The 113,999-nt window shown below is 68.3% G+C and carries 106 protein-coding genes (2 of these 106 running past the window's edge); 45 read left to right on the top strand and 61 right to left on the bottom strand.

What is annotated here, in order from left to right; all coding sequences use genetic code 11:
• The 4 genes from ABD116_RS40560 to ABD116_RS40545 all read right to left on the bottom strand — a co-directional run.
• Positions 1–1,933, bottom strand: the 5' portion of a protein-coding gene (locus ABD116_RS40560) for a DUF1906 domain-containing protein (protein WP_343983800.1). 110 nt of this gene lie to the left of the window's left edge; only the first 1,933 of its 2,043 coding nucleotides appear in the window; the start codon lies at positions 1,931–1,933; the stop codon falls past the left edge of the window.
• A 210-nt stretch (positions 1,934–2,143) separates the two neighbouring features.
• Positions 2,144–2,722, bottom strand: coding sequence for a DUF6036 family nucleotidyltransferase (locus tag ABD116_RS40555; RefSeq protein ID WP_343983797.1), 579 nt, complete (start codon positions 2,720–2,722; stop codon positions 2,144–2,146).
• Complete coding sequence (locus ABD116_RS40550; protein WP_343983794.1) at positions 2,719–3,240, bottom strand: helix-turn-helix domain-containing protein; 522 nt, start codon at positions 3,238–3,240, stop codon at positions 2,719–2,721. The genes ABD116_RS40555 and ABD116_RS40550 overlap by 4 nt, the downstream gene beginning before the upstream one ends.
• 140 nt (positions 3,241–3,380) lie before the next feature.
• Positions 3,381–3,770 (bottom strand): VOC family protein, encoded by a 390-nt coding sequence (locus tag ABD116_RS40545; RefSeq protein WP_343983791.1) that lies wholly within the window; start codon positions 3,768–3,770, stop codon positions 3,381–3,383.
• Between the two features lie 290 nt (positions 3,771–4,060).
• Between ABD116_RS40545 and ABD116_RS40540 the strand changes: the two genes are divergently transcribed.
• Positions 4,061–4,558, top strand: a complete 498-nt coding sequence (locus tag ABD116_RS40540) for a DUF2505 domain-containing protein (protein WP_343983788.1) — start codon at positions 4,061–4,063, stop codon at positions 4,556–4,558.
• Positions 4,559–4,675: 117 nt separating this feature from the next.
• The gene (locus ABD116_RS40535) at positions 4,676–4,867 is read left to right on the top strand and encodes a hypothetical protein (protein WP_343983784.1); all 192 of its coding nucleotides are present in this window, start codon (positions 4,676–4,678) and stop codon (positions 4,865–4,867) included.
• A 113-nt stretch (positions 4,868–4,980) separates the two neighbouring features.
• Here the strand turns inward: ABD116_RS40535 and ABD116_RS40530 are convergent, their stop codons facing one another.
• Entirely contained in the window at positions 4,981–5,844 is an 864-nt protein-coding gene (locus tag ABD116_RS40530; RefSeq protein WP_343983781.1) for an alpha/beta fold hydrolase, read from the bottom strand.
• Positions 5,845–5,982: 138 nt separating this feature from the next.
• On the opposite strand from ABD116_RS40530, the gene ABD116_RS40525 reads away from it, so the two are divergent.
• Positions 5,983–6,639 (top strand): TetR/AcrR family transcriptional regulator, encoded by a 657-nt coding sequence (locus ABD116_RS40525; RefSeq protein WP_343983778.1) that lies wholly within the window; start codon positions 5,983–5,985, stop codon positions 6,637–6,639.
• A gap of 102 nt (positions 6,640–6,741) precedes the next feature.
• Here ABD116_RS40525 and pruA read toward each other — a convergent pair whose 3' ends face one another.
• From pruA to ABD116_RS40490, 7 genes are all read right to left on the bottom strand, one after another.
• Complete coding sequence (pruA, locus tag ABD116_RS40520) at positions 6,742–8,370, bottom strand: L-glutamate gamma-semialdehyde dehydrogenase (RefSeq protein ID WP_343983775.1); 1,629 nt, start codon at positions 8,368–8,370, stop codon at positions 6,742–6,744.
• A gap of 107 nt (positions 8,371–8,477) precedes the next feature.
• Positions 8,478–10,199 (bottom strand): RiPP maturation radical SAM C-methyltransferase, encoded by a 1,722-nt coding sequence (locus ABD116_RS40515; protein ID WP_343983869.1) that lies wholly within the window; start codon positions 10,197–10,199, stop codon positions 8,478–8,480.
• A 35-nt stretch (positions 10,200–10,234) separates the two neighbouring features.
• Positions 10,235–10,531 (bottom strand): hypothetical protein, encoded by a 297-nt coding sequence (locus ABD116_RS40510; RefSeq protein ID WP_343983772.1) that lies wholly within the window; start codon positions 10,529–10,531, stop codon positions 10,235–10,237.
• Between the two features lie 50 nt (positions 10,532–10,581).
• Positions 10,582–13,302: an AfsR/SARP family transcriptional regulator gene (locus ABD116_RS40505; RefSeq protein ID WP_343983769.1), complete on the bottom strand. Its 2,721-nt coding sequence runs from the start codon at positions 13,300–13,302 to the stop codon at positions 10,582–10,584.
• Positions 13,303–13,306: 4 nt separating this feature from the next.
• Positions 13,307–14,251, bottom strand: coding sequence for a non-homologous end joining protein Ku (gene ku, locus ABD116_RS40500; RefSeq protein ID WP_343983765.1), 945 nt, complete (start codon positions 14,249–14,251; stop codon positions 13,307–13,309).
• A 52-nt stretch (positions 14,252–14,303) separates the two neighbouring features.
• Complete coding sequence (locus ABD116_RS40495) at positions 14,304–14,852, bottom strand: DUF6912 family protein (RefSeq protein WP_343983761.1); 549 nt, start codon at positions 14,850–14,852, stop codon at positions 14,304–14,306.
• Positions 14,849–16,312, bottom strand: a complete 1,464-nt coding sequence (locus tag ABD116_RS40490) for a WS/DGAT/MGAT family O-acyltransferase (RefSeq protein ID WP_343983758.1) — start codon at positions 16,310–16,312, stop codon at positions 14,849–14,851. The genes ABD116_RS40495 and ABD116_RS40490 overlap by 4 nt, the downstream gene beginning before the upstream one ends.
• Before the next feature lie 223 nt (positions 16,313–16,535).
• Here ABD116_RS40490 and ABD116_RS40485 point away from each other — a divergent pair, with 223 nt between their 5' ends.
• Both ABD116_RS40485 and ABD116_RS40480 read left to right on the top strand, forming a co-directional pair.
• Positions 16,536–17,030, top strand: coding sequence for a cupredoxin domain-containing protein (locus ABD116_RS40485; RefSeq protein WP_343983755.1), 495 nt, complete (start codon positions 16,536–16,538; stop codon positions 17,028–17,030).
• 21 nt (positions 17,031–17,051) lie between these two features.
• Positions 17,052–18,377: a hypothetical protein gene (locus ABD116_RS40480; protein WP_343983753.1), complete on the top strand. Its 1,326-nt coding sequence runs from the start codon at positions 17,052–17,054 to the stop codon at positions 18,375–18,377.
• Here ABD116_RS40480 and ABD116_RS40475 read toward each other — a convergent pair.
• The 5 genes from ABD116_RS40475 to ABD116_RS40455 are packed head-to-tail and all read right to left on the bottom strand — an operon-like array spanning position 18,374 to position 23,082.
• Entirely contained in the window at positions 18,374–19,615 is a 1,242-nt protein-coding gene (locus ABD116_RS40475; RefSeq protein WP_343983866.1) for a glycosyltransferase 87 family protein, read from the bottom strand. The genes ABD116_RS40480 and ABD116_RS40475 overlap by 4 nt on opposite strands.
• Before the next feature lie 2 nt (positions 19,616–19,617).
• Positions 19,618–20,274 carry an HAD family hydrolase gene (locus ABD116_RS40470; RefSeq protein WP_343983751.1) on the bottom strand — a complete coding sequence of 219 codons (657 nt, stop codon included), beginning with the start codon at positions 20,272–20,274 and terminating at the stop codon, positions 19,618–19,620.
• A gap of 46 nt (positions 20,275–20,320) precedes the next feature.
• Complete coding sequence (locus ABD116_RS40465; protein ID WP_343983748.1) at positions 20,321–21,109, bottom strand: DUF4097 family beta strand repeat-containing protein; 789 nt, start codon at positions 21,107–21,109, stop codon at positions 20,321–20,323.
• 54 nt (positions 21,110–21,163) lie between these two features.
• Positions 21,164–22,426 carry a CpaE/TadZ family protein gene (locus tag ABD116_RS40460; RefSeq protein ID WP_343983745.1) on the bottom strand — a complete coding sequence of 421 codons (1,263 nt, stop codon included), beginning with the start codon at positions 22,424–22,426 and terminating at the stop codon, positions 21,164–21,166.
• Complete coding sequence (locus ABD116_RS40455; protein ID WP_343983742.1) at positions 22,426–23,082, bottom strand: SAF domain-containing protein; 657 nt, start codon at positions 23,080–23,082, stop codon at positions 22,426–22,428. Before ABD116_RS40455 ends, ABD116_RS40460 begins: the two co-directional genes overlap by 1 nt.
• A gap of 213 nt (positions 23,083–23,295) precedes the next feature.
• On the opposite strand from ABD116_RS40455, the gene ABD116_RS40450 reads away from it, so the two are divergent.
• A complete protein-coding gene (locus tag ABD116_RS40450) occupies positions 23,296–23,544 on the top strand; it encodes a helix-turn-helix domain-containing protein (protein WP_343983739.1) in 249 nt (82 codons plus the stop codon).
• A gap of 170 nt (positions 23,545–23,714) precedes the next feature.
• Here ABD116_RS40450 and ABD116_RS40445 read toward each other — a convergent pair whose 3' ends face one another.
• Positions 23,715–24,260, bottom strand: coding sequence for a hypothetical protein (locus ABD116_RS40445; protein WP_343983736.1), 546 nt, complete (start codon positions 24,258–24,260; stop codon positions 23,715–23,717).
• A 167-nt stretch (positions 24,261–24,427) separates the two neighbouring features.
• Here ABD116_RS40445 and ABD116_RS40440 point away from each other — a divergent pair, with 167 nt between their 5' ends.
• The 5 genes from ABD116_RS40440 (at position 24,428) to ABD116_RS40420 (ending at position 29,791) form a co-directional block, all read left to right on the top strand.
• Entirely contained in the window at positions 24,428–26,185 is a 1,758-nt protein-coding gene (locus ABD116_RS40440; RefSeq protein WP_343983733.1) for a LysM peptidoglycan-binding domain-containing protein, read from the top strand.
• Between the two features lies 1 nt (position 26,186).
• A complete protein-coding gene (locus tag ABD116_RS40435) occupies positions 26,187–26,939 on the top strand; it encodes an Rv3235 family protein (RefSeq protein WP_343983730.1) in 753 nt (250 codons plus the stop codon).
• A 304-nt stretch (positions 26,940–27,243) separates the two neighbouring features.
• Positions 27,244–28,002 (top strand): VanW family protein, encoded by a 759-nt coding sequence (locus tag ABD116_RS40430; RefSeq protein ID WP_343983727.1) that lies wholly within the window; start codon positions 27,244–27,246, stop codon positions 28,000–28,002.
• 57 nt (positions 28,003–28,059) lie between these two features.
• Positions 28,060–28,746 carry a helix-turn-helix transcriptional regulator gene (locus ABD116_RS40425; protein ID WP_343983724.1) on the top strand — a complete coding sequence of 229 codons (687 nt, stop codon included), beginning with the start codon at positions 28,060–28,062 and terminating at the stop codon, positions 28,744–28,746.
• A gap of 10 nt (positions 28,747–28,756) precedes the next feature.
• A complete protein-coding gene (locus ABD116_RS40420; RefSeq protein ID WP_343983721.1) occupies positions 28,757–29,791 on the top strand; it encodes an aminoglycoside phosphotransferase family protein in 1,035 nt (344 codons plus the stop codon).
• Here the strand turns inward: ABD116_RS40420 and ABD116_RS40415 are convergent.
• From ABD116_RS40415 to ABD116_RS40390, 6 genes are read right to left on the bottom strand one after another with little or no spacing between them, the layout of a single operon-like run.
• The gene (locus ABD116_RS40415; protein WP_343983718.1) at positions 29,781–31,841 is read right to left on the bottom strand and encodes a hypothetical protein; all 2,061 of its coding nucleotides are present in this window, start codon (positions 31,839–31,841) and stop codon (positions 29,781–29,783) included. The two genes, ABD116_RS40420 and ABD116_RS40415, sit on opposite strands and share 11 nt — an antisense overlap.
• Complete coding sequence (locus ABD116_RS40410; RefSeq protein ID WP_343983715.1) at positions 31,838–32,896, bottom strand: glycoside hydrolase family 130 protein; 1,059 nt, start codon at positions 32,894–32,896, stop codon at positions 31,838–31,840. The genes ABD116_RS40415 and ABD116_RS40410 overlap by 4 nt, the downstream gene beginning before the upstream one ends.
• Positions 32,897–32,918: 22 nt before the next feature.
• Positions 32,919–33,746 carry a carbohydrate ABC transporter permease gene (locus tag ABD116_RS40405; protein ID WP_343983712.1) on the bottom strand — a complete coding sequence of 276 codons (828 nt, stop codon included), beginning with the start codon at positions 33,744–33,746 and terminating at the stop codon, positions 32,919–32,921.
• A complete protein-coding gene (locus ABD116_RS40400) occupies positions 33,743–34,639 on the bottom strand; it encodes a carbohydrate ABC transporter permease (protein ID WP_343983709.1) in 897 nt (298 codons plus the stop codon). The genes ABD116_RS40405 and ABD116_RS40400 overlap by 4 nt, the downstream gene beginning before the upstream one ends.
• Positions 34,636–35,925 (bottom strand): extracellular solute-binding protein, encoded by a 1,290-nt coding sequence (locus ABD116_RS40395; RefSeq protein ID WP_343983706.1) that lies wholly within the window; start codon positions 35,923–35,925, stop codon positions 34,636–34,638. Before ABD116_RS40395 ends, ABD116_RS40400 begins: the two co-directional genes overlap by 4 nt.
• Entirely contained in the window at positions 35,922–36,953 is a 1,032-nt protein-coding gene (locus tag ABD116_RS40390; protein WP_343983703.1) for a LacI family DNA-binding transcriptional regulator, read from the bottom strand. Before ABD116_RS40390 ends, ABD116_RS40395 begins: the two co-directional genes overlap by 4 nt.
• A gap of 303 nt (positions 36,954–37,256) precedes the next feature.
• On the opposite strand from ABD116_RS40390, the gene ABD116_RS40385 reads away from it, so the two are divergent.
• Genes ABD116_RS40385 through melA form a run of 6 tightly spaced genes read left to right on the top strand, consistent with a single transcriptional unit; the run spans position 37,257 to position 43,020 of the window.
• Positions 37,257–38,057: an endo alpha-1,4 polygalactosaminidase gene (locus ABD116_RS40385; RefSeq protein ID WP_343983700.1), complete on the top strand. Its 801-nt coding sequence runs from the start codon at positions 37,257–37,259 to the stop codon at positions 38,055–38,057.
• Between the two features lie 41 nt (positions 38,058–38,098).
• Positions 38,099–39,376, top strand: a complete 1,278-nt coding sequence (locus ABD116_RS40380; RefSeq protein ID WP_343983696.1) for an ABC transporter substrate-binding protein — start codon at positions 38,099–38,101, stop codon at positions 39,374–39,376.
• A complete protein-coding gene (locus ABD116_RS40375) occupies positions 39,346–40,302 on the top strand; it encodes a carbohydrate ABC transporter permease (RefSeq protein ID WP_343983692.1) in 957 nt (318 codons plus the stop codon). Before ABD116_RS40380 ends, ABD116_RS40375 begins: the two co-directional genes overlap by 31 nt.
• Positions 40,299–41,117: a carbohydrate ABC transporter permease gene (locus tag ABD116_RS40370; RefSeq protein ID WP_343983688.1), complete on the top strand. Its 819-nt coding sequence runs from the start codon at positions 40,299–40,301 to the stop codon at positions 41,115–41,117. Before ABD116_RS40375 ends, ABD116_RS40370 begins: the two co-directional genes overlap by 4 nt.
• Positions 41,118–41,122: 5 nt before the next feature.
• Positions 41,123–41,722 carry a PfkB family carbohydrate kinase gene (locus ABD116_RS40365; protein WP_343983684.1) on the top strand — a complete coding sequence of 200 codons (600 nt, stop codon included), beginning with the start codon at positions 41,123–41,125 and terminating at the stop codon, positions 41,720–41,722.
• A complete protein-coding gene (gene melA, locus ABD116_RS40360; protein ID WP_343983681.1) occupies positions 41,719–43,020 on the top strand; it encodes an alpha-glucosidase/alpha-galactosidase in 1,302 nt (433 codons plus the stop codon). Before ABD116_RS40365 ends, melA begins: the two co-directional genes overlap by 4 nt.
• Here melA and ABD116_RS40355 read toward each other — a convergent pair.
• The 4 genes from ABD116_RS40355 to ABD116_RS40340 form a co-directional block, all read right to left on the bottom strand.
• A complete protein-coding gene (locus tag ABD116_RS40355; RefSeq protein WP_343983678.1) occupies positions 43,010–43,963 on the bottom strand; it encodes an NAD(P)H-dependent flavin oxidoreductase in 954 nt (317 codons plus the stop codon). The two genes, melA and ABD116_RS40355, sit on opposite strands and share 11 nt — an antisense overlap.
• Before the next feature lie 87 nt (positions 43,964–44,050).
• A complete protein-coding gene (gene secA, locus ABD116_RS40350; protein ID WP_343983675.1) occupies positions 44,051–46,975 on the bottom strand; it encodes a preprotein translocase subunit SecA in 2,925 nt (974 codons plus the stop codon).
• Positions 46,976–47,250: 275 nt separating this feature from the next.
• On the bottom strand, positions 47,251–48,462 hold the full coding sequence (locus tag ABD116_RS40345; RefSeq protein ID WP_343983672.1) for a winged helix-turn-helix domain-containing protein: 1,212 nt from the start codon (positions 48,460–48,462) through the stop codon (positions 47,251–47,253).
• 33 nt (positions 48,463–48,495) lie between these two features.
• Positions 48,496–49,242, bottom strand: coding sequence for a ComEA family DNA-binding protein (locus ABD116_RS40340; protein ID WP_343983669.1), 747 nt, complete (start codon positions 49,240–49,242; stop codon positions 48,496–48,498).
• A gap of 154 nt (positions 49,243–49,396) precedes the next feature.
• On the opposite strand from ABD116_RS40340, the gene ABD116_RS40335 reads away from it, so the two are divergent.
• A complete protein-coding gene (locus ABD116_RS40335; RefSeq protein WP_343983665.1) occupies positions 49,397–50,191 on the top strand; it encodes a S1 family peptidase in 795 nt (264 codons plus the stop codon).
• 70 nt (positions 50,192–50,261) lie between these two features.
• On the opposite strand, the gene hpf is transcribed toward ABD116_RS40335, so the two are convergent.
• The 5 genes from hpf to mtrA all read right to left on the bottom strand — a co-directional run bounded on the left by hpf (position 50,262) and on the right by mtrA (position 56,136).
• Positions 50,262–50,891, bottom strand: coding sequence for a ribosome hibernation-promoting factor, HPF/YfiA family (hpf, locus tag ABD116_RS40330; protein ID WP_343983662.1), 630 nt, complete (start codon positions 50,889–50,891; stop codon positions 50,262–50,264).
• A gap of 215 nt (positions 50,892–51,106) precedes the next feature.
• Positions 51,107–51,859 carry a ComF family protein gene (locus tag ABD116_RS40325; protein WP_343983659.1) on the bottom strand — a complete coding sequence of 251 codons (753 nt, stop codon included), beginning with the start codon at positions 51,857–51,859 and terminating at the stop codon, positions 51,107–51,109.
• Positions 51,860–51,962: 103 nt separating this feature from the next.
• Positions 51,963–53,729, bottom strand: coding sequence for an LpqB family beta-propeller domain-containing protein (locus tag ABD116_RS40320; RefSeq protein WP_343983656.1), 1,767 nt, complete (start codon positions 53,727–53,729; stop codon positions 51,963–51,965).
• Complete coding sequence (gene mtrB / locus ABD116_RS40315) at positions 53,726–55,339, bottom strand: MtrAB system histidine kinase MtrB (protein WP_343983863.1); 1,614 nt, start codon at positions 55,337–55,339, stop codon at positions 53,726–53,728. Before mtrB ends, ABD116_RS40320 begins: the two co-directional genes overlap by 4 nt.
• A gap of 119 nt (positions 55,340–55,458) precedes the next feature.
• A complete protein-coding gene (gene mtrA, locus ABD116_RS40310) occupies positions 55,459–56,136 on the bottom strand; it encodes an MtrAB system response regulator MtrA (RefSeq protein WP_026163715.1) in 678 nt (225 codons plus the stop codon).
• Between the two features lie 226 nt (positions 56,137–56,362).
• Between mtrA and ABD116_RS40305 the strand changes: the two genes are divergently transcribed.
• Genes ABD116_RS40305 through ABD116_RS40285 form a run of 5 tightly spaced genes read left to right on the top strand, consistent with a single transcriptional unit; the run spans position 56,363 to position 61,443 of the window.
• A complete protein-coding gene (locus ABD116_RS40305; protein ID WP_343983653.1) occupies positions 56,363–57,388 on the top strand; it encodes a hypothetical protein in 1,026 nt (341 codons plus the stop codon).
• Positions 57,385–58,032 (top strand): DUF4129 domain-containing protein, encoded by a 648-nt coding sequence (locus tag ABD116_RS40300; protein WP_343983651.1) that lies wholly within the window; start codon positions 57,385–57,387, stop codon positions 58,030–58,032. The genes ABD116_RS40305 and ABD116_RS40300 overlap by 4 nt, the downstream gene beginning before the upstream one ends.
• Positions 58,029–59,180, top strand: coding sequence for a DUF4350 domain-containing protein (locus ABD116_RS40295; RefSeq protein ID WP_343983648.1), 1,152 nt, complete (start codon positions 58,029–58,031; stop codon positions 59,178–59,180). The genes ABD116_RS40300 and ABD116_RS40295 overlap by 4 nt, the downstream gene beginning before the upstream one ends.
• On the top strand, positions 59,177–60,151 hold the full coding sequence (locus tag ABD116_RS40290) for an AAA family ATPase (RefSeq protein ID WP_343983645.1): 975 nt from the start codon (positions 59,177–59,179) through the stop codon (positions 60,149–60,151). The genes ABD116_RS40295 and ABD116_RS40290 overlap by 4 nt, the downstream gene beginning before the upstream one ends.
• Complete coding sequence (locus tag ABD116_RS40285) at positions 60,151–61,443, top strand: DUF58 domain-containing protein (RefSeq protein WP_343983642.1); 1,293 nt, start codon at positions 60,151–60,153, stop codon at positions 61,441–61,443. The genes ABD116_RS40290 and ABD116_RS40285 overlap by 1 nt, the downstream gene beginning before the upstream one ends.
• A gap of 33 nt (positions 61,444–61,476) precedes the next feature.
• Here ABD116_RS40285 and ABD116_RS40280 read toward each other — a convergent pair whose 3' ends face one another.
• From ABD116_RS40280 to ABD116_RS40260, 5 genes are read right to left on the bottom strand one after another with little or no spacing between them, the layout of a single operon-like run.
• Complete coding sequence (locus tag ABD116_RS40280) at positions 61,477–62,409, bottom strand: ABC transporter ATP-binding protein (protein ID WP_343983639.1); 933 nt, start codon at positions 62,407–62,409, stop codon at positions 61,477–61,479.
• Complete coding sequence (locus ABD116_RS40275) at positions 62,403–63,362, bottom strand: ABC transporter ATP-binding protein (RefSeq protein WP_343983636.1); 960 nt, start codon at positions 63,360–63,362, stop codon at positions 62,403–62,405. The genes ABD116_RS40280 and ABD116_RS40275 overlap by 7 nt, the downstream gene beginning before the upstream one ends.
• Complete coding sequence (locus ABD116_RS40270; protein ID WP_343983633.1) at positions 63,362–64,240, bottom strand: ABC transporter permease; 879 nt, start codon at positions 64,238–64,240, stop codon at positions 63,362–63,364. The genes ABD116_RS40275 and ABD116_RS40270 overlap by 1 nt, the downstream gene beginning before the upstream one ends.
• Positions 64,237–65,268 (bottom strand): ABC transporter permease, encoded by a 1,032-nt coding sequence (locus ABD116_RS40265; protein WP_343983630.1) that lies wholly within the window; start codon positions 65,266–65,268, stop codon positions 64,237–64,239. Before ABD116_RS40265 ends, ABD116_RS40270 begins: the two co-directional genes overlap by 4 nt.
• Positions 65,265–67,085, bottom strand: a complete 1,821-nt coding sequence (locus tag ABD116_RS40260) for an ABC transporter substrate-binding protein (RefSeq protein ID WP_343983627.1) — start codon at positions 67,083–67,085, stop codon at positions 65,265–65,267. The genes ABD116_RS40265 and ABD116_RS40260 overlap by 4 nt, the downstream gene beginning before the upstream one ends.
• A gap of 228 nt (positions 67,086–67,313) precedes the next feature.
• Between ABD116_RS40260 and ABD116_RS40255 the strand changes: the two genes are divergently transcribed.
• The 3 genes from ABD116_RS40255 to ABD116_RS40245 are packed head-to-tail and all read left to right on the top strand — an operon-like array spanning position 67,314 to position 70,594.
• A complete protein-coding gene (locus ABD116_RS40255) occupies positions 67,314–67,916 on the top strand; it encodes a hypothetical protein (protein WP_343983624.1) in 603 nt (200 codons plus the stop codon).
• Positions 67,917–67,922: 6 nt separating this feature from the next.
• A complete protein-coding gene (locus tag ABD116_RS40250; RefSeq protein WP_343983621.1) occupies positions 67,923–68,609 on the top strand; it encodes a fibronectin type III domain-containing protein in 687 nt (228 codons plus the stop codon).
• A 53-nt stretch (positions 68,610–68,662) separates the two neighbouring features.
• Positions 68,663–70,594, top strand: coding sequence for a sensor histidine kinase (locus ABD116_RS40245; RefSeq protein WP_343983618.1), 1,932 nt, complete (start codon positions 68,663–68,665; stop codon positions 70,592–70,594).
• On the opposite strand, the gene ABD116_RS40240 is transcribed toward ABD116_RS40245, so the two are convergent.
• Positions 70,517–71,284 carry a DUF1206 domain-containing protein gene (locus ABD116_RS40240; RefSeq protein WP_343983615.1) on the bottom strand — a complete coding sequence of 256 codons (768 nt, stop codon included), beginning with the start codon at positions 71,282–71,284 and terminating at the stop codon, positions 70,517–70,519. The two genes, ABD116_RS40245 and ABD116_RS40240, sit on opposite strands and share 78 nt — an antisense overlap.
• Positions 71,285–71,315: 31 nt before the next feature.
• Positions 71,316–72,314 (bottom strand): stage II sporulation protein M, encoded by a 999-nt coding sequence (locus tag ABD116_RS40235; protein ID WP_343983612.1) that lies wholly within the window; start codon positions 72,312–72,314, stop codon positions 71,316–71,318.
• Between the two features lie 243 nt (positions 72,315–72,557).
• Here ABD116_RS40235 and ABD116_RS40230 point away from each other — a divergent pair, with 243 nt between their 5' ends.
• The gene (locus ABD116_RS40230) at positions 72,558–73,574 is read left to right on the top strand and encodes an RDD family protein (protein ID WP_343983609.1); all 1,017 of its coding nucleotides are present in this window, start codon (positions 72,558–72,560) and stop codon (positions 73,572–73,574) included.
• Between the two features lie 33 nt (positions 73,575–73,607).
• A complete protein-coding gene (locus tag ABD116_RS40225; RefSeq protein WP_343983607.1) occupies positions 73,608–74,345 on the top strand; it encodes a helix-turn-helix domain-containing protein in 738 nt (245 codons plus the stop codon).
• Here ABD116_RS40225 and ABD116_RS40220 read toward each other — a convergent pair.
• Positions 74,327–74,749, bottom strand: coding sequence for a hypothetical protein (locus ABD116_RS40220; protein WP_343983604.1), 423 nt, complete (start codon positions 74,747–74,749; stop codon positions 74,327–74,329). The two genes, ABD116_RS40225 and ABD116_RS40220, sit on opposite strands and share 19 nt — an antisense overlap.
• A gap of 101 nt (positions 74,750–74,850) precedes the next feature.
• On the opposite strand from ABD116_RS40220, the gene ABD116_RS40215 reads away from it, so the two are divergent.
• Complete coding sequence (locus tag ABD116_RS40215) at positions 74,851–75,606, top strand: class I SAM-dependent methyltransferase (RefSeq protein ID WP_343983601.1); 756 nt, start codon at positions 74,851–74,853, stop codon at positions 75,604–75,606.
• 55 nt (positions 75,607–75,661) lie between these two features.
• On the opposite strand, the gene ahcY is transcribed toward ABD116_RS40215, so the two are convergent.
• Positions 75,662–77,098 (bottom strand): adenosylhomocysteinase, encoded by a 1,437-nt coding sequence (gene ahcY, locus ABD116_RS40210; protein WP_343983598.1) that lies wholly within the window; start codon positions 77,096–77,098, stop codon positions 75,662–75,664.
• Between the two features lie 121 nt (positions 77,099–77,219).
• Here ahcY and ABD116_RS40205 point away from each other — a divergent pair, with 121 nt between their 5' ends.
• The 4 genes from ABD116_RS40205 (at position 77,220) to ABD116_RS40190 (ending at position 81,021) form a co-directional block, all read left to right on the top strand.
• On the top strand, positions 77,220–77,588 hold the full coding sequence (locus ABD116_RS40205) for a MerR family transcriptional regulator (RefSeq protein WP_343983595.1): 369 nt from the start codon (positions 77,220–77,222) through the stop codon (positions 77,586–77,588).
• Positions 77,589–77,908: 320 nt separating this feature from the next.
• Positions 77,909–78,238 (top strand): lactococcin 972 family bacteriocin, encoded by a 330-nt coding sequence (locus ABD116_RS40200; protein ID WP_343983591.1) that lies wholly within the window; start codon positions 77,909–77,911, stop codon positions 78,236–78,238.
• Positions 78,239–78,386: 148 nt separating this feature from the next.
• Positions 78,387–80,345 (top strand): hypothetical protein, encoded by a 1,959-nt coding sequence (locus ABD116_RS40195; protein WP_343983588.1) that lies wholly within the window; start codon positions 78,387–78,389, stop codon positions 80,343–80,345.
• Between the two features lie 16 nt (positions 80,346–80,361).
• The gene (locus tag ABD116_RS40190; protein ID WP_343983585.1) at positions 80,362–81,021 is read left to right on the top strand and encodes an ABC transporter ATP-binding protein; all 660 of its coding nucleotides are present in this window, start codon (positions 80,362–80,364) and stop codon (positions 81,019–81,021) included.
• Between the two features lie 62 nt (positions 81,022–81,083).
• On the opposite strand, the gene ABD116_RS40185 is transcribed toward ABD116_RS40190, so the two are convergent.
• The 9 genes from ABD116_RS40185 to ABD116_RS40145 all read right to left on the bottom strand — a co-directional run bounded on the left by ABD116_RS40185 (position 81,084) and on the right by ABD116_RS40145 (position 88,950).
• The gene (locus ABD116_RS40185) at positions 81,084–82,043 is read right to left on the bottom strand and encodes a cation diffusion facilitator family transporter (RefSeq protein WP_343983583.1); all 960 of its coding nucleotides are present in this window, start codon (positions 82,041–82,043) and stop codon (positions 81,084–81,086) included.
• A gap of 35 nt (positions 82,044–82,078) precedes the next feature.
• Positions 82,079–83,245: a mannose-6-phosphate isomerase, class I gene (gene manA, locus ABD116_RS40180; protein ID WP_343983579.1), complete on the bottom strand. Its 1,167-nt coding sequence runs from the start codon at positions 83,243–83,245 to the stop codon at positions 82,079–82,081.
• Positions 83,239–84,321 (bottom strand): SIS domain-containing protein, encoded by a 1,083-nt coding sequence (locus ABD116_RS40175; protein ID WP_343983576.1) that lies wholly within the window; start codon positions 84,319–84,321, stop codon positions 83,239–83,241. Before ABD116_RS40175 ends, manA begins: the two co-directional genes overlap by 7 nt.
• On the bottom strand, positions 84,321–84,524 hold the full coding sequence (locus ABD116_RS40170) for a Trm112 family protein (RefSeq protein WP_328334834.1): 204 nt from the start codon (positions 84,522–84,524) through the stop codon (positions 84,321–84,323). Before ABD116_RS40170 ends, ABD116_RS40175 begins: the two co-directional genes overlap by 1 nt.
• On the bottom strand, positions 84,525–85,913 hold the full coding sequence (locus ABD116_RS40165) for a phosphomannomutase/phosphoglucomutase (RefSeq protein ID WP_343983571.1): 1,389 nt from the start codon (positions 85,911–85,913) through the stop codon (positions 84,525–84,527).
• A 37-nt stretch (positions 85,914–85,950) separates the two neighbouring features.
• Entirely contained in the window at positions 85,951–86,685 is a 735-nt protein-coding gene (locus ABD116_RS40160) for a ThuA domain-containing protein (RefSeq protein ID WP_343983568.1), read from the bottom strand.
• Positions 86,678–87,766: a Gfo/Idh/MocA family protein gene (locus tag ABD116_RS40155; RefSeq protein ID WP_343983565.1), complete on the bottom strand. Its 1,089-nt coding sequence runs from the start codon at positions 87,764–87,766 to the stop codon at positions 86,678–86,680. The genes ABD116_RS40160 and ABD116_RS40155 overlap by 8 nt, the downstream gene beginning before the upstream one ends.
• A 76-nt stretch (positions 87,767–87,842) precedes the next feature.
• A complete protein-coding gene (locus ABD116_RS40150; RefSeq protein ID WP_343983563.1) occupies positions 87,843–88,457 on the bottom strand; it encodes a hypothetical protein in 615 nt (204 codons plus the stop codon).
• A 100-nt stretch (positions 88,458–88,557) separates the two neighbouring features.
• Complete coding sequence (locus tag ABD116_RS40145) at positions 88,558–88,950, bottom strand: DUF3499 domain-containing protein (protein WP_343983560.1); 393 nt, start codon at positions 88,948–88,950, stop codon at positions 88,558–88,560.
• Between the two features lie 31 nt (positions 88,951–88,981).
• Here ABD116_RS40145 and ABD116_RS40140 point away from each other — a divergent pair, with 31 nt between their 5' ends.
• A complete protein-coding gene (locus ABD116_RS40140) occupies positions 88,982–89,428 on the top strand; it encodes a metallopeptidase family protein (protein ID WP_343983558.1) in 447 nt (148 codons plus the stop codon).
• Between the two features lie 4 nt (positions 89,429–89,432).
• On the opposite strand, the gene ABD116_RS40135 is transcribed toward ABD116_RS40140, so the two are convergent.
• From ABD116_RS40135 to ABD116_RS40120, 4 genes are all read right to left on the bottom strand, one after another.
• Positions 89,433–90,911 carry a DUF5719 family protein gene (locus tag ABD116_RS40135; RefSeq protein ID WP_343983555.1) on the bottom strand — a complete coding sequence of 493 codons (1,479 nt, stop codon included), beginning with the start codon at positions 90,909–90,911 and terminating at the stop codon, positions 89,433–89,435.
• Positions 90,908–93,820 carry a glycosyltransferase gene (locus ABD116_RS40130; protein ID WP_343983552.1) on the bottom strand — a complete coding sequence of 971 codons (2,913 nt, stop codon included), beginning with the start codon at positions 93,818–93,820 and terminating at the stop codon, positions 90,908–90,910. Before ABD116_RS40130 ends, ABD116_RS40135 begins: the two co-directional genes overlap by 4 nt.
• Positions 93,821–93,990: 170 nt before the next feature.
• Positions 93,991–94,242, bottom strand: coding sequence for a WhiB family transcriptional regulator (locus ABD116_RS40125; protein ID WP_203589828.1), 252 nt, complete (start codon positions 94,240–94,242; stop codon positions 93,991–93,993).
• 287 nt (positions 94,243–94,529) lie between these two features.
• Positions 94,530–95,753 carry a cation:proton antiporter gene (locus tag ABD116_RS40120; protein ID WP_343983549.1) on the bottom strand — a complete coding sequence of 408 codons (1,224 nt, stop codon included), beginning with the start codon at positions 95,751–95,753 and terminating at the stop codon, positions 94,530–94,532.
• Between the two features lie 114 nt (positions 95,754–95,867).
• Here ABD116_RS40120 and cofD point away from each other — a divergent pair, with 114 nt between their 5' ends.
• The 3 genes from cofD to ABD116_RS40105 all read left to right on the top strand — a co-directional run bounded on the left by cofD (position 95,868) and on the right by ABD116_RS40105 (position 98,617).
• On the top strand, positions 95,868–96,845 hold the full coding sequence (gene cofD, locus ABD116_RS40115; RefSeq protein WP_343983546.1) for a 2-phospho-L-lactate transferase: 978 nt from the start codon (positions 95,868–95,870) through the stop codon (positions 96,843–96,845).
• Positions 96,842–97,810, top strand: coding sequence for a coenzyme F420-0:L-glutamate ligase (locus tag ABD116_RS40110; protein WP_343983543.1), 969 nt, complete (start codon positions 96,842–96,844; stop codon positions 97,808–97,810). Before cofD ends, ABD116_RS40110 begins: the two co-directional genes overlap by 4 nt.
• 87 nt (positions 97,811–97,897) lie before the next feature.
• Positions 97,898–98,617, top strand: a complete 720-nt coding sequence (locus ABD116_RS40105; RefSeq protein WP_343983540.1) for a DUF3105 domain-containing protein — start codon at positions 97,898–97,900, stop codon at positions 98,615–98,617.
• Positions 98,618–98,680: 63 nt separating this feature from the next.
• Here the strand turns inward: ABD116_RS40105 and ABD116_RS40100 are convergent, their stop codons facing one another.
• Together ABD116_RS40100 and ABD116_RS40095 are read right to left on the bottom strand one after the other, a co-directional pair.
• On the bottom strand, positions 98,681–99,778 hold the full coding sequence (locus tag ABD116_RS40100) for a mannose-1-phosphate guanylyltransferase (protein WP_343983537.1): 1,098 nt from the start codon (positions 99,776–99,778) through the stop codon (positions 98,681–98,683).
• Positions 99,779–99,803: 25 nt separating this feature from the next.
• Positions 99,804–100,916: an NAD(+)/NADH kinase gene (locus tag ABD116_RS40095; protein ID WP_343983535.1), complete on the bottom strand. Its 1,113-nt coding sequence runs from the start codon at positions 100,914–100,916 to the stop codon at positions 99,804–99,806.
• A gap of 138 nt (positions 100,917–101,054) precedes the next feature.
• Between ABD116_RS40095 and ABD116_RS40090 the strand changes: the two genes are divergently transcribed.
• The 6 genes from ABD116_RS40090 to ABD116_RS40065 all read left to right on the top strand — a co-directional run bounded on the left by ABD116_RS40090 (position 101,055) and on the right by ABD116_RS40065 (position 107,783).
• On the top strand, positions 101,055–101,663 hold the full coding sequence (locus tag ABD116_RS40090) for a hypothetical protein (RefSeq protein ID WP_343983532.1): 609 nt from the start codon (positions 101,055–101,057) through the stop codon (positions 101,661–101,663).
• On the top strand, positions 101,660–102,829 hold the full coding sequence (locus ABD116_RS40085) for a peptidoglycan-binding protein (protein WP_343983529.1): 1,170 nt from the start codon (positions 101,660–101,662) through the stop codon (positions 102,827–102,829). The genes ABD116_RS40090 and ABD116_RS40085 overlap by 4 nt, the downstream gene beginning before the upstream one ends.
• Entirely contained in the window at positions 102,826–103,494 is a 669-nt protein-coding gene (locus ABD116_RS40080; protein ID WP_343983526.1) for an ABC transporter ATP-binding protein, read from the top strand. Before ABD116_RS40085 ends, ABD116_RS40080 begins: the two co-directional genes overlap by 4 nt.
• A 332-nt stretch (positions 103,495–103,826) precedes the next feature.
• Positions 103,827–105,020, top strand: a complete 1,194-nt coding sequence (locus ABD116_RS40075) for an ABC transporter permease (RefSeq protein WP_343983860.1) — start codon at positions 103,827–103,829, stop codon at positions 105,018–105,020.
• A gap of 116 nt (positions 105,021–105,136) precedes the next feature.
• A complete protein-coding gene (locus ABD116_RS40070) occupies positions 105,137–105,829 on the top strand; it encodes a response regulator transcription factor (protein WP_343983523.1) in 693 nt (230 codons plus the stop codon).
• Between the two features lies 1 nt (position 105,830).
• Positions 105,831–107,783 carry a sensor histidine kinase gene (locus ABD116_RS40065; protein WP_343983521.1) on the top strand — a complete coding sequence of 651 codons (1,953 nt, stop codon included), beginning with the start codon at positions 105,831–105,833 and terminating at the stop codon, positions 107,781–107,783.
• A gap of 113 nt (positions 107,784–107,896) precedes the next feature.
• Here ABD116_RS40065 and ABD116_RS40060 read toward each other — a convergent pair whose 3' ends face one another.
• Positions 107,897–108,985, bottom strand: coding sequence for a hemolysin family protein (locus ABD116_RS40060; protein ID WP_343983518.1), 1,089 nt, complete (start codon positions 108,983–108,985; stop codon positions 107,897–107,899).
• On the bottom strand, positions 108,982–110,319 hold the full coding sequence (locus ABD116_RS40055; RefSeq protein WP_343983515.1) for a hemolysin family protein: 1,338 nt from the start codon (positions 110,317–110,319) through the stop codon (positions 108,982–108,984). Before ABD116_RS40055 ends, ABD116_RS40060 begins: the two co-directional genes overlap by 4 nt.
• Positions 110,320–110,373: 54 nt before the next feature.
• Here ABD116_RS40055 and ABD116_RS40050 point away from each other — a divergent pair, with 54 nt between their 5' ends.
• A complete protein-coding gene (locus ABD116_RS40050; RefSeq protein ID WP_343983512.1) occupies positions 110,374–111,186 on the top strand; it encodes a class I SAM-dependent methyltransferase in 813 nt (270 codons plus the stop codon).
• Here ABD116_RS40050 and ABD116_RS40045 read toward each other — a convergent pair.
• The gene (locus ABD116_RS40045; protein ID WP_343983509.1) at positions 111,183–112,655 is read right to left on the bottom strand and encodes a M1 family metallopeptidase; all 1,473 of its coding nucleotides are present in this window, start codon (positions 112,653–112,655) and stop codon (positions 111,183–111,185) included. The two genes, ABD116_RS40050 and ABD116_RS40045, sit on opposite strands and share 4 nt — an antisense overlap.
• A 58-nt stretch (positions 112,656–112,713) precedes the next feature.
• The gene (locus ABD116_RS40040; protein ID WP_343983506.1) at positions 112,714–113,574 is read right to left on the bottom strand and encodes an SDR family NAD(P)-dependent oxidoreductase; all 861 of its coding nucleotides are present in this window, start codon (positions 113,572–113,574) and stop codon (positions 112,714–112,716) included.
• Positions 113,575–113,644: 70 nt separating this feature from the next.
• Here ABD116_RS40040 and ABD116_RS40035 point away from each other — a divergent pair, with 70 nt between their 5' ends.
• Positions 113,645–113,999, top strand: the 5' end (the start) of a protein-coding gene (locus ABD116_RS40035) for a LysR family transcriptional regulator (RefSeq protein ID WP_343983503.1). It continues 548 nt past the right edge of the window; the window shows 355 of its 903 coding nt (coding positions 1–355); it begins with the start codon at positions 113,645–113,647; the stop codon falls past the right edge of the window.

Raw genomic sequence — 113,999 nt, 5'->3', positions numbered from 1 at the left:
AGGTGTACTTGCCGTTGGCCGAGAGCTTGGCGTTGGTCACCGCGACCCACTTGGTGCCTGACTTGCGCTGCAGGTAGGTCTTCGTGCCGGCGTGGGCCGGGTTCAGGTAGCCGTAGAAGACACTGCTCGCACCCAGCTTGATCGCTGCCGGGGACAGGTAGCTCGACATCGCCGGGTGCACGGCAACCGTCACGATCGGGCTGGCCGAGCCCAGCACGTCGGTCCTGCCGTTGTAGGTCCACATGTACCGCGTGGTGACGGACGGCTTGTGTACCGCTGCGACGGCACCGGTAGTGGACGACGTCACCGTCGCGACGGCGGTCCACTTCGACGCGTTGATGGCCTTGGCGTACAGGGTGACCGGTACGCCGGACAGCACCGCGCCGGTGTCCAGGCGCTTGACCTGGCTCTTCAGGGTGACCGACCCGGTGTACATGATGGACGCAGCGCTTGCGGCGGCGCTGCTCGAAGTACCGGCGAGGTACTTGTCAGCACCCGGGCTGAACTTGCCGTACTTGTCCTTGACCCAGATACGGAAGGTGTAGCCGGTACCGCTCACCAGGCCGCCCGCATTGACAGCACTGATGCTCGGTCCCGCGTAGACCGCCGTGCCGGAGGTCGGTAGCGCTGGGGCGACCTTGCCCGCGTTGCGGCGTACGACGACCTGGCTGATGGTCGTGGAGGGCAGGGTCCAGCGCAGTACCGCAGACCCGTTCCGGCCGGTGCCAGTGACACCAGTGACGGCTGCAGGCGGCATGGTCAGGTCCAGCATGTTCTCGTCGACACTGAGCGTCACACCGTTGTAGGTCCGGCTGACGTCGCCTTCGTTCTGGTGCACCCGCTGGTGCGCCGCCCAGTAGCCGGCCGGGATGAACCGGCTCGTGAGGACCGGCGTGTTCTTCCAGTGGGCGAACCACAGGTTGTCCGGCCGCGTGTACGCCGTACTGGTGTAAGCGCTGGCCAGGTCCGCCCCACCGGACGACGCGCCGACGTACGCGCCACCGACGTACCCGCGGGAGTTCAGCTCCTGCGTCCAGCCACTCAGGTACGAAAGCACCGAAGCCTTGCAAGCCGCTGTCGTCGTGTAGTGCTCGATGTCGCTGTAGATCGCACTCCGCGGCGCGAAGCCCAGCGCCTGCGCTGCAGCGACCGCGTTGGCCGCGGCCGTCCGGCCTTCGGCGACTGCCGTGGCCGGGGTGGTGGAGATCTTGTTCGAGAAGCCGGTGCAGGGCGCCTGCTTACCGACGTCGATCAGGAGGAACTGCCAGCCGGCGCTGTCCTGCGCGGCGACCCATTGCGGCGTCAGGTTGGGCTGCGCAAGGCAACCACGGGAAGTGCCACTGATGTAGATGCCGATCGCGCGGTAGGGCGAGTTCGGCGCCTTCCAGGCATCCATGGTGCTCTGGGCCGGCGCGTCGCAGATGTCGAACGCCGGCTGGTAGATGTTCTTGGTCGCGATGATCGAAGGCGTCACCTGAACCGCCCGCGGCGCCTGAACCGCATTCCTCTTCGCCGTGGCCGTCACCCGACCACTAGCAAGCACCTTGCGGGCCGTCTGATCCGCCCCAGGCACGTAGTACGCGGTCGCCAACACCCCAGCGCCCTCAACCGCAACCTGCAGCTCACCCTCGCTCGACCTCGCCGGCGCGGTGAGCGGCGCAAGCACCAGCCCTTCACCCCGCCCCACAAGATGCGCTGGGCAATCGGATTGCGCAGTACTCCGCCCCAGGTAGACCGCCGCCCGATCGAACCGCACACAAGCAGTCGGATCCTTCGCCAGATCCACCACAGGCCAGCTGGCAGGCACACTCACCTCGTACCCCAGATACGAAACAATCTTCGTATCCTCAGCCCCCGCCGCCCCAGCCCCGGCAACCACCCCACCAACCAACGCAACCACCGTAGAAACCACAGCAGCCCTGAAAACCCTCACCAAAACTCCTCACGTAGCCACCCCCGTAGCCCTGAAACCCTACCGACGCAAAGGTCCTCCCTCCCCACCCGACCACTGCAACTTCCTGCAATCCGCCAACTCCTGCGTCCCCCACGCCCCGCCGCTCCTCGCTCCTGCGTCGCGGTGTGCGCCCCGGACCGGCGACGTCTCTACCCGTCTTTCGCGCACCGCCGGCCCGATTTGCTCCGCTCAGACTGATTGACTGGCCAGCAGCCGTGCGGCCCTGACCGCCAGGAGGTGCGTCTCGCGACCGATATCGTTGCCGTCGAGGATGAACTCGAGCGAATCCTCATCGGTGTAGTAGCGATGGATCAGCCGTTCGAGGTCGTCGGCCGACGCATGCTCCATGGAGAGACGCTTGGCCAGGGCAACGATGTCGGCAGCATCCTTGCGGCGCTGGGCGACCAACTTGGTCGCCAACAGGAACTCGTCGCTGGCATACGTAATGTGCAGGCCGGGCGCCTCACCCCGCCGCAGTGCCCCCTCCGGCAAGGGCGGCATCCACGCACTGGCACTGGTATTCAGCCAGTCTTCGGGAAGCTTGCGCTCACGCGCCATCACACGAGCTTCCTCGATCACGGCCTCATCGCGGGTGATGGCGTCGACGTCCTCGGTCCGGCGGGGACTGTCGTCGGAGGTAACGGCGATCGCGGCGCCTCCGACGACGAAGACCGCCGCGGAAATGCCACGTGCCGTCAGGCGCTGGTCGAGGTCCGACAGAAGATCGACGATCTCACCGGCCGTGAACTCGTTGCGTGGGTCGCTCACGCTGTCATCAGGTCGCGAGCAGGAACGAAGATGTTCGCCCGTGCCAGGTAGGCGGGAGTCTGCTCGACGATCTCATCGCGATCCAGAAATGGATGCTCGGGGATCCATGGCTCAGCGAGCGCCTCGGTCCGGCTCCACTCGGGTGGCTCCTCGCCTGCTGCCTCGAACTCGTGCGCGGTCAGAACAGCAAGCAGAGTGTCGAAGCTCGCCCGGCCGGTCGTGGCCGGCGCCGCCTCCCAAGCGGCTTCGGAACCATCATGACGGCGCAGCAACAAGCGCAGATGGTCGCGCCCCTGAAGCAGCATCCGCCAAGCCCAATCGTCATCGCTCGCCTCGCGAATGGCCGCCGCGGTAGCCGGAGCAGTCATGATCCGGTACTCCCGCGCCGCGTGAAGGGCATGAGCAATCCGTCCGGCCCGCAAGAAGAACTGCGCCGTCGGCCTGGTCCGGCCAGAACGGTAGGTCGAGAAGCGGGAGGCAGAAGTGCCGAGCGCAGCAGCGAACGCAGCCTGAGACATCCCACTCTCAACGAGAGCACGATCGAGCTGCTCACAAACCGCCCGACTGTCCTGGTCCACCTCAGCACCTCCTCACACCCTTATCTAATCAGATAATAGTCATAAGATCCGGTCAAGCCAACCACCCCGGTAGCCGCGGCCTACGCGACGCAGAACTCGTTGCCTTCGGGGTCGAGCATGACGACGTGGTGCAGGTGGTCGCCGTCGGACTCCTCTCGGATCACCGTGGCGCCGGCGGCCACCAGTTCAGGGGCCTTGGCGCGGATCAGGCGGTCGCGGCCGGTCAGGTCCCAGGGGCTTCGCCGGCTACGCGGATGTCGATGTGCATACGGTTCTTGGAGGTCTTTGGTTCGGCGACATCGAGGAGCCGATGGCTGGGCCTTTGCCGGCGGGGTCGACGATCGAGGCGCCTTCGGGGTCGTCGTAGCCGGGCTCGGGGACGTAGTTCGATGCGAGCGCCCAGAAGGTTGCGAGTCGGCGCGGGTCGCGGGCGTCGCAGCCGAGGGTCCAGTGGGTTGCCATTCCGGCACGCTAGCGGTCGACCCGGACGATGAGCTTCCGGATGCGAAGGGGGCGCTCCGGCATCGGCCGGGGTACTCGGCGGGTGATTCAAGGGCGAAGTGGTCGCGCCGGTCGTTGAGGTCGAGGCCGTGGGCAACCACGTGCGGGGGTCGGGGTGCCACCTGGGTGGTTGCACGACGGAAGAGCGGTAATTGTCACCGGGTGGGTGGGAGCGCCCAGAGCGGGGACCGGCGGAGGAGCGAGCGGCGGCGGGCGCGTGGGCGGGTCGTAGTACGGGGGCAGTGTCATGATGTGCGGCATGGAGCTGAAGATGTCGGCGTCTTATGACGCCACCCCTGAGGAAGTCTTCGCGATCGTCACCGACGCTACTTTTCGCGAGCAGGCCTGCGAGAAGACCAAGGCGTTGTCGTACGACGTCAAGGTGAGTCAGTCCGGTGCGGACACCGTGGTGCGGGTGCAGCGGGAGATGCCGTCGGACGATGTGCCGGACATCGCGCGGAAGTTCGTCGGTGGCACGCTCACCGTCGTACAGACCGAGACCTGGCACCCGGCGAACGCGGACGGATCGCGGAACGCCGATGTGAAGGGCGAGATCGCGAACACGCCGGTCACCCTCAAGGGCAGCGCGAGTATCACCTCGACCGGTGGCGAGACCGTGCAGGCGATCGACCTGGACGTGAAGGTCGCGGTGCCGCTGATCGGCAAGAAGATCGAGCCGTTCGTCGTGGACGCGATCCGCAAGGGGCTGCAGAAGGAGCACGACCTCGGCCGCGACTGGCACAACGGCGACAACTGATCGCGCCCGCCGGCGACTGACCGTCCGGCGACAACTGGCGCCGCGAGCCGTGTCGCTGACCTGGTGAACCCACCTCCGATGGCAACCTGAGAAGGACTTATCGGAGGTGGGTTTCTGATGCGTACCCGACGCCGCGGCCCGATCGACGACACCTGGTACTGCGTACTCTGCGACGACACGGTCCCGTTCGAGCGGGTCAATCCCGGCGATCACCCCGCCGACGACCTGTCCGACGAATGGATCTGCGTGGCCTGCGGCTCGGCGGTCCTGATCGCCCCCGCCGCACAAGCCCTCCACCGCACCGCCTGACGGCAGCCGGCCCCGGCAACCACCGCGCCGCACCGCAACCGGTCGGCAGCGGGTAAAGCAACGGCGCGGATGCCGGCTCCCCTGCAGTGCCGGCATCCGCGCCGCCCCCAGGTCTAGAGCGGCGGGCCGAAGCCGCACAGCACGTGTGACGCGTGCGCCGGGTCGAGCGCATTGGCGACCAGCTGCGCCACAGTCGGATCGAACGCAAGCCCCACATGCCCGACCGGATCAAGCGGGCAGGTGTCCTGGACGAATTCGTTCCGCACGCCAGGCTCCCGGATGAACGACGTCTCATGCGGCGTCACCAACAGGTCCGCCCGCGAGGCGATCACCGTGTACTTGACCCCCGCCTGCGCGATCGGCCCAGCCGTCAGCTTCGCCACCTCGGCTCCACCCACGATGATCTCGTCGCAAGCCGGGCAGCCGAACTCCCGTAGTACCTGGTCGACCAGCGGTCGCAGCCCGAGGTAGTCGCCGACGCTCACCAGACCGCCGAACGTCGTCCCGTGGGTCGGCGGCGCGAGCGCGACCACCTTGCCGACCTTGCTTGCGTACCCGCGAACCTTGGGCCCGTACAGACTCTGGAACCCACCCTCCGAGTGCCCGACGATGTCCACCTTCGCCGCCCCCGTGCTCGCCCGCACGCGATCGACGAACGCCTCGATCTCCGCCGACGACTGGACGATCGAGACCGTCCCGCCGACCGGGATGGCCGGCGTCGCCTGGCCATAGGTGAGCGTGAAGGCGCAGTACCCCTTCGCCGCGAGGTACGGGCCGAGGAACGAGTAGTTGCCCGGCCCGTTGCCGCCCAGACCGTGCAGCAAGACCAGCGGGTTGGGGTGCGCGGCCGACGGCTTGCAGGACCAGTTGTCGAAGCCGGAGCTGGGTGCGGCGGCCTGTGCCGAGGCAGTGAAGGTACTAGCGAGCAGTGCAGCGGCCACCAGGCTGGCTGCGGCTCGCCGGAGAACAGTTCTCATAGCGGCTCCCGAGGGGCAGTGTCGTTCGGTGACGACGGGATGACCGACAGTGGAGCACGTCTCGCGGTTATGAACAAGCCTTCGTGTTCATAACTCGCCGAGTGGTTATCAACCAGCCACCGGGGGTAACGTCGCTCCATGGGGCGAGTGATCAGAGGTCTGACGGCCGAGCAGCGCAAAGCCGAGCGCCGCGAGCAGCTGCTCGACGCCGCGCTCGACCTGATCGCCGCGCACGGCTACCTGGGCACGTCGATCGAGCAGATCTGCAGTACGGCGTACGTCGGGACGAAAAGCTTCTACGAGGTCTTCGACAACCGCGAGGACTGCTACGTCGCGCTGCTGCAGCGGACGTCGGAGCGCCTGATGGCGGACATGATGGCGGTCGCGGCCCGGGCCGAGGGCAACGAACGCCAGGCTGTCCCCGGCATCGTCGCCGCCTTCGCGCACGCGCTGCTCGACGACCCACGAGTCGCCAAGGTCACCTTCGGCCAGGCCGGCGGCATCTCCAAGACGGTCGAGCGCCAACGCCGCACCAACCGCCGCTGGGCCGCCGGCTTCCTGGAACAGATCTGGGACCGGTACGACGAAGTCCCCGACTCCGCCGACCCCCTGGCCCGCGACGAGACCGACCTGCGCGCCCGCCACGCCATCGCCATCGGCCTGGTAGGCGGCCTCTTCGACCTGATAGCCGACTGGCTCCTGGACGCCGACCCCTTCATCCCCGACCAGGTAGAAGCCCTGATCGAAGACCTGACCTCCTTCTACATCACAGTCCGCCGAGGCCTGACGGCCTGACCCGCCCCTGAACACCCAGCTGCACTTCGAGGCCTCAACACTCCAACCCGCAATGCGAGCACGGGCGGGGCCAAGTACCTGGCCCCCGCCCGTAGAAGCGGCCTAGCCCTGGTGGGGGTAGCGGTAGTCGGTGGGTGGGGTGAAGGTTTCTTTCATCGAGCGGGGGCTGGCCCAGCGGATCAGGTTCCACATCGAGCCGGCCTTGTCGTTCGTACCGGAGGCGCGCGCTCCACCGAACGGCTGCTGGCCGACGACCGCGCCGGTCGGCTTGTCGTTGACGTAGAAGTTGCCGGCGGCGAAGCGCAGGTACTCCGCGGCCTCGGCGACCGCGTGCCGGTCCTGCGCGATGACCGCGCCGGTCAGCCCGTACGGCGCCGAGTTCTCCATCTGCTTCATGACCTGCTCGAAGTCACCGTCCTCGTACACGTGCACACCGAGGATCGGCCCGAAGTACTCGGTCGAGAAGATCTCGTCCGTCGGGTCGTCCGAGACGAGCAGCGTCGGCCGGACGAAGTAGCCCTCGGAGTCGTCATAGGTGCCACCGGCAAGGACCTCGATGCCGGCCGTCTGCTGGGCCCGGTCGAGCGCCGCCTTGTGCTTGGCGAAGGCGCGGTCGTCGATCACGGCGCCGATGAAGTTCGACAGGTCCGTCACGTCGCCCATCGTCAGCGAGTCGGTCTCGGCGGCGATGTCGTCGCGGATCTGGTTCCAGACGCTGCGCGGGACGTACGACCGGCTGGCGGCCGAGCACTTCTGACCCTGGTACTCGAAAGCACCCCGGACCATCGCCGTCTTCAGCACCGCCGGGTCCGCCGACGGGTGCGCCAGGATGAAGTCCTTGCCACCGGTCTCGCCGACCAGTCGCGGGTACGTCTTGTACGCCGAAATGTTCGTGCCGACCGTGCCCCACAACGACTGGAAGGTCTTCGTCGAGCCGGTGAAGTGGATGCCGGCCAGATCCGGGTGGGTCAGCGCCGCCTTGCTCACGTCGATGCCGTCGCCGGTGACCAGGTTGATCACACCGGCGGGCAGCCCGGCCGCCTCGAACAGCCGCATCGTCCAGTGCGCCGCGAACTGCTGCGTCGGCGACGGCTTCCAGACCACCGTGTTGCCCATCAGCGCGGGCGCGGTCGGCAGGTTGCCGGCGATCGCGGTGAAGTTGAACGGGGTGATCGCGTAGACGAAGCCCTCGAGCGGGCGGTAGTCGACCCGGTTCCAGATCCCCGGCGAGGAGATCGGCTGGTCGTTGATGATGTTGCGCGCGAACGCGACGTTGAAGCGGAGGAAGTCGATCAGCTCGCAGGCGGCGTCGATCTCGGCCTGCTGGACCGTCTTGGACTGGCCGAGCATGGTCGCCGCGTTCAGCGTGTCGCGCCACGGGCCGGCCAGCAGGTCGGCGGCCTTGAGGAAGACCGCCGCGCGGTCGTCGAAGGACAGCGCGCGCCAGGCCGGAGCGGCCGCGAGGGCCGCGTCGACGGCGGCCTTGCCGTCAGCTTCGGTCGCGTTGCCGAGGGTGCCGAGCACGTGGGCGTGCTTGTGCGGCTGGACCACCTGGAACGGCGTACCGCCGCCGAGCTTCTGCTCGCCGCCGATCGTGCAGGTCAGGTCGATCGCACCGGCCGCGTTGAACTCCTTGAGCTTCGCCTCCAGGCTGGCCCGTTCGGGCGAACCGGGTGCGTACCCACGCACGGTCTCGTTGATCGGAGTGGGTACTGCGGTGACGGCATCCATGGTGTGCGGTGCTCCTCGTTCGGCTCGACTGGGTCTCAGCGGGCGGCCTCCAGAACTGACGCTTGCCATGGTGCCATGTCCAAAGGAGAACCACGAACCTGACAGGTCTACTCCGCGGGGACGGCCAGCGCGACGGCGAGGTCCTCGTCCAGGAACACCAGGCCGCGCTCCGCGAAACCGGCGAAAGCCTCTCTGACAGCCTCCACCGGAAGCTCCAACGACCGTCCGACGGCGCTCGCGGTGGTCGGCCGGTCACTGCAGGCGAGGTAGATGTCAGCAAGCGCTTTCTGGAACGTGTACGTGCCCTCGCGACCCGGCCGGCGGCTGTCGTAGATCTCCACCCGGCCAGGTGACGACCAGTACCGCAGGGTCGGGAGCCGGTCGCCGGTCCAGGCGGTCTTCCACTCGTCGACGGATTTCCGCAGCTCGTCGTACGCGCTGTCGGGCAGGGCGCCCGGAAGGTCGTACTCGAAGAAGTACGCGACCTTCCCGAGATCGACGCCGGCCGGATAGACGTGCCGGTAGCTGCTCTCCGGGGAGCGACGGCCGGGGCTGGAGAAGAGCGGGCTGAAGCGTTCCATCCAGATCCGGGCCGCGCTCGACGGCGGCCGGAGGTGCACCAGCTCCGGTACTACGGAAGCCTGGTCCGCGTAATCCTGGGCCGTCTCGCCAGGGAATCCCCACAGGATGTTCCACTCGACCTGGATCCCGTAGTACTGCGCCCAGCGCAGCAAGTTGACGTTCTGAGCGGCCCGAACGCCCTTGTCCATCAGGCGCAGGACGTTGCTGCTCAGCGATTCCAGTCCTGGCTGGAGCACCCGTACCCCGCCCTTGGCCAGCAGCTCGAGTTGCGCCCGGCTGAGGTTGGCCTTGACCTCGTAGAACAGCTCGTAATCGGTACCGGCGTCGATGAGAGCCGGGAAGAGGTCCTTCAGATAGGCCATGTCGATGATGTTGTCGACAGCCTCGAAGCGGGAGGTCTGGTACCGCGCCGCCTGGCCCGCGAGTTCGGCGACGACCCGCTCGGCCGGCTTCGACCGGAACTGCATCGTCGTGCCGTTGAGGCCGCAGAACGTGCAGTGGTGTTTCGCGCCCCACCAGCAACCACGGGCGGACTCGAAGGGGATCCACAGGTCGTCCGGGAAGACGCCGAGACGCCGCGATCGCTCGAAGTACTCGTCGTAGTCCGGAGCGGGCAGATCCGCCATCCTCGTCATCAGAGGCTGACTGCCGACCTTCCCCAATTCATTGCCCTCGGCAAGCTTGCGCAGGAGTGCGGGGAAGGCCGTATCGCCTTCACCGACGACCGCGTGGTCGATGCAGTCGATCGACCTGGCCAGTTCCCGGCCCATCTCACCGTCGAAGTTCGCGCCGCCGAAGACCGTGACGATCTCCGGGTACCGCTCCTTCAGCCGCCGCGCGAAGGCGAACGACGCCACGCTCTGCTGGAAGGTACAGCTGAACCCGACGACCTGAACATCCTTCCAGGGAAGGGTTTCCAGCAGATTGTCGAGGAACAACGGCACCTCGACGTCGCGAATCCGGCGCAGCAGCTGATCGGCGTCATCGCCGAGGTAGCCGAAATCGTGGTCGGCCAGCAGCGCCCCCTCGACATCGGGCGCCTCGTCGCCGAAGGCCTCGAGAGAGAACAGCCAGTCCCCGACCAGCCGGCCGCGGTGCTCGGACAGCTTGCGATACAGCTCGACCCCGAGTTGTGCCGCGAAGTCGAGATTGGCATGCAGCGTCCGGACGTCGAAGCCCTGCTGCCCGGCGATCGCCTTCAGCAGACCGAGCTGGATCGAGGGCCGATCGACGTCCATGAACGGCATGGACACCAGGACCGTCCGCATCAGGCGGCCCGGGGCTACTCGCCGGCGAAGCGGGTGATCTTCGACGACTGCGTGAAGCTGACCGCGCCCGTGCCGCCCGCGTCGAGGCTGCGCACCACGCCCGGCGTGAACGCGGTCGCGAACTGGTCGGCGAACGACGGTACCGGCTCGGTCACCTCGACGGCCGCGGTCCGCTCACCTCTGTTGATGACCTCGGCGGCCAACCCCAGCAGCCCTGACAGCAGGACTCGCTGCGGCTCCGGCAGATTCAGCTCGTCCAGCGTCGTCACCAGTTGGGCGACGTCTTCGGCGCTGACAATGATCTCGGCCATTGCTCTCCCCCAGGTTCGGCCTCGCGGTCGTGCACCACGGCAAGGCGTTTTCAGGGTGCGAGTCTAGCCCGAAGAGTGTCCGCGTCGGGGTGGCCCAGCCGCTCCAGTACGTCGGCCGCCCGCGCCCAGGCGATCCGGGCAGATTCGTCGTCGCCGGCGGCGTGGTGGACGTCCCCGAGCGAGGCAAGTGTGTCGGCCTGGTTGTAGTGATCACCGACCGCCTGGAACAAGGCGACGCCCCGCTCATACGAATCCATCGCCTCCGCGAACCGGCCGAGCCGCAGCTGGACGTACCCAAGACTGTCGAGCGTTTCGGCCTGTCCGAAGCGGTCGGCCAGACTCGTCTGCAACTCGAGGGCGAGCTCACAGTTGCGCAAGGCATCGACGTAGTCGCCGACCATCGCGTGAAACCAGCCGACGGCATTGAGCGAACGCGCCTGCCCGGCCCGATGACCGGCCGCCTCGAAGAGCGCCAGCGCCAGCTCGGCATGTTCCAGCGCTTCCGCATGCGCAGCCTGCCGATCGAGCATCCAGGCGAAGTGCCGATGCGTATGTGCGGCGCCGACCGTGTCGCCGGACGCCGAGTACCGGTCGAGGGCCGCCTGCAACTGGACCCTCGCATCGTCGTACTGGCCGAGCCGGATGTGCGCACAGCCGAGGTAGCGATACGCGAACGCCTGCCGGGCCTGGTCACCCGACCGGTCGGCGGCCGCGACCGCAACGCCGAGCGCATCCAGGGATTCCTGCCAGAGCCCCCGATAGGCGAGGAATCTGGTCATCGTCCAGACGAGCTGCCACGGATCCGTGGCCGTCCGGACCACCGACAACAGCACGGGCAGCTCGGTGGTGAACCAGTCGAGCCCTTCGTCGTACGACGATGGACACTCGGGAGCAACCCCCGGCGTTACCTCCGCCAGTACGGTCGGATCATCGTCGCGGCGGGTGTTGAGCAATCCGTCCGCCAGATAGCCGGTATGCACGTAGTGATCGAGCATCCGCTGCGACACCTCACGCCGCTCGGGCTCTGGGTGCTCGGCCAACGCCAGCTCAGCCGCGTACGCCCGCAGAAGATCGTGAAACGTGTACCTGCCCGGCGCGTGCTCGGTCAGCAGATGCGCCGCGCACAACTCGCCGAGCAACCGCCGCACCTGCCGAGGCGCCTCGGCAGCGAGACTGACCACCGCCGGCAGGCCGATATCCGGGCCGGGGTGAAGCCCGAGCAACCGGAACAGCCGAGCCGCTTCCGGCGAAAGCCGCAGGTACGACCAGGAGAAGACAACCCGTACGTCGGTCGCGCTGTCCGCCCCGGCGAACTCGTCCAAGCCCGCCCGCAGCTCGCTCGCCAACACCTCCAGGCTGAACTCGGGATAGGTGACGGCCCGCGCCGCAACGATCGAGAGGGCCAACGGGAGCCGCGCGCAGTGCGTGATGATCTCGTCGACAGCCGCCGGCTCGGCAGACACCCGGTCGGCGCCGAGACGCTGAGCCAGCAGCGAGCGGGCCTCGCTGATCGAGAGCAGGTCGAGGGTGACCGGCTGGGCTCCGTCGGCTGTCAGCAGGCCGCGCAGCTGGTTCCTACTGGTCACGACCACTCGGCACTCCCGAGCGCCCGGCAGCAGCGGCCTGGCCTGGTCCGCGTCGGCCACGTTGTCCAGCACGATCAGAACCCGGCGATCGGCGACCAGGCTGCGGTAGAGCCCGATCTGCGCCTCCAGACCGGCGGGGATTCGCTCCGGTTCCACGGCGAAGGCGTCGAGTAGGGTCCGGACTGCTTCGGCCGGGCTCACCGGCGTACCGCCTGGATCGAAGCCGCGGAGGTTCAGGTAGATCTGGCCGTCGGGGAACCGGTCGCGCGCCTGATGCGCCCAGCGCAGGGCCAGGGCGGTCTTGCCGACACCGGCCGTCCCCGAGACCACGGCGATACCGCCCTTTGCGCCGTTCGCGAGGATGCCGTCCAGGCGGCGCAAGTGGCTGACCCGGCCGGCGAAGCCAAACGTGTCCGGCGGCAGCTGGGCCGGCACCGCGAGCCTCGCGGCCGGCTGGACCGGGAGTTCGCCGCGCAAGATCGATCGATGGACTTCGCTCAGCTCGATCCCCGGATCCGCGCCGAGCTCCTCCACCAGACGCCGCTGAACCAAGGCGTAGCGGTCAAGCGCCTCCGCAGGCCGCCCGGCTACGTGCAGGGCTCGCATGAGCAGGGCTTCGAGCGGCTCGACCAAGGGGTACACGGCGATCAGATCCGGCAGCTCCGCGATCACCGTGGCAGTGTTGCCCAGACGGAGCTCGGACTCGGCCCACTGCACGATGGCATCCACCCGACGCCGGTCCCAGCGATCACGAACCTGCGCGGCCCAGGCACCTGGCAGGTTGGCCAGCGGGATCCCTTGCCACAGCTCCAGCGCCTTCGCGAGTTGGCTCGCGCGGTCCTGGGCGCCGTACTCCGGGTTGCTCGCCTGGTCCGCGAGCTGCCAGAAGCGATGCAGGTCGACCTGGTCCGGGTCGATCCCCAGCAGGTAGCCGGTCTGGCGTCGCTCGACCTTGATGTCCGGGCCGAGGATGCGGCGGATCCGGCTCAGGTGCGCGTACAGCACGTTGCGCGCAGCGGGCGGCGGATCCTCGTCCCAGACCCGGTCGACCAGGGTCTCGATGGTGACCGCGCGGCCCGGGTCGACGAGCAGCGCGGCCAGCACCAGCCGTTGGCGAGGCGAACCGGCATCCAGCAACCGGCCGGCCGACAGGACGTCGACCCCTCCGAACAGGCGGAACTCCACCGGTTCAGGCCGACTTCTTGGTGGCCTTCTTGGCAGCGGTCTTCTTCGCGGGCGCGGCTGCCTTCTTGGCGGCAGCGGTCTTCTTGGCCGGAGCCTTCTTCGCAGCAGGCGCCTTCTTGGCGGGAGCAGCGTCGCCTTGACCACCACCACCGGAGCCCCCGGCTGCCCGGCGAGCCTTGGCAGCCTCGACGGAAGCACGGAGAGCTGCGACCAGGTCGACGACCTCGGCGCCCTCGGTCTCCTCTTCCTCCGCCTCGGCAGGCAGCGGTACGCCGGCAGCCTTCGCCTCGACCACTTGCTCCAGCGCGTGCCGGTACTCGTCGTGGTACTGATCCGGGTCGAACTCGCCGCGCAGGGTGTCGATGTACGACTCCGCCATCGCCTTCTCCTGCTTGCGGATCTCCACGTCCTCGTCCGGTGCCGCGAAGGACGAGTCGCGGACCTCGTCCGGCCAGAGCATCACCTGGAGGACGAGCACGTTGTCGTGCGTGCGGAGCAGGCCGAGCGATTCACGCGACCGCAGCGCGACCTTCACCAGTGCGTACAGCTCGGAGCCCTCCAGGGCATCGCGGAGCAGCACGTACGGCTTGGCGCCCGGGCCGCCGTCGGCAGCGAGGTAGTACGACTTGCCCAGGTAGAGCGGGTCGACCTGGTCGGCCGGCACGAACTCCAGCACGTCGATGACCTTCTTGCTCGACAGCGGCAGGTCGGCGAAGTCCTCCGGCTCGAGCACCACCATCCGGCCGTCGGCCATCTCGTAGCCCTTGCCGATGTCGGAGTACGGGACCTCCTCGCCGTCGATCGAGCAGACCCGCTTGTACTTGATCCGGCCGCCGTCGGCGACATGCACCTGACGGAAGGAGATGTCCTTCTCCTCCGTCGCCGAGAACACCTTGATCGGGATCGTGACCATCCCGAACGAGATGGCGCCCTTCCAGATCGCCTGCATCGCCATCAGCTCCCTGTCAGCTCGTCGCCCAGCTCGAGTCCAGTTCGTCCGCTCAGCCCGTCCGGTCCTGCAGACCGCCGCGCGGCCCGACGGCCGCGAGGAAATCCGGGATCTCCTGTGTCGCGTACCACAGCAGGTCTTCACCTTCGCACGAGTCGAGGGCGAAGACAGCGTCTTCGTGGCCCGGATCCGCGGTATCGCCGTGCGCCACGTCCCACAGCTCGGCAGCCTTGCTGACCACCTCCACGGCCGGGTCGCCGTCGAGATGCGCCGCCGCGACCGCCGTCCACGGCACGACCACGTGCAGCTCCAGCCGCGCATCGCCCAGCTGGACTGTGCCATCGGCCGGTGGGATCGCCGCGACGTCGCAGGCCACCACGACCCGCTTCCGCGGGGCGGTCGGGTCGGCCGCGATCAGTCCGACCGAGGCCCGGGCCGCTTGCTCCATCGCGGCGTACTCGAGCTCCTCGTCGTCGGCCGTCGCGAACCACTCGCGCAGCGCCGGGGTCACGGCGTACACGGTCTGGGGCGCCGGTCCGAACTCCCCCGCGTGGCAGGCGGCGTCGAGCAGGGGAATGGTGGATGGGATGTAGATCCTCATGAGCCCGCCTTCTTGGTACTGCGGGGTTTTTTGCGTCCCCGCGCTGCGCGGCTACGACTCCCCTTGGTCGTATCCAACAACTCGTCCAGCGCGTCCGTCACGCATTGCGCGAAGACGGCCAGGTCAGGCATCGCCGTCCGGTCCGCGTTGAGCCCGAACGACACCTTCCCGTCGTACGACGTGACGCCCACGGACAGTCCTTGCCCCGGCATCAACGGCACCACCGGGTACGACGCCAGCATCGGCGCGCCCTGGGCGTAGAGCGGGAACTGCGGGCCGGGCACGTTGGTGATCACCACGTCGTCGATCGGCCGCACCGTCGCCGTCGCCACCCGCGCCGCGAGGGCGTGCAGCGTGGTCGGCGCGAAGCCGGCGATCCCGACCAGCGAGCGGGCGCTGACGGCTCGCCCGGTGTCCTTGTGCACCTTGGTCTGGTACGAGATCTGGTGCAGCCGCATGACCGGCGAGTTCTCCCCGACCGGCAGGTTGACCGTCGAGGCGATCACCCGCGAGCCGAGCGACGTCGGCTCCTCGTCATCGTCGTCCCGGATGCTCACCGGTACTACGGCGCGCACCCCGCGCGTCGGGCTCACCGACTCACCACGCGTCATCATCCAGGCGCGCAGCGCGCCGGCCACCACGGCCAGGATCACGTCGTTCACCGTGCCGCCGTGCATGGCCCGGACGGCCCGGTAGTCCTCGAGGTCGGTCTGCACGGTGGTGAACCGGCGCTGCCCCGACGTCTTGACGTGCAGCGAGCTCTCCTGGACGTGCCGCTGCGCGACCACCGAGCCGACCACGTCACCGAGCACCTCACGCAGGGAGGTCGAACCGGTCAGGCTGGTCATCTCGGCCCGCGCCAGCTCCAGCACTGCCGTCGGGGACCGCGTCGCGTCGGCGAACACACCGGCGAGCAGCTCCAGGGCCGAGGGCGGGTGGGCGGGCTGCCAGGTGTCGGTGGGGGTGTCCCGCGGGTGGGCCGTGGCGTCCAGGACGACCTGGCCGATGTCGACCGTGCTGTTGCCGTCGACAAGCGCTTGGTGGGATTTCGCGATGATCGCGAACCGGTCCCCTTGCAGCCCCTCGACCAGGTACATCTCCCACAGCGGCCGGGCCCGGTCGAGCCGCCGGGACATGATCCGGGCGACCAGCTCCAGCAGCTGCGCATGCGTGCCGGGGCGCGGCAGCGCGGACCGGCGTACATGGAAAGTGATGTCGAAATCCTCGTCGTCCACCCAGATCGGCCCGGCGAACCGGCCCGGGATCTGCTGGATCCGCTGCCGGTACCGCGGCACGAAGGCGATCCGGTCCCGGATCAGCGCGACCAGGCTCTCGTAGTCGAACCCGTCGTCGCCGTGCACCGGCGGCTCGAAGATGTCCACGGTGCCGACGTGCATCGGCGTGGCCGGGCTCTCGGCCTTCAGGAAGGTCAGGTCCAGCGACGACAACCGGTCCGGCATTCGCGGGCCCTCCTTCGGCGTTGAGGTTTCGTGTTCAGTCACCCTAACCGGGACCGCCGACAGTGGGCTGCGACACTGGCTGCTGGTGGCGAACCTGGCTGTCAGCGATCGTGACACGACTGATGGTGCATAGCGGGAACACTGGGCCCTGCGCGTTCGTCAGGCAAGAGGGCGTGTCCGACGCCCGGCAACTGAATCGACCCGTTGAAAGGCCCCTCGTCTCATGCGTTCGACGTTCTCCCGTGGTACCGCGCTCGCGCTCCTGCCCGCTCTCGGCATGCTCGTCCTGGCCGGCTGCGGGGACGACTCCAAGAGCAGCTCGAGCCCGAGCGGCAACCCGACCAGCGCGCCCACCACCGCGCCGGCGTCGACGCCGACCGGCACCGCCGGCACCCCGGGCAGCACGCCGAACACCAAGTCGCCGTCGAACACCACCGACCCGTCCGGCGAGACCGCGGACGTGACCATCAACGTCATCGTTGCCAACGGCAAGGTGAACCCGAGCGGCGCCAGCGTCAAGGTGAAGGCCGGCCAGACCGTGCTGATCACCGCGGTCAGCGACGCCGAGGAGGAGCTGCACATCCACGGCTACGACAAGGAGCTGGAGCTCGCGCCGGGCAAGCCCAGCTCGGTGAAGTTCGAGGCGAACATGAAGGGCACCTTCGAGATCGAGACGCACAAGAGCGGCAAGCTGGTCGCCAAGCTCGTCGTCTCCTGACCCGCCGACGGCCTCACAGTGATGTCTCTTCTGCTGCCTCTGCACGGGATCGGCGGCCGGCAAGACCTGCCCGTACCGTTCGGGCTCGCCGTCGGCGGCGCCGGCGTGGCGATCGCGCTCTCGTTCGTCGTCCTCGGACTGGCCTGGCGCAACCCGAAGTACCGGGGTGACAAGTCCGGCAAGGCGCTGCCGGACGCGGTCACCCGGACGGTCGACTCGGCCGGCTTCCGCTGGTTCGTCCGGGCGGTCGGGCTGGCGATCTTCCTGTACGCGATGGTGGCGCTGGTCTTCGGTGTGGACCGGCTGACCAACCCGATCTTCGGGTTCGTCTACATCCTGGTCTGGGTCGGGCTGGTTCCGATCTCACTGCTCCTCGGCCCGGTCTGGCGCACCCTCAACCCGCTGCGCACGATCCACCTGCTGCTCAGCAAGCTGCTCCGGCAGCCGCCGTCCCAAGGCCTTCTCACGCTGCCGAAGTGGCTCGGTCTGTGGCCGGCCGCGCTCGGCGTCTTCGCCTTCACCTGGCTCGAACTGGTCGCCCCGGATCGCGCCACCCAGCCGGTCCTGCAGGCGTGGCTCGCGCTGTACGTCGTGATCACGCTGTTCGGCGCTCTCTTGTTCGGTGATCGGTGGTTCTCGACGGCCGACCCGTTCGAGGTCTACGCGTCGCTGATGGCGAGGCTGTCCCCGTGGGGCCGGCGCGACGACGGCAAGCTCGTCATCCGGCGACCGCTGGAGAACCTCGACGGGCTGAAGGCACAACCAGGCCTGGTCGGTATGGTCGCCGCGCTGCTCGGCTCGACGGCGTACGACGGTTTCTCCAACTCGACCGCGTGGATCGGCTGGGCGCAGAACACCGACTACTCGATGACGACGCTCGGCACGCTCGCGCTGATCGTCTTCATCCTGTTCGTGCTGGTGACGTATTCGAGCGCGACTCTCCTGGCCGGAAGGCTGTCGGACAGCTCACGGTCGGCGCTTCCTGGGTTGTTCGCGCATTCCGTCGTACCGATCGCCTTCGGGTACGTCGTTGCGCATTACCTGACCCTGCTGATCCTGGAAGGCCAGCGGACGCTCATCTACCTGAGCGACCCGCTGTCCAACGGCGCCAACATCTTCGGCACCGGCCTCCTGGGCCTCAACACCGGAATCACCAACCACAGCACGACAATCGCGGTCATCCAGGTCCTCGCCGTAGTCTGCGGCCACCTGATGGGCGTCGTCTCCGCCCACGACCGAGCAGTAGCCCTCTTCCCCCGCAACAAGGCCCTAGCCGGCCAACTCCCCCTCCTGGTGGTCATGGTCGGCTACACCGTCGGCGGCCTGCTCCTGCTCTTCTCGGCTTAGCCCTGCTTGGCCGGTGCCTCTGCTGCGGCGGAGGCACCGGGCAGGGAGCGGCTGGTGTAGGTCAGGGTCAGGAAGGCGAGCATGCCGAGGATCAGGTGGGAGTTGCCGGGGATGGACTGCCAGACGGTCCAGCTGAGTTCGCGGTCGTCGCGGAACGGGACCCACCAGATGGAGCGAAGTACGAAGAGTCCGTACCAGAGGATGCCGGTGATGAGGGCGGGCTTGGTGCCCCACTCGCGGTGGACGGCGCGGATCAGGCTGATGCCTAGCGGGATGATCCAGACCCAGTGGTGGCTCCAGCTGACCGGCGACGCGTAGAGGACGGCCAGGGCCATCACGGAGATGGCGGTGACACGCTCGTCGGCCTGCCAGTACTTGCGAGCCAGCCAGAGGACGGCCAGGCCGAAGATCGCCGACAGCAGGAACCAGACCGGCTTCACCCAGGACGCCTCGTCGCCGAGCCGGCTGAGGAAGCCCATGAACGACTGGTTCGCCGTGTACGCCAGGCCGCCGACCCGGTTCGCGTTGCGGATGACGACGGTCCAGTACTCCCAGGACTGGTGCGGTACGACCGCGAAGCCGATCGCCATCGTCGCGAGCAGCCCGAGCACCGCGTTGCGGAACGCCCGCCACTGCTTGGTGATCAGCAGGAAGGCGAGGAACGGCAGCGGCGTCAGCTTCACCCCGATCGTCACGCCGACCCAGAACCCACGCCACTTCGCGTTCGCGGGCCGGACCAGGTCGAGCAGGATCATTGCGGTGAGCAACAAGTTGATCTGGCCGAACTGGATCGTCTGCCAGACCGGTTCGAGCAGCAACGACAACCCGGTCAGCGCGGCCAGTACCACGATCCGCCGCTCGCGCCACGGGTTCGGGACGAGGCTCCAGGCATTGGCCGGCAACGCGGCCCGCCAGATCAGGCCGATGCAGAGCACCGAGATGGTCGTCCAGACCACCAGCGCGACGCCCCACGGCACGACGGCCAGCGGCACCATCGCGATCGCCGCGAACGGCGGGTAGGTGAACGGCAGACCCGAGCCCGGGAGCTGTGCGTCGTACAGGGAAGCGCGGTCGAGCAGGACCGAGCCGCCCAGCCTGTACACGCGCAGGTCGATCATGCCGTCGAAGAGGCCGTAGGCCCAGGCGCCGAGGGCGACGAAGGCCGCGCAGCCGAGGACGGCGACGACGATCCAGCGGCGGTCGGTGCTCGGCGGAGTGCCTGGTGTGGTGGAGGTCATGGTCACGTCAGATCGACTCCGAAGAGGGCTTCCAGTTCGCGGCGCGTCTCGTCGTACGAGGTGTGCAGGATCCCGGTGATGCCGAGCTCGCGGGCGGCGGCGACGTTCAGCTCGAGGTCGTCGACGAAGACGCACTCGCTGGGCCGGAGCGCGAGTCGCTGGGCCGCCAGGTGGTAGATCTCCGGCTCCGGCTTGCGCAGGTGGACCTCGCCGGAGATGACGATGTCGTCGAACATGCCGTCCCAGGTCTCTCGCGGGTAGCTGTTGCCCCAGGAGTTCGAGAGCAGCGCGGTCTTGATGCCGTGGCCGCGGGCGCGCCGGATCAGCGCGGACATCTGCGGCTGGTGCTCGAAGTGCGCGAACATCCGCTCGATCAGGCCTTCGGCCTGGACCGGGCCGCCGTCCTTGCGGACCAGCATCGAGGCCAGCTTGCGCTCGAAGTCGGGAACCGCGATCTGGCCGCGCTCGAGCGCGTGGATCGGGTTCACCTCGGCCTCGACCGGGCTGGCGGCCAGCCAGTCGACCATCGCCCGGTAGTACGCCTCGAAGTCGAGACCGTCCAACTCGGCCCAGCGACCCAGGGCGTCGTCGAGACCGGAGGTGAGCACCCCACCCCAGTCCACCAGCAGGCCACGGAGTACGGGCGTGTCGTCAGGCATGCGCGCAAGACTACTCAGGACATGATCACGGGTTCCGGCCGCCCGCTCACCGGTCGTACTCGGCCACCGCGTCACCGGACGACGATTTGACCTTGATCGTGCGGGTCGCGGCCGGGTCCGTCTTCACCTCGGCGTTCTCGTCACCGGACTTGCTGTCGGTGTCGACCTTGTACGCCTCGACGCCCTCGGGCAGCCGGACCAGCGCGTCACCCGAACTGGTCGTCACGTCGACGGTCGTCGGCGCCGTGGTGAAGCTCAGCTCGACGCTGCCGGAACTGCTCTTCGACGTCACCGAACTCGCGCTCAGACCGGAGGCCTCGAGATCGCCGGACGAGGACTCCAGCGTCAGGCTGCCGGACAGGCCCTGCGCCTCGATCTTGCCGGAGCTCGACTCCAGCGTGGTCGATCCGCCCAGGCCGACCACCTTGAGGTCACCGCTGCTGGTCCTGATCGTCACGTCGAGATCCTTCGGCACGGTCACCACGTAGTCGGTGTGGCAGCCGAACGACAGGAACCCGCAGCCGGAGTCGCTGATCTCCAGCTTGCCGTTGTCGTAGTCGTCCTTGGGGTCCGAGCCGAGGGCGTTGCGCTCGAACTTGCGGTCGACGGTGATCTCCTTGACGTCACCGGAGTGCACCTGGAGGTCGGTCGAGCTGGTGTTGATCGACAGCGCGGTGCCGGCCACCGGGTAGGTCTGGTGGCTGGTCTTGGTGTCCTCGCTCAGGCTGGTCAGCGCCCAGTACACGCCGCCCAGGATCAGGGCGACCGAGATCGCGATCCCGTACCGGCGCTCGGGACTCATCGTGCTGGCCGGACGGCCCTCGATATCGGACATGGCTCAACCCTGGCACAGGACCAGGGCCTTGTCGGTGGGGTTAACCCCCTATCTTCAACTGAACAGATCCCTGACTACCCCGGCTGCCAGCTGCTGCATTCCCTTACGGAGCTTGCTGGATTTCGCCGCCTCCACCAGGCTCCGGCCGTGCGACAGGGAAGCGTCGCAGGCCGCCTGGTCGAAGGGGAGCAGCGCGGCAGGCTCCACCCCGGCGTACCGGGTCAGGGCCTCTGTCACTGCGTCGGCCGGGGAACTCCCGAGCGACCCTGAGCGAACCCTGTTGACCACTACCCGGGTATTGACACCTGGCACGGCCGCTCTGAGCTCGTGGAGGGACCTGATCAGCCGGGTGAGGCCGACCGGGTCGGCTGTCCCGACCACGACCACCTCGTCGGCCTCCTCGAGCGTTGCCAAGGTCGCACCGTTGCGGCGTGGGGCGAGGGTGTCGAAGGAGATCTCCTCGTCGCTCTCGATGCAGAAGCCTGCGTCGACCACTGTGCAGGGTGCGAGCATCCTGGCCGTCGACCAGACCGACTCGACTGCGGTGGGACGCAGCTCTGTCCAGCGGTCGGCGCGGCTGAGGCCGGTGAGGACCAGTTGGTTCGGCCCGACCTGTCTCGCGTGCCGGGCGAGCACTGCTACGTCTAGGGAGCCGCCGCTTGCTGATCTCGCTGCAGCGGCCAGGCCTGAGGTCTCGTCGAGCATGCCGAGCAGTTGGGCGACCGTGCCGCCGTACACGTCGGCATCGGCCAGCAGCGTGGGGATTTGGCGTGCGGCCAACTCCGCTGCGAGTCCTACGGCGACCGTACTGCGGCCCGGTGCTCCCGTGGGGCCCCAGACGGCGATGATCCGGCCGGTGCCTTGGCCGTAGGGCTCAGGGTTGGGTGGGGACTCGCTGTTGAACGGTACGAAGCCGCCGGCGAAGTGAGAGACGGTTGCCGGCGGGCCTGACTCGACGGCGTCGATAATCGCCCGGCCGAGGTCATCCGCGCTGACGTCGGCGGGGAGGATGCGCTCGATACCCATCCGGCTCAGGCGGTCCTCGGCGCCTGAGGGTTCGCCGTTGTCGGAGGGGTCGACCAAGGCGACCACTGCGATGTGCCTGGCGTGGAGGGCGGCTACTGCGTCGGAGGTCAGCCTGGGGAGGTCCTCTGCGAGCACCACGGCTCGTGCTTGCCCGCTGGCGGCCGCGGCCATCACGTCGGCGATGTCGACGCAGCGGCGGACTACGCGGATGCCGTTGGCGCGCTCGGCCCGGCGTACGACGTCTGCTTCCCAGGGCGCGCCGGTGACGGCGAGCAGGACGGGGACGGACATCAGCTGCCCCGCCTGATGAGGACTGGTTCGCCGTTGTTGAGCAGGGCGAGGGTCGCAGACAGCTTGGTGACGTCGTTGGCTTCGAGCGCGATCAGCACCTGCCTGCGGGCTGAGCTGCCGGATACGCCCTTCACCTGGTCGACCTGTACTACGCGGACCTCGGTCCAGAGCATCCTGGCGGGCGCGTCCTTGGTGACCACCCAGACGTCGACGTGGTCGCCTACTGCCGTGTCGGACGGGAGGTGGCCGGTTGCGACCGACAGTGGGAGCTCGGTGCGCTCGCTGTCCATCTTGGGGGTCGCGGCGTCGCGCGGTACGAACTGGCCCTTGGTGACCGGCCGGGTGACGATCAGGCCCTTGAGGTCGGCGTCGGCGGTGACGTACTGACCCGCGGCGGTGTCGCTGGTGAAGCGGACGTTGACGGTGGTCAGGTCGTCGCCGGTGAGGGTCTGGCCGATCGGCAGGTCGCGCTTGGCGGCCCAGACCGCGGTCGTGTCGTCGGCCGAGGACAGCAGCTTGGCGCCGGCCAGCGCGGTGATCGCGACCAGCAGTACGCCGAGCAGCAGGCGGCCGTCCTTCCAGCGCGCCCGCCGGGTCCGCAGGGTCGGCGTTGACGGCGCCGCGAACCCACTCCGCAGCACAGGACTGTCGGCCACTCGGAACACTCCCCAGATTTCGATTTGTATCGGTCACCGATTGATTGCGGGCGATCGCGCTCGGTTGCCCTCGGCGACCGACATTCTGCCGTGTCCGGCGGTCCGGCGCTGACCGTCATCCACAGGGCGGCGGGGCCTGGGGACAAACGGGGTCATCCAGATGTCAACCGTGGCAAACTGAAGCAACCGACCTCTCGAAGGGATCTAGCGCGTATGCCGGCTCCACGCTTCCTCCAGCTGTCCGACGTCGCCGAGGTCCTGAACATCTCGGCCAACCAGGTCTACGCCCTGGTCCGCCGGGGCGACATCCCCGCGGTGAAGATCGGCGGCCGCGGCCAGTGGCGGGTGGAGTCGTCCGAGCTGGAGAAGTACATCGAGCGCCTCTACACCGAGACCAAGCAGTTCATCGACTCCCACCCCTTCGGCGAAGAAGCCGAAACCACCGAAGAGGCCCAGCTCTAACCCGCCCAGCCGGCCGCCCCCGCTCCGTCGCCGACCCGCAGTGTCGTCGCGCCCACTTTGTGCTCGACCTGAGCGTTCGGGGCAGGCGGAAACGCTCACATCGAGCACAAAGTCGCCCGAGGCCTGGCCGGTCGGCGCTGCGACGAGGCGTTCTGGCGCGTCGGGGTGGGTCAGCGGCGGCGGACGGCGTCGAGGGCTTGGGTGGGGACGAGGCGGGAGTTGTAGACCTCGGTACGCCGGCGTGGCGCGTCCAGGGGGTGCTCGGCGATCTCGAGGAAGTCGGCGCCGACCCGGTCGATCGTTCCGGTGAGCGGATGCGCGCCGGCGTACAGGGTCACCGGTGAACGGTCGCGGGCGATCCCGCGCAGCAGATGCGCGAGACCGAGCTTGGCTGCGACGGCTCCCTCCGCCGGCTCTGCGAATGGGCCGAGCCCGTGGATACCAGTGAGTGCGGTGTCGGGGATGAGCCACTCCTCGTAGCGCTCAGCCTCTAGCAACAAGCAGTCCTTGCCGACGCGGCTGAGCGTGCCCTGCACCGGCTCCGCGTGCCTCAGTTCCACCCGGATCACCGTCCCGACGGCGCCTCGCAGGCGGTCGAGGACGGTGATCTTGCCGACCTCGGCGCGGATCCGGTCCGCCACCTCGCCGTACAGATCGCCGTCTTGCAGGGCCTCGAACTGTGACTCCAGGTCCTCGAACAGGGCTTCCAGACGCATGCCGCGAACCTACCCGCCCGCGCGGTCATCACCACTCTGCGTCGATCACCTTCGCACTCCGTGATGCCGATCGACGATTTTCGACTTGCCAAGACCGGTCTAGGCAGGTCTATATTGATCAAGCCAAAGCAAACTCACGCAAACTCATAGATCGGAGGTCAAAACGGATGAACGCAACGATCCGTGGACTGAAAGGGCTGATCGCGCTCGCCGCGCTGGCCGGTCTCGGCCTCCTCCTGCACTGGGTCACCGCGGGCTCGCTCGAGGCAGCCACCGCCGCAGACCTCACCTCGATGGCCGCCGTCGCCATCGGCGCAGTCGCCTGGCTCGCCTACTGCTGGCTAGCCGTAGCCGTCATCGCCACGGTCCTGGAACAGCTCCCCGGCGCGCTCGGCCGAGGCGCCTCCCTCGTAGCCACCCAGATCACATCCCAAGGCTCCCGAGCCCTACTCCGCTCCGCCCTAGGCGTAGCAGCCGTAACCCCACTAACCATCGGCCTAGCCCACGCCACCCCCGCCCCCCACCACTCCACCGCTCCCGCCCCCCAATCCGACCCCGGCACCACCCTCAGTGCCGGCACCACCTCCACCTCCCACCCCGGCACCACCCTCAGTGCCGGCACCACCTCCACCTCCCACCCCGGCGCCACCTCCCACCCCGGCGCCATCTCCCACCCCGGCACCATCTCCACCCCCTGGCCCGCCACCACCTCTGCCCTGCGGGCCGCCACTGCCCCCCAGCCCCGCACCACTGCCACCCGCGCCTGGACCACATCCGAACCTCAATCCACCATCGAGCTCCGCCCCACCAGTCCCCGCACCCCAGCCGATTCCCGCCCCTGGGACTCAACTGAGCCCCAGTCGACGGTCAAGGTCACCGACGCCAACCTGACCACCCAGCCTCTGCCCGCCACTTCAGCCGCTCCGGCTGCGTCAGGCGGCTCGGGTTCGGAGCCGCCAGCAGGCTCCCGCCCGTGGAGTTCCGTCGAGCCCGGCTCGACCGTTGAGGTCAGCGACGGGACACCCACCGACTGGCGAGCCCCCGAGAAGCCGTCCTCCGTCCAGCTAGGCACGCCAGCCATCCCGGCAACGCCTGGCAAGACGAACCACCCCGCTCAGCCACCAACTCGAAGCAGCCCGGCGCCCACGAAGCAGTCCCCGGCCGATCGCACCGCAACATCGGACAAGACCGGACGCGCGGCAACCGGACGTACCGAAGCACCGGGCCCCACCACCGGACATACCGGAGTACCGGGCCCCACCACCGGACATACCGGAGTACCGGGCCCCACCACCGGACATACCGGAGTACCGGGCCCCACCACCGGACACACCGGAGTGCCGGGCTCCCCCACGATCCGTACCGAAGTACCGGACCCGGCCACCAGCCCCACCGGCGTACCGGGAAGCGGACGCACCACCACCGGACACACCGAGCCGGGAAGCGGACGCGCCACCACCGGACACACCGGGCCGGGCAGCGGGCGCACCGCGACCGGGCACACCGGGTTGCCGGAGACCGAGCACCCTACGGCGGGGCGTGCCGGCGGGCCACGGGGAGAGCGTTCCGGTGGGCCGCAGGCAGGGCGTGCAGGAACGGGCCGTCCCGGAGTGCCGGTGACTGGGCAGATTGCGGTTCCGGATCGGCCTACTAGTGGGGCTCCTACCCGGTATACGCATCTGCAGTCCGGGCGGCTGGCGCGTGCTGCGTCGCATGTGGTGAAGACGGGCGACTCACTCTGGTCGATCGCGGCCGCGGAGCTCGGCCCCGGCGCATCCGCCGACGCCATCGCAGCCCGCTGGCCCCAGTGGTACGAGGCCAACCGCCAGCTCATCGGCCCCAACCCCGACCTGATCCTCCCCGGCCAGGTGCTCAACCCACCGGCACCCGGCCATCCCGTGCCGCCAACCCACCAGGAGAAGTGACATGAGCAACCACCCCAAACTCACCCCCGTCCCCACCGCCAAGAACACTCCTGCGGTCGAAGGAGTTGTTGGTGCTCTGAACACGCCCACGGCCGGGAACGCCTTGACCGACAAGGCCAGCTCTCGCATCAAGCGCGCCGGCACCGACGGGAAGAGCTCCGCCGTTGAGAAGAGTTCCGGCGTTGAGGAGAGTTCCGGCGTTGGGGCAAGCGCTGCTGTTGGGGAGGGCTCGGCTGCTGAGGTTGGGCCGGCTGGGCGGGATGTGCTGGCGGCGCGGCGGCGGGCCAATGCTGCCGCGCCAGGCAGGCCGACCGGGCCGGTGACTCAGGGGGCTTTGGCTCTGCGGTATGACGAGGCGCCGGACTACCAACCTGTGCCGGCGCCGCCGGTTTTGCGGTTGGTGAGGGGTGGGCCCTCGTTGCCTGATGCGCAGGCTTGGGCTGGGCGGTTGGTGCAGGCGGTGGCTGAGGTGCTTGCGGGGGACCGGCCGATCGGGCAGTTGATTCGGTTCACCGACACCGTGGTGTTCAGCGACCTCAATCGGAGGGTTCGGGTGCTGGGGCTGACGACGACCGCGACCGGGCGGAGCGCCAAGGAGCGTAGTGCGGTGCGGTCGGTGCATGTGTCGACGCCGGCCACCGAGGTTGCCGAGGTCTCGGCTCATGTCCGGTACGGCGACCGCTCCCGCGCGATGGCGCTTCGCCTGGAAGTGCACAGAAACCGCTGGGTCTGCACGGCGCTCGAACTTGGCTGAGGTTCGCGGCGTCACACCCCATGCAACCCGATCGTGCATTCACTGTCACTGAGCTGTCGCATGGCCGGGCGTAGCGTTGCGAGATCGGTCTAGGGGATCGATCCAGTCCGTTCCGGGGGAACGAATGCAGAAGAGCACCACCAGCACCCTGTCCATCGCGGACACCGCCACACCAGCTGAACTTTCTCCCGCGGAGCTGGCTCGGGTGTTGCCTCGAGTTGGCGAGCGACGCTGGTCGCAGCGGCTTCCCGCGCTCTATCCGGTCGCGGTCCGGTACCACCGGGCTCGGCGGCGGATCGAGTGGATGAGGTCCAGTACACCGTACGCGCGGGACCGGCGAGCAGTGGACCTGCCGGTCCGTGTGAAGCGGCACAAGTCTTTGCTGCTGCGCCAGCTCGGCGAGACCGAGATGTGGATGCAGCACAACAAGGTGACCAATCTGAAGCTCGCCTGTGAGCAGGTCGACGGCGTACTGATCAAGCCCGGCGAGACGTTCTCCTTCAACAAGCTGGTCGGCAACGCGACCCGTCGCAAGGGTTATGTGAAGGGCATGCGACTGTCCAACGGCCAGGCCAAGCCAGGGATCGGCGGCGGCATCTGCCAGCTCGCGAACCTGCTGCACTGGATGGTCCTGCACTCGCCGCTCACCGTGACGCAGCGGTCGAACCACAGCTTCGACCCGTTCCCGGACAACGGCCGCGTGCTGCCCTGGGGTGTCGGCTGCAGCATCGTCTACAACTACGTGGACTTCCAGTTCCGCAACGACACCGACCAGACGTTCCAGCTCCGGGTCGGCGTCGGCGAGCGGTACCTGGAAGGCGAGATCCTGGCCGAGCGATCGACGAGTTCGTCGTACCGGGTGTTCGCCCGCGGCGAGCGGTTCCTGCGGGCCGGCACCGAGTACTTCCGCCGCAACGAGATCTGGCGCACCGTCATCGACCGCCGGACCGGCGCGGCGATCGGCGAGGAGCTGCTCAAGGAGAACGTTGCCCTGGTCAAGTACATGCCGACCGGCGTGGACGTCATCGACGTCGACCTCCGGCAGTACCCACCGGCCAGCTGACCTGATTTCTCGATCCGCCGCGTGAAAATGTCGGTGCGGGGTTGCAGACTCGGGGGTATGGACGCAGGGGCCTATCGCGAGCGGCCGGCAGCGCTGCCGGGGGCTGTGCTGTGGACGCGTACTGCCGATGGCAGCGAGTATCGGGTGTTGCCGGACGGGTGCATGGACCTGCTCTGGATCGAGGGCGAGTTGGCGGTGGCTGGGCCTGACAGCCGGGCGCATGTGGGGGCGGCTGAGGCTGGGATCCGGTTCGCCGGGCTGCGGTTCGCGCCAGGGACGGCGCCGGGGTTCTTCGGCGTACCGGCTCGGGAGGTGCTGGACTCGCTGGTGCCGTTGGCTGACGTCTGGTCACCGGCGCGGAGCCGGCGGCTGGCCGATCGGATCGGGAGGGGTGCCGATCCGGGGGTGGCCTTGGAGGAGGCGGCGGGCGGGTTGTTCGACGGGCCGCCGGATCGGTTGGTGGGGCAGGTGCTGCGTGAGGTTCGGCGCGGGGTCGGCGTACGGGCGCTGGCGGGGAGTGTGGGGTTGAGCGAGCGGCAGTTGTACCGGCGGTGCCTGGATGCATTTGGGTACGGGCCGAAGATGCTGGATCGCGTACTGCGATTGAATCTCGCGCTGGAGCGGGCGCGGACGGGACTGTCGCTCGCGGAGGTGGCCGCGCGGACCGGGTATGCCGACCAGGCGCACTTCACCCGCGAGGTGACGGCGCTGGCCGGGGTGCCGCCGCGGACTCTGCTGGCCTGACAATCGCTGTATGAGCCTTTCGCGCGAGCCTGGTACGGCAACGACGCTCCGCCACAATCCTCTGAACGCAGTCACCGCCACCGTCGAACGCATCACCCGCGAGGACGGCAGCACCTACATCCGCAAAGAACTCCGCCAGCCGGCGCAACCGTCGGCCGGTCGGCCGTGGGCGGCGTCGGTGGATCCTCGGCACTGGAATTACTGGCGGCGAGAAGTCGAGGTCTATCTCGACGACGAGGTGCGCGCGCGGCTCGACGGCACTGGGCTGGTGTTGCCTGCGGCGGAGGTGGAGGAGGTTGCGGGTGGGGCGGTGCTCTATCTGGAGGATGTTGCTGGGCTTGCGGGGACTGAGTTCGGGTTGGCGGATCATGCGGCGTTGGCTCGGGCTGTGGGGCGGTGGCAGGCTCGGCCGGCGGTGGTTCGGGACTGGACTTCGGTGGGGTTTCTGCGGGAGTACTCGACTAGCCGTGAAGTGCCGTGGGGGTTGTTGTCCGACGATGCGGCGTGGCGGCAGCCGTTGGTGGCTGAGAATTGGCCGGCGGGGCTCCGGGAGGGTTGGGAGCGGGTGGTTGCTCAGCGGGATGAACTGCTGACGATCGTCGAGCAGGCGCCGCGGGCGGGGTGTCATCTGGATCTTTGGGTGAGCAATGCGATCCGGCGGGCGGATGGCGAGATCGCCTTGCTGGATTGGGCTTTCTGTGGGGACGGCGCGGTCGGGGAGGACATCGGCAATCACATTCCCGATGCGGTGTTCGATCTGTTCTGGCCGGCTGAGCGGTTGCCGGAGCTGGCCGAAACCTGCATCGAGAGTTATCTCGAGGGACTTCGGGAGGGTGGGTGGCGAGGCGAGGCGGACGTCGTACGGCGGTCGGTGATGGCGTCGGCCGTCAAGTACGCATGGCTCCTGCCCGGGTTGCTCGGGCGGGCGTCCGACTCGTCTCACAAGGCTTATCACCAGGATGCTGACAGCCAGTACCTCTTCCAGCAGCGTGGACTCGCGTTGAAGTGGGTCGCTGACTGGTGTGCGGAGGCGCTCAAAGGATGACGGTGAAGCCTCCGGGTTGGACTGGGGCTTTGAAGGTCCGGGCGGTGGTGGTGAACCGGCTCTTGAGGGCGCCGGACTTGTCGTAGGCGGAGACGGTACTCCGGCGAGCCGATCCGACAGTCACCGCGTGCGAGCGCGGATGGGTGTCGACGCTGGTCAGCAGGATGGCGGTGGACGACGCCGAGCTCAGCTGAAGCCTCGAGACCAGAGGCAGAAGCAGGATTGCGTCCACGCGGAGAGCGGTGGAACCGGAAGCTGTTGCGGTGAGGGTTCCCTTTGCGGGGAGGTAGGTGGGGAGGGTGCGTGGGAGGAGGGCGCCGGGGGCGGCGGAGATGCCTTGCGGGCCTCCGGTGCCGTGGTTGATTGAGCCGAGGGGATGGCCGTTGGCTGACCAGGTGGTTCGGCCCGCTTGGCGATCAGGTACTACGTCGACGATGGGTAGAGCTAGTTGCGGCTGGTCGCTTGGCGCCAGGGTCCACTGGGCCTTGCTGCCTGAGGGGAAGGCTACGTAGGAGTTGTTGCTCCATTGGGATTCGCCGGTCCAGGGGGACGGTGGGGTGACCACTGCGGCGCCGGCGGTGAGGGTTGCTGATTCGGCTTCTAGGGTGTGGAGGCCGGAGAGGGTGCGGGTGGTGGGGCCCAGGAGGCGGGCTTGGGCTGCCAGTGTCGGGTGGGCGTCCAGGGCGAGCATGGAGAGGAGGCCGTGGATGGTGGATTCGGCGCCTGAGTTGCGGTTGACGACTCCCTCGGTGGAGATGCCGTCGTAGGTTCGGCCGGTTGCTGGGTCGTACATGGGTGCGCCTGCGCGGTTCGCGCCGAAGTACCAGGCTGCTACGAAGGTGGCGACCTGGAGGAGGCCGGGACGGTTGGCGGCGGTGGCTACTCCGAGGAGTGCCTGAAGGCGCGCGTCCACGCCGTAGGCGATCTGAGTCCGGTCGATGGGCGCGGGGAGCCAGCCGTTGTCGGGGCCGCCGGCGGTCATCAGCAGTGGGGTGAAGCCGGCTGCGTCACCTAGAGCAGGGGTCAGGAGATGCGGCTTGCGGAGTACGGCTGAGGCGGCGGCCAGGGCGGAGGGCATCTGGGCGCCCCAGGCGTGCCAGTCGGAGATCGACTCGCCCCACGGGAGCAGGGCGCGGAACGGCCAGGTCTGGCTATCTCCAGCCGCCATGGCGGCTACTGCCTCGGAGAAGCGTTCCAGCGCGCGGCGGGCCCGGGTGGAGCCGCCTGCGCGGACGTAGGCGGCCAAGCCGAGGATGGCTTCGGAGGTGGCGTCGGCACCGGCCACGATGAGCCAGGCTGGTACGCGGCGGCCGTCGACGATGTTCCAGGTGCCGTAGCGGACCAGTACTTGCCGTTCCAGCGCAGCGATCGCCAACTCGAGTCGCTCACGCAGGAACGCGGCAAACCCTGGGTCTACCGAGCGGAAGACGGCATAGCCCTCCCCCAGCGCCCAGACCGTCCGAGCCAGCCAGTACGCCGGGCCGGAGTCCGATGGGTCCGGTAGCTCCACGGGGTCGGCACTGGGGTTGAGGGTGCCGTCCGGTTGCATCCACAGCACCACGTTGCCGGCGTTGGGGCCGGTAGCCGTCTGCAGGAAGGTCAAGGCGCGGAGCAGCCCGTGCGCCTTGACCCGACTGTGCGCATCGCCGCGGAGCTGGAAGTGACGCAGGTAGACGACGGCTGCTCGCGCTAGGTCGTCGGCGTTGAAGGCGCCTTGACCGTAGGTGTTGGTGGCGGGATCGTAGGCACCGCCGCCGACGCGGGCGTAAGAGCCGTCGTCGCGGCGGTCTGCGTAGGTCCACAGCACGCCGACTGGTCCTGACCCGTAGGTCGAGTGGCCCTCGGCAGGCGGAGGTGAGACCGCGGCCCCGAGGTAGTCGAGGTGAGCGAGATTGGTGAGGGGCCCATAGGTCGCGCTAGACATCGCAGTGGTCGAGGCGGTGCCGATGCCAGAAGCCTTCGCGGTGGCGGATGCGGCAGCGCCGGCGGTAGCCAAGGTGGTTGCGGCGGCTAGGGAGGTGCCGAGGACGGTTCGGCGGGTGAGGGTCATGGGAGTCGGTCCAGTCTGGCTACGCCGATCTTCGCGTCGGCCATGCCGTAGAAGACGTAGTGGATGCCGTCAACCTCTTCGATGGCGGTGGGGAAGACGACGTTGCCGACGGTTCCGATCCGCTCTTCCTCGGTCTCCGGCACGAGGATCGGCTCCGCCGTGCGATCGAGGACCCGCGTTACGTCGAGCGGATCCAGCAGCAGCGCGCCGGCCGCATAGCTGACCTTCTGCGTGGTCGGATCGAAGCCCTTCGGCTGCTCCCCCGTCACCCCGTGATGAATGACCAGCCACCCCTCCGGCACCCGCAGCGGCGCCGGCCCAGCACCGATCTTGAGCTCCTCGAACGGGTACTCCGACATCGCCACCAGCCGGTGCTCCCGCAGATGCACGAGATTGCGCAGATCCCGCTCGACCTCCGAGACCGGCACGAACGAAACCCAGATCCCCGGCCGGTCATCCTTCACCCCAGCCGGCAGATGCACACCCTCACCCTCGCGGAACCACCCGAGGTCCCACATCGGGCGATGCAACATCGCATAACAAGGCGACCCGTCCGGCCCCGGCACCGGTTCAGGGAAGAACACCGTGTCCTTGTTCGGGAACAGGTTCAGGTCCGTGTCCAACGACGCCTGGTACTCGAAGTGCAACGGCCCGAGCCGCTGCCAAGTACGCAGGTCATCCGAGACCGCGAGCGCGGGCTTGGGTCCGAGCGGCCCATAGGCCACGTACGTCATCACGTGCTTGCCCAGCGAAGGAATCCACGTCACCCGCGGATCCTCGACCCCGGCGTTGTTGAGCCCGCGCTCCCAGCCCTCGTCCGGCGCGAGCACGATGCCCTCGCGACGCACACCGGTCGGTACGCCGTCAGTCAGCTCGACCGCAGCCAGCCCGACCCGAGATACGTTTCCTGGCGCAACCAATCGCGGCAGCAGGTAGAGCTGACCGTCAGGAGTATGGCCAGAGGCCGGATTGAGCACCCCTTCGGATTCGAGCGAGTTGCCCGGCTCCGGCGTCATCACGACACCGAGGCGCGTCAAAGTATAGGGAACAGTCACAGCAGGAACCTCTCAACAGAAACTAGCCTTTGACCCCGGATTCGAGGCTGGACGAGATGAAGCGACGCTGGAAGACGATGAACAACCCGACCGCCGGAGCGGCCAGCACACAGGCCCCGGCCAGCACGGCGCCGAACGGATTGGCCGCTCGCGCCGATACCGTCGTGAGGTAGTTCGACAACGCGACAGCCAGCGGTTGCAGGTCTTGTTGTTTGGTGATCAGGAACGGCCAGAGGAACTCGTTCCACGGCCCGATGAAGGTCAGCAGTACGCCGGTGAGCAGCGCCGGCTTCACCAACGGGATCGCCACCCGCCACAGGATGTTCAGCTCGTTGGCCCCGTCGATCCGGGCCGCGTCGAACAGCTCCTGCGGCAACTGCAGGAAGTACTGGCGGAACACGAACACCGCGGTCGAGTTGATCGCGAACGGAGCAATCATCCCCAGGTACGAATCGGCCAGCCCGTAGCTGCGCACGATCATCACGTACAGCGGAATCGTCAGCAACTGGAACGGCACCACCTGGACCAGCAGCATCAGGTTGAACACCATCCCCCGGCCACGGAACTGCAGCCGGGCCAGCGCATACCCGGTCAGCACCCCGAAGACCAACGTGCCGAGGATGACCCCGCCGGTGAAGATGCCCGAGTTCAGCAACGACTTCCCCAGATGGATCGCCGCGTTGATCTCCACGTAGTTGTGCCCGGTCAGGTTCGACGGATTCGGGAACGCGCCCTTGACCGACGGATCCGGCTCGGTCTGCAACGACCCGATCAGCATGTAGTAGAAGGGAAACAGGAAGACGAAAGCTCCGGCCAGCAGGAGCACGAACCGCAACCATGACTTCCTCATCGGTCCTCCCGTCCCACGAAGCGACGTTCGGCCAGGGCCAGCAGCAGTACGCCGATCACGAGCAGCACTCCGATCGCGGAACCGACATCAGGATTGCCCTGCTCGATCCCCTTCTGGTACATGATCAGCACCGGCGAGGCCGAGTGACCGTCCGGTCCACCCCCACCCGTGAGCAGGTACGGCTCGGTGAAGAGGTTCGCCCCCGTCACCGTGGCGAGCAGCACGACCAGCGTGGTGGCCGGCCGCACCCCCGGCACGGTGACGTTCCAGAACGACTTCAGCCGGCCGGCCCCATCCATCGACGCCGCTTCGTACAGGTCCTTCGACACGTTCTGCAGCGCGGCCAGATAGAGCAGGATGAAGAATCCCAGCTGCTTCCAGGTCACGTACAACGCCACCGTCGGCATCGCCAGTTTCGAGTTGACCAGCCAGGACGGATCGGGCGCGAGCGGGCCGAGCACGGAGTTGACCAGCCCGTTGGAGTTGAACAGGAACAGCCAGACCCCGACGACGGCGACGCTCGCCGCGACGTACGGGACGTAGTAGCTGACCCGGAAGAACGTCCGCCAGCGGATCGCGCTGTTCAGGGCGTACGCGAGGACCAGCGACAAGACGACGGTGAGCGGAACGTTGATCACCAAGAAGATCCCGACGTTCACGAACGAGCGCCGCACCGCCGGATCCGACAGCACCGTCGCGTAGTTCGCGAAGCCGACCCACGGCCGGTCCACGATCGCGCCGGGCGCGGTGAAGAAGTAGTCGTGGAACGACATGTAGACGGCGAATCCGAGCGGATAGGCGAAGATCACCGCCAGGAACACGACGTACGGCGTGACGAACGCGGTACCGATCGGCTGTTTGCCCAGTACTGCGCCCAGCCGGCGACGGATCATGACCCCGAGGCGAGCTGGTCGACCTTCTGGACGGCGCCGTCGAGGGCCGCGCCCGGGTCCTGCTGCCCGAAGATCACGGACTTGGAGTAGGCGTCGCGGAAGGTCTGCCAGATGGCGATCGAGTTCGGCACGTTCGGCACCTCGACGGTCCGGGCTGCCTGGTCGGCGAACTGCTTGTAGTCCGGGTTCTTCGCGAAGTACTCCGGATAGGTGCCGGCCACGTCAGCGCGCAACGGCATCTGGCCGGTGCCCTGCAGCAGCTTGCCGTCCTGCTCCTTGCTGGTCGCGAACTTCAGCACATCCCACGCCGTGCCACGGTTCTTGCAGGCCGAGTACATCGCGACGTTCTTCGCATCGCTGAAGGTGTACGTCTCGTTGGCAGGCTTGCCGGCCGACGTCGGCACCGGTACTGCGCCCCACTCGACCTTCCCCTTGTACGTCGCGATCGCCCACGGCCCGACGATCGCCATCGCCGAAGTGCCGTCGACGAACGAGTCGCCCGTGTACTTCTCCTGCGACGCGAGCTTGTCGGCGTACAGCGTCCGCCAGAACCCGGCCACCCTCTTACCCTCTTCCGACGCGAACTGGGCCTTGCCGTCGACAAGGAGTTGCTTGCCACCGGTCTCGGCCGCGTACAGGGGATAGAAATCGAACCAGGACTGGTAGAACTCGTTGCTCGGCGCCGGGTAGATCGCGACCTTGGCCGCCTTCGACGAGACCAGCTTGCGCGACGTGGCGAGGAACTCGTCATAGGTCGACAGCGGCGGCTTCACGGCGTCGATACCGGCCTTGGCGAAGATCTTCTTGTTGTAGAAGATCATCACCGGGTTGTCCTTCCACGGCAGCTGGTAGTACTTGCCGTCGGTGGACTTGTACTGCTCGGCGACCTTGCCCGACCGCTCCTCGACGTACGACTTGCCGTCCGAGAAGCTGTCGAGCGCCACCAGGCCACCCTGCTTCTGGAACTGCGAGACGGACGCGGGCGACGTGTTGAAGATCAGGCACGGAGCATTGCCCGCAGTGATCGCGGCACCGATCACCTCTTCGGAGCTCTTGCCGGCCGGGATCTCCTGCGCGGTGACCTTCTGGTCCGGGTGGGCCGCGTTCCAGGCAGCCACCATCTGCTTGCCCCAGGCCACTTCCTCGGCGTTGTTCGACATCCAGACGGTGATCTCGCCGCGGGCCTGGGCGGCCGAGTCGGCGCTGCCACCGCTGCCTCCGCTGCCGCAGGCCGTCGTACCGGCCAGGCCGAGGGCCACTACAGCGGCCATGACTTTGCGTTTCATGAATCCTCCAGGTTGGCGGTTGAACGCCGGATGATGAGGCGGGCCGGGGGCAGTTCCACATCCGGTACTGCGCTGCCGTCGCCGTCGATGAGCTGGTTCAGAGTGCGTGCGGCTGCCTCGCCGAAGGCGTGCGGATCGGCGCGCACCGTGGTCAGGCCGGGATGGACGAACTCGGCGAGCTCGCTGTCGTCGAAGCCGGCCACGCTGAGGTCGTCAGGGATCCGCAGCCCGGCTTGCTGCGCGGCGCCCATCCCCGCGATCGCCATCCGGTCGTTGGCGTAGACGATCGCGGTCGGCCGATCCGGCAGGGCGAGCAGCCGCTTGGTCGACTCGATCCCGCCGATCGCCGTGAAGTCGCTGGTCTCGATCGCGGCAGGCTGCAGACCGGCCTCGGCGAGAGCGGAGACGAAGGCTTCGGTACGTGCCGTGGCGTGCACGAAGTCCTGGGGACCCGCGACGTGCGCGATCCGGCGGTGGCCGAGCTCGACCAGGTGCTGGACGACCGCGATCGTGCCCGGCCGGTCGTCCAGGCAGACCGCGGGAAAAGGCGAGGGAACCTCGGGCCGGTTCAGCGTGACGGCCGGCAGCCCGAGCGAGGTCAGCAGGTCGATCCGGGGATCGTTGTGCCGGAGGTCGGAGAGGAAGACGCCGTCGACGCGCCCGTCCTGGGCCAGCCGCCGGTACCCTGCCTCCTCGCCTTCGCCGGGGGCGACGACCTGCAGCACGAGGGCCTGCCCGCGGGGCGCGAGCACACTCTCGACGCCGCCGATGAAGGCCGGGAAGAACGGGTCCGAGGAGAGCACGCCCGGATCCCTGGTGATCACCAGGCCGAGCGCGAACGCCTTCGAGACCGACAGCGAGCGGGCCCGGTTGCTCGGCCGCCAGCCCAGTTCGTCGGCGGCCGCCAGGATCCGGTCGACGGTCGTCTGCGCCAGTCCCGGCCGGCCGTTCAGCGCGAACGAGACCGCGCCCTTGGAAACGCCTGCGCGGGTCGCGACATCCGCGATCGTCGGCCGTTCCTTGCTCATCTGCGTCCCTCGGTGAGTGTTTAAACCGGTTTAATCGCTCACTAAACCGGTATAAACGGTCGGCGTCAAGGGTTCGCGGGCAATGCACGGGAATGCGCTAACCGAAGGTTTCCGCGCACTCGTTTGCAGTTTCCCTTGACGGTGCGTCACGGGATCGCTTAACTAAGCCATCAGCGCCGGGCCACCCAGCCCCCGCTGCAGTGACGCACCCAGCCGGTAGCGAACGATGTTCGGAGTCCGGTTTTCAGGCGCCAGGGCGACGGCCCGAGGCGGGGTAGCGTCCCCAGGACCGATGGAGCAATCGTGTCCCGTTTCCGCCGTTTGACGGGGGCCGCCGCGGCCGCCGCCGTCGCAGCCGCCACCGCCCTCACCCTGATGCCGACCGCCGCCGAAGCGGCCGTCACCCTCCCGCCCACCCACGCCAAGTTCGACTACCAGATCGGTGGCGCCTACACGCCACCCGCCGGCGTCCAGGTCGTCACCCGCGACCGGACCGCCTCCCCTGCCGCCGGCCTCTACAACATCTGTTACGTGAACGCCTTCCAGGTCCAGCCCGGCGAGCAGAGCCAGTGGGACTCCGACCTGCTGCTGCGCGACTCCGCCGGACGCCTCGTGATCGACGAGGACTGGGGTGAACCGCTGCTCGACATCCGCGGCGCCAAGGCGGCCCGGGTCGCAGCCAAGGTCAACGGCTGGATCGACGGCTGCGCGACCAAGGGCTACAAGGCGATCGAGCCCGACAACTACGACAGCTACGAACGCTCGAAGAATCTGATCACCACGGCCCAGGCCCGGACGTACCTGAAGTTGCTGGCCGACCACGCGCACGTGAAGAACCTGGCCATCGCGCAGAAGAACACCGTCGACCTGGCGCAGTACCGGACCAGCGTCGGCCTGGACTTCGCGGTCGCCGAGGAGTGCGGTCAGTACAGCGAGTGCGGCAGCTACGTCGACTACTTCGGCAACAACGTCATCGTGATCGAGTACACCAACACCGGCCGCACGAGGGCCTGCTCCGGCTTCGGATCCACGTTGAGCATCGTCCAGCGCGACGTCGACGTCTCCACGCCGGGTACCAGCGGTTACGTCCGCAAGACCTGCTGAACCACCTTTCCACCCAAAAGCCTCAGCCCTAGGGGTAACCCATGTCTGCACCAACCCGTCGCGACATCCTTCGCTTCTCCGCGGCCCTGGCCGCCGCCGGCACTCTCGCGGCTTGCGGCAAGTCAGGTGACGAGGAGGCCGGTGGCATCGTCACCGTCGATCTCTGGCACGGCCAGACCGACACCGGCAAGAAGGCGCTCGACGCCTTGATCAAGCAGTTCAACGACACGCATCCACAGATCAAGATCGTCGGCGGCGGCGGTGGGGTGACGGCGGACAGCATGCTGCAGAAGGTCACCGCGGGCCTGGCGGCGGGGTCCTTCCCGGATATCGCGTACATCTTCGGGTCGGACCTCGCCAGCATCACCCGCAGCCCACAAGTGGTGGACCTGTCCACAGTGGATCTCAAGGACGCCTGGCCGGCGGCACGCGACGCCGTCACGGTCAAGGGCAAGGTCCGGGCGATGCCGGCCTTGCTCGACTCGCTCTGCGTTGTCTACAACAAGAAACTCTTCGCCGCGGCCGGGGTGCCGGAACCGAAGGCAGGCTGGACCTGGGACGACTTCGTCAGCACCGCCCAGAAGCTGAACAACCCGGCGAAGGGTGTCTTCGGCACCGGCTGGCCGGGCGTCGGCGACGAGGACACGGTCTGGCGGCTCTGGCCGATGATCTGGGACCTCGGCGGCGACGTGGTCACCGAGGACGGCAAGTCCGTCGGCTTCGACAAGGTCGGCGAGCAGGTGCTCGGTACGCTCGACAAGCTGCGCACCGACAAGTCCCTGTACATCGACCCCAAGCCGGGCAGCGAACAGCTCTACCAGGTCTTCCTCGGCGGCCGGATGGCGATGGTTGCCACCGGCCCCTGGCAGCTCCCCGATGTCCTCGACAAGGGCATCGACTACGGCGTCGTACCACTTCCCACGTACTCCGGTAAGGCCGTCACCATCTCGGGCCCGGACACCTGGACCGTGTTCGACAACGGCAAGGCGCGGGTCAAGGCGGCAACCGAGTTCGTGAAGTGGCTCAACGATCCGCAGCAGGACGTCCAGTGGGACATCCAGGCCGGCAGCCTGCCGGTCAACACGACGACGGCCGCCCTGCCCGCGTGGAAGAAGCACGCGTCTGCCACCAAGGGCCTGCAGGTGTTCGTCGACGCGCTGGAGACGGCGCGGGTGCGGCCGACGATCACGCAGTACCCGCAGATCTCGCAGCACCTCGGTGAGGCGACCGTCGCGGTGCTACTGGGCAAGAAGTCGCCGGGCGACGCGCTCGGTGAATGCGTCAAGGCGTGCAACGCTCTCCTGGCTGTGCCGAGCTGATGGCCAGCGTCGTCGGTACCTTCACGATCGACCCTCGAGCGCGGCGGGCGGCGGCGAAGCGGCGTACGCGGGGTGAAGGGGCGACCGCTTGGGCGTTCGTGAGTCCGTCCGTGCTGATCATCATCGGGCTCAGCGTCGTACCGGTGTTGTGGTCGCTGCTGCTGTCGTTCCAGTCGAACGATCTGGTCTCGCCGAGCTCGTGGGTCGGGTTGGCCAACTACAAGGCACTGGCCGCCGACCCCGCTTTCGCTGACGCCGTGGGGCACACGTTGCTCTACACGGTCCTGTACGTGCCGCTCAGTGTGATCGGTGGGTTGGCGATCGCGTTGATGCTGGATCGGCAGATCCGGTTCATCAGCCTCTACCGGACCCTGGTGTTCGTGCCGTTCGTCGTCTCGGCGGCCGCGCAGGGGGTGCTGTTCTCGTTCGTGCTCGACCCCGAGTTCGGGGCTGCGAACTCGGTGCTGCACAAGCTGGGGTTGCCGGCGCAGGGGTTCTTCAGCGATCCGGGGCAGGCGCTGTATCTGCTCGTCGCGATCTCGTTGTGGAGCGGTACCGGGTTCTGCGTGATCGTCTATCTCGCGGGGCTGCAGGGGGTGCCGAACGAGCTGGTCGAGGCGGCGCGGATCGATGGGGCGGGGCGTACCGGCGTACTGCGGCACGTGGTGCTGCCGACGCTGACGCCGGTGACGATCTTCCTGGTGCTGTTCCAGACGATCAACGCGTTGCAGGTGTTCGATCTGGTCTTCGTCACAACGAAGGGCGGGCCGCTCGGCTCGACCACGGTGATCGTGTACTTCATCTGGGAGAAGGCGTTCAAGACCTTCACGGCCGGCTACAGCGCGGCCGCGGCGTACGCGCTGGCCGTCGCCTTGCTCGTCATCGGGCTCGCCTTGCAGATCTACCGGCGGAAGGTGGCGCGATGAAGCGGCTGCCCTTCAGTCCTTGGCATCTCGTACTGGCTCCGCTGGCCCTGCTCTTCGCGCTGCCGTTGCTGTGGCTGCTGGTCAGTTCGGTGATGAGCAATGCGGAGATCAACCGGTTCCCGCCGGCGCTGATTCCTTCGGGCATCAAGCTGGACGGCTACCGCTTCGTGCTGGGCAATGCGTTGTTCCCGCGGTGGTTCCTCAACTCGTTCATCGTCTCGGCCGTTGCCGTGGGCGCCAATCTGGTGCTCGGGTCGCTGGGTGGATATGCCTTCGCGCGGATGCGGTTCGCCGGGTCGAAGCTGATGCTCGGGCTGATGCTGGCGACGATGGTGATCCCGTTCCAGCTGACGATGATCCCGACGTTCCTGGTGATGAAGGAGCTCGGCCTGATCGACACCCTCGGCGCGCTGATCGTGCCGTCGCTGGTGACGCCGTTCTCGGTGTTCCTGTTCCGCCAGTTCTTCGTCTCCTTGCCGCGTGAGCTGGAGGAGGCGGCCTGGCTCGACGGCTGCGGGCGGCTGCGGATCCTGACCTCGGTCGTACTTCCGCTGGCCCGGCCGGCGCTCAGCACGGTCGCGGTGCTGACGTTCCTGAGCACCTGGAACGACCTGACCTGGCCGCTGATCGCCATCAACCATGACACCAACTACACACTCCAGCTCGGCCTGACGACCTTCCAGGGCCAGCACCACACCCAGTGGGCGGCGGTGATGGCGGGCAACGTCATCACGGTGCTGCCTGTGCTGCTGGGCTTCCTGCTGGCGCAGAAGGCGTTCATCCGATCGCTGGCATCTACCGGACTCAAAGGCTGAAACATATGACAGAACAGAAAAACACCCCCTCGCTGCGCTCGGGGGTGGGGGTGGAGTTGTTGGTGATCGGCGACGCTGCCGAACAGATGGCGACGGGTGCGGCCCGGTTGGGGCTGAGCGTCACTGTCTCGGAGGAGATATCGCCTGAGCCTGAGTTGCTGCGGTCGGCGCGGCATCTGCATGTGACCTCGTTCTACCGGACTCCTGAGTTGAGCTCCCGGCTTGCGGTGCTGTTCAAGGAGGCCAAGTTCAGCAAGGCTTCCACGTCGCTGGCGATCGACGACGATCCGGCCGGGCGCTGGGATCGCGTCGTACTGGACGGGGCGCTGCGGGTGACCGATGTGCTGCTGCTCAACGCGGCTGCGGCGCATGCGCTGACAGGCCATCCGGTACTGGCGGACGCGGCCGGCATTCTTGCTCGGCGTGGGCCGCTGGTGGTGGTACGGGATGGTGCTGCCGGAGCGCTGGCTCATGACGGGGCGAAGGTTCGGTCGGTGGGTGCGCTTCCGGCTGGGGACGGCTTCGATGCGGCGTATGTCGCCGCGATGCTGAGCGGGCTCGGCCGGGACCGCGCGTTGTCGATCGCCGTGGAGAGTGCGCGATGACGAAGATCGCGTTCATCGGCGCGGGAAGCGTCGTCTTCACCCAGGGCCTGCTGGCCGATCTGTTCAGCTTCAAGGATCTCGGCCCGTTGCGGATCGCCTTGCATGACATCGATCCTGAGCGACTCGCCACGGCTGCGGGTGCGGCGGCCGCCATCGCTTCTTCGCTGGGGGTCTCGCCGGAGATCAGCGCGCATCTGGATCGGCGCGCGGCGCTGGACGGGTGCGATTTCGTGATCAACATCGTCCAGGTGGGGATGAACGAGGCGACTCGGGTCGACTTCGAGATCCCTGCGCGGTATGGCGTACGGCAGACGATCGCGGACACGCTCGGGGTCGGCGGGGTGTTCCGGGCGCTGCGGACCTTCCCGGTACTCCGGGGGCTCGCGGCCGACATCGCGGAGCTGTGCCCCGATGCGTGGCTGCTGAACTACACGAACCCGATGGCGATGAACGTCTGGTACTTGTCGGCGCTCGGCGTACGGAATGTCGTCGGCCTCTGCCACTCGGTCTACTGGACGATGAACGACCTGTCGGCGTTGGTGGGAGTGCCGCTGGGTGAGGTCTCCTACTTGGCCGCCGGGGTGAACCACCAGGCGTGGGTACTCCGCTTCGAGCACCAAGGACGCGATCTGTACCCGGCTCTGGACGAGGTCATCGCGCGTGACCCGGAGCTGGCCCGGCGGGTGCGGGTGGACATGTACAAGCGACTCGGCCACTACCCAACGGAGACCAGCGAGCACTCGTCGGAGTACGTGCCGTGGTACCTGCACGACGCCTCCGAGGTAGAACGCCTACGCCTGCCCGTCGGCGACTACCTCCGCATCGTCGAGGAGAACGTCGCCCTGTACGAGCACACGCGCGATGCCCTGAAGGCCGGCGACCCCCTACCAGTCGAAGGCACCATGGAGTACGCCCCCCAGGTCATCCACAGCATCGTCACCGGCACCCCCCGAACCATCTACGGCAACGTCCCGAACACCGGCCTGATCTCCAACCTGCAAGCCGGCGCAGTCGTAGAAGTCCCTTGCCTAGTTGACTCCCTAGGCGTCCAACCCACCTCAGTAGGCGCCCTCCCACCCCAATGCGCCGCCCTCAACCGCGCGTACATCAACGTCAACGAACTGGTCGTCAAAGCCGCCCTCGAAGAAGACCCACGCGCAATCCGCCAGGCGCTCATGGTGGACCCGGCCACTGCAGCAACCCTGACGGTGCCAGACATCTGGTCCCTGGCAAACGACCTGGCAGATGCCCACAGCAACTACCTGGCACCCGCCCTGCGAGCGCGTATCAATCTGTAAGAGCAGCCCTCAAATAGTTCTTGTAGGTGGCCAGGCCGGCGACCACCTCTGCGGCTGTGGTGTTGGAGTGGAGGGCTCCAACACCCTGGCCGGCGTACAAAGAAGCTGACGTCGGGTCGGCGGCCCTGGTGGCGGCTACGTATTGGGCGTGGCCTTCTTCGTCTGATTTCAGTGATTCTTCGCGGCCTTCCCAGGTGTTGTAGAAGGTGTTGCGGAGGGCTCGGCCGCCGAACTCGTCGGGCCAGCCGGCTCGGGAGGCGGCGTCGAAGACTGTGCCGTAGACGGTGTCGGTCTCGTCGGCTTCCAGCAGGCGTTGGCGGGAAGGTTCGGGGGTGAGAGCCTCTTCGGCGGTTAGGAAGGCTGTGCCGATCCATCCTCCGGCGGCGCCGGCGGCCAGGACCGCGGCTAGGCCTCGGGGGCCGGAGATGCCGCCGCCGGCCAGCACCGGTACGTCGGTGAGGTCCAGGATCGCTTGGAGCAAAGGGAGAGTGCCGACCTCGTTGCGGCCGTGCCCACCCGCCTCAGCACCCCGGACGACGATCGCGTCGACGCCGACCGCGATCGCCTCGCGGGCGTCGGCGACCGTGCCCGCCTGGGTGGCGACGACGATGCCGGCCGCGCGCAGCGGTTCGACGTACGGGCTGTAGTCGCCGAAGCTGAGCGAGACGAGCGCGGGCTTCAGCTCGAGCACGGCCTCCAGATGGTCCGGATGATCCTTCACCGACCACGCCATCAGCCCGACGCCGTACGGCCGGCCGAACCCCGCCGCGACGGCTCCCTCGGTACGGATCCACTCGGCCGACACCGCGGATCCGGCGCCGAGCATCCCCAGCGCGCCCGCCGCCGAGATCGCGCCGGTCAGCCGTCCGCCGCTCACGTTCGCCATCGGCGCGCCGACCACCGGCACCGACAACCCGAACGTCTCGGTCAACCAGGTACCCATCCGTCCACTCCCTCTCGGCAAGGCTCCAGACAACGACGAAGGCCCGCCCCCGGGCAACCAGGAGCGGGCCTTCGACAGTACAGGCGATCAGTTCTTGTAGACGTCCGATGCGGGGTCGCCGTGGCAGCGCTTGTACTTCTTGCCGGAGCCACACGGGCAGACCGCGTTGCGCGGGGTCCCCGGGTACTCCAGCGAGCCGCCCTCGACCGCGTCGGCGTGCACCGAGACCTCGTCGTCGCCGTCGATCGTCGGCGCCGAGTAGGTCAGCCGCTGCGGCCGGCTCTCGGTCGACAGGCCCTTGGCACGCAGCTTCGGGGTGTCCTGCGGACGCGGGCTGTCCTGCGGCCGGTCGTCGTCATCGACGGCGGCCTGCCGGCCCGGGAACTCGGCGACCGGAGCGCCCGGGACCAGGATGTCCTCGGCCTCGGTCTCCTCCAGCTCGGCCAGCTCCGCCTGCGCGGCCAGGTCGGCCTGCATCGCCTCGATGTCGACCTCGACGTTGAAGATGAACGCGACCGACTCCTCCTTGATGGACTCCATCATGGCGGCGAACATGTCGTAGCCCTCGCGCTGGTACTCGACCAGCGGGTCGCGCTGCGCCATCGCGCGCAGCCCGATGCCCTCGCGCAGGTAGTCCATCTCGTACAGGTGCTCGCGCCACTTGCGGTCGAGCACGCTCAGCACCACCCGGCGCTCGAGCTCGCGCATCGCCTCGCTGCCGAGGCTCTCCTCGCGCCGCGCGTACGCCTCGCGGGCGTCGGTGATGAAGGTGTCGATCAGGAAGTCCTGGGTCAGCCCGGAGCGGTCGCCGCCGGCCTCCTCGATCAGCTGGTCCTCGGTGATCTCGGTCTGGTACAGCGTCTTCAGCGCGGTGAACAGCTGGTCCAGGTCCCAGTCCTCGGCGAACCCGTCCGCGGTCGCGCCCTGCACGTAGCCGGTGACCGTCTCGTCGAGCATGTCGAGCACCTGCTCCTGCAGGTCGGCGCCCTCGAGCACCCGGCGGCGCTCGTCGTACACGACGTGCCGCTGCCGGTTCATCACGTCGTCGTACTTGAGGATGTTCTTGCGGGTCTCGAAGTTCTGCGCCTCGACCTGGGACTGCGCGGACGCGATCGCCTTGGTGACGACCTTGTTCTCCAGCGGCACCGTGTCGTCGTCGTTGCGCGACATCGCCCAGTCGACCATCTCGCGCTTGAACAGGCGCATCAGGTCGTCTTCCAGCGACAGGTAGAAGCGGGACTCGCCCGGGTCGCCCTGGCGGCCGGAACGTCCGCGCAGCTGGTTGTCGATCCGGCGCGACTCGTGCCGCTCGGTGCCCAGCACGTACAGACCGCCGGCCTCGCGGACCTCGACCTGCTCGTCCTTGACCAGCTTCTCGAACTTCTCCAGGACCTTCGGGTACTCCGCCTCGTAGTCCTCCGCGGACTCGACCGGGTCGATGCCGCGGGCGCGCAGGTCCTTGTCGGCCAGGTGCTCGGGGTTGCCGCCGAGGATGATGTCGGTACCACGGCCGGCCATGTTGGTGGCCACCGTGACGGCGTTCTTGCGGCCCGCCTCGGCGACGATCGCGGCCTCCCGGGCGTGCTGCTTGGCGTTCAGCACCTCGTGCGCGATGTTGCGCTTGCGGAGCTGGTTGGACAGCCGCTCGGACTTCTCGACGCTGGTGGTGCCGACCAGGATCGGCTGGCCGGTCTCGTGCCGCTTGGCGATGTCCTCGACGACCGCCTCGAACTTCGCCTCTTCGGTGCGGTAGATCAGGTCGCGCTGGTCCTGCCGGATCATCGGCTTGTTGGTCGGGATCGGGACGACGCCGAGGCCGTAGATCTTGGAGAACTCGGCCGCCTCCGTCATCGCCGTACCGGTCATGCCGGCCAGCTTGGAGTACAGCCGGAAGTAGTTCTGCAGCGTGATGGTCGCCAGCGTCTGGTACTCCTCCTTGATCTCGACCTTTTCCTTGGCCTCGATCGCCTGGTGGAGCCCCTCGTTGTAGCGGCGGCCGTGCAGGGTCCGGCCGGTGTGCTCGTCGACGATCAGCACCTCGCCGTCGACGACCACGTAGTCCTTGTCCTTGCGGAACAGGTCCTTGGCCTTCAGCGCGTTGTTCAGGTAGCTGATCAGCGGGGTGTTGGCCGACTCGTACAGGTTGTCGATGCCGAGCCGGTCCTCGACCTTCTCGATCCCGCGCTCGAGGATGGCGACGGTGCGCTTCTTCTCGTCGACCTCGTAGTCGGCGACCGGGCGCTGGTCCTCGGCGATCTTGTCGTCGGCGAACCGCGGCTTGAGGACGTTTGCGAGGTTGGCCATCTCGACGTACCAGCGCTGGGAGTCCTCGGCCGGGCCGGAGATGATCAGCGGGGTCCGCGCCTCGTCGACCAGGATCGAGTCGACCTCGTCCACGATCGCGTAGTTGTGCTCGCGCTGGACACAGTCCTCGATCGAGTTGGCCATGTTGTCGCGCAGGTAGTCGAAGCCGAACTCGTTGTTGGTGCCGTAGGTGATGTCCTTGGAGTAGGCCACCCGGCGCTCGGCCGGCGACATCTCCGGCAGGATCACGCCGTAGTCGAGGCCGAGGAAGTGGTACACCCGGCCCATCCACTCGGCCTGGAAACGGGCCAGGTAGTCGTTCACCGTGACCACGTGCACGCCCTTGCCGGACAGCGCGTTCAGGTACGTCGGCAGGGTGCCGACCAGGGTCTTTCCCTCACCGGTCTTCATCTCGGCGATGTTGCCCAGGTGCAGCGCGGCGCCGCCCATGATCTGGACGTCGTAGTGGCGCTGGTGCAGGGTCCGCTTGGCCGCCTCGCGGACGACCGCGAAGGCCTCCGGCAGCAGGCCGTCCAGGGACTCCCCGTTGTCGACCCGTTGCTTGAAGTCGGCCGTCTGGGCGCGCAGCTCTTCGTCGGACATGCCGAGGAAGTCGTCCTCGATCGAGTTCACCACCTTGGCGATGGTCTCGAGCTTGCGAACGATCTTGCCCTCGCCGATCCGCAGTAACTTGTCGAACGCCTTCATCGTGGGGGGTCCACTCCTTGACTGTGCAGCCTTCAATGCGGCGGGTGCCTGACCGTGCTCATCCGGTAACGGACACAACACAGCCCGCCCGCCTGGCGGGCGTCACCCATGGTACTGGGCGGTGAGCGTCATCCCACGCCCCGGCGTACGTCGCACCCTTGCCCCACCCACGAGCGAGCCCCCCGAAAAGTTCCGGTACTACGCCCGCGACGGCGCTGCCCCCGCTCTGCTTCTTCTCCGGAGCGAGGTGGCGGAGCCGCCGATGCTCCGGGTGGCTACTGGCCGCGGAGGGCGAGGCTCAGGGCGGGGGCCAGGTCGCCGCCGCCTGCTAGGCGGACCTGGTCCAGGCCTAGCCAGCCGGCTAGTTGGATCAGTTCGGCTGCCAGCTCTTCGGCGGTTTCTACCGGGGCGCCGGGCTCGGCGTGGGCGGATTGGACCAGGAGGGTGCCGGTGGGGCGGTCGGATTTGAGGTCTACCCGGGCGACCAGGCGGTCACCGAGGAGGAAGGGGAGGACGTAGTAGCCGTGGACTCGTTTTTCGGCCGGGACGTAGATCTCGATGCGGTAGCGGAAGTCGAAGAGGACCTCGGTGCGGGTGCGCTCGAAGACCAGCGAGTCGAACGGGCTGACCAGGGCCCGGGTGTTGACCCGGCGCGGAAGCTTGGCGTCGCGGTGGAGGTACGCCTGGCGCTTCCAGCCCTGGATGGTGACCGGCAGCAGCTCCCCCTCCTCGACCAGCTCGGCGATCGCCTGCGCGGTCGGGGCCGGCGAAGTACGGAAGTAGTCCTTCAGGCATTGCGCGGTCGCGACCCCGTGCGCCCGCGCCGCGATCCTGACCAGCCCGCGGTGGGCCTCCTCCGAGGTCGGCGTCGGCGTGGCGACCACCGCGGCCGGCAACACCCGCTCGGGGATGTCGTACATCCGCTCGAACTGCTGGTTCCGCCGCGCCACCGTGATCTCACCGGCAAAGAACAGGAACTCCAGCGCCCGCTTCACGTCCGACCAGTTCCAGCCCCAGTTGGTCCGGTCGCGCTCGACGTCGTCGTCGATCTCCCGAGCCGTCAGCGGCCCGTGATCGCGCACATCCGCCAGCACCTGCTTCACCAGATCCGGCCGCTCGACGGCGATCGACCGCGGCCCACCCCACGCCTCGGTGCTCGCCCGGGCCATCCGCCAGCGCATCAACGGATGCGTCTCCACCGGGATCAGCGACGCCTCATGCGCCCAGTACTCCACCAGCTTCCGCGGTGACTTGCCCGAAGCCCGGTCGAGCAGCTCCCGCGGGTACGGTCCCAGCCGGGAGTACAGCGGCAGGTACTGCGCTCTGCTCAGCACGTTCACCGAGTCGATCTGGATCAGCCCGATCCGCCCGAGCACGCGCGCCAGCGCCCGCATGTCCGGCACCCCTTTCGGGCGCGGGTCGGTGAACCCCTGGGCGGCAAGGGCAATCCGCCGGGCCTGAGCCGTCGACAACACCTCGGTGATCACCTCACGAAGTCTGCCGGACGCCACCGACAAAACTCATCGCGCGGAGTCCTGTACGCCGATGACCACCAAATACTCAGCAACCTCCGGAGCGGCGCCCGCCGGCAACAGCCCCCGGGTCCACAACTCGTCGACCGACCGGAACCGCCCGTGCTGCATCCGGCTCACCACGATCGCCGCAGCCTGCTTGCCCGTGATGCCCGGCAGCGCGTCGATCAGGTCTGCCGGAGCGTCGTTGAGGTCGATCAACCCACCATCGTCGTACTGCCTAGGCAGGTCCGGCCGCCCGATCCCCAGACTCCGTGCCAGAGCAGGCTGCTCAGCGGCCAACTGCCGCGCCTGACTCCGTCGCAGCGGCTCAGCCGAGAGCCCTGAAGCCTGCGGATGCCCCACCCACGGCGCCTGCTGCGGCTGGAGAAAGTACGGGTTCTGTTGTGGCTTCCGATAGAGCGGACTGCCGATCACCACCATCGCCTGGAAGGCGCAGACCACGGCCGACATCAGGTAGACCAGCGTGGCGACAAGCTGGCCATTGCTGAGCTCAGGGTCGTCTGACTCGAGCACATACAGGATGTAGAAGACGGTCACCGCCAGGTAGCCCACTGCCGACAGCCCGAGGAAGGCACTGCGTCGCTTGATGGCGACCAGACCCGTCATCAGCCAGCCACCCAGCCCGATGGTCACCACCGGCACCGCCGCGCCCAGCAGCTTGAGCACCAGCAGCTTCCACCCGGACGCCCTCGGCCGCTCCTGCGAGAGATACGGCGCTACGCCATTCCCCATCGGTTCCTCCCCTGTCCGGTCAGAGTGTAGGGATCGGGGCCGGTCATAACTTCGGAGTTACCGGAAGTGAGAGGTGCGCTACTCGGGGTAGCCGGGAGAGGGTCCGGGTAGGCTGCGCCGCCCGCGTGGCCCCTATCACCCTGGAGTGTGAGGCATGGCAAGACTTGTTCGCGCCGTTCTGGCCGCTGGTGTCCTGACCGCAGCATCCATCGGCGCCGTATCCGCGTCCGCCACCCCGGCACCGGAAGGACCGCCCGCCCCGATCGTCGGCGGCGACGTCGCCCACACGGCTGACTTCCCCTGGGCGATCCAGCTGTCGAACAGCGGCTCGCCGGTCCCGTCCAAGGAGTACTGCGGCGCCACCCTGGTCGCGGCGAACAAGATCGTCACGGCAGCGCACTGCTCCGACCAGGCGGCCAGCACCTACACGGCGATCCAGGGCCGGGACGTGTTGACGGACAAGTCGACCGGCAAGGAGTCCAAGATCAGCAACATCTGGGTCGACCCGGAGTACGGCAAGTCGCCCGGGCACGACGTGGCGGTGATGACGCTGGCCACGCCCTTCACCGGCGTACCGACGCTGGCGCTGGAGACCAGTACCGCCGCCGACACGGCCGGCGCGCCCTCCGTCGTCTACGGCTGGGGCGAGACCGAGGGGACCGGCCCGGCCGACACCTTCCTGAAGGTCGACGTGCCGGTCCTCGGTGACGCGGTCTGCGAGAAGGCGTACGCAAGCGAGGGCTACACCGGGGCCGGGGAGATCTGCGCCGGCTACGAGCAGGGCGGCAAGGACTCCTGCCAGGGCGACTCGGGTGGCCCGCTGGTGCTGAACGGCCGTCTCTTCGGTGTCGTCTCGTGGGGCATCGGATGCGCCGACGCCGGCAACCCGGGCGTCTACGCCGAGGTGGCCGCCTACGCGACCGAGCTCCAGGCGCAGATCGACAGCTAGTCCGGCAGCACGCAATGGAGGGCCCGGTCCGCGAGGACCGGGCCCTTCATCTTTGTGGATCCTCCCGAAGTCAGACGGCCAGCCGGATCACGCCGTAGTCGTAGCCGCGGCGGCGGTAGACGACGCTGGGCTGGTTCTCCTCGGCGTCGACGAACAGGTAGAAGTCGTGGCCGACCAGCTCGAGCTCGTAGAGCGCCTGGTCCAGCGACATCGGCTTGGCGGTGTGGGTCTTCTCGCGCATCACCAGCGGGCCGTCACCGGTCACCGTCAGCGAGCCGAACTTCTGGGTCGTCACCTCGTCCTCGGCGACCGTCTCCTCCGGCGCGGCCGCGGCGGCGCCGTTGTCGGACAGCTTGGCGGCGATGTGCCGCAGTCCTTCGGGGGCGTGCTGGCCGGTGTGCACCCGGCGGCGGTCGGCGGCCTTGCGAACCTGGGCCTGGAGCCGGTCCAGCGCGACGTCGAACGCGGCCTGCTTGGTCTCACCGCAGGCTTCGCCGCGGACCACCGGCCCCTTCGTGTACATGGTGAGCTCGACTCGCATCGCCCGGTCGTGTTGTCGCGGGTTCTTCTCCTGGCTGACTTCTACTTCGCATCGCAGTACCCGGTGATCGACCTTCTCGATCCGCTCGAGTTTTTCCTCGACGTACTGCCGGAAGCGGTCACTGACCTCGCAGTGATGACCCTTGACAACGACGTCCACGGAAACCTCCATCGATCGGCGACTCTGTTACGTCTTCGGACCCCCGTAACCACGGTTCGGATGCCCGAAACGAGAACACCCGCTGTCCGGCCCGGCGAACTCCGTGGGAAGGAATCCGGCTGATCCGGTCCTCGCCCACATCCTCGTTCGACAAGCCCAAGCGGGTGTCATAGGCCAACGCTAGTCGGCTTCGGCGAAAACCGGTAGGGAAGTTCTCATGAACCAGACGCCGCCCGGCGCCGGGTCGCGGCCAGCACCGCGCAGCCGAGCACCGGAATTCCCCGCGATGCCAAGGCGCGACAGCCCTCGGCGAGCGTGGATCCGGTGGTCAGCACGTCGTCGACCAGGATCACCGGTTGATCCGTCAGCCTTTCAGCCCAGCGCGAACGAGCCGCGAAAGCCCCGGCCAGGTTGGCGGCACGCTGCTCAGCGGACAGTCCGGCCTGGTCCTCCGGACGCCGTACTACGGCCAGCGCGTCGGCCCGGCGCACGTCGTACCCACGTTTGCGCAAATGCCGAATCGCCACGCCTGTCATCCGACCGAGCGGGTCATGGCCGCGCTGCCGGACCGTCGACGGCGACGACGGCACCGGGCACAGCCAGGCGGCGCGCCCGGGATCCAGCGCACCCTGGATCGCGACGGCGAGCGCCTCACCCAGCGGGCGAGCCAGCGAGTACCGGCCGTATTCCTTGTGGGCAAGGATCAGCGAGCGCACCACCCCGGCGTACTCCGTCGTGGCCGTTGTCGGACGCAACCAGACGGGCACCGGCTCGGGCCAGGCCCGGTACGGCGCATTGACGGCAAGGGCGCGCCCGCACTCGGGGCAGGGCGACACCCCGGGCCGGCCACAGCCTGCGCAGCGCCCACCCAGCACGAGGTCGACGAGGGCGTCCCGCAGCAACCACCCGGACCACGATCCGCGATCGCCGTCCGCGCCGCAACCGGCGCAGGACGGCGCTGTGGACAAGTCAGCGCTGTGGACAAGTCAGCGCTGTGGACAAGTCAGCGCTGTGGACAAGTCAGCGCTGTGGACAAGTCAGCGCTGTGGACAAGTCAGGGCTGTGGACAGGTCAGCCGGGGTAGACCGGCGTGATCTGGCCTTCGGGCCCCTCGGCCATGTCGACCCAGTTGAGGTCCTTGCCCTGCCAGTGCAGCTGCTTCTCGGCGTCCTGAACGGCGGGCAGCGTGTCGTGGCTCGGGTTGGACGCCACGTGAATCGTCTCGAACGAACTGCTGGCGCCCGGGATCACCTGCGGCTGCGAACCGTCCACGTTGACCTGCCACGGCCGCGCCCCGTCACGCTTGGGGGAATTGCCGGCCACCAGGATGCCCGGGTTGTTCCAGGACGCGTCGGTGATGTCGACGAGCGGCAGCTGCAACGGCATGAACCGGCCGAGCGTGAGTTTGCCGTCGCTGGTGGCGACCGACGCGGTCATCACCGAGTTGACGCCCTTGCGCTCCATCACCAGCAGCGCCCGGACGCCGTCCGGCGCCATCCGCAGCACGACCGGCCGGCTCGCGCCGAAGCTGGTCAGCACGTTCGACACCTTGCCGTCCGAGGTGCGGACCCGGAGCCTGGGCTTCGCGCCGTCGGCCCGGTCCAGGATCCACAGGTTGTCCTCGCCGTCGAAGGTCGGCCGCAGAACCTTGCCGTCGGCCTCGATGACGGACGGCGGCGGCTCGCCCTTGGGCGCGTCCAGCCGGCCGACCGCGACGATCGGGCGACCGGCCTTGGAGGAGCTCACGACCGCGCCGGTGTCGCCGCGAAGGTTCACCGCGAACGACTCGGCCCGGTAGGGATACAGCTGGCTGTCGACGATCGCCTTGGCCTCGATGGTCTGGCCGTCGTCCTGCCCCTGGATCCGCTGGATCTTGCCGGCGCGGATGCCGTACAGGTCCTTCAGCCGTCCGGTCGGCACCGCGGGGTCGTACTGGGTGAAGTTGGTGTACGACAGCTCCTCGGGCCGGTCCGGCAGCAGCGGAGCGCCCTCGACCGTGATCCGCACCCGGGTGGTGATCGGCTGCAGCGTCCAGGTGATCTGGGCGGCCAGCTGCTCGCGGTCGGTCGCGTCGGTCAGCGACGAGGCCGTCCCGCTCAGGGCGACCGTCGCGACGCCCGACTCGACCGGCACCGACACGTCCACGGTGGTCCCGGGCGGCGCGTTGGAGACGACGCTGTTGCCGAGCCGGGTGGTCGGGCCCTTCAGCAGCTCCTGGATGAGCTGGGTCGCCGCCTGGCCCGAGGGCAGGTTGCGCGGCAGGTAGACCGGGTCCGGCACCATCAGGTGCTTGCTCGGGTTGAAGAAGTAGAGGGTGTACGGGGTCAGCCTGGGCACCACCTGGTTGCTGCCCAGGAAGACGCCGGGTGGCGGGTTCGCGACCCGCCACTCGTCCCCGACCTTGGTCAGGTCGAAGGCGAAGTCGAGCTGGGTGTTCGCCGGAGCCGGCGTCCACGAGCCGCGGTCGTCGATGGTGGCGATCAGTGGCGCCGCCAGATGGAACTTGCCGTCGGCCTCCTTGGCGATCCCCGGACTGGAGCCCTGGTCGTAGACCAGGATCTTGGACTCGGGTTTCCACGCGTCGCCGGCCTCCGGCGTCATGTACTCCCGGGCCACGTCGAAGGCACTCGAGTCCGACATCGCCTCCACGAAGCCGTTCACGAGCTGCTGCTGGCCGGCGTTGGGTCGCGGTGGCCGCGCCTCGACACCGATGCCGCCGAGGCCCGGCGGGGGCGCGTCCTGGCTGCTGTTCCGGATCGGGCCCTTGGTCGGTACTGTCGCGCAGCCGGTGACCAGGAGTGCGGTCGCCAGGGCTCCGGCGAGCAGGCGGGCCTTCACGCCTCATCACCACCCGTGAGCTTCTGGTACGGCGCGCCGACGTCGACCAGCGACATCTCGGTCACCACTCTCACCGCATCCGCCGGGCGGGCAGGCAGCGGCGAGCCGGTCAGGGTGACGTCCGGGCGGCGCGGAACGGTCAGGCGGAAGTACGCGCCGTCGCCGGGTGATCCCCAGGCGTCCAGCCGACCGCCGTGCAGCCGGGCGTCCTCCAGCGCGATGGACAGGCCCAGCCCGGTACCACCAGTGGTCCGTGCGCGGGCCGGGTCTGCCCGCCAGAACCGGCTGAAGACCATGTCGGCCTCCTCGGCCCGGAAGCCGACACCGTGGTCGCGGACAGCCACTGCGGCGGCATCGTCGTCGTACGCCGTGCTGATCCGGATCGGCCGGCCTTCGCTGTGCTCGATCGCATTGCCGATCAGGTTGCGCAGGATCCGCTCGATCCGGCGCGAGTCGACCTGGGCGCGGCACGGCTCGGGCATGTCCAGCTGGACCTCGCAGCCCTTGCGTTCGAGCAGGGTCTCGTGGTTCTCCAGCACCCGGGAGACGATGTCGCGCAGGTCGACGTCCTCCAGGTCGAGGGCGGCAGCGCCGGCGTCGAAGCGGCTGATCTCGAGCAGGTCGGCCAGCAGTCCCTCGAACCGGTTGAGCTCGCCCTGCAGCAGCTCTACCGAGCGGCGGGTGATCGGGTCGAAGTCGTCCCGGGTCTCGTGCAGCAGGTCGGCCGCCATCCGGACGGTGGTCAGCGGGGTCCGCAGCTCGTGGGAGACGTCGGAGACGAATCTGCGCTGCAGCCTGGACAGCTCCTCCAGCCGGCGGATCTGTTGCTGCAGGTTGCTGGCCATCTTGTTGAAGGAGACCGCTAGGCGGGCCAGGTCGTCGGTACCGCGGACCTGCATCCGCTCCTCGAGCCGGCCGGCCGCGAGCCGCTCTGCGATCCGCCGGGCCATCCGTACCGGGGTGACGACCTGGCGGGTGACCAGCCAGGCGACGGCACCGAGCAGGACGACCAGCAGCAGGCCAGCGGTGACCAGGGCCCGCTGGACGACGTCGAGCGTCTCCTTCTGCGCAGTGAGCGGGAAGAGGAAGTACACCTCGTACCGCTGGGCGCTGTTGCCCTGCACCCGGAGCTGGGAGCCGATAGCCAGGCCCGGCTCGCTGCGGTTGCCCCGGTAGTCGATCCGCATGTACGTGTCGAACAGCTTGGTGTCGTCCTGGGTGACAGACGCCCTCAGCTCGGGCGGGATCGACTCGCTCTTGACCAGGCCGGTGCTGCGGATCGCGTTCGAGTCGGCGCTGTCGCTCGGGATCAGCACTACTTCGTACAGGCCGGGGCGGTTGGAGCCCGCGACGAGCAGCGAGAGCTTGTTCTGCAAGGCGCCGGGGTCGGCCGCGTTGATCGAGCTGGTCAGCGAGGCGAGTTGCGCGACGGCCTCCTGCTTGGCGCTGTCGCGGCGGGACTCCAGGATGCCGTCGGTGACCTGGCTCATCATCACCCAGCCGACCAGGATCAGCACGATGGTCGACATCAGCAGCGTGCCGGTGACGATCCGGGCCTGGATCGAGCGCCGCCAGACGTCCGGCCAGTGCCGAGGGTGAGTCCGCCACAGCGGCTGCGGCAGGGCATGCCAGTCAGCCCCGGCGGCGGTGAGCTCGATCTCGGTTCCGCGGGGCTCCGGTTCGGTGGCCGGCTTGTCCCCTTGCGACTGGCCGTCGCGTCCGTACTCGATCAGTCCGCACCAGCCTTGTAACCCACGCCACGGACGGTCACGACGATCTCCGGGTGCTCCGGGTCCTTCTCGATCTTCGACCGCAGCCGCTGGACGTGCACGTTGACCAGCCGGGTGTCGGCCGCGTGCCGGTAGCCCCAGACCTGCTCGAGCAGCACCTCGCGGGTGAACACCTGCCACGGCTTGGAGGCCAGGCAGACCAGCAGGTCGAACTCCAGCGGGGTGAGCTGGATGGTCTCGCCACTGCGCTTGACCGAGTGGCCGGCCACGTCGATGGTCAGGTCGCCGATGGTCAGCGACTCCGGCCCGGGCTCGTCCATCCGGCGCAGCCGGGCCCTGATCCGGGCCACCAGCTCCTTGGGCTTGAACGGCTTCACCACGTAGTCGTCGGCGCCGGACTCCAGGCCCAGCACCACGTCCACGGTGTCGCTCTTGGCGGTCAGCATCACGATCGGCACGCCGGACTCGGCCCGGATCGCGCGGCAGACGTCGATCCCGTCCATCCCGGGCAGCATCAGGTCGAGCAGCAGCAGGTCGGGTTTGAACTCACGGAAAGCAGGCACCGCCTTGTCGCCGGTGGCGACCAGGTAGGTGTCGTAGCCCTCGTTGCGCAGCACGATGCTGAGCATCTCGGACAACGCCGTGTCGTCATCGACGATGAGGACTCGGCCCCGCATCGTCCGGTTACCTTCTGCCACGCCTGCTCCTTGCCGGTCCGGATGTACTGCGCGATGTACTGCGCGCCCAGCGGGCGCCGATCGTACGCACTACGGATAGTGTCCCATTCCCGGGGTAGCGCACACGCCGGATCGCCGAGCGGGACTCTACTAATGGCGGTATGGACCCGCCCGGCCTGTGATCATGGTGCACTGCGGGGGTCCGGGACAACCTGGGAGGGGCGGGATGGGCGACGACATCGGGGTCTACGAGAGTTCGGAGTACTCCGAACCGCTGCGGCCGTGGCTGCCCGCCGACCTGCTCGACAACGCCGCCCGGACCATCTCCGAGAACAAGGCGATCATGCTGGGCCTCCCGGTGCTGGCCGGGGTCGCGCTGGCCGCGGTACAGGCCGCACTGACCCAGCTGACCGTGCCCGGTGGGATCAGTGGCTTCTTCAACGCGGACTCCCCCTTCGAGCAGGCCGGCATCGCCATGCTGGTCATGTACGGGGTGGAGCTGATCCTGTTCGCGGTGGTGTCGAGCATGCTGTCCGGCATCATCGCCCTGGCGGCCGTACGCAGCCAGCTGGCCAACCGGGTCGGCCCACGCGAGCTCCTGCGGCTGGTACGCCGGTCCCTGCCCGCTCTGGCCGCCGTGGGCGTCGTCCAGTCGCTCTGCTTCGGCGTGATCATCGCCGGCTGGGGTCTGGGCGTCTTCGCCATCGGGGCCGGTACGGACGCGCTGATCTCGTCCGAGGCGGCCGGGCTGGTCGCAGTACTGCTGGTGCTGGTCGGTGGCGTCCTGGTGCTCATCTTCGGGATCCGGCTGGTCCTGGCGGGCACTGTGGTCCTGATGGAGGGCAAGCACGCTCCGGATATCGGGCTCTACATCCCTGCCAGGGTTGGCGTCTGGGGCTCGCTGAAGCGGTCCTGGCGGCTGGTACGCGGTAAGTTCTGGCGGGTGCTCGGCATCCTGCTGTTCGGCGGACTGGTGGTGAACATCGTCAGCTACGCGCTGCAGTTCGGCATCGGCACGCTGGCCGCGACGCTGGGCTCCTGGGCCGATGGCAGTGAGGACAGCACAGCCACCATCGTCTCGGTCGTGCTGGCCGTCTCCGCGGGGCTCGCGACCATCCTGACCCTGATCGCCAGCCTCGCCTTCATGTCGGCGGTCCAGGCGCTCATCTACCTGGACCTGCGGGTCCGGCGCGAGGGGCTCGACCTGTGGATGCGTCCGGCCCTCAAAGCACCGACTGGGCCGGCTCTGTGAGGGCCCTGGTGTTCCTCGAGCCGCCAGTCGACGTCAACCGCGACGACGCGGCACGGGAGGCCGCCAAGGAGCTGGCCAAGCCCGCGTACGGCCAGGCCGGCGACAACGTCGTCTCCCGGATCCTCGACCACATCATGCAGTGGATCGCGGACCTGCTGCGCAACCTGACCGGCCAGTCCACCGACGGCCGGGCAGGCCTGGCGATGCTGCTCGGGCTGATCGTGCTGGTCGTCATCGTGGTGCTGTGGCGGGCCGGCGTACTGCGGACCACGCGTGGCGCCAAGGGCCAGGCTGTCTTCGAGGACGACCGGCCACGTAGTGCGGCTGCCTACCGTTCCCAGGCCGTCTCGGAGGCGGGGCGTGGTGACTACGCGGCTGCGGTGCGGAGTCGCTTCCGCGCTTGCGTTGCGGAGCTGACCGAGCGCACTGTGCTCGACGAGCGGCCGGGGCGGACGGCGTACGAGGCTGTGGCGGACGCTGGGCGCGTAGTACCGGCTCTGCGGGAGCCACTGCAGCCGGCGGCGCTCGTGTTCACGGAGGTTGTCTACGGCAACCGGCCTGGGACGCCTGAGCGCTATGCGCTGGTGGTAACTGCCGATGAGGCCGCCAGGCATGTATCGACGCGACAGTTGGTGCAGGAATGAGTACTGCGGTCGGTAGAAGCGGTACCGAGGCCTGGCGTGCGCTGCGAGTGCCCCTCCTGGTCACCGGGCTCGTGGTGCTCGGCCTGCTCGTACTGCTCATCGCAGGAGCCGCCCGGACCTCTGGGCCGTTCAGCCCGGACTCTGCCGACCCGGCGGGCGCCAAAGCCCTTGCTGCACTGCTGGAGAACCACCAGGTCGAGGTAACCGGCACGACGGCCTACCAGGATGCAGTCGACGGCAGCGCCGACAAGACGCTGCTGATCGCGCCCGGCGGCTCCTTGAGCCGCTCGGACTGGCAGGACATCGCCATGGGCGGCTGGGGACACGTGGTGCTGATCCGGCCGGGCACGAGGGCACTGGAGCTCATCGCACCCGGCGTACTGAACGCGAGCACGACACTGCCCGAAGACAGCCGCGCTCCCGACTGCGACCTCCCCGCCGCGGTCAAGGCCGGTACTGCGACCGTCAGCGGCGCCTCGTACTCCGCACCCGACTCGGCCATCGCCTGCTACGGGGACGGCATCAACCACACGCTCATCCGGCTCGAGACCGGCGGCAAGATCGTCGACGTCGTCGGCTCACCGCAGTCCTTCACCAACGAGATGCTGGCCGAGGACGGCAACGCGGCCCTGGCGCTGAACCTGATCGGCACGAACTCCGAGGTGGTCTGGTACCTGCCGCAGTACGAGAACGACAGCTACGACTACGGCGATGACGACGACAGCGACGGGCCGCCACTGGTCCCGCCGGACGTCCGGTACATCGCCTGGGCACTGGCGTTCGCGGCCTTCGTGGTGGCCATCTGGCGTGGGCGGCGGCTCGGGCCCGTAGTACCGGAGCCATTGCCGGTCATCGTGCATGCAGCGGAGACCACTGAGGGCAGGGCTCGCCTCTACCGTCGCTCCCGGGCTCGGGACCGTGCTGCGGCTGCTCTGCGCGAGTCAGCGCTAGGCAAGCTCCATACTGCGCACGGCATCCCTCGCCGGGCCGAGCCGACCGCAGTAGTGGCCGCAATCGCCGCCCGGACGGGCAGGGATCCCGCGATGCTGTACGAACTGCTCTATGGTCAACCACCACTCGACGACGCCGCACTGATGTTCTTGTCCCATGAGCTGGACCTGCTGACGCTGGAGGTACGACACCCGTGACGACCGCTATCGAGGTCACCCCCGAACGGGCCAGGCAGGCTCTGGTCGAGCTGCGGAACGAGATCGGCAAGGCGGTGGTCGGCCAGGAGACGGCCGTCACCGCCCTGGTCCTCGCCCTGCTCTGCCGCGGCCACGTCCTGCTGGAAGGAGTCCCCGGTACGGCGAAGACGCTGATGGTGCGGGCGCTGTCGATGGCGATGCGGCTGGAGACCAAGCGGGTCCAGTTCACCCCCGACCTGATGCCTGGTGATGTCACCGGGTCGCTGGTGTACGACGCGAAGACCAGCGAGTTCGAGTTCCGCAAGGGGCCGGTGTTCACCAACATCCTGCTCGCGGACGAGATCAACCGGACGCCGCCCAAGACGCAGGCCGCGCTGCTCGAGGCGATGGAGGAGCGGCAGGTCACCGTCGACGGCGAGCCCCGGCTGCTGCCGGTTCCCTTTGTCGTGGCGGCGACCCAGAACCCGATCGAGTACGAGGGCACTTATCCGTTGCCCGAGGCACAGTTGGACCGGTTCCTGCTGAAGGTGACGCTGGACATTCCGCCGCGGGACGCCGAGATCGCAGTACTGGCTCGGCATGCTGCCGGTTTCGATCCTCGTGACCTGGTGGCCGCCGGGTTGCGCCCGGTGGCCGGGCCGGAGGACTTGCTGGCGGGGCAGGCGGCGGTGCGGCGGGTCGCAGTACGGGAGGACGTACTGGCTTATGTGGTCGACCTGTGTCGGGCCACTCGGCAGTCGCCGTCGCTGCAGCTCGGGGTGTCGCCGCGTGGGGCTACTGCGCTGCTTGCGGTGGCTCGGGCGTGGGCCTGGTTGTCCGGGCGCGACTACGTGATCCCCGATGACGTGAAGGCGATGGCACGTCCTTGCCTGCGGCACCGGGTGCAGATCCGGCCTGAGGCAGAGCTGGAAGGTGTCACGGCGGACGCAGTACTGGAGAGTGTGCTGGCCACGGTGCCAGTGCCACGCTGATGGTCCTGACTGGCCGGGCCGGCGTACTGGCCGCGGCGGGGGTGCTGTTCGTCGCCGTGCTCATGCCCCGGTGGGCTGGGGTCGGCATAGTGGTCGCTGCCGTGCTGGTGGTGTGCGTGGTCGACCTGTTGCTGGCTGGGTCGCCTCGACGGCTGCAGTTGAGCCGGGAGGGCGATACGGCGGTGCGGTTGGGGCAGCCGGCTGTGGTGACGCTGCTGGTGGCTAATCCCGGGCGGCGGGTTAAGGGGCTGCTGCGTGATGCTTGGCCGCCTTCGGCCGGAGTACAGGATCCTCCGCACAAGCTGGACCTGCCGTCGGGTGAGCGGCGGCGGTTGACCACACACCTGCTGCCTACCAGGCGTGGGGATCGGCATGCAGATCGCGTGACCGTGCGGTCGATCGGGCCGCTCGGGTTTGCTGGGCGGCAGGGGGCGCACAAGGTGCCGTGGACGGTACGGGCGTTACCGCCGTTCAACAGCCGCAAGCACTTGCCGTCGCGGCTTGCCCGGTTGCGGGAGCTCGATGGCCGAACTGCCTTGTTGGTAAGGGGCCAGGGCACCGAGTTCGACTCACTGCGGGACTACGTGCCGGGTGACGACGTCCGGAGCATCGACTGGCGGGCGACGGCTCGGCGCAACACCGTAGTACTGCGCACCTGGCGCCCCGAGCGCGATCGCCAGGTAGCCATCGTCATCGACTCCGGCCGCATGTCCGCCGGCCGCGTAGGCGACGCACCCCGCCTGGACCACGCCATGGACGCCGCCCTCCTCCTGGCCGCCCTGGCCACCCGCGCCGGCGACCGAGTCTCCTTACTGGCCTGCGACTCCGAGGTCCGAGCCGACGTCCGCCGCCCCGCACCCCAAGACGTCCTACCGTCCTTCGTCAACGCGCTAGCCAACGTAGACGCCCAACTAGTCCAAACAGACTTCCGGGTCGTCGTATCCCAGGTCCTGGAACGCCTAGGCCAACGCTCCCTGGTAGTCCTCCTAACCGGCCTGGACCCAGCCGTGATCGAGGAATCCCTCCTCCCCGTCATCGGCCCCCTCCTGCGCCGCCACGTAGTAGTCCTGGCCTCGGTCGCCGACCCCCGCCTGACCGAGATGGAATCCTCCCTCTCCGACATGATCGAGATCTACGGCGCCGCCTCAGCCGCCCGCACCCGCCTCGACCGAGAACGAGTCACCGCCGTTCTGACCCGAGCAGGCGCCACAGTCGTAGACGCCAACCCAGACCAAATAGCCCCCGCCCTAGCCGACACTTACCTAGCCCTCAAAAAAGCCGGCCGCCTCTAGCTGGTACTGCCTGCCGCTTGTGCCCGATCTACCTCAGAGCAGGTGGCAGGCTGCTTGAGCAGCGTCGGACGCCGGCAGGATCGGGAGTACGTCGGTGCGGCATTTGTCGGCGATGGGGTTTCCGGACGCGACTACCTGGCAGCGGGGGTGGAAGCGGCAGCCGCCGGGGATGCGGGTGGGGTCCGGCGGCTCACCGGTCAGGACGATGCGGGCCGGGGACTCGGGAAGTACCGAGAGCAGGGCTTGGGTGTAGGGGTGCTGGGGGGACTTGAGGATCTGTTCGGTGGGGCCGGATTCGACGATGCGGCCCAGGTACATGACGGCGACCCGGTCGGCGATGTTCCAGGCGAGGCCGAGGTCGTGGGTGACCACGAGAGCGGACAGGCCGAGTTCGTCGCGGAGGCGGAGCAGGAGGGCGAGGATCTCGCCGCGGACGGAGGCGTCGAGGGAGGCGACGGGCTCGTCGGCGATGAGGACCTTCGGGTTGAGGGCCAGCGCGCCGGCGATCACCACGCGTTGTCGTTGGCCGCCGGACAGTTCGTGCGGGTAGCGCAGGAAGAAGCGTTCGGGTGGGCGGAGGCCGGCCCGCGACAACGCCTCGGCGACGACCTTCTCCTCGTCGGGCAGGCCGTGGATCCGGGGGCCTTCGGCAACGGCTTCGTAGACCGTCTGGCGTGGGTTGAGTGAGCCCATCGGGTCCTGCAGCACCAGCTGGACCTGGCGACGGTAGGCCTTGAGCGCCTTGGCCCGATAGGAGAGCGGCGTACCGTCGTACGAAACCGTCCCTGACGAAGGACGTTCGAGGCCGAGCAGCGTCCGGGCCAGCGTCGTCTTGCCGCAGCCCGACTCGCCGACCAGCGCGACGATCTCACCGGCGCCGACGGACAGGTTGACGCCGTCCACCGCCCGCGCCGGACGCCGGCCGCGGGAGGCGAACTCGACCGCCAAAGAGGTTGCCTCTAGCAAGATTCCTCCAGCACCAGAACACAGGCCGCCGTACGCCGATCGCCCGCCGGCCGCAGTTCGACGTCGACCGAAGAGCACGACTCCAGCGCCACCGGGCACCGCGGATGGAACACGCACCCCGACGGCAACTGCTGCGGATCCGGCGGATCACCCCCGAGACCGCGAGGCGCCAGCCGCGACGCCGGATCACCCACCGTCGGAAAAGCAGCCGCCAGCGCCTGGCTGTAGGGATGCCGGAAAACCCCGTCCGCAGGACCGGTCTCGACCAGTCGCCCGGCGTACATCACCGCCAACCGGTCACAAGTGTCAGCCAGCACCGACAGGTCATGCGAGATCATCAGCAGCGAGATCCCCTGCGAAGCGATCAGCGACTTGATCAGCGTCAGCACCTGCGCCTGCACCATCAGGTCGAGCGCGGTCGTCGGCTCGTCCGCGATGATCAACTGCGGCTCACACGCCAGCGCCATCGCGATCATCACCCGCTGCCGCTGCCCACCGGACAGCTCATGCGGATAACTGCGCGCTCGCCAGGCGGGCAACCCGACCTGCTGCAACAGTTCGACAGCTCGCTCAGAAGCCTTCGCAGGTCCAGCCAGCTTGTGCACCAGCAGCGGTTCGGCGATCTGATCACCGATCCGCTGCACCGGATTCAGCCCATGCTGCGCACCCTGGAACACGATCGACGCCTCAGCCCAGCGAACCGCCCGCAACCGCCCCCACTTCATCGCCAGCACATCCTCGCCACCGAGCATGATCCGCCCCGAAGTCCGGGCGTCACGCGGCAGCAACCGCAGCAGAGCCATCGCCAGCGTCGACTTCCCCGACCCCGACTCGCCCACCACCCCAAGCGCCTCACCGGCCTCCAGCGACAGCGACACATCCCGTACCGCGGGCACGTCCCCCGACGCGATCCGGTACGTCACCGACAACGAGTCCAACTCGAGCAGACTCATCAGACCGCCCTCCGCAGCCGGGGATTCAGCACGGTCTCCAGCGCCCGGCCGCACAGCGTGAACGCCATCACCACGATCACGATGCACAAGCCCGGTACGAGGATGTACCACCAAGCACCCGACGTCGCCGCGCCCCAGTCGTACGACCCACGCAGCATCGTCCCCCAAGAGGTCTTGTTCGCGCTGACCCCGAGAAAGGCCAGCGTCGACTCCGTGACGATCGCGCTCGCGACCTCCAGCGTCGTACTTGCCAACAGCAACGGTGCGACGTTCGGCAACACGTGCCGCGTGGTGATGTGCCAATGCCCACCACCCAACGCCTGCGACCGTTCGATGTACGGCCGCGCCTCCACCGCCAGCGTCTGCGCCCGGATCAGCCGGGCCGTCGACGGCCACGAGGTCACCCCGATCGCCGCGATGATCGTCACCGTGCTGCCACCCAGGATCGCCGCCAGCACCAGCGCCGTCACCAGCGACGGCAGCACCAGGAACCAGTCGGTGATCCGCATGACGATCGCACCGATCCACCCGCGGAAGTGCCCGGCCGCGATGCCCAGCACCGTCCCGATCACCATGCTCAGCAACGCGGCGAGGAACCCGATCAGCAACGACGTCCGCGACCCCCACCAGATCATCAGCAGCACGGACCGCCCCGACTCGTCCGTCCCCAAAGGATCGGCCCAGCTCGGCGGCGCAAGCTTCTCGCGCGTCCCGCTGACGACATTCGTCACGCCCGCGTCGATGAACAGCGGCGCGATGACCGCGAGCAACACGGCCAGCAACAGAATCGCCAGCCCGATCACCCCGGCCCGATGCGTCCGGAAGTCTCCCCAGAAGCGTCCCAGGGCAAGTCGCCGCCGCGTCCAGGTGATGCTCATGCCGACCTCACCCGAGGATCGAGCAGGTGGTACACGACATCCGCGAGCGTGTTCATCAGGATCACCGACACCGTGATCAACAGGAACGTGCCCTGCATCAACGTGAAGTCAGGCACCCGGATCGCCTCGTAGAACAACTGCCCCAGCCCCGGCCAGCTGAAGATCGCCTCGACCGTCACCGCCCCGCCGACCACGAACCCGATCCGCATGAACACCAGCGTCACCGTCGGCAACAGCGCATTCGGTACTGCGTGCCGCCGCCGGATCTCGTCGTCCCGCAACCCCTTCGCCCGCGCCGTCGTCACGTAGTCCTGCCCCACCTCGTCGAGCACCGACGACCGCATCACCAGCAGGTACTGCGCGTAGACGACCGCCACCATCGTCAAGCACGGCAGCACCATGTGCTTGGCCACATCCAGCACGTACCCGAACCCGTCCGGCGCGTCGACGCTCTCGATCCCCCGGGTCGGGAAGATGCCCGGAATCGGCCCGATCCCAGCCGCGAACACCATCAGCAGCAGGAGTCCGAGCCAGAACGTCGGCACCGACCACAGCACCAGCGACACCCCGGTCGAGAACTTGTCGAACCTGCTGCCCGGCTTCCACCCGGCGCGGGCTCCTTGCCAGATGCCGAGGCTGACGGCCATCACCAGCGCAGTACCGGTGAGCAGCAGGGTGGAGCCGATGCGTTCGCCGATCAGGTCCAGTACGGGGCGCTTGTACTCGTACGACGTACCGAGGTCGAAATGCACCGTCTGGTTGACGAAATGGACGAACTGCTCGGCCAGCGACTTGTCCAGCCCCAGCCGGTGCCGCTCCAGATCGAGCTGCTCCGGCGTCATGTTCCGCCCCTGCGCCAGCGCCCGCACCGGATCCCCCGGCAGCAACCGGAACGCGAAGAACGTCGCCACGATCACCATCGCGATACTCAGCAGCGCCCCACCGACCTTGGCCAAGGCGTACCGGAGCAACCCCCGGCCGGCGGGCTGCTCATCGATCGCCTCGGCCGCCGGCGGTGCGATCGTCATTCGCGGTCGTCCGCCACCGTCTTGCGGCGGCGGGTGAAGAGGAAGCCGGCTCCGAGGAGCACGACCGCCGCGACCGCGACGCCGACGATCACGCCGGTGCTGGAGCCGCCTTCGTCGGTACCGGCGTCCTTGGTGACGGCCTGGAGTGTGTAGAACGGCCAGTAGCCGCTGCCGCCGTACAGGATGCCCTTGTCCTCGGGGATCGGCGTGATCGAAGCGATCCGGTCCTTGCGATAGCCCTCGAGGTCGTTCGGGTAGTACAGCGCGATCACCGGAGCATCCGTGTAGAGCCGCTCCTCCATCTTCTTGATGATGTCGGCGCGCTTCGGCCGGTCGAGTTCCTTCAACTGCTGCTGGTACAACGCCTCGTACTGCGGGTCGCAGTAGAACGACTCGGTACCGCCACCCTCACCCGACGCCGTCGGCCGCCGGCTGCACAGGTGCGTCGCCAGCACCTCTTCCGGATCCGGGTTCACCGACCAGCCGCTGATCGCGATGTCGAACAGCGCCGTCGTCCCGGTCTCCTCGGTGAACTTGCTCGAGTCGAGCCGCTTGGTGGTCAGCGTGATGCCGAGCTCCTTGAACCACCCGGTCAGGTACTCCGCGAGCTTCTCCTCGATCGGCGTGTCGGTGTGGATGCTGAACCGGAACTGCAGCTTGCGCGATCCGTCCGGCATCGTCCGGACCCCGTCGGCGCCCTTCTTGTACCCGGCGTCGTCGAGGATCTTGTTCGCCTTGGCCAGGTCGAAGCTGACCTTCTCCGCCCCCGACGCCTGCCAGAAGAAGTCCTTGTACATCGGCGGAATGATCGATCCGTCGGCCGGCACCGCCAGCCCGTTCTGCACCTCGTCGACCAGCTTCTGCTTGTCGATCGCGTAGTGCAGCGCCTCCCGTACCTTCGGGTCCTTCAGCGCCGGATGCCCGTCGCCGATCGGCTTGTCGTCGCTGGTCGTCGCACCGTGGTTGATCTGCAGGTACGTCGCCCGCCGGCCCTGCTCGTTCCACTGGACGATGTTGCTGTCGCCCTTGAGCGCGTCGAAGTCCGGCGGCGCGAGCCGGCCGATCAGGTCGATGTCGCCCTTCTTCAGCCCGACGATCGCGGCCGCCGGGTTGTCGTAGAAGATCACCTGCAGCTCGTCGATCTTCGGCGCGCCCCGCCAGTAGTCCGGGTTCGCCTTGAGCTTCACGTACTGGTCCTTCTTCTGCTCCACCGCGATGTACGGCCCACTCGTCACGGCCGGGAAGTCGGTGGCCTCGTACTTCGAGATGTCGGCGACCTTCTCCCACACGTGCTTGGGCATGATCGGCACCGGATTGTCGAGCATCGACGCCTGTGGCGCCTTGAGCTTGATCGTCAGCTCCTGGCCGCTCGCCGTGACGCCGGCGAAGTTCTCCACCGCCGGGCCGTTCGCGGTCTTGGCGCCGTCGTCGGTGATCATCTTGTTGAACGTCCAGGCCGCGTCGTCCGCGGTGATCGGCTGGCCGTCGGACCACTTCGCCTGGCGGATCTTGAACGTCCAGGTCAGCCCGTCGGGCGAGGTCGTCCAGGACTCGGCCAGGTCAGGACTGGGCTGCAGCGTCTTGGGGTCCGGCACGGTCAGGAAGCCGTACATCCACCGGTGGATCGACGACGAGACCAGCCGGACCGCCAGGAACGGATTCAGCGAGTCCACCGACTGGGTGGCCCCGACCCTGATCACCTTGGGCGCCGCAGGGTCTGCCTGGGCGCTGCTGGAGACCGCCTGAGCGGTCACCCCTGACAGTCCCCCGAGCGCCAGCATCGCCATCGCCGCCGCCGCGCCGATCCATCTCCGCATCCGCCCCACGCACCTTCCGCCCTGGTGGTTTAGGGAGAAAACCACACCATTCGGCTACCGTTCGTCAACGATTAACGTATTTTTGTCACAGTATCGTTGCCCCGGGGTCATGGAACTGGGTTCCATAAAATCCCGCGAAGGGCTCTGTTGAGCGGTAAGCGTTTGCCTTATGGTGAGCGGGCGTACGCGGACAGTTAACGCCCCGAACTATCCGATGAGGTACAAACCATGACGAAACGCTTTCGCGCGCTCGGCGCCGCGGTCGCAGTGACCGCCGCCCTGACGCTCGCCGCCCCCAGCGCCTTCGCCGAGGTCGAGCCTGGCGGCTGGACCTCCTACTCCCCGTCCTTCTCCGAGCAGGAACGCGGCTGCGGCCAGATCAGCGGCCTGACCTTCCAGCTGACCTGCTCCACCGGCAGCGGCGACCAGCGCGCCGAGCGCCGGTACGCCACCTACTCCAGCGGCAGCCGCCAGTTCGAGGGGTACTTCAAGATCACCTCGATGTCCGGCGGCACCCGGATCAGCCTCAAGCAGACCTTCAACGAGAGCGCGGCCGGGCCGTTCTTCATGCTCGCGGTGGAGAGCGGCGGCCGGCTCTACCGGGTCGGCGCCGGCACCGTCGCGAACGGCGCCACGGTCGGTACGACGGTCCGGGTGAACACCGTGCACGTCGTCGGCAGCACCCACAAGACCTACATCAACGGCTCCCTGAAGCAGACCATCTCCAGCCCCGGTGGCAGCTTCTACGACAAGTTCGGCTCGTACCGCACCGACAGCGGCAAGGGCCCGATCACGGTCCAGTGGAGCGGCGTCAACTTCTGGCGGAAGTAGGTCCTGTTGATCCGTCTCGCCACAGCGGTGGCACTGCTGGCCGCGCTGACCGGTTGCGCATCCCAGGCAACCGGCCAGCCGGCCGGCACCCGCGCCGCCAAGCCGGCCGCCCCCGAACTCACCGCCACTCTCGACACCCCGACCGACATCACCCTGTCCTGGTCGGGCGGCCCGGCCGAATCGACCAGCACCATCGTCGAGTTCGCCACCGAGCCCGACGGCCGCTACACGATCCTCGACTTCGTCACCGCCGGCCAGCACCGGTACAAGCATCCCGACCTGATTCCCAGGACCCCCTTCTACTACCGCGTCACTCCGGTCCTCGGCCCGGTCTCGTCCCCCGTCGAGGTGAAGTTGCCCGCAGCAACGACTTACCGGGCGGCCAGGGCGAGCGCGGACGTCGGCTCGGTCCGATCAGGAGCCGGTACGCCGACCGAGGTCGCCGCCAGGTCGATCGGCACCGACGGAGTCCGCGTCTCCTGGACGGACAACGCCACCGACGAGGACGGCTACCTCCTCGAGATCAAGCCGGCGAACCAGGCCCAGTACCGGGTAGCCGGCTTCATCGACCCCAACTCGACCGTCACCGACCTCACCACGCTCCCCAGCGAGCGCGTCGCGGCATACCGGATCCGGGCCTTCTACCGCGGCGCCCCCTCCGACCTCGCCCACCAGACCACCGGCGCCGACTGAGCATCACTCGAAGGAGTGACGCCGACGACCTCCGGGCGTCACAGAATGGACAGGTGAGTGCCCAGACCAGCAGCATCCGGATGCCTGCCGCGCGCCTGCTGCCGGCCACTGTCCCGGTCGCCGACCTGTTGATCGCGCTGCTCGGCATCAGCGCGATGGTGGCCGACATCTTCCTGATCGGCGGCATCGAACGCTGGCACTTCGTCGACCCCTGGGTCGCCCTGAGCCTCATTCTGGCGCCGGCGACGCTGATCTTCCGGGCCAGCCGGCCGCTGATCCCCTGCATCGTGCTCACCGCCGCGATCACCCTGGCCTATCTCCCGACGAACACCCAGCCGGTACTGCTCGTATGCCTGGCCGTGGCCCTCTTCTCCGCGGCCAGATCGGTGCGGTCGCCGATCGGCCGGTGGGTCGCTCCGGTGATCACTTTCCTGCCGGTGATCGTCACCACGACCATCTGGCCCCGGGTGATCGACCTCGTCTACTGCCGCCCGGACACCCCGACGTGGCTCTTCCCCAACTACGCGCGGATCGCGGCCTCGGACCTCAACGAACACGACACCATCGTGCACTGGCCGGTGGAACTGTCGCTGGTGCTCGCCATCAGCTGGCTCGCCGGCTTCCTGCTCCGCTCGGTCGACCTCCGGTCCCGGCTGGCCCCGTTGGTCGACGACATCATCCGGGTCGATGACGAACGCAGCCCGTGGCGATTCGACGGACTGCTCGCCGCGGTCTTCAGCCTCCTGCAGCTCTGGTACCACTCGCAGACCGACGTCGACTACCAGGTGGGCATCCGCGCGGTGCTGACGGTCTCCCTCACGCTCGCGCCATTGACACTTGTCCTCCGTCGACGGTTGCCGGTCGTAGCGTGCGCCGTACTCGGCCTGGCCGCGATCGCGGGGTATGCCACCGCGCAGACCCCGTGGGTACTGATCTTCGCGCTGGCGGTGGCGTTGTACTCGGCCGCGGCCTGGCGCAGACCGACCTTCTCGGCGACACTCACCGCGAACGTCCTGGGAGCGATGTACCTGGCCAGCAGCACCCTTGGAGCAGAAGGTCTGATCCGGGTCGTCTACTCGGATCCGCAAGCGGCACTGATGCAGGTGTTCCCCGGCGAGAGCGACTCCAGTCTGCTCTTGACCGCGTTCGACCGGGTGTGGCCGTTCACGTACTCCCTCGCCCTGGTGGCGCCGTGGTGTGTCGGTCTGCTGGTCCGGACCGTCCGCCGGAGCCAGCGCGCCACGCTCCGCGAGGAGCAGTTGATCAAGCGCAACCAGGAACACGAGCAGACCCAGGTACTGCTGGAGGAACGCGCCCAGATCGCCCGGGACCTGCACGACGTGGTCGCTCACCACGTCAACCTGATGGTCATCCAGGCCGAGACCGGTCCGGATCTCGTCGCCAGGACGACCAAGGACGCCGTCCGCGGCTTCCGGCGGATCGGCGACACCGGCCGCCGCGCGCTGACCGAGCTCGACCGGATGTTGTGGGCGCTGAGGGGTGAGCCTGGATCGCCCGCTCAAGCACCGATGCCCGGGCTCGGCCAGCTACCTGCGCTGGCCGGGAGCCTTACCGAGCAAGGGATTCCGGTGTCGCTCGAGGTTCGCGGGGATCCCGCTGCGCTACCGGACAGCGTGCAGCTGACCGTCTACCGGCTGGCGCAGGAGGCGCTCACCAACGTCGCCAAACACTCGAGGGCGGACAGTGCGCGGCTGCTGGTCGACGTACAGGCCAGCGGTGTCTCGGTCGAGATCCGCGACGACGGATCCGGCTTCGACGTCGCTGCGGCGTCCATCGGCTACCGGCACGGCCTGGCCGGCATGAACGAGCGTGTCCGGATCCACCACGGCACGCTCGACATCACGTCAGCGCCTGGCGACGGTACGACGATCAAGGCGTGGCTGCCGTCAGTGCCTGGCGTTGCGCGACCAGACGAAGCAGTAGACGCCGAAGCAGGCGATCCCGAGCGCCATCAGGGTGAGTAGCACCGAGCCGAAGGGCTGGTCCTTGATCGTGCGCAGGGCGGTGTCGAGGCCGCCGGCCTTCTTCGTGTCGTAGTTGATCGCCGCGTAGGCGAACAGGCCGCCGACGATCAGGAAGGCTATTCCCTTGGCGGCGTAGCCGACCCGGCCGAGCATGATCGTCGACTCCGAGACGCCGCCGGTCAGGTCCTCGGTGAACTTCTTCGTCACCGCCTTGTACAGCTGGCGAACACCGACGCCGATGATGACCAGGCCGGCGATCACGACCACCACCCGGCCGAAACCGCTCTGCATCAGCTTCGCGGTCATCCCGCTGGACTGGCTGGTGCCGGACTTCGAGGAGCCCATCGCCACCTTGGCCGCGCTGATCGACAGCGCGAGATAGACGATGCCCCGACCGATCGACGACACCTTCTTCTCGGTGTCGAGGTGGCCGTAGACGAGTTCCAGCACCTTCCAGATCACCAGCGCCAGCAGGCCGACGGCGACGATCCACAGGAGCACGCCACCGAAGGGCTTGCTCGCCAGTTCCTGGAGCGCGCCTTGCTGGTCGGCCTCGCCCGAGCTCTTGCCCCAGGCGAGTTGCAGCGCGATCCACGCGATCAGCAGATGTACCACGCCGTACGCGATCAGGCCGACGGTGATCGCGACGGCATACAGACGACTTTGCTGGGCTTTCTGGGCGGTCCTCATAAAGCACCCTGTACCCGCCCGGAAACGCCGGTCAGACCGACAGCGGTGCACTCGCCTCGCGCTCGGACAGCTCCACGTCGCCGTACTCGCCGGATCGGGCGGCCCGCCGGCCGAGCGTCCAGACATAGACGAAGAAGCCGATCTCGACCAGTACGCCGATGCCGACCCGGACCGCGGTCGGCAGGTGCGACGGGGTGACGAACGCTTCAATCAAACCAGTGATCAACAAGATGACCGCGAGGCCGATCGCCATCCCCACGGTCGCCCGGCCGGTCTGGGCGAGCGCGTGCATCCTGGTTCGCGGGCCGGGCGCGATCCACGACCAGCCGAGCCGCAGCCCGGCCGCCGCCGCGACGAACACCGCGGTCAGCTCGAGCAGGCCGTGCGGAGTGATCAGGCCGAAGAACACGTCGGCACGGTCGTGGCCGATCATCACCCCGGCGTTGATGCCGAGGTTCATCGCGTTGCTCCAGAGCACGAACATCGTCGGCACCAGCAGTACGCCGATAGCCAGTACTGCGGCCGAGACCGTCGCGTTGTTGATCCAGACCCGCAGGGCGAAGTCCGGGGCCGGGTTCTCGGAGTAGTAGTTGGCGAAGTCCTCGTCGACGAGCTGCTGGATCTGTGCCGGAGTGGTGACCGAGTCGAGCACCTCTGGGTGCGCGATGATCCGCCAGGCCATCCAGGCCGCCACCAGGTAGAACAGCAGGCCGATGGTGAGCCACCAGCGGCGAGAGGTGTAGAGGGCGGCGGGGAAGCTCACCAGGAAGTACCGGGAGATGTCACGCCACACAGGTGCCTGTGCACCCGTCACCGCACCTCGCGCGTCACCGATGAGCCCGGAGAGGCGGCCAATCGTCACAGGGTCGGCTCCACTCGCCCGGAGCGCCGACAGGTGGGTACCGACCCGCTGGTAGAGCGACACGAGCTCATCGGCCTCAGCACCGGTCAACCGGCGCTGCCGCCGGGTCAGCGCCGCCAGCCGATCCCACTGCGGCTGATGCACGGACACGAACGCCTCGACGTCCATCAGCCCTCCCTGGTGCCCCGTGAATGGTGTAGCTCGAACGATAGCGGTGTCCAGGTGCGTGCATCGTGGTGCTTGAGCAGTGGCCTCGATGCGGAGCATCGTGGGCGCTGGGCAAGTGCCGCGAGGTGCGTGCCTGGGCGCCGATAGCGTCGAGCTACACCATTCACGGGGCACCTTGGCCTCGGCTGGCTCTTGGCTAGGTCACACTAGCTGTCCGAGGTGTCTGTACAGGGAGGGGCGCGGGTGTCTCAGCTGGTCACGGGGGAAGCGGTCGTCCTCCAGGTGCGGATCGCGCGGATGCCGACCCGGGCGCTGGCGTGTGCGATCGACTTCGTCATCCAGATGATCGTGCTGGGGACGCTGCTGGGTTTCCTGCTCGGGTTCCTGATCGTCGAGGCCAGCCCGGCGCTGGGTGCCGCGCTGGCGATCATCACCGTGTTGCTGGTCTTGGTCGGGTACAAGGTCGTGATGGAGACGCTCACCCGGGGCAAGACGCTCGGCAAGCTGATCCTCGGGCTCAAGGTGGTCCGCGACGACGGCAGCTCGATCCGGTTCCGGCATGCGCTGGTCCGCGGGCTGCTCTGGCTGTTCGTCGACTTCGCGCCGTGGTTCGCGGCCAGCCCCGGGATCGTGGCGAGCCTGATGAACAAGCAGGGCAAGCGGATCGGTGACATGGTCGCCGGCACGGTGGTGATCCGCGAACGGCACCAGCCGATGGCGTCGCCGCCGCTGTTCGTACCGGGGCATCTGGTCATGTGGGCGCAGTCGCTGGAGCTGTCGCGGCTGTCGGACGAGCTGGCCAACACCTGCCGCGAGTACCTGGCCCGCTACATGGAGCTGGAGGTCTCCGCCCGGGTAGCGATCGGCGACGCGCTCGCCTACCGCGTCGGGCAGGTCACTGCGCCCGCACCGCCGGTCCACATCATCGCGCCCGCGTTCCTGTCCGCAGTACTGGCCGAGCGCCGCCGCCGCGAACTAGCCCGCCTGGCCACAGCCCGAGCCACCTACAGCACCAACCCGTACGCCGTACCCACCGGCCCCTTCGCCGCACCCAACCCCCAAGCCGCGCAGCCGAACCCGTACGCCGTTCCCGCCGGGCCGTTTGCTCCACCTAGCCCGTACGGCGCGCAACCGCCGCCATACGCGCCACCCCCGCCGCCCCAGGCCCGGCCGGCGGCCCAGGCCCCGGCGCCGGAGACCACCAAGGTCAACTCTCAGGGCTGGCATGCACCGGGCAGCGAACCCGACCAGTGGTCCTGAAATCTGTCTGATCCGCAAGGCAGACTGGCTGGTGTGAACTTCCCCGACACCCTGCGGACTACCCGGCACCGCCGCCGCCTGAGTCAGCTGGAGCTGGCCCTGCGCGCCGGCACAACCCAGCGCCACCTGAGCTTCATCGAGTCCGGCCGCTCCGCCCCCGGCCGCACCATGGTCGTCCGCCTCGGCGAGTCGATGGAACTGTCCCTCCGCGAGCGCAACGACCTCCTACTGGCAGCAGGCTTCGCCCCCGTCTATCCACAGACCGGCCTCGACGACCCCGCCCTGCACCACGTCCGGGACGCACTAGGCCACATCCTCACCGGCCACCAGCCCTACCCCGCGATCGTCGTCGACGCCAACCACAACCTCGTCCTGGCCAACGACGCCTTCGCCCTCTTCACCGACGGCGTAGCCGGCAAACTCCTCGAACCACCCATCAACGTCCTCCGCCTGTCCCTGCACCCCGACGGCGTAGCCCCGCGCATCGTCAACCTCTCCCAATGGGCCCAGCACATCCTCGACCGGATGCCACCCGGCGAGCTCCGCGACGAACTCGCCGCCTACGTCCCGTACGTCGAACCAGGCCCCGAACACGTCGGCTTCGCGGCCCCGATGCAACTCCGCTCCCCCAAAGGCGACCTTCACCTGACGACGACCATCAGCACCTTCGCCACCGCCCTCGACGTCACCGTCGCCGAGCTCAAGCTGGAAGCCTTCCTCCCCGCCGACGCGGCAACAGCAGCCCTGCTGACTCAGGGATTGGGGAACTGATAGTCGGCGACGATCCGCTGATCCGCGCCCACCATCAACACCTCCTGCCCGCCGCCGACCACCTCACCGCTCGCGGTCGCGACCATCTCCCAGTCGAACCGCACCACATCCTTCAGCCGGACCGCATAGGCTCCCGGCCGGAACGAGTACTCACCCCCGGCGACGAATTCCTCGTAGGTCCGCGCGACGCGGGCCTCGAGCTCGTCGTACCCCGTCGCCTCCAACGTGCTCGCCACGAACCCGAGTCCCGCTGCCGCGGTACGGATCTCCTCCGGCGGCTGCAGAACATGCGTGCCCGACTCCACCCACAGCGTCTCGATCGCCTTCCGGCGCTCGCCGGCCTCAGCCAGGCCCCACACTCCGACGTAGCGGGCCACCAGATCGCGCGTAGTGCTGTCAGTCATGACTTTCTCCTTGTGTCACAGCGTTTTCCCGATACCCCTGATCCTGCTGGCAGCACGCCGCCGCCTCAATTCCCGGCAGGGAATGAGCTACTGTCGCGACCATGTCGCATCAAGTGGATTGGGCCGGATGGCTGCAGCGGTGGGACGACCAGCAAGCGGGCTACCTGCCGGACCGGGAGGACCAGTTCCGGTCGATGCTGGAGATCGTCGAGCGGATCGCCGGTGTGCCGCAGCGTTTCGTGGACCTGGCCTGTGGGCCGGGTTCGATCTCGGCGCGGGCCGCGCAGCGCTTCCCGCAAGCCGAGATCGTCGGGCTGGACCTGGATCCGTTCCTGCTGGAGATCGCTCGTCAGGCCGTCGCCGGGGACCGGGTCCACTTCGCCGAGGCGAATCTGCGGACGGCCGGCTGGGACGCGGTACTAGGTGACGAGCAGGTCGATGCCGTGTGCTCGGCGACCGCACTGCACTGGCTCGACCCGGCTGACCTCGACGCGGTCGCTCAGACGCTCGGCCGGCGGATCCGCCCGGGTGGCGTGTTCCTCAACGCGGACACGATGCGCCTCGGTCCCGACGAGGTGCCGCGGCTGGATGCGCTCGCGGTGGCGTTGCGGGACGAGATCTGGGCCGAGTCCCATGCGAACGGCGTCGAGGACTGGCAGGCGTGGTGGGACGCGGCGGCGGCCGAGCCCGCGTTCGCGCAGCTCCTGACCGAGCGCGAGGAACGGTTCGCCGACCGCTGGAAGGGTCGCGACATCACGCTGACCGACACGATCCAGTCCTTCCGCAAGGCCGGGTTCACCGAGGTCGCGGTCCTGGGTCAGGTCGCCGACAAGCACCTGTTCGCGGCGATCCGCTGAACGCCGAAGGGCGCCGTACCGCAGAACCCGGCACGACGCCCTTCGGCAAGCAGTCTCAGTAGCGGTAGGCGTCCGACTTGTACGGACCCTCGACCGGTACGCCGAGGTACTCGGCCTGCTCCTTCGACAGCTCGGTCAGCTTGACGCCGAGCGAGTCGAGGTGCAGCCTGGCGACCATCTCGTCGAGGTGCTTGGGCAGCACGTAGACGTCGGTCGGGTACTCCGAGGTCTTGGCGAACAGCTCGATCTGCGCCAGCACCTGGTTGGTGAACGAGTTCGACATCACGAACGACGGGTGCCCGGTCGCGTTGCCGAGGTTCAGCAGCCGGCCCTCGGACAAGATGATGATCGTGTGGCCGTCGGGGAAGCGGAACTCGTCGACCTGCGGCTTGATGTTGACCCGCTCGATACCGGCCGTCTTGTACAGCCCGGCCATGTCGATCTCGTTGTCGAAGTGGCCGATGTTGCCGACGATCGCCTGGTGCTTCATCTGCGCCATGTGGTCGGCGGTGATGACGTCCTTGTTGCCGGTCGTGGTGACGAAGATGTCGGCGATCCCGACGACGTCCTCGATCGTGGTGACCTGGAAGCCGTCCATCGCGGCCTGCAGCGCGCAGATCGGGTCGATCTCGGTGACGATCACCCGGGCGCCCTGGCCGCGCAGCGACTCCGCGCAGCCCTTGCCGACGTCGCCGTAGCCACACACGACCGCGACCTTGCCGCCGATCAGCACGTCGGTGGCCCGGTTGATGCCGTCGATCAGCGAGTGCCGGCAGCCGTACTTGTTGTCGAACTTCGACTTGGTGACCGAGTCGTTGACGTTGATCGCCGGGAAGAGCAGCGCGCCGGCCTTGTGCATCTCGTACAGCCGGTGCACGCCGGTGGTGGTCTCCTCGGTGACGCCGAGGATGTTCTGGCCGATCTTGGTCCAGCGCTGCTTGTCCTCCTGCAGCGACCGGGTCAGCACCGACAAGACGACGCTGTACTCCTCGGACTCCGCCGTCGACGGGTCCGGAACGGCGCCGGCCTTCTCGAACTCGGTGCCCTTGTGGACGAGCATGGTGGCGTCGCCGCCGTCGTCCAGGATCATGTTCGGACCATCGGCGCCGGGCCAGGTCAGCGCCTGCTCGGTGCACCACCAGTACTCCTCGAGCGTCTCGCCCTTCCAGGCGAAGACCGGCACGCCGGCCGGGGCGTCAGCGGTACCTTTCGGGCCGACGACGACCGCGGCGGCCGCGTGGTCCTGGGTGGAGAAGATGTTGCAGGACACCCAGCGCACCTCGGCGCCGAGAGCCGTCAGCGTCTCGATCAGCACCGCCGTCTGGATGGTCATGTGCAGTGAGCCCATGATCTTCGCGCCGGCCAGCGGCTTGCTCTCGCCGTACTGCGCGCGCATCGCCATCAGGCCCGGCATCTCGTGCTCGGCGAGCCGGATCTCCTTGCGCCCGAACTCGGCCAGGCCGAGGTCTGCCACCTTGTAGTCGAACGTCATACCGTTGCCGCTCCCCTGGGGATTCGTTGTGCTTCCTGCCGGAACCGAGCCTAGGGGTCGCGGCCGGGGTCCTGGTCGGGTGGGTCGGCATTTCTGACACCGAAATGTCAGGATTGCTGTCATGCGCATCACGGAAGCAGCCAAGAGCCTCGGCACCACCCCCCGGATGCTGCGCTACCGGGAGGCCCTCGGCCTGCTGCCGAGATCCCGCGCCGCGCGCAACACCCAGCGCCAGTACGACGACCGCGACCTGGCCGCCGTCCGGCTCGCTCTCGAACTCGAACGCCGCTACGACGTGACGCCGGCCGCGCTCGCCTTCGCCCTGCGCGCCCTCGCCGAACCGTCGGTCGCCGCCGACCTGCGCAATCTCGGCTACCGCACCGGCCGGCTCAGCAGCCCGCCGACCACCGCCGAGATCGATCGCGAGCGCGCGCTGCGCTGGCTCGGCCGCAGCGGCATGCTGCCGCCGCCGCACAATCGGCCGCGTTGAATACAGAAACCATTCAGTCTTCAAACAAAGTCGCCGAAAAAGCGACCACAATTGCATCATTCTGAGAATCTGTCATATTCGTTGCAGGTTCCTGCAAAGAATTGCGCCGTTATGATTTCGTGACCAGCCCTGGGATTGCTTCGGATTGTGTAGGTCTCGTAGCTTTTCTGTAACGAGGGGGTTGCGGAGCCGAAGCGGCCCGACACGGGGAAATCATCAGCCGACGGTATTTCGGCAGGCTTTTCCGTGCGCATTTTCGGGGTGTTCGACGGTTTTCCGTAATTCCCTTTCCGCCCTGTTTTCCAAGGAGAGGGAAACTCATGAACAAGGCACGCAAGGGGCTCGCCGTCGCATTGATGGCCGGCCTGGGATTCACCGGCATCGGCATTGCGGCCCCGGCCGCCAACGCCTGGCTGCACGTCGGCTCGGAGACTCGTCACCCGGCCGAAGGCGGCACCTGGGAGTACGGCTTCTGGAACGTCAAGATCCGTTCCTACTACACCGTGAACAAGTGCCACGGTTCGTCCGTCATCCTCAACGGCAGCCTGGTCCGCAGCATCAACACGGCGTCGGGCTACAAGTCGATCGCGGAGAAGGGTGCGATCAACAGCCCGGGCGCCGACGACTCGTACTACTACCGCACCTGCTGATTTCCTCAGCGTCTCCGTGCCCGGCCCGGTCCCTGCCGGGCGGGCACGGATGCGCGTCACCCGGAGATCGCACAGAGTCGCGCGGCGTCGCTCTGCGTGCGAAGATGAGCCGCCCAATCCGACCCTCTGACCCGCCTGGAGACCTGCAGTGCACAGGAAAATCGCCGTCGCGGTGTCGGCGCTGCTGTTCGCGCTGCTGGCCGTCGCGGTCACCCTGGTCGCCACCATGCACGACCGGTCCTACCCCGAGCAGCTCTCGACGAAATCGATCGTCAACCTCGACTTCGCCAGCGCCGGGATGGACGACGCGGCCGCGATCCACGAGCTCGGCGCGCTGAGCGACCGGCTGGACCTCGGGCTGGTCAAGGTCGCGCCCGATCTCGGCGGTGACCAGACCGGCCAGGTCTATGTGAAGGTCGGCAAGGAGGGCTCGTTCCCCGAGCGGATCCGCCGCTTCGGCAACGACCAGGACGCGACCGTCCGCACCCAGGACGCGCTCGCGCACTCCTACGCCAGCGGCGAGTACCTGATCACCGGCTCGACCGCCGGCGTGGCCGAGTTCCGCAGCTGGCTCGGCGAGCACCGGGTGATCAGCAAGTGGAGCGAGAACAACCTCGCCGGGACGCTCAGACTCGTCATGAAACAAGGGAGTTTCGCCACCAGCCTGCTGGCCGCGACGGCGCTGATGGTGTCGCTGGTCCTGTACTGGCTGTCGGTGAAGGCCCGTGGCCGGGCGCTCCGCGCGCTCGCCGGCGTCTCGGGCTGGCGGATCCAGTACGAGGACCTGACCGGGTTCCTGGTCGCGGTACTGCTCGGGGCGATCGGTGTCGACGTGCTGGCCGTGGTGTGGACCGGGATCTCCCAGGGCTGGACATTCGTTCCGAAGTACCTGTCGATCCTGGTGACTTTCGACGTCATAGTGCTGATCGCGACGATGGCCTTCGCGGTCGTGATGTCGGCCGCGTCCTGGCCGGGGCCGGCGATGCTGGCCCGGCGGGAGCCGGCGGTCAAGTCGCTGCGCAAGGTGTCGATGGTCCTCAAAGGGCTGACCTTCGTGCTGGTGCTCGCGGCGGTGGCGCCGGCCTTCACGGCGTACACGAACGCTCGTGGGTCGGCCGAGCAGCAGTCGCACTGGAAGGCGCTGGCCGACCAGGTCACGATCTCCTTCCAGGGCGGGATGGGCGAAAAAGGCTTCGAACAGATCTTGAAGCAGGTCGGCGACGTGGTGAACGACGCCGAGAAGAAGGACGCCGTCGCGCTGTCCTACACCTGGGACGACGAGGCGCTCAAAGACGTCGACCTGGGCAAGTTCGAGACGCTGGCGGTCCTCAGCCCGGGATGGCTGCGGCTGATGAACAAGGGCGCGACCGGGGAGACTCCCGGGCTGACCCCACTGCCGGCCGCTGAGATCCCGGCGGGTGCCAAGCAGTACCTCAGCGGCAACCTCGGACTCTGGACCCGGGACAAGTCGGCCGGGGACGCGGCGCTGCGCAAGGTGTCCTTTTACCACTTCGCACAGTCGGGCACGATGCCGTTGGCCAGTGGGGGTGGCGGCGAACTGATCTTCCCCAAGGACGCGATCGTGATGTTCGTGCCGAACCTGCACGACACCTTCAACGACGACTTCCTCGCCTCAGCCGCCTCCAGCCGCAACCTGGTCTTCACCGGGCTCGGCCAAACGCAGGCGCTCATCGCCGCGCACGGGCTGCAGCGCGAGACGACAGTCCGGTACGCCGCCGAGGAGGGCGTGCTGCTGGCGCAGTTCACGGCGTGGTTCGCCTGGCTGCAAGCCGTTTCGCTGATCGCGCTGATCATCGCGCTGGTGGTGTCGTCGCTGATCGCGGCCTTCATCACCGCCGTACTCCGGGCCAAGCGCGACTTCCCGTTGCGCCTGGCCGGACAGCAATGGCGCGAGATCCTGGCCGACCGGGTGATCGTCGAATGGTGCGTCGGGATCGGGCTGGCCGCGATGATCATCCTGCTCCGCCGCGGTGACGGCGCGCTGCTGATCGCGGCAGCCGCAGTACTGGGTCTGCTCGCGGCGCCGGTGACGCACCTGCTGGCCACCCGCTGGACCTTCGAGAACGTCAGCCGACGCAGACTGTAGACGGGAAAGAACGCATATGAAGATCGAAGCCGAAGCCGTCTCCGTCGTGATCGATGGGCGCCAGATCGTCCAGCAGGCCTCACTCGTCTGCGAGGGCGGGACGATGACCGCCCTGGTCGGACCGAGCGGATGCGGCAAGACGACGCTGCTGCACTGCCTCGGACTGCTCCAGCAGCCCAGCTCCGGCCGGGTGCTGGTCGACGGGGTCGACACGACCGGCTGGAAGGCCGGTCAGCGCCGGCGCTTCTGGAAGGACTCCGGCGCCTTCGTCCTGCAGGACTACGGCGTGATGGAAGAGGAGTCGGTCGCCTTCAACGTGGTGATGAAGGCGAGCGTCTTCGGCTCCAAGGTCGTCGGCGACCAGGCGGCGCTGGCCGAGGCACTGGAGCTCACCGGCCTGACCGGGCGCGACAACGAACTCGCCGCCCACCTCAGCGGTGGCGAGAAGCAGCGGTTGTCGATCGCCCGGGCGATCTACAAGAACGCGAAGGCGGTCTTCGTCGACGAGCCCACGGCCTCGCTCGACGAGGGCAACCGCACCCGCGTCATCGACCTCTTCCGCAACCTGGCCACCCGGGGCTGCACCGTCATCGTCGCCACCCACGACGACGAGATGATGGCAGCCTGCGACACGCGCCACTCACTGACGCGCCCCGCGGAGCTGGTCACCAACTAGCCGGCCAAGCGCCTCAGCAGCTAGTCCGCCGGCCGCCTCAGCGGCGGCGGAGCAGACGCCGCTCAGTGCGAAGGCGCCTCGGGCACGGCCGGGCGCTCTTCGCGGGTGTAGTTCTCGACGAAGATGTCCGGCTCGAGGTAGATGTGCTGGGCCATCGGCTCGGCCGTGCGCACCGCGCGCTCGGCGGAGTTGATGATCTCGGCGATCGCTGCCGCGTCCACGCCGGACTCAACGGCCAGCTTGGCGGCGACGAGCACCTCTTCCGGACCCAGGTGCAGGGTACGGAGGTGGATCAGCCGGCTCACTCCCGGCGTGTTCTCCAGCGCGGCGACGATCTTGGCCTGTGCCTCGCGGGTCGCGGACTCGCCCAGCAGCAGGGACTTCATCTCGATCGCCAGGAAGATCGCCACGCAGACCAGCAGCGCGCCGATCGCCATCGAGCCGAGGCCGTCGAAGATTCCGTTGCCGGTGGCAAGGGTCAGGACGACGCCGATCAGGGCCAGCACCAGACCGGTCAGGGCGGCGAAGTCCTCCAGCAGGATGACCGGCAGCTCGGGCGCGCGAGCGTTGCGGACGAACCGCACCCACTGCGTCGTACCGCGGAGCTTGTTCGCCTCGATGATGGCGGTGCGGAAGGACAGCGACTCCATCACGATCGCGGCCACCAGGACCGCTACCGGCACCCACTTCCAGTGCTCGATCGGGTGCGGGTCGTGGGCCTTGTGGTAGCCCTCGTACAGCGCGAAGAGCCCGCCGACGCTGAACAGCACGATCGCGACGATGAACGAGTACACGTAGCGCTCGCGGCCGAAGCCGAACTGGTGCAGCTCGTCGGCCTCGCGCTTGGCCCGCTTGGCGCCGACCAGCAGCAGGACCTGGTTCCCGGCGTCGGCCAGCGAGTGGATCGCCTCGGCCAGCATCGAGGCGGACTGGGTCAGCCCCCAGGCAGCGAATTTCGTGACCGCGATACCGGTGTTCGCCAGCAGTGCCGCGACGACGGCTTTGTTACCGCCACCAGCCATTTCCGTTGTCCTCCGGAGCCAATTGGGTAAGGGGGTCAGCGAGCGGACACGACGAACGCCGTGCCGGAACCACGCAGAGTACAGGGTCCTTCGGTTCCGCGGACGAACGCGGACTGTCCGGCGGACAACCGCACGGTTTCTTCGGTGCCCGCGGCATCGACCGAGGCCGTTCCGCCAACACACGCGACGATCCGCGGTCCACTGCCCGGCGCCTTGGTCGGCCCGGCCGACAGGTCGAACCGCCGGACGGCGAAGTACTCACAGCCGGTCTCGTACTCCGTGACGCCGGGCGCGACCTCCACGCCGTGCAGCACCGGAGACGGCAGCGGCTCGAAGTCGACCACGGACACCAGTTCCGCCACGTCGACGTGCTTGCGGGTCAGCCCACCCCGCAACACGTTGTCCGAGTTCGCCATCACCTCGAACCCGGTCCCGTGCAGATAAGCGTGCACGTTGCCGGCCGGCAGGTAGACCGCCTCGAACCGTTCCAGCCGCACCCTGTTCAGCAACAACGCGGCCAGCACCCCGGGGTCGTCCGGGAACTCTTCACACAACCGGCTCAGCGTCTCGGTCTCGAGGGCGAACTCCGAGCCCTGATAAGCCCGGCAGGCCTCACCGAGCGCGAAGACCAGCGGACGGATCGCATCCCGGTCGGTGCTCATGAAGGTCGTGAATGCGTCTTGCAGTTTCCCGTCGAGCAACAAAGCCCGCAGCTCGTCCAGCACACCCAGCGCGTCGAGCAAGGCGACGGAATCCGCCACCGGCCGGAATCCCACCAAAGCGTCGAACTGACCCAGGGCGATCAGGATCTCCGGCTTCGGCCAGGCGTCCTTGTAATTGCGATCGCCCGCGTCGCGCGGAATTCCCGCTGCCTCGTCGCGGGCATAACCGTCGATCGCCTGTGCCCGGGACGGATGCGCCTGGATCGACAACGGCTGCTCCGCCGCCAGGATCTTCGCCAGGAACGGGAACCGGCCCTCGAATTCGGCAGCGGTCTCCTCCCCCAGCACACCGCTGGGGTCCGACGACACCAGGTCGAACAACGAGTCGCCCGAGGGCAGTACGGACGGCGCCGACTCGTGCGCGCCCATCCACAGCTCGGCCTGCGGCTTGCCGTCCGGTTCCACCCCGATCAGCTCGGGGATCGCGGTCCGCGACCCCCAGGCGTAGTCGCGGATGGTGTTCTGGAGCGGAACTACCACGCCGGGTCCTCCGCGGGGTTGCCCGTCGGTCCCGGAGCCTGGTCCTCCCGCGGCGTGCCATAGCGGCCGAGCCCGATTCCCAGGTACGCCGCGGCATACCGGCCGTGCTGCGTCAGAGCGGCGTACCGGGCGACATCAGTCCCGTTCGCCTGCCGCACCACATGCACCCGTACGTCGTGACGCTCAGCCTTGTCCTCGAGCTGGCGACGGTGCTCTGCGACGCCTGCGTCCTCCACCCCGTCGTCCAGGATGACCAGACCCGGCCGCAGCTCCTCCGGCTGGTCGAAGGGGTCGGCGAAGACGTCCCGCGGCGGCTGGTTCGCCAGCACGGGCAGCAGGTGCCCACAGTCGGCGGCAAGCGCCGGGCGACCGCTAGCGAGCCGCACAGCCTCCACCACACGACGTGCGGCACGGGCAGCCAGCACCGAGCCGCCCCAGACCAGGGGAAGCGCATCGGCGAGCATGAGCGCCAGGTCCTTCGCAGGGTTGGACGCTACGTCGTTGTTGGGAGAGCACTCGATCGCTACCTCGTCGAGCATCTCCGCGACGGCCTTGCCGTCCACAGCCGGGCCGAGGTCCATCTGGTGCAACCCCTGCAGTACTGCGACTGCAGCCGCCAGCTGGTCATCCGACTGCGACGGCAGCCGTACTGCGTGCCGCGAGCCAGCCGATGCGGCCGCAACCGGCGAGTCCGGCGGCGCAGCGACGAGCAGGCCGGCTCCCCGGCGTACAGCCTCGGAAGCAGCGGACACAGCGCCCGGGTCAGCGTCAGAGCCACCCAGCACGACGACGAGGTCGAGCGGGCTGGTCCAGCCCGGCAGACCCGGACCAGGCCACGCAACGAACGGCACCGGGCAGACCGGCTCCAGTACTGCACGCACCAGACGGGCGTCCCGGCCGGCGGCGACGATCGCGCGCGGACGGAAGCCGTCGGTGGACAGCTGCGACAGGGCCTCCTCGGAGGCTTCGAGCTCGGCCCGCACCCGGGCACCCGCCCCGGCCAGCCGGCGCAGCAAGTGGTCGGAAGCCTCGAGGGCGGCGGGGTCGTCCAGCCGCGAATCGTCGAAGACGCTCATCAGTTCTCGGAGGCCTCTGCATCCTTGGTCTCGCGCGCCTCGTCGATCAGCAGCACCGGGATGTCGTCGCGGACCGGGTAGGCCAGCGCGCAGGTCGGGTTGGTGCAGACCAGTTCGCTCGCCTCGTCGTCCACGCGGAACTCCGACCGGCACTTCGGACAGACCAGGATGCTCAACAGGTCAGGGTCCAGGTTCACAGGCATCTAGTTCTTCTCCTCCACCGGTGCACCGGTGATCAGGGCCAGTACTTCGTCGCGGACACGCTCCATGGTGGCGGCGTCCCCGGCCTCGACGTTCAGCCGCAGCAGCGGCTCGGTGTTCGACGTACGCACGTTGAACCACCAGTCGCCGGCATCGATCGTCAGACCGTCCAGGTGATCAACGGTAATGCCCTCGCGGTCGCCATAAGTGTCCTCGATCGCCGCAACCGTCGCCGCGGCGTCCTCGACCCGGCTGTTGATCTCGCCCGAGGCGACGTACCGCTCGTAGATCTCGAACAGTTCGGAGGCGGGCTTGTCCTGCTCGCCGAGGGCCGCGAGCACGTGCAGGGCCGCCAGCATGCCGGTGTCGGCGCGCCAGAAGTCCCGGAAGTAGTAGTGCGCGGAGTGCTCACCACCGAAGACCGCGTCGGTCTCGGCCATCTTCTGCTTGATGTTGGAGTGCCCGACCCGGGTCCGGACCGGTACGCCGCCGTGCTCGGCGACCAGCTCAGGGACCGCCTTGGAGGTGATCAGGTTGTGCAGGATGGTCGAGCCGGGGTGCTTGGCCAGCTCACGGACGGCGACGGCGCCGGTGATCGCGCTCGGCGAGATCGCGTCGCCCTTCTCGTCCACCACGAAGCAGCGGTCCGCGTCGCCGTCGAAGGCGAGTCCGAGGTCGGCGCCGGTCTCGCGCACCTTCGCCTGCAGGTCGACCAGGTTCTTCGGGTCGAGCGGATTGGCTTCGTGGTTGGGGAAGTTGCCGTCCAACTCGAAGTACAGAGGCAGGATCTCGACCGGGCCGGTGGCGAAGACGGCCGGCACGGTGTGCCCGCCCATCCCGTTGCCGGCGTCGACGACGACCTTCAGCGGGCGGATGCCGCTGAGGTCGACCAGGTCGTTGAGGTGGTCCGCGTACGCCGTGAGCAGGTCCTTCTGCTTGACGTGCCCGGGGACCGCGACCGGGGAGAGCCCGTCGATCAGGGTCTTGGCGACCAGGTCCGCGATGTCCCGCAGCCCTGAGTCCGCGCCGACCGGGGAGGCGCCCGCGCGGCACATCTTGATCCCGTTGTACTTCGCCGGGTTGTGGCTCGCCGTGAACATCGCCCCCGGCAACTGCAGCCGCCCGGACGCGAAGTACAGCTGGTCGGTCGAGGCCAGCCCGATGTCGATCACGTCGGCCCCGGTACTGGTCACCCCCTCCGCGAAGGCGGCGGCCAGCCCAGGACTCGACGGACGCATGTCATAGCCGATCACCACGGCCCCAGCACCGGAGAGCACATCCAGAACCTCGACGAACGCCGCCCCGGTCGCCCGGGCCACCGCCTCGTCGAACTCGTCCGGAACCACACCCCGCACGTCATACGCCTTGAAGATCGCAGCTACATCAGCCATGCGTGGACCTTATCTGGCCCGCGCCAGAACCTGTGTTTCAGGCTGTTTCGAACCAGCCGGGTGTTGCTCGGTGGTGGACGTCGGGGAGCTTGCGTTCGGTGGCTGGGGCGGCCCAGCGGACGGAGTTGGCGAGGATGCGCTGGATCTCGGGTTGGTGGTAGGTGGGGTACTCCTGGTCGCCCGGGCGGAAGTAGAAGACCCGGCCCTGGCCGCGGCGGTAGCAGCAGCCGGAGCGGAAGACCTCGCCGCCGGAGAAGGAGCTGACGAAGACCAGCTCATCCGGCTGCGGTACGTCGAACAGCTCGCCGTACATCTCCTCCTGCGGGATCACCAGCGGGTGCGGTACGCCGGCCGCGATCGGGTGCCCGGCGGCGACGGTCCAGAGCAGCTCCCGGTCGTTCTCGGAACGCCAGTCGAGCGAGCACGTCGTACCCATCAGGCGTTTGAAGATCTTCGAGAAGTGCGCGGAGTGCAGCGCGATCAGGCCCATGCCCGACAGCACCGCCTCCTGCACCCGGTCGACCACGGCGTCGTCGACGTCGCCGTGCGCCCGGTGCCCCCACCAGGTGAGCACGTCGGTGTCGGCCAGGACCTCCTCGGTCAGCCCGTGCTCGGGCTGCTGCAGCCACGCCGTACGGACCTTGACCTCATCGCCCAGCGACGACCGCAAGCCGGCCGCGATCGTCTCGTGCATGGTGTCCGGGTAGATCTTCTGGACGGCGGCGTCGTCCTGCTCGTGGACGTTCTCGCCCCAGACGGTGATCTTAATCATCGAGCACTACCTCTCGTCCGGCCTGCGCCGAGGCGTAGGCGGCGTCGATGATCCGGGTGCGGGTGAGCGCCTCCGAACCGTTGTGGGCGGCCCAGTCGCCGCTGAGCACGATCGCGACGAACTCGCTGACCACCGCGCGATGGCCGAGCCCGGCGCCGGTGGCCGGCCGGACCTCGGCGGGGATGCCGCCGACGTCGGTGAAGATCTTCAGCGTGTCGGTGTTCGTGTAGTTCTGGACGTCGATCTTCGCGCCGCCCTCGGTGCCGAACAGCTCGATCCCGAAGTTGTCGCCGGGCGCCCGGTACGTCGCCCAGCTGGTCTCCAGCTGCAGCGCCCCGCCGCCCTCGAGCCGCAGGTACGCCGTGGCCAGGTCCTCCACCTCGAACTTCGCGCCGAGCGTGTCGACCGTCGGCCGGATCACGCTGCTGACGCTGCCGCGGCCGCGCGGGCCGAGCTCGGCGAAGGTGTTCGCGCTGACCGTGGTCACCGTCGGCTCGTTCATCAGGTGCAGCGCCATGTCGAGGATGTGCACGCCGAGGTCGATCAGCGGGCCACCGCCGGACAGTTCGCGGTTGGTGAACCAGCCGCCCATCCCGGGGATGCCGTTGCGGCGCATCCAGTGCGCCTTGGCGTAGTAGATCCGGCCGAGCAGTCCCTCGTCGATCTGGTGCTTCAGGGTGGCGACGTCACCCCGCTCGCGATGGTTGAACACCACCTTGAGCACGCGGCCGGCCTTCTTCGAGGCCTCGACCATCGCGGTGCCCTCGGCCACCGTCCGGGCCAGTGGCTTCTCGCAGAGCACGTGCAGCCCGCGATCCAGTGCCGCCAGGGCGATCGGGGCGTGCAGCTGCGTCGGCGTACCGATGCTGACGGCGTCCAGGCCGTCGAGGGCGATCAGGTCCTCCCATTTCTCGAAGAGGTTCGGCACCGAATGCTCGGCGCCGAGACCCTTCAGGATGTCCGTCTCGAGCCCCGCGAGCGCCACCACTTCGACGTCGGGCAACTCCGAGAACGCTTCCAGTGCGGTCCGTCCGGCAAAGCCGAGGCCGACCACTCCGACTCGTAGCTTTTGATCGTTCACAGCGACGAGTCTTGTCAGTACCTGACGGAGTGGTCAACCTCATCCCACGTGACGAAACACGTTCGAACAGAAAACGTCAGGGCAGCTTGGCGGCCGCGGCCTTCGCGATCTTGTCGAAGTTGGCCGCCTTCATGCCCACGCCGTCGCCGCTGAACGCCAGCACCGAGACGGCCGTGCCCTTGCGCGTGACCGCGTACGGGAAGGCGCCGTTCTCGCTGCCCGGGTCGCTCGGCAGCGCGTAGTCCCACCAGCGCAGGATGGTGGTCGCGTCACCGGCCACGATGTGCCGGTTCTCGGTGATCCGGCGCGCGTGCGTCGGCGCCGGCTTGGAGTACTTGCAGGTCTTCAGCGTGGCCAGGATCGACGTGTACGCCGCCTTGGCCGCCGCCTCGGTCTGGTACCGGCTCAGGTACTGCGTGCCGTAGTTCGTCATCTCGTCGGTGTAGCCGCGGGCCAGCCGCTGCGCCACCGCCTTGCCCTCGGTCGACGCCGGGCCGCAGTACGCCGACGGCAGCGTGCCCTTGTCGACCTGCGTGATCCACTTCGTGCCCGGGTCGGCCTGCTTCACCTGCGACAGCGTGACCAACCGTGTCCGGTCCATGTAGGCCCCCGCCTGCGCTGCCGACGCCCCGACTGCCAGCACCCCGAGCGCTGACAGGCCGGCCGCCATGGTGATCCCCAACTTCCTCATCTTTCCCATCCCCCTTGTCGTGGTGCTTTCTTGCGGGGTGAGACACGGCCCGAACGGGAAAAGTTCGCGACCGGATGGGGAAGGTGCCTTCTTGCGGGGCTCAGGCCTGTTCGGTGTTGTCCGTGGCCGTCGAGCCCGGATCCTGCAGCATCCGCAGGTGACCCCGGCGGATCACCTCGACCGGCGCGCCCGGCGCCGGCTCACGAGTCGCCGTCGGGATCGGCCGGGCGGCGTCGCGCACCGCGTTCGCCAAGGCTTCGAGGTCGTCGTCGGAGGGACCGGACGCGGCCGGGTCCGGAGCGAGCCGGATGACTTCCCAGCCGTTCGGCGCGGTCAGCCGGTCGGCGTGATCGGCGCAGAGGTCGTAACAGTGCGGTTCGGCGTACGTCGCGAGCGGGCCCAGCACACAGGTCGAGTCGGCGTAGACATAAGTGAGCGTCGACACCGCCGGCCGATGGCAGGCGGCGCGCGAACAGATCCTGGCGATGCTCACGTCCAGACGCTACCCCCACTAGGCTGATCGCGTGACCGAGGCTCGCCGTCATCGACGGCACATCGACCGCCATGGACGCGGCATGCTCGGGCCGATCAGCCGGCCGAGCAGCTTCGCCCCGCGCGGACTGCCCCTGCAGCGGTCCGCCGCGGCCCAGTTCGACGAGGTCGTCGCGATCGAGGTGACCCGGCTGGAGAAGCGGCTGCCCCAGGTCGTCGCGCGGGTCGAGTTCGCGATCGAGGACGTGCCGAACCTCGACATGCACGCGGGTGAGATCCCGCTGACGCACTCGACCGGCGGCACGTCGCACGAGCCGTACCGGATCGTCGTCTTCCGCCGTCCGATCGAGCTGCGGGCCGAACGCTCCGGCACCAGCCTGGCCTGGCTGGTCCGCTCGGCGCTGGTGCTCGAGCTCGCCGACGTCCTGGCGTTGTCGCCGGAGCAGATCGACCCCGAGTTCGACACCGACGACGACTAGGGCTCTATTTCAAAGCAGCCCGTACGTCCGGTTGCGCGCCGAGCTGAGCGCGGAACACCAGTGACGTCGTCAACGGCCAGGCGGCCACCAACGGCACCTCGTCGTCGCCGAGCTTGGTCGGCGGCATCAACGTCACTGCCGCCACCGCGGAGCCCTTGACCTGCTCGACCATCAGGTACGTCGGTCGCGGCTGCGCCTTGAACGGGATCATCGTGGTCGAGCCGTTGATCACGTCGAGCGACCGTGCCGCGAGCAGCTTGCCCGCCACGTCGCGCAGCTCGAACTTCACCGTCGCCGTCTTGCCCGGCGCCGTGATCTGCAACTGCGCGGGCTGCGAGTGGGCGGGCAGCACCAGATAGGCCGGGCCGGTCAGCGCCTCGGCCGATCCGAGCACCGCGAAGTCCTGGCCGCTCGCGTCGATGGTCCGGGTCGAGCCGGTCAGCGGCTGGTCCGAACTGACCGTCACCGCGGACGGGTCGCCGAGCAGTACCGGATCGAGCCGGATCGACTTCACCGTGCCCGCCGGGATCTGCATCGTCGACAGTTCGGCCGGCTTGAACGGTCCGTTCGGACCGTTGATGGTCAGCGTCGCCGTCGCCTGCAGGTCGCTCGGGTTGGCCAGCGTGATGATCCGGATGCCCTTGCCCGCGGCCATCCCGGGAATCACCAGCGACTTGGCCGGCGGGGCGGACGGGCTGATCCAGTCCACACCGGCCGGCTCTTTGCCGTTGCTCGCGTTGTCCCGCAGAGCAGCAGCCACCCGGCCGCCGGTGGACTCGACGTGCAACGCCAGGTCCCGGATCTTCGGGGCCACCAGGCTCAGGTACACCGCAGTGGTCCCACGGGCCGGTACTACGACGCCGCGCGCGTTGGGCAGGTCGAGCGCGCCGCTGGCGGAGTAGACGGTCACGTTGACCTCGGCGTTGACGCTGTCGAGGTTGGTCAGCTCGAGGATGTCGCGCCGGCCGGCGGCGCCACTCGCGCCGACGAACCAGAAGTCCGACCCAGGCAGCTGACAGGGCACGCTCGCCATGCCACGGTTCACGCCTTCGGTCGACACCGTCGTACTCGTGCCGACCGTGCCGGCCGCGAGCGGGCCGGTGCCGCGGATGGACAGCGGTACCGGCTTTGCGGTCTTCGCCGTCGAAGCGATCTTGCCGCGGACCAGGACCGATCCGATCGGGTCCGAGGTGGCCGGCAGCGGGCCGATCGACAACGGCGTCGCCGCGCCTGGGGCAACGGGTGTGCCCTCGGGTAGCTGCGGCGAGACCGAGTCGACCGCGCTCTGGATCTTGCCGCCGGGACCAGGGGCCGGACAGCTCAGCGCAGTACGGTTCACGATCGTGCGGGTCACCCCGCCGGCGCCCTCAGGACGCGTGACCGGCTCCTTGGCGTGCGTCACGACGCCCAGACCGCCCGCAGCAGCCATCGCGAGCACGCAGGCTCCGACCCTGATCCGGACGTCCGACAACAGGCCGCTCACGACACCCTCCTTGCATGTGTCCCGCGCGGTGTGGCGACGGTGCGCCGTGCTGTCGGCATGCAGGAGATCAGCGCGATGATCCACGCGATGATGCCGAGCACCCGCCAGATGTCGTTCACGTTGTCCTGCAACGGAGCCTTGCCCTCGATCGTCGTCCGGTCGACCAGCCAGGAGGCGTCACCGTCGGCCGCGCTGGCCCTGGTCAGGCCAGGCAGCGAGTCGAGCGTCGCCATCAGGGTCGGATCGACGGGCGCCGGTAGATAGACATAGTCGACGGCTAGTGCCGCGAGTTGCCGGCCTTCTTCACCGGTACCACCCCCGCCCAGCGCGGACAGGATGTCGGTGATCGGCTTGGTCTGTGCCGGCTTCGGCGCTGCCTCCAGCGAACCCATCCGCGGGCCGCCGTCACGGACCAGCGAGAAGCGCATCGCCGTCGTCGCGTCCTTGCGGACCACCAGGATCGACGCGTTCTCCGGCGGAGCCTGCGACGACATCAGGTACTCCGGGAGGTCCTGCTCAGGTCCACGACGCAACGGGCCGTCGTCACCCCGTACGAGCCAGAAGCCGGCCGTGACGAGCGTCGCGACCAGCACCAGGCCCAGTACGGCCTGGACGATGACGTCGCGCGACTTGCCGACCGAGTCCCACGCGACAGTGATCGCGATGATCCAGCCGGCCGTCATCAGGAACATCAGCGGTCCACTGCCACCACCGAGCCGGCTGGCGATCAACGTGCCCGCCAATCCGGCCAGTGCGGCGAACCAGCCGATCAGCTCGTACCGCTGCCGCGACTCGCGCAGCAAACTCAACAGGGCAACCAGAATCAGCGGTACTGCGAACCACCACGGTACGGGCGCGCCAACCGGCGTACCGGTCAGCAGGTGCGTGAGGCTGTCGCCCGGGCCGATCGCTGCGGTGGGTGGGCCACCTGCTTCTTGGCCGAGTCGCGACGGGTGCATGATCAGCTCGATCGTCCACGGCAGGACGAGCACCAGGCCCAGGACGACGGAGAAAACCAGCTGCCGACCCTGACGTCGCCAGCCCAGACCAAGCGGCGCACCAACGGCCAAAGTGATTCCGACCAGCAGCCCCAGAGCCGGCGTGAACGCGATCAGCACAGCCAGGCAGATGCCGGCGAACCAGGCCGCACGCCAACTGCCCTGGATGACCACGCGCCGACGCCTCGCGACCGTATGCACCGCGGCACCGAGCAGCGGCAACGCGATCGCCGCGATGACGGTCCCGATCCGGCCTTGCGTGACAGCGCCGTTGGTGAAGACAGCGAACCCGTACGCCGCCGCGCCCCAAGCCCGCGCAACGCGGTCGACGACAAAGGCGCGCAGCAGTCCCCAAGCGGCCAACGCAGCCAGGGGAATCGCGCCGAGCAGGACGACGTTGGTCGCGCCGGACGGTCCGAAGGTCACCGTCGACAGCGCCCAGAACTGAGCCAGCCAAGCCGGTGGAGTCACACCCGGCGGTGCAGCCGCGGCCGCGTGCCACAGCGACCCGAGGCTCTCGTGCGGAGGCAGCAACAGGTTGGACCGCAGTACGCCGCTGCCGATCAGGCTGCGCGCGGCGATGAACATGCCCAGAAACAGGAAGACCCACGTCACCAGGAACGGCCGGCGGATCAGCTGCCGGCGCCAGCGTGGCTGGTCCTGTGCGACGCGGGCCGTGCTCTTGGCCCGGCGAGCGGTCGTGACGACCTGCTCCTCGGGCTCGTCGGCCCAGGCCTCGCGGAGCCGCTCGGTGATGGTGCTACCGGTCTCCTCGAGGTTGTGCCGCAGTGCGTGCACCGAGCGCGAGAAGAGCGGCTTGATGTCTTCGTACGGAACCTTGTCGAGCCGGCGGCGATCCTTGCGGGCCTGCGTCCAGCCACCGGCCAGCAGCGTCCCGAGCAAAGCGGTCCACTCGTCGACCGCGCCGGACGGCGTCTTGCCGATGATGAACCAGACGGAGCGGACGAAAGTACCGAGCAGGAATCTGAGCACCAGCAGCGGAAGCAGTTTGCCAGGTGCGTTTGCGAGAACGGTGTAGTACGCGTGAGCGCGGTCGAGCTGGTACGCATGCCGGCGGGTGCCGGCCAGCGCGCGCTCGCCGGTCGCGGCGGCCTCGGCGTGGTAGATGACTGCATCGGGTGCGACGCCGACCTTGAAGCCGGCCCGGCTCGCACGCCAGCCGAAGTCGATGTCGTCGCGGAACATCGGCAGCCGCGGGTCGAAGCCCCGCAGCGATTCCCACACGTCGCGGCGGACCAGCATGCCGGCCGAACTGACCGCGAGCACGTTCCGCGGCTGGTCGTGCTGGCCCTGGTCGAGCTCACCGTTCTCGATCCCGGTGTCGCGGCGGCCGCCGAGCGAGGTGGTGACGCCGACCTCGAGCAGTTCACGGTCGCGCGGCCACATCCTGAGCTTTGGGCCCCAGACGGCGGTGTCCGGCGACATCGTCGCCTGCAGCAACAGCTGCTCCAGCGCCTTCGGGGCCGGTGCACAGTCGTCGTGGAGCAGCCAGAGCCACTCGACCACCGGGATGTGCTGGTCGTCGCCGTACGGGCCGACTGCGGACGGTACCGGCGCGAAGCCGACCGTCTCGATGCCGCGGGCGACCGCGGTACCGAAGCCGGTACGTGCCGACAGGCTCACGACGGGTTCGACGGCGGGCATGGTGGCGAGCAGTTCGGCGGTCTCGTCGGTGGAACCGGTGTCGACCGCGATCAGCCGCTCGGGACGGCGGCCCAGCGCCCACAACGCCTCGGTCAGCCGGGGCAGCCAGGCGGCTCCCTCGTGGCCGACCACGACCGCGGTGACGACGTGCCGGATCGGCGCGCGACCCATCGGATCGTTAGTGAGGTCGGTGGGGAAGTCGACTGAGTCGAAGAACTCCCAGCCGGCCGGAGCTTCTGATTCCATGCGGAGCAGTGACACCTCAGGGGAAAGTGACGACCTGGTACAGCGAGGCTTCACCTTACGCGACGTCAGCAGGACCCCTGAACACAGCAGCGGGCCCCGGTGGACAAAGTCCCTCCGGGGCCTCACGCCGATGTTTGTATGAACTTATTTACCCAAGGAAGAAAACCCGTTCAGACGGCCTTCTTCTTCAGCTTGCGGCGCTCCCGTTCCGACAGCCCGCCCCAGATTCCGAAGCGTTCATCGTTGTGCAGCGCGTACTCGAGGCACTCGCCCCGAACATCGCACCCGAGGCACACCTTCTTCGCCTCGCGGGTGGAACCACCCTTCTCCGGGAAGAAAGCCTCTGGATCGGTCTGGGCGCACAGCGCCCTTTCCTGCCAGTTCGGCTCCTCCTCGATCGCCTCACCGTCGACAATCGCCAGCAGCGTTTCTGTCACGGTACGACCTCCTCGACCCTGTTCGTTCCCCTGTACATGTGGGCTTGCGGTCCCACATGCCTGACCTCGACCGCTCTGTGTGCTGAAAGCGGTCCCCGATACCGAGTGTCCAACGAACGACACGGTTGAAATTACATTCCTGCAATCCACGAAAGTCAAGCCGTGGTCTGCTATTGGCATCATCCGCAACACGGCTGCAAAAGAACGAGAGGCCTGTCTGCACAGGCCTCTCGGTCTACTTCAGCGCCCTGTCAGGGCGGATGACTTCCTGGTCAGGAAGGCTGTGACCACCAGCCCTGCTGACCGCTCTGGCCCTGCTGCGGCTGTCCGTCTTCGTCCTTCGGAGCGTCGGAAACCGGCGTCTCTACGCGGGTTTCGTCTGCCCCTTCGGGAACCGCTGCCTCGGCGGGCTGCTCGGCTGCCGGAGCTGCATCTGCCTGCCAGGCTTGGCCTTCCTGCGGCCAGGTCTGGTGCTGCTGCTCAGGCTGCGCGGCATCCTGCGCGGGCCACTCCTGCTGTGCGGGCTGGCCGTACTGCTCCTGGGCCGGAGCGCCCCACTGCTGACCGGAGTCGGCGCCGCCCCACTGCTGCTGCTCCTGCGGCCACTGCTGGCCCTGCTCCTGGCCACCCCACTGCTGCTGGCCTTCAGGGCTCCACTGCTGCGTCGGCTCGGCTGCCTGGCCCTCAGCGGACCAAGCCTGCTCTGCCGGCTGAGCAGCCGGAGTCTCGGCGTGCGGCTGGGCCTCTGCGTCGCTGACGGGCCAGGACTGCTGCTGCTCGCCCTGGTTCCAGCTCTGCTCCTGCGGCCACTGCTGCTCGCTGCCCTGCGCTGCGGCGTAGCCACCAGCTGCACCTGCAGCGGCACCGGCCGCACCGGCGCCATACGCGCCGTACTGCTCGTTCTGGCCGTACTGGCCCTGCGGAGCTCCGTACTGCCCGTACTGGCCCTGCTGGGTGCCGTACTGGCCGCCCTGCTGGGGGTACTGCCCCGGAGCGCCGTACTGACCCTGCTGACCGGCGAACTGGCCCTGCGAGGCCGGCTTCGGGGCGCGGACCGGAGCCGGCAGGCTCTGGAACGTCTTCAGGATGTAGATACCGGCGACGCCGTACAGCGCGAGGCCGCCGATGGCGAAGATGAAGCTGGTGATCTTCAGACCGGCCGTGCTCGTCTCGCCGAAGCTGGCGAAGGCGACGATCAGTCCGATCAGGACGAGCAGGCCCGTGATGGAGAGCGCCGCCAGCGTGACGGTGCGGGCGTTCGGGGTCCGCTCACCCGCTTCGTTCACCAGCCAGACGGAGGCCGCCAGGGAGACCAGCAGCACGAGTGCCTGGAGGGTGGGCGGGGTGACCTGGCCCTGCACGACAGCAGCGGCGTTGGTGAAGCCCGCGCTGCCGACGAACAGCCGGATCAGCAAGGCCAGCGCCACGAGGCCGGCGAAGGCGAGCAAGATGTACGCGACCGGCTCTCTGAGCTTCTTGGTTGCGTCGGTGACCACGAGGGCTCCTCGGGATGTTGGGGGCCGTTCAACTGACAGTTGACACACATCGGACCCTCGGCAGCATAGTCGTGCGGTGGTCGACTGCTTTGACGACTCGTGGAAACTGTTCCCATGCGATTGACTGTGCTTGCCGGCGGCATCGGCGGTTCCACCTTCCTGCGCGGCCTGCTGAAGGCCCGCCCGGACGCCGAGATCACCGTGGTGGGGAACACCGCGGACGACATCACCCTGTTCGGTCTGCGGGTCTGCCCCGACCTCGACACGGTGATGTACACCCTTGGCGGCGGTATCTCCAAGGAGCGGGGCTGGGGCCGCGAGGACGAGACCTGGGTGATCAAGGAAGAGCTCGCGGCATACGGCGTGGAACCCACCTGGTTCGGCCTGGGCGACCGTGACGTGGCCACCCACCTGGTCCGGACCCAGATGCTCGACGCCGGCTACGGGCTGGCGGCGGTGACCGAGGCGCTCTGCAGCCGGTGGAAGCTGCCGGTCCGGCTGCTGCCGATGAGCGACGACCGGGTCGAGACGCATGTGGTGGTCGACGACCCGGACAACCCGGGCACCAAGAAGGCGATCCACTTCCAGGAGTACTGGGTCCGGCTGCACGCCGAGGTGACCGCGCACCAGATCGTGGCGGTCGGCTCGGAGAAGGCCAAGCCGGCGCCGGGTGTGCTGGACGCGATCGCCGAGTGCGACGCGCTGCTGCTGCCGCCGTCGAACCCGGTCGTCTCGATCGGCACCATCCTCGGCGTACCGGGGATCCGCGACGCGGTCCGCGAGACGTCCGCGCCGGTGATCGGGATCTCCCCCATCATCGGCACCAGCCCGGTCCGCGGGATGGCCGACAAGGTGCTGGCGGCGATCGGGGTGGAGTCGACGGCGGGTGCCGTTGCGCGGCATTACGGGTCGCGGGCGGCGGGCGGCGTACTGGACGGCTGGCTGATCGACACGTCGGACGCGGCTCAGCTGGAGTCGATTGCGACCGCTGGCATCCACGCCCAGGCTGTGCCGCTGTGGATGACCGATGAGGACACGACGGCCGCGCTGGCCTCCGCTGCTCTGACGCTGGCCGAGGCGGTCCGCCGGTGAGGAAGCACCTCGAGGTCTTCCAGGTGACCGGCCTGCCCGAGGTCGCGGCCGGGGACGACCTGGCCGCGCTGATCGGCTCCGCTGCTGACCTGCATGACGGCGACGTCGTCTCGGTGACCTCGAAGATCGTCAGCAAGGCGGAGGGGCGGCTGACCACGGGCACACGGGACGAGGCGATCGATGCCGAGCTCGTACGGGTGGTGGCTTCGCGTGGCGACACCCGGATCGTGCAGACGCGGCATGGGCTGGTGATGGCGGCTGCTGGGACAGACACGTCCAATACGGCGCCCGGCACCGTACTGCTGCTCCCGGTGGACCCGGACGTGTCGGCGCGGTTGCTGCGGGAGGCGCTGAAGGAGCGGTACGACGTGAACGTGGGCGTGGTTGTCACCGACACCCTCGGGCGGCCGTGGCGCAACGGGCAGGTCGACTTGGCGATCGGCGCGGCCGGAGTACAGGTGATCGAGGACCTGCGCGGTACTACGGACAGCCATGGCAACGTGCTGGCTGTCACCGAGCCGGCGCTGGCTGATGAGATTGCTGCGGCCAGCGAGTTGGTGAAGGGCAAGGCAGACGGCGTACCGGTCGCGGTGCTGCGTGGGCTGGCTGATGTCGTCTTCCCGGCCGGGGAGCACGGGCCTGGCGCCCGGGCGCTGGTGCGGGATGCGGAGATGGATCTGTTCAGCCTGGGGACTCGGGAGGCGGCGCTGGCCGCAGTACTGGATCGGAAGGCTGTCAGCGGTCCTCGGGAGGCTTCTGCGGAGCTCTGGGCAGCTGTGCCGCTGGATGGCGTACAGGTAGAGCTTGGCGAAGGCGCTGTGAAGGTCACTGGGGCTGATGGCGTCGCTGTCGGGATGGCCGCTGAGCGGCTGGCTGTGGTGCTGCACGCGGAGGGTTACGGCGTACAGGTGGTGGCCGGTCCGGGGAGTGAGGCGACGGTCACGTTCGGCTCACGGTCTCGATAGTTTTCTAGGCAACTTCTCAGGCACCTTGCGTACACTGCATCCGCACGGCGGCTCCGAGACCGCCCCTGATCCGGGAAGACCATCACTGTGGGTAAGTCTCAGAAGCAGTCACGCCGCGAGCTCGTCGAAAAGATGCAGCGCGACCAGGCCCGCGGCGACCGTAACCGCACCCGTCTCATCATCGCCGCGTGCATCGTGGTCGGTCTCGCGATCATCGCCTACCCGGCGATCAAGCTGATCCAGGACTCCAAGACCCGCAACGCCGCGATCTCCGACCTCGGCGTCGCCGCCTCCGCCGCGTCCTGTGACACACCGACCGAGGACAAGGCCTCCGGCACCCAGGACCACAAGCCGGACGGCACGGTGATCCCGTACCCGGTCTCGCCGCCCTCGTCCGGCCCGCACTACGCCGTCTGGGCCCCGCTGTCGAAGAAGTTCTACGCCGACAGCGACCGCCCGCCGGTGCCGAACCTGGTCCACAACCTGGAACACGGCTACACGATCCTCTGGTACAACGAGGAAACGATGAAGAAGCAGGACCAGGTCGACCTGATCGAGAAGATCTCCAAGGCGAAGCTCCCCGAGAGCTCCAACGGCAAGTTCATCGCCGCGCCCTTCAAGGCCTCCGACGGCGCCGCCTGGCCGGCCGGCAAGAACATCGCCTTCTCGCACTGGTCCGGCATGGCCGCCGACGGCAAGACCGCCTTCGGCCACCGCCAGTTCTGCGGCTCGGTCTCCGGCGAAGCCCTGAAGAACTTCATGGACAAGTACCCGTCCACGGACGCGCAGGAGCCCAACGGCGGCTGAGTCCCCCAGCACGAAGAGAAGCCCCGGACCTGAGGTCCGGGGCTTCTTGTCGTCGTCGCGGGTTCAGACGTAGCGATCGGCGTGGTCGGACTGGACGATCGCGACCAGGTCCTTGATCCGCTCGCCGTCGGCCAGCGGGCAGACCAGGGTCACGTCCTTGGTGTGCACGATGATGTGGCCGCTCAGCCCGACCGCCGCGATCAGGTGGTCGGGATCGTCGGTGACGATCACGTTGTCGTGCGAGTCGAGCAGACAGCTGAGCGCCGACGGCTCGTGCCGGTTGCCATCGGCATCGACCTCGTACGTACCGGCCAGCGCCGCCCACGAGCCGACATCGAGCCAGTGCACCGGCATCGGAAGGACGACCACGTCCGCGTCGACCTTGCCCTGCGAGGCCGGCTCGAGCATGGCGTAGTCGATGCTGATCTTGCGCAGGGTCGGGTAGATCTCGGCCAGCGTCGCGTCGCGCTCCGGGGTGTCCCAGACCGAGGCGACCTGCCGCAGCTGCGCGGCCGACTCCGGCAGGAGTTTGTCGAGCAGGTCCAGCACGGTCTCGGCGCGCCAGACGAACATGCCGGAGTTCCACCAGAACCGGCCGGTGGCCAGGTACTCCTCGGCGGTCGCGCGATCCGGCTTCTCCCGGAACCGGTCCACCGCGTACGCCGGGGTGCCCTCGATCGCGTCACCGCGCTCGACGTAGCCGAGTCCCGTGTGGGGGTGGGTCGGCTCGATCCCGAACGTCACCAGCGATCGCGGCCGCTGCTCCACCACCTCGAAGCCGGCCTCGATCGCCGCCCGGAACTCGTCCTCGGGCGTGATCAGGTGGTCCGATCCGACGATCGCCAGGACGGCGTCCGGGTCGTTGCGGGCGACCACGGCCGACGCCAGGCCGACCGCGTTGGCCGTGTCCCGGCCGACCGGCTCGCCGATGATGTTGTGTTCACCGAGCTCCGGCAGCTCCTCGCGGACCAGGTCGGTGTGCGCTGCCACAGTGCAGACATAGATGTTGGCCGGATCGACCAGACCCGTCAGCCGGTTGTAGGCCACTCGCAGCAGGGAGTTGCCTGCCGCCAGGGGCAGTACCTGCTTGGGTTTGTCCGCCCGGGACAGCGGCCACAGCCTCGTCCCCGAGCCGCCGGCCAGGATCACCACGTTTCGCATGGGGAGGGAGCCTACCGGGCTGGGACTACTCCGCTGGTTCGGTGGCGGGCTCTACTTCGCAGGCCGGGTTGTCCGTAGGGGGCTCTGGGGGTGGTGGGAGGCGGAGGTGGGCCAGGTCTGCGGGGACGGGGGTGTTGGGACGGAAGAAGGGGTCTGGGTCGCCATCTACGCCGGTGGCGGGGGCGTCGGTCAGGCGGAAGCGGTCTCGGAGGCGGCCGTAGAAGTCGGTGGGGCGTAGGCGGACCAGGCGGAGGCGGCGGACGGAGCCGTAGACGCCTATCCAGTCGCCTGGGTCCAGTACGCCGCGTAGTTGGCCGTCGATGCTTACTGCGGCCTGGCCCGAGTGTGGGAGGACTCGGAGGCCTACTGGCTCGTCGGGGGCGGCTACGACCGTGCGGTTGAAGGTCATGTGCGGCGCGACGGGGGTGAAAACGACTGCTTCCATGTTGGGCGACAGGATCGGGCCGCCGGCGGCGAAGCTGTACGCCGTACTGCCGGTTGGGGTGGCCACGATGAGGGCGTCTGCGGAGTACGACGCGAGCAGGCGGCCGGACAGGTAGACACCGACGCTCACCTGGTGGTCGCGGGCGAGCTTCTCGAGTACTACGTCGTTCAGCGCGGTCACGTCGAGCGCGACGCCCCAGCCGTCGGCCTCAGGGCTCTCCTCGCGTACGGCGGGCGGTGGTAGCGCCGGGCCGTGTCCGTAGCGCAGTAGGGCCTCAATGCCGCTCGGGATCTCCAGGGGCCGGGATGCGCGCATGGTGAGCGTCATCCGCTCTTCGATCGTCGCCTGGTCGTGGTGGACCGCCTCCAGCGCCTCCTCGACGTCGCTGCAGGCCACCTCGGTCAGGAAGCCGACCTTGCCGAGATCTACGCCCAGTACGGCGGCACCGTTCTTCGCTGCGATCCGGGCGCCGCGCAGGAAGGTACCGTCGCCGCCCAGCGTGACGACCAAGTCGGGGTTGCCGGCGTGCTGCATCTCGGCCATCCCGCCCCGGCGGTGCTCGTGGTCCTTCCAGACGTCGATGTCGGTACAGCCGATGTCGTTCTTCTTGCACCACTCGCGGACCACCCCGGCGGCCTGGACGGCGAGCGGGCGGGCTTGGTGGACGACGAGACCGAGACGGCTGACGGGCACTGTGCGACTCCTCCGGTACGACGAGGTACAACGACTGCCTGGCGCCTGTACGACGCTGCCGACCACCGTATGTCGTGCGGACCGGATCACCACCGTCAGCCGACATTTCCCTGACATTCGCCAGCCACCGTGAACGCTATGAACACCAAACTCCTGAACTGGGCCCCGCTGGTCCTGCTCGCCGTCGTGGCGACCGGCTGCTCGTCGTCCAAGGCGGACGCCCAGGCCCATACCAGCGACACCGGCAAGGCCCCGGAGATCGCCACCCTGACCACGCCGCCGCCCGGCAAGACGACCACCAAGGCGACGCCGAAGGACCCCGACGCCGGCCGGCCGCGCGAGCGGATCGACATGACCGATGCCGACCGCAAGCGGTTGTACGCGCCGTACCTGTCCTGTCTGAAGGACAACGGCATCGACACCTCCAAGCGCGGCCAGGAGCCCGGCGTACTCGGCAGCGGCCCGACCACCGACCCGAAGAAGGCCAAGAACGCCGGCAAGGTCTGCGAGCCGAAGCTGCCGTTGCCTGCCTGGGAGATCGACGCGAACAACCCGGACGCGCTCGACTTCGGCCGCAAGGTCGTGCAGTGCCTCAAGGACAAGGGCGTCAAGTACGTCGAACTGTCCACCGACACTTCGTCGGGCATCGTCGGTCCGGCGCTCGGCGGGCCGCAGAACGACATGAAGTCGATCACCAAGGGCATGGACCTGATGCCGGAATGCCAGCGCGAGGTGGCCGGCAAGTGAGCAAGCGTTCTCGCCGGGCGATCGCCTTGGTCACCGGCGCTGTTGTGATGACCGGGGCGGGCGTGGCCGGGTTCCGGATCTTCGACAAGCCGGAGAAGGCGGTGGCGTCGGACGGGCCGGATCCCGCGCAGACGGTGGAGATCGTGCGGACCGATCTGTCGCAGGCGAGGGATCTGGAAGGGCAGCTCGGGTACGGCGCCGGCCAGACGGTCAAGAGTCATGCGGAGGGGACGATCACCTGGCTGCCCAAGGTAGGCGCGGCGGTGGAGCAGGGCGGCGTGCTGTTCCGGGTGGACGACAAGCCCGTGGTCCTGTTCTACGGCAGTACGCCGCTCTTCCGGACAATCGGCAAACCGCAGACTCCACCGGTTGGCATCCCCGGCAATCCACCGTCGACGCCTGGCTCGCCGCCACCGCCCGGCTCTCCGTCCTCGCCACCACCCAAGGACAAGCCGATCGAGGGGCCGGACGTTCGCGTGGTCAAGCAGAATCTGACCGCTCTCGGGTTCTTGCCCAAGACAACGACTGACAAGTTGACCTCGGCAACCATCAAGGCGATCAAGAAATGGCAGGAGTCGCTCGACCTGGAGCAGACGGGGGTGATCGATCCGACCAGTGTTGTCGTTCTTCCCGGCGCCGTCCGTGTCGACTCGGTCAAGGCGGCGCTCGGCGATCCGGCCGCGGCGGAGATCCTGGGCGTGACCGCCACCGACAAGATCGTCACGCTGCCCGTCGATGCCGACTCCACGCAGGGCATCAGCACCGGCACGAAGGTGAAGCTCACACTGCCGAACGGCAAGGCGACGACCGGCACCATCCGCAGCGTCGGCACCGACGCGACGCCGCCTCCGAGCGACGGCAGCCCGGCCGACGGCGGCAAGAAGGCGCAGGTGACGGCGCTGATCACGCTCGACCATCAGGCCGCGAGCGCCGGAGTCGATTCGGGTCCGGTGACGGTCACGGTGCCGGGGGCGTCGCGGAAGGGCGTACTCGTAGTACCGGTCGCTGCGTTGCTTGCGTTGCGGGAGGGCGGTTACGCAGTACAGGTTGTCACCGGTACTACGTCCGCGCTGGTCGGCGTGAAGACCGGAATGTTTGCCGACGGCAACGTCGAGATCATCGGCGCCGGACTGCAGGCCGGCCAGAAGGTGGTGACGACGTCATGACCGCCGTGGTCGAACTCAGCCATGCCGTCAAGGAATACCCAGGCGGTGTCCGCGCCCTCGACGACGTCTCCCTGCGAATCGAACCCGGCGAGCTGATCGCGATCGTCGGCCCGTCCGGCTCCGGCAAGTCCACCCTGCTCAACCTGATGGGCACCCTCGATCGCCCGACCGCCGGCACGGTCGCGATCTCCGGCCACGACGTCGACGCCCTCTCCGACCGCGAACTCTCCGCCCTCCGCGGCCGCTCGATCGGCTTCGTCTTCCAGCAGTTCCATCTCTCGGACGGCCACACCGCCACCGAAAACGTCGCCACCGGCCTCCTGTACGCCGGTACGCCCCGCCGCACCCGCAAGCCCCTAGCCCTAGAAGCCCTGGCCCGAGTCGGCCTATCCCACCGAGCCAACCACCACCCCCACCAACTCTCCGGCGGCGAACGCCAACGAGTAGCCATCGCCCGAGCCCTGGTCAACTCCCCCGCCATAGTCCTGGCCGACGAACCCACCGGAGCCCTAGACACCACCAACGGCCACGCAGTCCTCGACCTCCTCCACCAACTCCACTCCACCGGCACCACCATCGCCGTCATCACCCACGACCGAGACATAGCCGCCCAACTCCCCCGCCAGCTGGAAATGCGCGACGGCCACCTAGTAGGAGACGCATGACCCGCCCAAAGCCCACCCGGCTGCGCCGGGCGGAGAAGAACACGGAGGGAGCGAGCAAGCCACAGCCCCACCCGTCCGAGGCAACACCGAACCACCCACCCGAGGCGAGAGCAGAAGCAGCGTCGAGCCCTAGCCCAACATCCGCCGAGGACGGCGCCCGGCCGAGCTGGGCGGTGACGAGGGGGCTGGAGTCGACCGAAGGGCCGAACCACCCACCCGAAGCGAGGGCAGGGGCGGCGAGCGCCACCAGACAAGCCGCTGCCGAGGACGGCGCCCGGCTCCGCGGGCGGCGGCTGGGATCGCGTGCCGGCGCCGGTCAGTTGACTCAACCCGTGCGGTTGGCGGTTTCCGATCTTCTCTTGCTCGGGCTTACCCGGGTACGGACTCGGCCTTTGCGGGCCGCGTTGTCCGCGTTGGGGATTTCTATCGGGATTGCGACCATGATCGTGGTGACGGGGATTCCGGCGTCCAGTCAGCAGGCTGTGCTGGATGAGTTGTCGACGTTGGGGCCGGACCTTCTGCGGGCCGCGGCAGCGCCGAACGCCAACGACCCGAGTCAAACGGCTGGGTTCCCCAGTGAATCGGTGGGAATGGCTGCGCGGATCGGGCCGGTGCAGGAGGTCAGTGGGGTGGCCAATGTGCATGCGAGTGTGCGGCGGTCGGACAAGATCGACGGGACCACCAACAGCAGTGGGATCACCGTGCTGGCCGGGACACCCAACCTGCTCGACCTGCTCGGCACAAAGGTTTACTCGGGCAAGTTTTTGTCTCAGGCAACCGACAAGTTCCCGACCGTCGTACTCGGCGCCAAAGCCGCCACCTGGCTCGGCATCACCGACCTGCCGGCCGGCCAGCCGGCGCCCCGGATCCTGCTCAACGACACCTGGTTCACCGTCATCGGCGTCCTCTCGACGTCACCGCTGGCACCAGACGTCGAGCAATCCGTCCTGATCGGCTGGGACGCCGCCAAGACGACCCTCGGCTTCGACGGCCGACCATCCGTCGTCTACGTCCGCTCCACCGACACAGCAGTCGAGGACGTCCGCGCGGTACTCGGCCGCACCCTCAACCCCGAGCAACCCGGCACGGTCCAGGTCAGCCGCCCCTCAGAAGCTCTCGCCGCCAAGCGCATCACCCAGAACGCCTTCTCCACCCTCTTCCTCGGCCTGGCCGGCGTAGCGCTGCTGGTAGGCGGCATCGGCGTCGCCAACACCATGGTCATCTCCGTCCTGGAACGCCGCCGCGAGATCGGCCTCCGCCGCGCCCTCGGCGCCAACCGCCGGCAGATCCGCGGCCAGTTCCTCACCGAGTCCGTCGTCCTCTGCACGATCGGCGGCCTGATGGGCGCCATCCTCGGAGTCCTCGGAGTGATCGGGTACGCCGACGCGCAAGGCTGGCCCATCGTCATCCCACCCACAGCCGTGCTCGCCGGCCTGGCCGCGTCCATCACCGTAGGCGTCCTGGCCGGCGTCTACCCCGCGATCCGGGCATCGTTGCTCACCCCAACAGAAGCACTGGCCACCTGACCGCGGTGGTGGGGTGGGGTCAGCAATTGCAGAGCTTGACCATCAATTGTCAGGATGTTGTCCCGGCCGACCACACATCACCCGGAGCAACGACAACCCGACCTATAGTCGAAGCCATGTGTGCCCAGGTCGTGCTCGCCGAGGACGACGAGAAGCAGGCCGAGCTCGTCCGGCGCTACCTCGAACGCGAGAACCACGAAGTCACCGTCGTCCACGACGGCCGCTCCGCGCTCGAGGAGGTACGCCGCCGCCGGCCCGAGCTGCTCGTCCTCGACGTGATGCTCCCCGGTGTCGACGGCCTCGACGTCTGCCGGATCCTGCGCCGCGAGTCCGACATCCCCGTCCTGATGCTCACCGCCCGTACCGAAGAGGACGACATGCTCCTCGGCCTCGACCTCGGCGCCGACGACTACATGACCAAGCCCTTCAGCCCTCGCGAGCTGGCCGCCCGCGTGCGCACGCTACTCAGGCGAAGCAGCGGCAGACCAACAGCCGCCGAACCGGACAGCATGCTCCGGGTCGGCGGCGTCGCCGTCGACCCCGAACGCCACGAACTGTTTGCCGACGGCACCAAAATCACCTGTACCCCCGGAGAGTTCCGCCTGATCGCCACGATGGCCGCCCGCCCCCACCGTGTCTTCACCAGAGCCCAGCTCCTCGAGCAACTGCACGGCATCGACCAATACATCACCACTCGCACGATCGACACGCACGTGCTCAACCTGCGCAAGAAGATCGAGCCCGACCCCCGCAAACCGATCCGGCTGCTGACCGTCTACGGCGTCGGCTACAAGCTGACCGACGGGTGAAATGATCGCCCGGCGGAGCGTACTCGTCCGGCTGCTGGCCGGCGCCGTCCTGATCGCGCTCTGCTCGATCGCGGCGACCGCCTGGCTCGCGGCCCGCAGTACGACGGTCGCCATCCAGCAGCAACAGGGCCAGGCGCTCGCCGACGACGCCAAGATCTACAACACCCTGGTGGGGTTCGCCGCGACCCATCGCAGCTGGTCGGGCATCGGCAAGGAGATCTCCAGGCTCGCCTTCGACACCGGCCGGCAGATCAGTCTCACCACCCGCGACCGCCAACTCATCTCCGGCCAGCCGGTCCCGGCGACCCAGATCGCGTCAGCGGTCGTCTGGCCCCTCGACCTCAGTACCGGCCTGGGCGGTACGCCGACCGACGCCACCGGGCAGATCGATTCCCGGGTGGTCGGCCCGTTCAAGCTCTCCGACGCCGCGAAGTCCAGACTCGACGACGTGGCGACCAGGGTCCTCAGCTGCATCCAGAACTACTCGGGTGGGCTCGGCAAGATCACCTACGACCCGACCGGCCGGCCGCAGATCGAAGGGGGGACGCAGTACGCCGTGGACCAGTGCCCGTCGGCCGCGCTCGACGAGATCGACAGCCAGCAGGCCAAGGCATACTCGGACCTGCAGAGCCGGGTCAACGCCTGCCTCGCCAAACGCGGTCCGACCATGCCGATCAAACTGCAAGCCGACCTGAGTTGGACCCCGTACTTCGGTGTCACCACGAGCCAGCTGCAACCCGGCCCCACTACTAATCCCGCCGAAAGGCCGTCTGCCCGGCCGTCCGTCAAATCCTCCGCAGCGCCCCCACTGCCTGACCCCGCGGCCGTCGAAGCGTGTATGACCGTCTCGCGGCGTGCCCTGCTCACCCCGTACGTCGCTCCGCCCGCCCTCCTGTTCGTCAGCACCCACAGCGAGGCGTCGGCCGAGTTCGACCTGTCCCCCGCGAACCAGAAGCGCATCGCCGGCGTCGCCGCCGCGATCCTCGGTATCACCGTGCTGATCGCCGCCGTCGGCGGAATCCGTTTGGTACAACCGTTGCGAGCGCTCACCAAGGCCTCCCGCCGGATGACCAGCGGCGACGAGAACGTCCGCGTGAAGGTCCGGGGCGTCGACGAGATCGGCCAGCTCTCACTGGCGTTCAACGAACTGGCCGACGCCCGCGCCAAGACCGAATCGTTGCGCAGGGCAATGGTCAGCGACATCGCGCACGAACTGCGGACGCCGCTGAGCAACATCCGCGGCTGGCTGGAGGCCGTCGAGGACGGCGTGGCCCAGCCGGACGCGACCTTCATCGCCTCGCTCAGCGAGGAGGCCGCGCTCCTGCAACACATCCTCGACGACCTCCGCGACCTCGCCACCGCCGACGCCGGCAACCTGCGCATCCACCCCGAGCGCGTCTACCTCGGCCTACTCCTCGACCAGGTCGCCGGTACGTTCCGCAGCCAGGCCGAACACGCCGACATCACGCTGTCCTCGACAACCACCACCGACATCGAGCTCGAAGCCGACCCGGTCCGCCTCCGCCAAGCCGTAGGCAACCTGGTCGCCAACGCCCTCCGCTTCACCCCCGCAGGCGGCACCGTCCAAATCACCGGCCGCATCGAAGGCGACGTGACCAACCGCGACGTCGGCGGCGGCAGCGGTGTCAGCGGCAGCAGTGGTGTCGGCGGCAGCGGGGGCAGCGGCGGTGAGGTCGTCATCGATGTGACCGACACCGGCGCCGGTATCGCCGCCGAGGACCTCCCGAAGGTCTTCGACCGCTTCTGGCGCGCCGAACAATCCCGCAACCGCCACACCGGCGGCAGCGGCCTCGGCCTCCCGATCGTCCGCAGCCTGATCGAAGCCCACGGCGGCACAGCCACTGCCACCAGCACCCTCGACCAGGGCTCCACCTTCACCCTCCGCCTTCCCGCCCACCCTCCAGCCGCGGAGCGGATGACCGCCCCGAGCTAGCCACCCGCCGGATACCGAGCGGACGCTTCGGGGAGGCTTTTCGCCAACACCCGGGGAGGGGTTTACCCCCGATCCGGGGCATTTCCCTCCCCAGGACCACCAGCAGGCCCGGGCTAGTCGGTTTGGGGTTGAGCGGGTGGTGCGGAGCGGCGGGAGGCGGTGATGATCGGGTCTGTTTCGTCGTCGAATTCGCCGATGACCTCTTCCAGGAGGTCTTCGAGGGCGACTACGCCGAGGGGCACGTCACCTTCCTGGACGACGGCCAGTTGGGAGCGCTTCTCCCGCATCAGGCGGATTGCGGCGGCTACCGGTGTGGCGGCTGGGAGGCGGAGCGGCTCGGTCATCAGTTGGGAGGCTTGAAGGGTGGTGCCGCCTCGGGTGGTGGCTCGGGCGGCGTCACTGACGTGGACTATGCCGCAGACTGCGGTGGTACCGGGGGTTACGACGGCTAGACGGGAGTGACCTTCTCGGCGGCTGGTCAGTTCGACCTCTCGGGCGCTGGCGGAGGCCGGCACGGTTGAGACCGCGGCGGTAGGGGTCATCACTTGGGCCACGGTGATGTTCTGCAGGGCCAGCATCGCGGTGAGGAGGTCGTGTTCGGGGGCTTCGAGGGTGCCGTGTTCGCGGGAGGACTCGATCAGGAGGCGCAGCTCGTCGGGGCCGTGGGCGTTGGCCAGCTCGTTCTGCGGGGTCACCTTCAGGACGCGGAGGCAGAGGTTTGCCATCCAGTTCAAGACGATCAGCAACGGCCGTACGAGGTAGGTGAAGCCTCGGAATGGCAAAGCCAGCAGCAATGCGGAGCGCTCGGGGTCGCTGATTGCCCAGGACTTCGGCGCCATCTCGCCAAGGAGGACATGCAGCAGGCCGATGCCGCCGACGGCGATGAGCAGCGCGATGACGTGCCCGGCATCCTCAGGAATGCCGACCAGCTCGAACAGCGGATGCAGCAGGTCGGCCACCGCGGGCTCGGACAGCGAGCCGAGTCCCAGCGTGCACAGCGTGATCCCGAGCTGAGCACCCGCGAGCATCAACGACAGCTCGCTCACTCCAGCGATCGCGGCCCGCGCGGCTCGCGAACCCGACGCGGCCGCCTGCTCCAGCCGATGACGCTTCGACGCGACCAGCGAGAACTCCGCCGACACGAAGAACCCGTTGAGGATCAGCAGCAGCAACGAGACCAGCAGCGCAACCGTGGTACTCATGAGAGACGCTCCAGTACGACGATGCCGGGCACGTGCCGGAGTACGGTCTGAACGCGAAGCCGCACCAACTCCAGCGGCACCGGCCGCCCGTCGTGGTCGAACCGCCGAGGCAGCTCCACCACCAACTCGTCGTCCACCACGGGAATCCGCCCGAGCCGGGCCATGATCAACCCCGACACCGTGTCGTAGTCCTCGTCCTCAGGCAGCTGGATCCCAACAGACTCCGCCACCTGATCGATCCGCCACCGGGCCGGCAACGTCCACGACCCGTCAGGGTTCGAGATCAGCTCGGGTTCCGGCAGATCGTCCTCGTCGCGGATCTCGCCCACCAGCTCCTCGGCGATGTCCTCCAGCGTCAGCACCCCGGCGAACCCGCCGAATTCGTCGACCACGATCGCAAGCTGCCGATGCGCGGTACGAAGGGCCTGCAGTACCGCGGGCAGCGGCAACGTGGACGGTACGACGACCGGCGGCGAGACCAGCGAGACCGCCGTGAAGCGGGCCCGTTGAGCCGGCTCGATCTCCACCACATCACCGATCGCGATCACCCCGACCACCTCGTCGACCGAGTCGCCGATCACCGGGAACCGGCTGTGCCCGGTGTCGAGCAGCTCCACCACCCGGGTCAGCGGCTCGTCGCGGTGCACGGTGATCACGTCGACGCGCGGCGTCATCACCTCGTCGGCGTTGCGGTACCGGAAGTCGAGTCCGCGATCGAGCAGCCGCATCGTGTCCTCGTCCAGCAGGCCCTGCTCGTACGACGTCGCGATGATCCGGTCCAGGTCCTGGGCGGTGGCGCCTTGCGGCAGCTCCTCGACCGGCTCGATCCCGACCCGGCGCAGGATCCGGTTCGAGGTGGCGTCGAAGACGTGGATCAGCGGACCGGCGACGGTCAGGTAGATCAGCGTCGAGCGGGACAGCCGCAGCGCGATCGCCTCGGCCCGGGCGATCGCCAGGTTCTTCGGGGCCAGCTCGCCGAAGACCATCTGGATGATCGTTGCCAACAGCAACGCCATGATGACGGAGATCGTGAGGCTGACGCCGGCCGGCAGGCCCGCAGTACAGAGCAGGTCCTCTAAGCCGGCGCCCAGGTAAGGCTGGGCGACGTAACCGGCCAGCAGCGCGGTGACGGTGATGCCGACCTGCGCGCCGGACAGGACGAAGGACAACCGCGACGTCACCTTCAGCGCCCTGGCCGCGGCCGCGTTACCCCCGTCAGCCAGCCCTTGCAGCCGGTTCCGGTCCACTGCGACGTAGGAGAACTCCTGAGCCACGAAATAGCCGGTGGCAACGGTCAACGCCAGGATCAGCACCAGGCCGATCACGATCAACATGCAGTGACTTTAACCTGCGTAGCATGGTGCACCGGTGACGGAGGGAGGCTTCGGGTGAGCGAGCGACGTGCGGTTCAGCTCGGGCCGGCGCAGGAGACGATGCTGATCCCGCTCTACGGCCGCGCGGTCGAGGCGCGGAAGGAGCACCCACTGCTGCGTGATGCCAAGGCGGTCGAGATCGTCGAGTCGCTCGACTACGACTTCGCCAAGCTCGACGGCAACCGCGGGCTGACCGGCGCGGTGTTGCGCGGGATGATCTTCGACGGCTGGGTCTCGGAGTTCCTCCGGGCGAACCCGGCCGGGACGGTCGTCGAGATCGGGGCCGGGCTGAACACGCGGTTCGAGCGGCTCGACAACGGGACCTGCCATTGGGTCGAGCTGGATCTGCCCGACTCGATGGAGCTGCGCCGCCAGTTCTTCGAGCCGACCGATCGGCGGTCGATGGTCGCCGGATCCGTCACCGAGGCCGATTGGCTCGACGCCGTACGCGAGCATCCGGCGCCGTACTTCTTCGTCGCGGAGGCCGTCCTGCCGTATGTGCCCCGCGAAGGCTGCGAGGCCGCGATCGGTTTCATCCGCGATCAGTTCCCCGGCAGCCCGGTCGCCTTCGACACGGCCGGGGCCGGGATGGTCGAGCGGATCGACAACCACAACTCGGCCAAGCTGATGTCAGCCAGGTTCCTGTGGCCGTGCGACGACCCGAGCGAGCTGGAGTCGTGGGGGTTGCGACTGCTCGACAGCCGCACCATCGCCCAACTCCAGCCCGCCGTCCGGGCCGGCGTGCCTGCGGCCTTCCGGGATCGACTGGACGCGATCGGCCTGGCGCCACAGGTCGAGAGCTATCGCTTGAACCTCTTCACCACCTAGGCCGCGGCCTTCCAGTCCGGGTGGCCCGGCATCGCGGGAAGCTTGGTGCCGTACAGCCAGGACCGGAGGAACGGGCCGAGGTCCTGGTGTGCGACCTTCGATGCGGTGGCGATGAAGTCCACGGTACTTGCGACGCTGTTCGCGTGGTCGCGGACCCAGGCGCGCTCGATCCGGTTGAACACCTTCGCCCCGACCTTCTGCTGCAGGGCGAAGAGTGTCAGCGCCCCGCCCTCGTAGGCCGCGTCCCCGTACGGGCGGATCGGCGCGCTGTCGCCCGGCCACCTGGCAGGATCGGGCTTGGCGATCGGGCCGTTCGCGAGCAGCTGGTTGCCGCGTTCGACGTACGAATGGCGCATCGACTCGCTCTGGCTCTGGCGACCGCGGGCAGCGGTCCAGACGTCCTCGTAGAAGACCGCGTGCCCCTCGTTGAGCCACAGGTCCGACCAGGTCTTCGGTGAGACCGAGTTGCCGAACCACTCGTGTGAGACCTCGTGCAGGACGACGCCGTCCACGCCGTTCTGCTCGAATCCCTCCTTGGTCATGTGGCTGGCCGGCATCAAGGTGAGGCCCTGCGTCTCGAGTTCGCCGCCGACCGGCGCGATGTACGAGCCGGCCCGGACGCCGGGGAACCGGCCGAGGCGTTGCTCCATGAATCGGATCGACTGGTCGAAGGACTTCAGTTGGGGCTTGATCGCTGCGAGTTGCGCGGTCGGTACGGCGTACCGGAGATCCATGCCGTGCGGGCCTGGCGCGTGGACGACGGTGAACGGGCCGACGCCGATCTGGAGCAGCTCGGTGGCGATCCTGCGGTCCTCGCGGAAGACGCGGGTCGCCGTGGTTCTGGTTCTGGTGGTCTTCAGAAGCTTGCCGTTGGCAATGGAATTGAGGCGGGCGGGTGCGGTGATGGTGATCGTCGCGGGAGCTTTCTGGGCCGGGTGGTCGCTGACCGCGAGCATCCGGCGCGCGCCGGACGGCTGGTTGATCGCCTGGATCCAGTCGCCGTAGTGGATCAGGCCGGGCGGGAAGACGAGCTTCGGGTCCGTCACCCCGGGGACGTTGCTCCTGACGTCGACCTTGACGGTGAACGGCGCGTCCTTGCGCAGCGCGCGCTTCGGCGTGATGACCAGTTCCCCTTGTGGGGTTGACTTCCAGCTCGCCCTGAGGCCGTTCACCCGTACTGCGGTGACGTCGGGCCCGAGCAGGTCGAGGTCGAACCGGCTGAGCCCTTGGGTGGCCCGGGCGCTGAGCGTCGTACTGGCCGTGTAGCCGGTCAACTTGTCGTTGAAGGTAAAGGCCAGCTTCTGATCCACCACGTCGTAGCCGCCGTTGCCCAACTCCGGCCAGACCTTGTCCCCGATCCCTGCCGCACCTGGTTCGGCCGGCGCGGCGAAGGCGGACGGGACGGTGAGTCCCGCACCAAGACTGGTCAGGGCAAGCGTGGTCGCCAGTACGCGACGTGGATTCTTCATACCCTGAAGCTATTCGGGGCCGGCCGCCCAGACATCGGCCTCTGGGCGGGACCTCAGCTCATCCTCGGGTCGTAGTCTTACCGCCGAGCCACGGCAGGACCTTGCCGTCGCGGATGAGTTCGCCGTACGTCGATGGGTCGACGTGGCCGGTGAGGAGAAGGTCGAGGATCGGTTCGACCGCTTCCTCGGGGGTGCGCGCCTGGCTGAAATCGTCGAACCACGGGCGGGACGCGCGGGTGTCGACCAGGCCGGGACAGACCGCGGCGATCAGGGTGCCGTCGGCAAGATCTTCGGTACGCCGGGTCGCGGCGACCGCCCGGACCGCGGCCACCTGGGCGACCTTGGAGGGGATGTTGATCCACTCCGGCCAGCCGTTCTCGGCCGCAGTACCGGCATGGATGGTCTGGCGCCAATCCTCGACAGTCTGCTCGATCTCGTCCAGGGTGTGACCGTCCTCGAAGAGGGGCTGGACCTTCGCGTCCAGCTGGTCGAGGGTGCCGAGTGAGCTCGCGACGACGATCAGGCGGCCGGCTGGACGTAGTACCGGGGTGAAAGAACGCAGGACAGCGTCGGTACCACCGTTGGCGACGGCGATGAACTCGTCGGCCTGTTCAGCTTGCGGACGGTCGGGGGTGAGCGGGCCGATGGCGTTGGAGATGACGAGGTCCACCCCGCCGTACCGGGCCTGCAGGTCCGCGGCCAGGTCGGCGACCGCGGCCGCGTCGGTGACGTCGAGGACCCGGCCCTCCACTTGCGCCGTACCGTCGACTCGCGCGACCGCGGCGGCGACGCGTTCCGGGTTGCGGCCGGTGAGCAGGACCAGGTCGGCGGCATCGAGGCGGGCTGCCAGTCCCTGCACCAACGCGAAGCCGATCCCTTGATTGGCCCCGGTGACCAGGGCGATTCTCTGCGGTCTCATGTCGCCAGGCTAGGAACGCTCCGAACATGACTCAAACGAGAAATCGGCACAGGTAGTATGCGTAAACGTCATGGACTTCTCCGATGTCTCGCTGGTCGCGCTGCGGGTCTTCCGCGAGGTAGCCGAGCGCGGGACCTTCACGGCGGCGGCGGCCGCGCTCGGCTACACGCAGTCGGCCGTCTCGCGCCAGATCGCGTCGATCGAACGGGCCGCGGGGACGCGGCTCCTCGAGCGACGGCGGGAAGGTGTTCAGTTGACGCCGGCCGGCCGGCTCGTCCTACGGAACGCGGCGGGCGTACTCGACCAGATCGACGCGACCGCCCGTGATCTGGCCGGGATGCCGGTCGAGGGCGGGACGGTGCGGGTGGGGTGGTTCCCGAGCGCCGGGGCGATGTTGTTGCCATCGGCAATCGCTGCTCTACGGC

The organism is Kribbella koreensis (genome assembly GCF_039525325.1).
Classification (GTDB): domain Bacteria; phylum Actinomycetota; class Actinomycetes; order Propionibacteriales; family Kribbellaceae; genus Kribbella; species Kribbella koreensis.
Note: the sequence above shows the minus strand (reverse complement) of the source record. Positions and strands in the feature narration are given on the sequence as shown.

Excerpts from the sequence above, each read along its gene's own strand:
- ABD116_RS40550 (WP_343983794.1), bottom strand. The coding sequence starts at position 3,240 with ATGTCTCAGGCTGCGTTCGCTGCTGCGCTCGGCACTTCTGCCTCCCGC.
- ABD116_RS40540 (WP_343983788.1), top strand. The coding sequence starts at position 4,061 with ATGGAGCTGAAGATGTCGGCGTCTTATGACGCCACCCCTGAGGAAGTC.
- ABD116_RS40535 (WP_343983784.1), top strand. The coding sequence starts at position 4,676 with ATGCGTACCCGACGCCGCGGCCCGATCGACGACACCTGGTACTGCGTA.
- ABD116_RS40530 (WP_343983781.1), bottom strand. The coding sequence starts at position 5,844 with ATGAGAACTGTTCTCCGGCGAGCCGCAGCCAGCCTGGTGGCCGCTGCA.
- ABD116_RS40525 (WP_343983778.1), top strand. The coding sequence starts at position 5,983 with ATGGGGCGAGTGATCAGAGGTCTGACGGCCGAGCAGCGCAAAGCCGAG.
- pruA (WP_343983775.1), bottom strand. The coding sequence starts at position 8,370 with ATGGATGCCGTCACCGCAGTACCCACTCCGATCAACGAGACCGTGCGT.
- ABD116_RS40515 (WP_343983869.1), bottom strand. The coding sequence starts at position 10,199 with ATGCCGTTCATGGACGTCGATCGGCCCTCGATCCAGCTCGGTCTGCTG.
- ABD116_RS40510 (WP_343983772.1), bottom strand. The coding sequence starts at position 10,531 with ATGGCCGAGATCATTGTCAGCGCCGAAGACGTCGCCCAACTGGTGACG.
- ku (WP_343983765.1), bottom strand. The coding sequence starts at position 14,251 with ATGCAGGCGATCTGGAAGGGCGCCATCTCGTTCGGGATGGTCACGATC.
- ABD116_RS40495 (WP_343983761.1), bottom strand. The coding sequence starts at position 14,852 with ATGAGGATCTACATCCCATCCACCATTCCCCTGCTCGACGCCGCCTGC.
- ABD116_RS40490 (WP_343983758.1), bottom strand. The coding sequence starts at position 16,312 with ATGCCGGACCGGTTGTCGTCGCTGGACCTGACCTTCCTGAAGGCCGAG.
- ABD116_RS40485 (WP_343983755.1), top strand. The coding sequence starts at position 16,536 with ATGCGTTCGACGTTCTCCCGTGGTACCGCGCTCGCGCTCCTGCCCGCT.
- ABD116_RS40480 (WP_343983753.1), top strand. The coding sequence starts at position 17,052 with ATGTCTCTTCTGCTGCCTCTGCACGGGATCGGCGGCCGGCAAGACCTG.
- ABD116_RS40475 (WP_343983866.1), bottom strand. The coding sequence starts at position 19,615 with ATGACCTCCACCACACCAGGCACTCCGCCGAGCACCGACCGCCGCTGG.
- ABD116_RS40470 (WP_343983751.1), bottom strand. The coding sequence starts at position 20,274 with ATGCCTGACGACACGCCCGTACTCCGTGGCCTGCTGGTGGACTGGGGT.
- ABD116_RS40465 (WP_343983748.1), bottom strand. The coding sequence starts at position 21,109 with ATGTCCGATATCGAGGGCCGTCCGGCCAGCACGATGAGTCCCGAGCGC.
- ABD116_RS40460 (WP_343983745.1), bottom strand. The coding sequence starts at position 22,426 with ATGTCCGTCCCCGTCCTGCTCGCCGTCACCGGCGCGCCCTGGGAAGCA.
- ABD116_RS40450 (WP_343983739.1), top strand. The coding sequence starts at position 23,296 with ATGCCGGCTCCACGCTTCCTCCAGCTGTCCGACGTCGCCGAGGTCCTG.
- ABD116_RS40445 (WP_343983736.1), bottom strand. The coding sequence starts at position 24,260 with ATGCGTCTGGAAGCCCTGTTCGAGGACCTGGAGTCACAGTTCGAGGCC.
- ABD116_RS40440 (WP_343983733.1), top strand. The coding sequence starts at position 24,428 with ATGAACGCAACGATCCGTGGACTGAAAGGGCTGATCGCGCTCGCCGCG.
- ABD116_RS40435 (WP_343983730.1), top strand. The coding sequence starts at position 26,187 with ATGAGCAACCACCCCAAACTCACCCCCGTCCCCACCGCCAAGAACACT.
- ABD116_RS40430 (WP_343983727.1), top strand. The coding sequence starts at position 27,244 with ATGAGGTCCAGTACACCGTACGCGCGGGACCGGCGAGCAGTGGACCTG.
- ABD116_RS40425 (WP_343983724.1), top strand. The coding sequence starts at position 28,060 with ATGGACGCAGGGGCCTATCGCGAGCGGCCGGCAGCGCTGCCGGGGGCT.
- ABD116_RS40420 (WP_343983721.1), top strand. The coding sequence starts at position 28,757 with ATGAGCCTTTCGCGCGAGCCTGGTACGGCAACGACGCTCCGCCACAAT.
- ABD116_RS40415 (WP_343983718.1), bottom strand. The coding sequence starts at position 31,841 with ATGACCCTCACCCGCCGAACCGTCCTCGGCACCTCCCTAGCCGCCGCA.
- ABD116_RS40405 (WP_343983712.1), bottom strand. The coding sequence starts at position 33,746 with ATGAGGAAGTCATGGTTGCGGTTCGTGCTCCTGCTGGCCGGAGCTTTC.
- ABD116_RS40400 (WP_343983709.1), bottom strand. The coding sequence starts at position 34,639 with ATGATCCGTCGCCGGCTGGGCGCAGTACTGGGCAAACAGCCGATCGGT.
- ABD116_RS40395 (WP_343983706.1), bottom strand. The coding sequence starts at position 35,925 with ATGAAACGCAAAGTCATGGCCGCTGTAGTGGCCCTCGGCCTGGCCGGT.
- ABD116_RS40390 (WP_343983703.1), bottom strand. The coding sequence starts at position 36,953 with ATGAGCAAGGAACGGCCGACGATCGCGGATGTCGCGACCCGCGCAGGC.
- ABD116_RS40380 (WP_343983696.1), top strand. The coding sequence starts at position 38,099 with ATGTCTGCACCAACCCGTCGCGACATCCTTCGCTTCTCCGCGGCCCTG.
- ABD116_RS40370 (WP_343983688.1), top strand. The coding sequence starts at position 40,299 with ATGAAGCGGCTGCCCTTCAGTCCTTGGCATCTCGTACTGGCTCCGCTG.
- ABD116_RS40365 (WP_343983684.1), top strand. The coding sequence starts at position 41,123 with ATGACAGAACAGAAAAACACCCCCTCGCTGCGCTCGGGGGTGGGGGTG.
- melA (WP_343983681.1), top strand. The coding sequence starts at position 41,719 with ATGACGAAGATCGCGTTCATCGGCGCGGGAAGCGTCGTCTTCACCCAG.
- ABD116_RS40355 (WP_343983678.1), bottom strand. The coding sequence starts at position 43,963 with ATGGGTACCTGGTTGACCGAGACGTTCGGGTTGTCGGTGCCGGTGGTC.
- secA (WP_343983675.1), bottom strand. The coding sequence starts at position 46,975 with ATGAAGGCGTTCGACAAGTTACTGCGGATCGGCGAGGGCAAGATCGTT.
- ABD116_RS40340 (WP_343983669.1), bottom strand. The coding sequence starts at position 49,242 with ATGGGGAATGGCGTAGCGCCGTATCTCTCGCAGGAGCGGCCGAGGGCG.
- ABD116_RS40335 (WP_343983665.1), top strand. The coding sequence starts at position 49,397 with ATGGCAAGACTTGTTCGCGCCGTTCTGGCCGCTGGTGTCCTGACCGCA.
- mtrA (WP_026163715.1), bottom strand. The coding sequence starts at position 56,136 with ATGCGGGGCCGAGTCCTCATCGTCGATGACGACACGGCGTTGTCCGAG.
- ABD116_RS40305 (WP_343983653.1), top strand. The coding sequence starts at position 56,363 with ATGGGCGACGACATCGGGGTCTACGAGAGTTCGGAGTACTCCGAACCG.
- ABD116_RS40295 (WP_343983648.1), top strand. The coding sequence starts at position 58,029 with ATGAGTACTGCGGTCGGTAGAAGCGGTACCGAGGCCTGGCGTGCGCTG.
- ABD116_RS40285 (WP_343983642.1), top strand. The coding sequence starts at position 60,151 with ATGGTCCTGACTGGCCGGGCCGGCGTACTGGCCGCGGCGGGGGTGCTG.
- ABD116_RS40275 (WP_343983636.1), bottom strand. The coding sequence starts at position 63,362 with ATGAGTCTGCTCGAGTTGGACTCGTTGTCGGTGACGTACCGGATCGCG.
- ABD116_RS40270 (WP_343983633.1), bottom strand. The coding sequence starts at position 64,240 with ATGAGCATCACCTGGACGCGGCGGCGACTTGCCCTGGGACGCTTCTGG.
- ABD116_RS40265 (WP_343983630.1), bottom strand. The coding sequence starts at position 65,268 with ATGACGATCGCACCGCCGGCGGCCGAGGCGATCGATGAGCAGCCCGCC.
- ABD116_RS40260 (WP_343983627.1), bottom strand. The coding sequence starts at position 67,085 with ATGCGGAGATGGATCGGCGCGGCGGCGGCGATGGCGATGCTGGCGCTC.
- ABD116_RS40255 (WP_343983624.1), top strand. The coding sequence starts at position 67,314 with ATGACGAAACGCTTTCGCGCGCTCGGCGCCGCGGTCGCAGTGACCGCC.
- ABD116_RS40240 (WP_343983615.1), bottom strand. The coding sequence starts at position 71,284 with ATGAGGACCGCCCAGAAAGCCCAGCAAAGTCGTCTGTATGCCGTCGCG.
- ABD116_RS40235 (WP_343983612.1), bottom strand. The coding sequence starts at position 72,314 with ATGGACGTCGAGGCGTTCGTGTCCGTGCATCAGCCGCAGTGGGATCGG.
- ABD116_RS40220 (WP_343983604.1), bottom strand. The coding sequence starts at position 74,749 with ATGACTGACAGCACTACGCGCGATCTGGTGGCCCGCTACGTCGGAGTG.
- ABD116_RS40215 (WP_343983601.1), top strand. The coding sequence starts at position 74,851 with ATGTCGCATCAAGTGGATTGGGCCGGATGGCTGCAGCGGTGGGACGAC.
- ahcY (WP_343983598.1), bottom strand. The coding sequence starts at position 77,098 with ATGACGTTCGACTACAAGGTGGCAGACCTCGGCCTGGCCGAGTTCGGG.
- ABD116_RS40205 (WP_343983595.1), top strand. The coding sequence starts at position 77,220 with ATGCGCATCACGGAAGCAGCCAAGAGCCTCGGCACCACCCCCCGGATG.
- ABD116_RS40200 (WP_343983591.1), top strand. The coding sequence starts at position 77,909 with ATGAACAAGGCACGCAAGGGGCTCGCCGTCGCATTGATGGCCGGCCTG.
- ABD116_RS40190 (WP_343983585.1), top strand. The coding sequence starts at position 80,362 with ATGAAGATCGAAGCCGAAGCCGTCTCCGTCGTGATCGATGGGCGCCAG.
- ABD116_RS40185 (WP_343983583.1), bottom strand. The coding sequence starts at position 82,043 with ATGGCTGGTGGCGGTAACAAAGCCGTCGTCGCGGCACTGCTGGCGAAC.
- ABD116_RS40175 (WP_343983576.1), bottom strand. The coding sequence starts at position 84,321 with ATGAGCGTCTTCGACGATTCGCGGCTGGACGACCCCGCCGCCCTCGAG.
- ABD116_RS40170 (WP_328334834.1), bottom strand. The coding sequence starts at position 84,524 with ATGCCTGTGAACCTGGACCCTGACCTGTTGAGCATCCTGGTCTGTCCG.
- ABD116_RS40165 (WP_343983571.1), bottom strand. The coding sequence starts at position 85,913 with ATGGCTGATGTAGCTGCGATCTTCAAGGCGTATGACGTGCGGGGTGTG.
- ABD116_RS40160 (WP_343983568.1), bottom strand. The coding sequence starts at position 86,685 with ATGATTAAGATCACCGTCTGGGGCGAGAACGTCCACGAGCAGGACGAC.
- ABD116_RS40150 (WP_343983563.1), bottom strand. The coding sequence starts at position 88,457 with ATGAGGAAGTTGGGGATCACCATGGCGGCCGGCCTGTCAGCGCTCGGG.
- ABD116_RS40130 (WP_343983552.1), bottom strand. The coding sequence starts at position 93,820 with ATGGAATCAGAAGCTCCGGCCGGCTGGGAGTTCTTCGACTCAGTCGAC.
- cofD (WP_343983546.1), top strand. The coding sequence starts at position 95,868 with ATGCGATTGACTGTGCTTGCCGGCGGCATCGGCGGTTCCACCTTCCTG.
- ABD116_RS40100 (WP_343983537.1), bottom strand. The coding sequence starts at position 99,778 with ATGCGAAACGTGGTGATCCTGGCCGGCGGCTCGGGGACGAGGCTGTGG.
- ABD116_RS40090 (WP_343983532.1), top strand. The coding sequence starts at position 101,055 with ATGAACACCAAACTCCTGAACTGGGCCCCGCTGGTCCTGCTCGCCGTC.
- ABD116_RS40080 (WP_343983526.1), top strand. The coding sequence starts at position 102,826 with ATGACCGCCGTGGTCGAACTCAGCCATGCCGTCAAGGAATACCCAGGC.
- ABD116_RS40070 (WP_343983523.1), top strand. The coding sequence starts at position 105,137 with ATGTGTGCCCAGGTCGTGCTCGCCGAGGACGACGAGAAGCAGGCCGAG.
- ABD116_RS40065 (WP_343983521.1), top strand. The coding sequence starts at position 105,831 with ATGATCGCCCGGCGGAGCGTACTCGTCCGGCTGCTGGCCGGCGCCGTC.
- ABD116_RS40060 (WP_343983518.1), bottom strand. The coding sequence starts at position 108,985 with ATGAGTACCACGGTTGCGCTGCTGGTCTCGTTGCTGCTGCTGATCCTC.
- ABD116_RS40055 (WP_343983515.1), bottom strand. The coding sequence starts at position 110,319 with ATGTTGATCGTGATCGGCCTGGTGCTGATCCTGGCGTTGACCGTTGCC.
- ABD116_RS40045 (WP_343983509.1), bottom strand. The coding sequence starts at position 112,655 with ATGAAGAATCCACGTCGCGTACTGGCGACCACGCTTGCCCTGACCAGT.
- ABD116_RS40040 (WP_343983506.1), bottom strand. The coding sequence starts at position 113,574 with ATGAGACCGCAGAGAATCGCCCTGGTCACCGGGGCCAATCAAGGGATC.